The sequence below is a fragment of the Leclercia sp. UBA7405 genome (assembly GCF_037152215.1).
In the GTDB taxonomy this organism is placed as follows: Bacteria; Pseudomonadota; Gammaproteobacteria; order Enterobacterales; family Enterobacteriaceae; genus Enterobacter; species Enterobacter pneumoniae.
Genome location: NZ_JBBCMR010000002.1, coordinates 343,241 through 458,583, shown reverse-complemented (window position 1 = coordinate 458,583; position 115,343 = coordinate 343,241). Strand labels below are relative to the sequence as shown.

Sequence of the window (115,343 nt, the reverse complement as noted above, 5' to 3'; positions counted from 1 at the left end):
CGTACACTGATCGTCATCAGTAATCGGGCACGGTCCATTAATACGACTTTAAGAGGATAAGGTAATGCAAGTTATTCTGCTTGATAAAGTAGCAAACCTGGGCAGCCTGGGTGATCAGGTAAATGTTAAAGCGGGCTACGCTCGTAACTTCCTGGTTCCACAGGGTAAAGCTGTTCCAGCTACCAAGAAAAACGTAGAGTTTTTCGAAGCACGTCGTGCTGAACTGGAAGCCAAACTGGCTGACGTTCTGGCGGCTGCTAACGCTCGCGCTGAAGAAATCAACGCACTGGGCACCGTTACCATCGCGTCTAAAGCTGGCGACGAAGGTAAACTGTTCGGTTCCATCGGTACCCGCGATATCGCTGATGCAGTTTCTGCAGCAGGCGTTAAAGTGGCTAAGAGCGAAGTTCGTCTGCCGAACGGCGTTCTGCGTACCACTGGTGAGCACGAAGTTGACTTCCAGGTTCACAGCGAAGTATTCGCTAAACTGGTTGTTAACGTAGTAGCTGAGTAATTTTTTACTCTGCTCACGTCGAAGCGCCGGCCTTGTGCCGGCGTTTTGCTTTTTAGCGTCACGTACCACGCTTTAGCGCTTTAAGGGTCGCTATTCTCTGCGCATTCTCAGATAATAAAATGAAACGCGATTTTATTTATGAGATCTGTCATGGATACCCCTCTGCCCACGCCCGTCTTTGCCCGCAAAAATGTTGCCTATGCCTGCGCGACCCTCTGCTGTCTGCTGTGGGGAAGCTCCTACCCGGCCATTAAAAGCGGCTATGAACTCTTCCAGATTGCGACCGACGATATCCCTTCTAAGGTGGTGTTCGCTGGCTATCGTTTTCTCTTTGCTGGCCTGCTGCTGTTGCTCTTTGCGCTGGCGCAGCGCAAACCGATCGCCCGCCTGAGCCCACGCCAGTTTGGACAGCTCTCTCTGCTTGGCCTGACGCAGACCACTATTCAGTACATCTTCTTTTACGTAGGGCTGGCGTTCACCACCGGTGTTAAAGGCTCGATCATGAACGCCACCGGCACTTTCTTTAGTGTGCTACTGGCGCACTTTATCTACCACAACGATAAACTCAGCTATAACAAGACGCTCGGCTGTATCCTGGGTTTTGCCGGGGTGATGCTGGTGAACTTCAGTAGCGGCCTGCAGGATTTTAGCTTCGTCTGGCACGGTGATGGTTTTGTGGTGCTGGCCGCCTTTATCCTCTCCGCCGCCACGCTGTATGGCAAACGCATCTCACAAACCGTGGATCCGACGGTAATGACCGGCTGGCAGCTGGCGATCGGCGGTGCGGTTTTGTTAGCGGGAGGGTATGCGACGGGCGGTACGCTGGAGTTACATAGCTTCAGTGCGCTGGCGATTCTGGGATATTTAACCTTGCTCTCCTCGGTCGCCTTTGCGCTCTGGAGCGTGCTGCTGAAGGTGAACCGCGTCAGTATGATCGCCCCCTTTAACTTTGTGGTGCCAGTGGCCGGGACGTTGCTCTCAGCCCTGTTCCTTGGGGAGAACATCCTGGAGATCAAATACGCCGTGGCGCTGGTGCTGGTCTGTTCGGGGATTTGGTGGGTCAACAAGCGTAGCGCATAAGGCGCTGGCGGCCGGGCGGCGAATTGCGCCCGGCCTGAGGCGTTATTTCACGCGTAAAAACGAGCCGTCCGGCTGGCGGGTAAACAGCACTTGCTGGCCATTCCCTGCGTCAATCGTCAGCCCTGTCACCACGCCGCTGGCGTTCTGACGAATCTGTACCATCTGACCATTCTGCAGGTTACTCAGCGGCTTACCTGCCCCCTCTACCTGTGCCATGGAATAGACATCGGTTGGCGGTAAATTATGGTCGCGGAATAGCTGCGCCAGGGTTTTACCCGGCTCTATCCGGTAGCTGCGCCACTGCTGATCAATGCCGGTCGCCTGCTGCGGCTGAGAGGTCGCCGGCGCTGCCGCCTGCTCCTGCGGCTGTTCTTCCTGAATCGGCTCGGGCTCTGCCGGTGCGACCAGCCCCGGATCGTTCGACGGCGTCACCAGCTGGGTTTGCATCGGCTGGCTCTCCGACTGAGGTTGCGATTGCGACTGCATATCAAGCTGTGCGTCCCGGCTCACTGGCGTTGTATCGCCATCGTCACCGGAGGGCAGCAGGAATCCGATAATCATCAGCAGCAGGCCGAGTATGATGCCCCGACGGTGCATCGGCGGCAGCGGGTCCATGAGGCGAAGATCGTCCGGCGCATGCCAGATCCTCGCCAGGGTAGGTTTCAGTTCAAATCGCCCGGGCATGGCTCTCCTCCTGCTCCGCGTCTTTAATCCTGTTCCGGGAAGTATAGTTTGCTAACTGCCTGAAGGGCGTAGCAAAGTGGGCTTCCGTGACACACATTCGGGAATAATCCTGATCCACGCTATTGTTTCTGTTTCGCCGCGATTTGTCATCTTTACTTAAGACAAAGTTTTACCCGTCGGAGCGTGGCTGCTATGCTGCCCGCTACTTTAAATGTGATGGAAGGAAAACCCATGACCACCCCGACTTTTGACACAATCGAAGCGCAGGCGAGCTACGGTATCGGTTTGCAGGTAGGCCAGCAGTTGAGCGAATCTGGTCTGGAAGGACTGTTACCTGAAGCGCTGGTGGCGGGTATTGCCGACGCGCTGGAAGGCAAGCAGCCTGCCGTGCCGGTAGATGTGGTGCACCGTGCGCTGCGCGAAATCCACGAGCGTGCTGATGCCGTACGTCGTGCGCGTTTCGAAGAGATGGCGGCAGAAGGCGAGAAGTACCTGCAAGAGAACAGCCAGCGTGAAGGCGTGAACAGCACCGAATCCGGCCTGCAGTTCCGTGTTATCACCCAGGGCGAAGGCGCTATCCCGGCACGCACTAACCACGTTCGCGTTCACTACACCGGTAAACTGATCGACGGCACCGTTTTCGACAGCTCCGTTGCCCGTGGTGAACCGGCTGAATTCCCGGTTAACGGCGTGATCCCCGGCTGGATTGAAGCGCTGACCCTGATGCCGGTAGGTTCTAAATGGGAACTGACTATTCCGCAGAACCTGGCCTATGGTGAGCGTGGCGCAGGCGCGTCTATTCCGCCATTCAGCACCCTGGTCTTCGAAGTCGAGTTACTGGAAATCCTGTAATCGTCATGCGTTTTTCCTCTCCCTCCGCGGGAGGGGAAAATAGCGTAAAAACCTATAGTTAGAACTTAATCAACATTTAATGTTGCAAACGCGAATTTTGAGTGTATTTTTGTGAGCTGTTTCGCGCTGTATGAGTGATATGACACTCACTTTCAACATATTATTAACATAATATCTAAATCATAGTATTCATCCCGCCGAATCTTACCTAATATCGATGAGTCCTTAACAAGGGGTCGTCGCATTTTGACGCAATAAAAGGCCAGAAGAGCCTAAACAACACAGACAGGCAATACAGGAAAATTACATGGTAGATCAGGCAAAAGTCATTGCTACAGAAGAGGCATCGACTGAACAATCGCTTCGGCGAAATCTTACAAACCGTCATATACAGCTTATTGCCATCGGTGGTGCTATTGGTACCGGGCTGTTTATGGGCTCCGGTAAAACCATCAGTCTTGCCGGGCCGTCGATCATCTTTGTCTATATGATCATCGGTTTTATGCTGTTTTTTGTGATGCGTGCGATGGGCGAATTGCTGCTCTCGAACCTCGAGTACAAATCTTTTAGCGACTTCGCTTCCGACCTGTTAGGGCCGTGGGCGGGCTATTTTACCGGCTGGACTTACTGGTTCTGCTGGGTAGTTACCGGCATGGCCGATGTGGTCGCCATCACGGCCTATGCGCAGTTCTGGTTCCCCGGACTGTCGGACTGGGTTGCCTCGCTGGCGGTGATTGTGCTGCTGCTGGGTCTGAACCTCGCGACCGTGAAGATGTTCGGTGAGATGGAGTTCTGGTTTGCGATGATCAAGATTATCGCCATCGTGGCGCTGATCGTGGTCGGGCTGGTGATGGTGCTGACGCACTTCCAGTCACCAACCGGCGTTGAAGCCTCCTTCGCGCATCTGTGGAATGACGGCGGCTGGTTCCCGAAAGGGATTAGCGGCTTCTTCGCAGGGTTCCAGATAGCGGTCTTTGCCTTTGTGGGCATTGAGCTGGTGGGTACCACCGCCGCAGAGACCAAAGACCCGGAGAAATCCCTGCCGCGCGCGATCAACTCTATTCCGATCCGTATCATTATGTTCTACGTATTCGCGCTGATCGTGATTATGTCGGTCACCCCGTGGAGCTCGGTGGTGCCAACCAAGAGCCCGTTTGTCGAACTGTTCGTGCTGGTGGGTCTGCCGGCGGCGGCGAGCCTGATTAACTTCGTGGTCCTGACCTCTGCGGCCTCATCCGCGAACAGCGGCGTCTTCTCCACCAGCCGTATGCTGTTCGGCCTGGCGCAGGAGGGGGTGGCCCCGAGCGCCTTCGCTAAGCTCTCTAAACGCGCTGTGCCGGCGAAAGGCTTGACCTTCTCCTGCATCTGCCTGCTGGGCGGCGTGGTCATGCTGTATGTGAACCCAAGCGTTATTGGCGCCTTCACCATGATCACCACCGTGTCGGCGATTCTGTTTATGTTCGTCTGGACGATCATTCTCTGCTCGTACCTGGTGTACCGCAAACAGCGTCCGGAGCTGCATGCCGCCTCCAAATACAAGATGCCGCTGGGCAAACTGATGTGCTGGGTCTGTATGGCGTTCTTTGTCTTCGTGCTGGTATTGCTGACGCTGGAAGATGATACCCGTCAGGCGCTGATTGTTACGCCGCTTTGGTTCATAGTTCTGGGGCTGGGCTGGATTTTCATCGGCAAGAAACGCATGGCAGGTGTGCGTTAAAAAAGGCCACCTGCGGGTGGCCAAACTAAACACTCTATCAAGGCGCTTTCAGGCGCCTTTTTTATTCGCCTGCGAGGGCACGCGGGAACAAGACGTTGTTTTCCAGACTGATGTGCTCCATCAGATCGTCAATCATTTCGTTAATACCGTTGTACATGGCGCGCCAGGTTGTACAGGCATCAGCAGGCGGCGTAACGTTATTGGTGGTGTGTTTGATCACTTCCAGCAGCTCGCCGGCTTCATCGTGTTCGCTCTCCATCACGCTGATTGGCCCCATCGCCTGGCTGCCCATCCCTTGTTTAATCATCGGAAAGAGGATCTGCTCTTCTTTCATCATATGGCTGGAGAGTTCCTGGTGCAGCATGGTCAGGTATTTGGCCAGCCCGCGCGGTACAGAGGCTTTGTCCGCATGCACGCGTTCTACTTTAGTTGCCTGCAGAATTAGCTCCGGCAGCTGTTCACGGTGGCGGTCATGGTATCGCACGATGATATGGTCGATGATCTCTGCCAGCGGGGCGCTGCGCCAGTCTTTATCGACAGGCTGCTCGGCCAGTTCCGCCAGCTCGCTCTCGATAACCTCCACGTCCAGCGCCTTACGGGAGGCGGCACGCGCCAGCGTTTGCTTACCGCCACAGCAGTAATCCATATCATATTTGCGGAACAGCGCCGAGGCGCGTGGGACTGAGAGCGCAAGCTCACCTAAAGGTTGGTCGCGGAAGGCCATGGAAGTTACCTCGTCATCAGGAATATAAGGTGCATTTTAAATACATCTTTTATCGCAGGCTATAACCCTTTAGAGGAAGGGGTAAAAAAGAGAGTTAGATCACAAAAAAATACCGGTTTTAACTCCTTGAATGAATGCAGGAAACCAGTTTAGAAACTTTTTAAAGGCGTAGAGAGCGTAAATAAGCGGCGGAGGTTGCCGATATACCCTCCCAGACAATACCTGCAAATATAAAGGCTACGCATGTTTAAACGAATAAAAGTCATTACCCTGCTGATTTCAGTGCTGCTGGCACTCGGGATCATACAGCTGATCTCTGCGGGCATTTTTATCAATGCCCTGAACAACGATAAAGAAAACTTCACGGTTTCTCAGGTCTCCAGCCAGAACGTGGCAGAGTTTACTGACGCGTGGATCAGCCTCAATCAGGCTCGCGTGACGCTGAACCGCGGCATGCTCCGTCTGCAAAGCAGCGTAGCGACGCAGATCAACGGCGGGCAGCTGAATGAGCTGGTCAGCACAGCGAAAAATCTGCTGGCAGATGCCCAGGCCCATTACGACAAATACTATGCGTTGCCGGAAACGCCGGGTCTGGATGACAAGCTGTCCAGCCAGCTGGAAGAGCAGTACCGCATCTACTCCGCGACTCTGGCGCAGATGAACGTTCTGCTGGCGCAGGGCAACCTGGAAGAGATGTTCAAACAAAACGCGGAGCAGAAGCAAACCGCGATGCAGAAAGTCTACCGTGAATGGCGTGAGGCGCAGGCCGCGCTTACCGACAAGGGAATTAAGGATAACGAGAGCGACTATAAGCGCATCCTGTGGATCCTCTCTACCATGATGGCGCTGGTCATCGCGACGATTATTTCCAGCTGGATTGCGATGCGCCGCGTGCTGTTGCTGCCGCTGCAGGACGTGATTGATCATATCCGTGCTATTGCGGCGGGTGATTTGACCCAGTCTATCGATCCGTCAGGTAAAAACGAGATGGCGGTGCTGGCACGCAATGTACACGAGATGCAGACCTCGCTCTCTCGCACCGTTGGTGTGGTACGTGAAGGTGCCGATACCATTTATACCGGTGCGGGCGAAATCTCTGCGGGCAGTAACGATCTCTCTTCCCGTACTGAGCAGCAGGCTGCCTCTCTGGAAGAGACCGCCGCCAGCATGGAGCAGCTGACCGCAACGGTGAAGCAGAACGCCGACAACGCACGTCAGGCTTCCCGACTGGCACTGGACGCCTCCTCTACCGCGAAAAAAGGCGGCAGCGTGGTGGAAGGCGTGGTGCGCACCATGGATGAGATTGCCACCAGCTCCAGCAAAATTGCGCAGATCACCAACGTGATTGACGGCATCGCGTTCCAGACCAATATCCTGGCTCTGAACGCCGCGGTAGAAGCCGCCCGTGCGGGTGAGCAGGGTCGCGGTTTTGCGGTTGTCGCCGGGGAAGTACGTACGCTGGCAAGCCGTAGCGCTCAGGCAGCAAAAGAGATCAAAGCCCTGATCGATGACTCTGGCGAGCGCGTCAGCGCAGGCTCGGCGTTAGTCAATGAAGCCGGCACGACCATGGCGGAGATCGTCAATGCCGTGACGCGCGTCACCGACATTATGGGCGAAATCGCCTCGGCGTCTGATGAGCAGAGCCGTGGCATTGACCAGGTAGGTCAGGCGGTTGCCGAAATGGATCGCGTGACTCAGCAGAACGCCTCGCTGGTAGAGGAGTCTGCCGCCGCCGCCGCCGCGCTGGAAGAACAGGCCGCACGTCTGAACGAAGCCGTGGCGGTATTTAAAATCGCCCGCGGTCAGACGCTGAAAACCCCAGCCACCAAAGCCGCTACGCCGAAGGCAAAACCGGTTGCCACGGTTTCTGAAGCGAACTGGGAAACCTTTTAATCGCTAATTAGCCTTGCGAAACCGGAACGACCGTTGGTTTTTCCGGTTTCGCGCTTACCGCAACCACCACGCCCACTACCAGCAACGCGATCCCGCCCAGCGTCAATAATGGCGGCAAACTCTGGCGCATCAGGAAGGTATAGAGTAACCCCGCCAGCGTCTCAAAAACGATTAACGGGCCGAGGATCACCGTTGGCAACTTCTGGCTGGCGACGTTCCAGCACAGCGCACCGACCCAGGAACAAAGCACCGCAATCGCCACCATTAGCCCTACAAACAGCCCCGGCCGGGGTCCAAACGGCAGGTCAAACGCCGGCAGTTCGACATTCAGCCACAGGCAAGCCGCGATATAGCCCAGCAATGAGACCGGTAGCGTCACCAGCGCCTGCGCAGTGGCCCACATCATCGGATGTTTATCCGGGTTCTCCCGCAGCCAGCGGGCATTGCGTAGGGCATACCACGCCCAACAGACCACCGACAAAAACGCCAGGATGATGCCAGAGACGTAACGCCAACCGCTGGCGTTTACCAGACCATGTCCCAGCTCGGCGACGTTGACACACACCAGCCCCAGCGCAATACAGATCAGCGCCGGCACCATTTTCGACCATGCCAGTTTGCCATCGCGCTGGCTATATAGAAGATTGGCGAAGACCGGGATCACCACCGGCAAGGTGCCAATGATCATGGTCGAGACCGGCGCCCCGGTGCGCTGAATGGCGCTTGCCAGGCAGAGGTAATAGATCAGGTTGCCCATCATGGTGAGGGCGAGGGCGGTGAGCCAGTCCCGGCGGGTAAGTTGGCGCAGGCGGGTGCGTCCCAGCCAGGCGAGCGGTAGGGCGATTAACCCCAGCGCCAGGTAACGCCCCATCGACTGCAGCATCGCCGGGTATTCGGGTACGATTAACGGGCCGACAAAAATCAGCCCCCACATCAAGCCTGCAAGCAGGGCATACAACACACCGCTAATCATTTTGTTATCCACATCTTAGAAACCTGCGGTAAGTGTAGAAAGGGAGGCGCGGAGAGTATTGTACGAGGTTGCGCATTAACGCCTCGCCACCTGCTTCTGATAGCGAACCGGGGTGATGCCATAACGGCGGGTAAAGGCCCGGGTCAGGTGCGATTGATCGGTTAAACCGGTGGCGGCGGCCACTTCAGCGGCGGGCATGCCGTGGGTAAGAAAAGCCTTGGCGCGCCACAGGCGAATGGCCATCAGCATCTGGTGCGGGGTGACGTGAAAATGGGCCTTAAACTGGCGCTGGAAATGATACGGGCTGAGCGCCACCACCTGCGCCAGTTCGTCCAGGGTCAGGGCGTGCATATAGTTGTCGTGCAGATATTCACGCACTCGCTCAAATCGGTGCGCCCCCTCCTGAATCTGCGGGGCATGGCGTGCCAGCGGCTGGAAGGTCTCAATCAGATCCAGCAGAAACCCTTTCTGAGCCAGCGGATCGTCGGTATGCCACAGGGCGTAGATAAGCTGGCCGATTTGCCGGGAGCGTAGCGGATCGTAACGGGTAACATCGCTAAACCACCAGTGACGTACGCCGGTTACCTCTTCCAGCAGGTCGGGTTCAAGATAAACCATACGGTAACGCCAGCCGCCATCGGTCGCGGACTCGCCGGTATGGATCTCATCCGGGTTCATGGTGACGACAGATTTCTCAGGGGCGAGGTAGTGGGAGCCGCGATAACGAAAGCGCTCGGCACCGGTTTCGATAGTGCCGATACCAAAGGCTTCATGGGTATGGGGTTCAAAGGCATAGCGGGAGATATGGGCATGGTAAAGCTCCACGCCAGGTAGCTGCGCCAGATGGCGAAAGCGGGCGCTGTCTCTCTCATCAATAAACTGTTCAGGTACGCCTTGCACAGCCACACTCCTCACGGGTCATCCTTTCATTATCAGAGATGACCCGTGGGGATGCTACAAAAAATAACCTGTCTTTAACAATTACAGAATCGCTTTGACGCTCTCCGCCAGCGGCGTGGTCGGGCGGCCAATCAGCGCACTCAGGGTATGGCTGTCGTCAAATAGGCCCCCTTTTGAAGCGCCTGTGTCAGAGTCTGCCAGCATCTCCGCCAGCCCGGCCGGAAGACCCACGCTCTTCAGCGCGGCAGAAAAATCGGCTTCGCTAAGATTCTGGTACTTCACGCTCTTCCCGCTCTGTTTGCTCAGTTCGGCCGCCAGTTCGCTCAGGGTCCAGGCGTTATCACCCGCCAGTTCGTAGACTTTTCCGGCATGGCCCTCTTCGGCGATCACTTTGGCTGCGGCCGCTGCGTAATCTGCACGGGTGGCAGAGGCGATTTTGCCATCGCCCGCTGAGCCAATAAACACGCCATGCTCCAGGGCAGGCGGCGCGCTGGCAAGATAGTTTTCGGTATACCAGCCGTTACGCAGCAGGGTGAACGGAATACCCGATTCGGCCAGCGCTTTTTCGGTGGCGACGTGCTCAACGTGCAGGCCCAGTGGGGAGGTGTCAGCATGCAGCAGACTGGTATAGGCAATAAATTTCACGCCCGCCGCTTTGGCGGCGTTAATGACGTTCTGGTGTTGTGGTGCGCGCTGGCCCACTTCGCTGGAGGAGATCAGCAGCAGCTTCTCTACGCCCTGCAGCGCGGAGGTGAACGCCGCCTGGTCGGCGTAATCTGCCTGACGCACGTCAATACCTTGCTGGCTCAGGACCCCGGCTTTCGCCGGATTACGCACAATCGCCACAATTTGACTGGCTGGAACGGTTTTCAACAGCTGTTCGATAACATGGTGGCCAAGCTGGCCGGTAGCACCGGTAATTGCGATCATGATGAAGATCCTTCGTTTCAGGAGAGTGTTATGGCACACTAGCATCAAAGCTAACTTTTAGTAAGTACGTACAAAAAGGTAAGTATCAAATGGGTCAACAAACGCTCACCGAGCAAATGCGTGATGGCAATCTGTTTGCCGAACAGTGTCCGTCGCGAGAGGTGCTTAAGCACGTTACCAGCCGCTGGGGTGTTTTGATTCTGGTGGCGCTGCGTGAAGGGACCCACCGTTTTAGCGATCTACGACGCAAAATGGGGGGCGTCAGCGAAAAGATGCTCGCGCAGTCACTGCAGGCGCTGGAGCAGGACGGCTTTCTCAATCGGGTGTCGTTTCCGGTAGTGCCTCCGCATGTGGAGTACAGCCTGACCCCGCTGGGGAGTGAGGTGAGTGAGAAGGTGGCCGCACTGGCCGACTGGATTGAGCTGCATACCCCGGAGGTGATCGGCAACCGGGAAGGGCGCGCAGCCTGAACCCCGGCAGCATAACGCTGCCGGGACAGGGCATTACTTACTTAAATCCAGCTGATAGAGGGCAAAGCCGATCTCGTCATTGCCGACTTTATACATCGGATACTGGGCTTTCTCTTTAATGAATGCCGCCGCTTTGTCCGACGGTGAGGTTTCAAAGCGAATATCCAGCTTCACATCGCTGTGAATCGGAGCCAGGCGCCAGTTGTTGTCGGCGGCCGGATGGATTGCACCCGACTGCTTCGACTGTTCGCCAATCCACGCCGCCAGTACCGAGCGATTCTCATCCGGTGAAGCAAAGGCGATATGGCTATCGCCCGTTCCGGCAAATTTCCCGCCGTAGGCACGGTAGTTATTGGTGGCGACCAGGAAAGTGGCATTGGGATCGATTGGCTTGCCATTAAAGGTCAGATGCGTAATACGCTCTGCCTGCGGGTTAATGGTCTGGCATTCGCCGTCATATTTCGCTGGCTGAGTCACATCAATCTGGTAATCCACCCCATCGATCACGTCGAAGTTATAGGTGCGGAAACCGTCCCAGTTAATCAGAGACTGCGGTTTTGTGCTGGTCGGGTCAATCTGGTTAAACTGCCCGGCAGAGCACTCCAGCCACTCCTTCACCTCTTTGCCGGTGGCTTTTACCACCACAAGGGTGTTGGGATAGAGATAGAGATCGGCGGCATTGCGGAAGGTGAGCTGGCCTTTTTCCACCTCAACGTAACTGGCCGGGTCGTTTTTACGCCCGCCCACTTTAAACGGCGCGGCGGCAGAGAGCACCGGCAGCTTCGCGAGGTCCGGGTCGCCCTGAATAAAGCGCTCGGTATAAGCTTTTTGCGCCATGTTCACCACCTGCACGGTGGGGTCGTCCTGCACCAGTGCCAGGAAGCTGTACATATTGTCGGAGGATTTCCCCACCGGCTTGCTAACGAACTCGCGGGTCGCGTCGTGATCGTGCTTCAGTACCTGCACCAGATCCTTATCTTCGCCTACCAGCGCCTTTTTCGCGGCGGCATCGTAGATGGGGCGCGCTTCCGCTTTCGAGGTGGTGACCTGCCATTTACCGCTGTCGTTATTCAGCACCAAATCCACCACCCCCAGGTGATCGCCCCACATCCCCGGCATGACGGCCGGAATGCCGTTCAACGTCCCTTTGGCGATGTCCGCCCCTTTAATACTGGCGAAATCTTTCCCCGGGAAGACCGCGTGCGCGTGACCAAACAGGATGGTGTCGACGCCCGGCACTTCGCTCAGGTAGTAAACCGAGTTCTCTGCCATCGCCTGGTACGGGTCGGCTGACAGCCCGGAGTGGGCGACTACCACCACCAGGTCGGCGCCTTTTTCGCGCATCTCCGGTACATATTTGCGCGCGGTTTCGGTGATGTCATTCACCGTAACTTTGCCGCTCAGGTTGGCTTTATCCCAGGTCATGATCTGCGGTGGGACAAAACCGATATAGCCAATCTTCAGGGTCTGCTTTTTGCCATCCTGATCGACCACCTCAGTCTCTTTAATCAGGTAGGGGGTAAACAGCGGCTTTTGGGTCTTAACATCGATGATATTGGCATTAACGTACGGGAATTTGGCGCCAGCGAGGGCCATATGCAGGTAGTCCAGCCCGTAGTTGAACTCATGATTCCCGAGGTTGCCTACGGCGTAATCAAGGGTGTTCAGGGCCTTATAGACCGGGTGAATATCCCCTTTTTTCAGCCCTTTTGCCGCCATGTAATCACCGAGCGGACTACCCTGAATTAAGTCTCCGTTGTCGACCAGTACGCTATTTTTCACTTCGCCACGGGCGGCGTTGATCAGGCTTGCGGTACGTACCAGACCAAATTTCTCTGTCGGGGCATCTTTGTAGTAATCGAAGTCCATCATGTTACTGTGCAGATCGGTGGTTTCCAGAATACGTAGATCTACCGTCGCTGCCTGTACACTCGCGGCAATCAGCGTCGCCAGGAGCGTTGCACTAAACTTAATCATTGAGGGGTCCTTTTTTTCGATCCAGGCCACAAAAGAATATGTATGTATATTTTTTTGCTTACAGAATTGTGAATCCTGCCAGAAAAAAGGACCGCGAAACCGGAATTGCTTCACAGATAGCGGATTTATTCACAATACGATATAAATAAAACAATGAGTTATACCCACTGTGATAACAAAGAGGTGGAGAATGTTAGATAAAATTTGTCAGCTCGCACGGGAGGCGGGGGATGCCATCATGCAGGTCTATGATGGCAAGGTGCCGCTCGATGTCGTGAGCAAAGTGGATGACTCGCCGGTGACGGCGGCGGATATTGCGGCGCATAGCGTGATTCTACAAGGCCTGCAGGCGCTGACGCCGGAAATCCCGGTACTCTCTGAAGAGGCACCGCAAAGCTGGGATGAACGCCAGCACTGGCAACGCTACTGGCTGGTGGATCCGCTGGATGGGACGAAAGAGTTCATCAAGCGTAATGGTGAGTTCACCGTCAATATCGCCCTGATTGAAAAGGGTAAAGCGGTGCTCGGCGTGGTATATGCGCCGGTGCTGAAGGTGATGTACAGCGCGGCTGAAGGCAAGGCATGGAAAGAAGAGTGCGGCGTGCGCAAGCAGATTCAGGTGCGGGATGCCAGGCCGCCGCTGGTGGTGATCAGCCGTTCGCACAGCGACAACGAACTGCAGGAGTACTTGCAACAGCTGGGTGAGCATCAGACCACGTCCATTGGCTCGTCGCTGAAGTTCTGTCTGGTGGCAGAAGGGCAGGCACAGCTCTATCCCCGCTTCGGGCCAACCAACATCTGGGATACTGCCGCAGGCCATGCGGTGGCCGCCGCCGCCGGCGCGCATGTTCACGACTGGCAGGGTAAGCCTCTCGACTATACCCCGCGTGAATCGTTCCTTAACCCGGGGTTCCGGGTGTCGCTCTATTGATCGAGCAACTTGTGCAGCAGGGCAGTGACCTGCTGCACCTCATCCTGGCTTAAGCCTCCGTCTTTTGCCCACTGGATGCGTCCCGCTTTATCCAGCACCACAACCGCCGAGCCCTCCTCCTCTAACTGCCACGCTCCGCGTACCACGCCGTTGCTGTCCACGATGAACTGTGACCAGGGGTAGAGCTTTTTATTGCTCTCCAGGCTGCTGCGCACAAACATGCCGGAGCCGGGAATGGCATCATCGGTGTTGACAATGGTGGTCGTTTGATAGCGGTCATGTGGCAAATTTGCGGTCTTGATCGCTTCAATAAGTGTGGCATTTTTCTCTTTTGCGGAGGTGCGACCGGCAATATGCATGACAACTCTCACTTTTCCTGCGAGCTGCGCGCTATTCCAGCTTTTATAGCTAAACTTATTATTGTCGAGGATCAATTCTCCCCGGTCGGCAACGCCCACCGGCGGCACACGTTGCCCCTTTTCAAAATTATGTGCACTGGCCATCAGCGGAAGCATCAGGCAGGCGACTGCCAGAACGTTACGTAGGGTCATGGTTTTTCCTTTTTTATAAATTGCAGGTGATCCGACCACTTGGTCATACGTTTTTAATGATATGTGCGATCGTCTCTGTTTACCCGCAATCCCGGTGCCAGATTGCGGTGGAACGCACATAACTGGACAAAAACGACGGCTTATACTGCCTGTAGGTAAGCTTTGCAAAGAAAATTCTGAATAACTGTCATCAAAAGGTAAATAAACTTATGCACACTGGGTATCACTGATTTTCTGGTCTATAGTCATTGGGCATCAAAATTTGCGCTCTGGAAAGTCGGGCTGAATGTGGCACCGCAAGGGCGTATGATTCGCAGGAGATATTAAAATGAAAATTTTCCAACGCTACAATCCGCTTCAGGTAGCGAAATACGTAAAAATCCTGTTCCGTGGACGGTTGTATATCAAGGATGTTGGCGCTTTTGAGTTCGATAAGGGCAAGATCCTTATCCCAAAAGTGAAGGACAAACAGCACTATTCTGTGATGTCCGAAGTCAACCGTCAGGTTATGCGTCTGCAGACTGAGATGGCTTAACCAACGTGCTATGCAGTAATAAAGAAACGGCTCCCGATGGGAGCCGTTGATGTTTCTGGGACAGCGTTATTCCGACACTTTCTCTTGTGCATCCGGCAGCTTCGGTACCAGCACGGTCGGTTTGTTATCGATGCGGGTGACCAGCAGCTGATCGATACGGTAGTTGTCGATATCCACCACTTCGAATTTAAAGCCTGAGAACTTCACCGAGTCGGTACGTTTCGGGATCTTACGCAGCATAAACATCATAAAGCCGCCGATGGTCTCGTAGTTACCTGACTGCGGGAACTCATCAATGTCCAGAACGCGCATTACATCTTCAATCGGTGTGCCGCCATCGATCAGCCATGAGTTCTCGTCACGCTGAACAATCTGCTCTTCCAGCCCCTGGCCCACCAGGTCGCCCATCAGCGTGGTCATCACGTCGTTCAGCGTGATAATCCCCACCACCAGCGCATATTCGTTCATGATGACCGCGAAGTCTTCGCCCGCGGTTTTGAAACTTTCCAGCGCTTCAGAAAGGGTCAGGGTATCGGGAACGATCAGCGTATTGCGGATCTGCACGCCGCTGTTCAGCGCCAGGCTCTGGTTCGCCAGCACGCGGTTCAGCAGGTCTTTAGAGTCCACGTAGCCGATGATGTGGTCGATATCTTCATTACAGACCAGGAACTTAGAGTGAGGATGTTCCGCTACTTTTTGTTTCAGGCTCTGCTCGTCTTCATGCAGATCGAACCAAATCACGCTTTCACGTCCGGTCATAGAGGACGGCACGGTACGGGATTCCAGTTCGAACACGTTCTCAATCAGCTCGTGCTCCTGTTTACGCAACACGCCAGCCAGCGCACCCGCTTCGACCACCGCGTAAATATCGTCGGAGGTGATGTCATCTTTGCGCACCATCGGCAGTTTAAAGATGCGGAAAATCATATTCGCCAGGCCGTTAAAGAACCACACCAGCGGACGGAACACATACAGACAGAAGCGCATCGGGTTGATGATACGCAAAGCCACGGCTTCAGGCGCAATCATACCGATGCGTTTCGGTGTCAGGTCAGCGAAGAGAATGAACAGACCCGTCACCAGCGAGAACGAGAGAATAAAGCTCAACTGCTCTGAGAGTTCAGGCGAGAAGTACTTTGAGAAGAGAGTGTAAAAGACCGGGGAGAAGGCTGCATCGCCGACGATACCGCCCAGAATTGCTACCGCGTTAAGGCCAATTTGCACCACGGTAAAGAACATACCGGGGTTTTCCTGCATTTTTAAAACGCGATGTGCATTGATGTTACCGTCATCGGCAAGCAGTTTAAGTTTGATTTTACGGGATGCGGCCAGTGAAATTTCTGAAACTGAGAAAAATGCACTCACGGCAATCAGACAAAGTATTACTAAAATACTGTTTAACATATCTTATCCGGCTTTTCGCCAGATCCTCGGAAGGGAAGTTAAGTTTCGTTTGAAGAGATAGTGAAAACCGGTCCGAAGCGGTAGGCCGGTTGTTTCAGCGGCTAGTATAGCGTAAAGCACTGTAAACCCGCCAGAGATCACTTTTTGACCCAACCTTGCAGCAGGCAGGCAAGGTCGGGTCAAAGCAGAACAGTTAGGCCAGCTGAGGAGGCAGGCAGACACCAATACCGCCGATACCGCAGTAGCCGTACGGATTTTTGTGCAGGTACTGCTGATGGTCATCTTCCGCGTAGTAGAACGGCGTGGCCGTCGCGATTTCGGTGGTGACATGACGGGTATCATGGGCATCGATCATCGCTTGCTGGAAGCGTGCCAGGCTGTCACGTGCCGCGGCATCCTGCTCCGGAGTCAGCGGGTAGATCGCCGAGCGGTACTGCGTACCGTGGTCATTACCCTGGCGCATGCCCTGAGCGGGATCGTGATTCTCCCAGAAAACCTGCAGCAGTTGTTCGTAGCTGATCACTGCAGGATCGTACACTACGCGCACCGCTTCAGCGTGCCCGGTCTGGCCGGAGCAGACTTCGCGGTAGGTCGGATTAGGGGTATAGCCACCGCTGTAGCCCGCTGCGGTACTGTAGACGCCGGGCAACTGCCAGAAGAGGCGCTCAACACCCCAGAAGCAGCCCATGGCGAAGATCGCGATCTCCATGCCGTCCGGGACGTTAGTCATGGAGTGGCCGTTAACGGCGTGCAGGGTGGCGACAGGCATTGGGGTGTTACGTCCCGGTAATGCATCCGCCTGAGCAACAAGGTGCTTTTTATCAAATATACTCACGGTGTGGCCTCCGGGGTAAAGGTGTTGGGGTTAAGGTTGTCACGACGCGTTTAATTGAACACAATAATTACGCTGAATGAGTCTAGATTTAAACATAAGAAATATTAGGGTGCTCAGCCATTTTTCAACCCACTAAACGGGTTTTGGGCTCTATGCCGTGATACGCCGCGGAGCGGCACTTCAAATGCTTCCAGGGTGGAAACAAGGATATTCAGGAGAAAACGTGCCAAAGATCCGCCAGTTATGTTTGGTCAGTTTATTGCTGACAAGCGGAGTCGCCAGCGCGGCGAATGTCCGTTTGCAGGTTGAAGGGTTAACCGGTGCGCTGCAAAAAAACGTGCGAGCGCAGCTTTCGACCATCGAAAGTGATGAAGTCACGCCAGACAGGCGCTTTCGCGCACGCGTGGACGATGCCATTCGCGAAGGGTTAAAAGCGTTGGGTTATTACGAACCCACCATCGAATTTGATCTTCGCCCGCCGCCTGCGAAAGGGCGCCAGGTGCTAATTGCCCGCGTCTCGCCGGGCGAGCCGGTAAAAATTGGCGGCACCGACGTGGTGCTGCGCGGTGGAGCGCGTGACGATCAGGATTACATTAAGTTATTGCACGATCGGCCGGCTATCGGCACGGTGCTGAACCATTCCGACTACGAAGGTTTCAAAAAAGATCTCACCCGTGTCGCCTTGCGCAAAGGTTACTTCGACAGCCAGTTTAATAAGAGCCAGTTAGGCATCGCCCTGGACCGGCATCAGGCTTTCTGGGATATCGACTATGACAGCGGCCAACGCTACCGTTTTGGCGATGTCACCTTTGAAGGGTCGCAAATCCGCGACGAATACCTGCAAAACTTAATCCCCTTTAAAGAGGGGGATTTCTATGAGTCAAAAGACCTGGCCGAACTGAACCGGCGTCTCTCCGCTACCGGCTGGTTTAACTCAGTGGTGGTGGCGCCCGAATTCGACAAAGCTCGTCAGAGCAAGGTGTTACCGCTGCACGGCGTGGTCTCACCCCGTACCGAAAACACCATTGAAACCGGGGTAGGTTACTCCACGGACGTCGGGCCGCGCGTTAAAGCGACCTGGAAAAAACCGTGGATGAACTCCTACGGCCACAGCCTGACCACCAGCGCCAGCATCTCGGCCCCGGAGCAGCAGCTCGATTTCAGCTATAAAATGCCGCTGCTGAAAAACCCGCTGGAGCAATATTACCTGCTGCAGGGCGGGTTCAAGCGTACCGATCTGAACGACACCGAGGCAGACTCCACCACCCTTGCCATATCGCGCTACTGGGATCTCTCCAGCGGCTGGCAGCGGGCGATTAACCTGCGCTGGAGCCTCGATCACTTTACCCAGGCGAACGTGACTAACACCACGATGCTGCTCTACCCGGGGGTCATGATTAGCCGTACACGCTCCCGCGGCGGCCTGATGCCGACGTGGGGGGATTCTCAGCGTTACTCGGTGGATTACTCCAATAGCGCCTGGGGCTCGGACGTGGACTTTGTGGTCGTGCAGGCCCAGAACGCCTGGATTCGCACCCTCTACGATCGCCACCGCTTTGTGGTCCGCGGCAATCTGGGCTGGATCGAAACCGGCGATTTCGACAAGGTGCCGCCCGACCTGCGTTTCTTCGCCGGTGGTGACCGCAGTATTCGCGGCTATAAATACAAATCCATCGCGCCGGAAGATAACGAAGGCAAGCTGATCGGGGCCTCGAAGCTGGCCACCGGCTCGCTGGAGTATCAATACAACGTGACAGGTAAGTGGTGGGGGGCGACCTTCATCGACAGCGGCGAAGCGGTGAGCGACATTCGCCGTAGCGATTTTAAAACCGGCGCCGGGGTTGGCGTGCGCTGGGAATCGCCGGTGGGGCCGATCAAGCTCGACTTTGCCGTGCCGATAGGTGACAAAGACAACCACGATCTGCAGTTTTATATCGGTCTGGGGCCAGAATTATGAGTTTATGGAAGAAGATAAGCCTCGGCGTACTGATTTTTATTCTGTTGCTGCTGGGGACGGTGGCCTTCCTGGTGGGCACCACCAGCGGCCTGCATGTACTGTTTAAGGCGGCGAACCGCTGGGTACCGGGGCTGGAAATTGGCCAGGTGACCGGCGGCTGGCGCGATCTGCATCTGAAAAACGTGCGTTACACCCAGCCGGGCGTGGCGGTAAATGCGGGCGATTTTCACCTTGCGGTGAAGCTGGGCTGTTTGCGCGACAGCAAACTTTGCGTCAATGACCTCTCGCTTAAAGACGTCAACGTGGCGATTGATTCGAGCAAAATGCCGAAATCGGCGCCGCCAGAAGAGGAGGACAGCGGCCCGCTGAACCTCTCTACGCCGTATGAAATCGCCCTTTATCGGGTGGCGTTGAACAACGTTAACGTCAAAATCGACGATACCACGGTCTCGGTGATGGACTTCACGTCCGGCCTGCGCTGGCAGGAGAAAAACCTGACCCTGACCCCAACCTCGTTACAGGGGCTCTTGATTGCCCTGCCAAAAGTGGCCGACGTGGCGCAGGAAGAGATTGTCGATCCAAAAATTCAGAAGCCGCAGCCGGAGGAAAAACCGCTTGGCGAGACGCTGAAGGATCTCTTCTCAAAACCGGTTCTGCCGGAGATGACCGACGTTCATCTGCCGCTCAATCTTAACATCGAAGAATTTAAGGGCGAGCAGCTGCGCCTGACCGGTGACACCGACCTGACCGTCTTTAACATGCTGCTTAAAGTCAGCAGCATTGACGGCAACATGAAGCTCGATGCGCTGGATATCGACACCAACCAGGGGAGCGTAAATGCGACCGGTAATGCGCTGCTGCGTGATAACTGGCCGGTAAATATCACCCTTAATAGCGCCCTCAATATCGATCCGCTCAAAGGCGAGAAGGTGAAGCTGAAGGTAGGCGGTGCCCTGCGCGACCAGCTGGAATTTGGCGTTAATCTCTCTGGCCCGGTGGATATGGTGCTGCGCGGCCAGACCCGCCTTGCCGAAGCCGGCCTGCCGCTCAATCTGGAGCTGGTAAGCGAGCAACTCTACTGGCCATTCACCGGTGAGAAGCAGTACCAGGCCGATGATCTGAAGCTGAAGCTCAGCGGCAAAATGACCGATTACACCCTGTCGTTCCGCACGGCGGTGAAGGGCGAAGGTTTACCGCCCGCGACCATCACCCTTGATGCAAAGGGTAATGAGCAGCAGGTTAACCTCGATAAGCTCACCGTGGCGGCGCTGGAAGGCAAAACCGAACTGACGGCGCTCCTCGACTGGCAGCAGGCTATCAGCTGGCGCGGTGAGCTGAAGCTGGCAGGTATTAACACGGCAAAAGAGTTCCCGGAGTGGCCATCGAAGCTCGACGGGCTGATCAAAACGCGCGGCAGTCTGTACGGCGGGACCTGGCAAATGGACGTGCCGGAGATCAAGCTGGCCGGCAACGTGAAACAGAACAAGGTCAACGTTGATGGTTCCCTGAAGGGCAATAGCTATCTCCAGTGGACTATCCCGGGGCTGCACGTGGCGCTGGGACGTAATAACGCGGATATCAAAGGCGAGCTAGGGGTAAAAGACCTCAACCTCGACGCCACTATCGATGCGCCCAATCTGGATAACGCCCTGCCAGGGCTCGGCGGTACGGCCAAAGGACTGGTGAAAGTGCGCGGTACGGTAGAGGCGCCGCAGCTGCTGGCGGATATCACCGCCAATAACCTGCGCTGGCAAGAACTCTCCGTGGCCCGCGTGCGCGTAGAGGGCGACGTAAAATCCACCGATCAGATTGCCGGTAACCTGAACCTGCGCGTTGAGCGCATTGCTCAGCCGAGCGTCAATCTGAGTCTGGTGACCCTGGAGGCCAAAGGCAGCGAGAAACAGCACGATCTCCAGCTGCGGGTGCAGGGTGAGCCGGTTGCCGGCCAACTGCATCTGACCGGCAGCTTTGACCGTCAGGCGCAGCGCTGGAAAGGCACGCTGGATAACACCCGCTTTACCACCCCAGTGGGGCCGGTGGCGCTCTCCCGCTCTGTCGCGCTGGATTACCGCAACGCGGAACAAAAAATCAACATTGGCCCGCACTGCTGGACCAACCCGAACGCCGAGCTGTGTCTCCCTCAGGCCGTTGATGCCGGTGCCGAAGGTCGCGCGGTCGTGAATCTGAACCGCTTCGACCTGGCGATGCTGAAACCCTTTATGCCCGAGACGACGCAGGCGAGCGGCGTATTCAGCGGTAAAGCGGATGTGGCGTGGGATACCACCAAACCGGGCCTGCCGCAGGGGAGCGTGACGCTTGCCGGACGAAACGTGAAGGTATCGCAGGAGGTCAATGGCGCACCGCTGCCGCTGGACTTCAGTACGCTCAACCTGCGTGCCGATCTGCACAACAACCGCGCCCAGCTGGAGTGGTTAATTCGTCTGGTCAACAACGGCCAGCTCGATGGTCAGGTGCAGATAAGCGATCCACAGGGGCAGCGTAATCTGGGCGGCAACGTCAATATTCGCAACCTCAACCTGGCGATGGTCAACACCATCTTCTCACGCGGCGAAAAGGCGGCGGGGATGCTGAATGCCAACCTGCGCCTGGCGGGGAATGCGCAGAGCCCGCAGCTGTTTGGCCAGATGCAGCTGAACGGCGTGGACATCGACGGTAACTTTATGCCGTTTGATATGCAGCCAAGCCAGCTCGCGATGAACTTCAACGGCATGAGTTCGACGCTTGCCGGGGTCGTGCGCACGCAGCAGGGGCAGATCAACCTGAGCGGCGATGCGGACTGGAGCCAGCTTGATAACTGGCGCGCACGGGTGGCCGCGAAGGGCAGCAAGGTGCGTATCACGGTGCCGCCAATGGTGCGGCTGGATGTCTCGCCGGACGTGGTATTTGAAGCGACGCCGAGTCTCTTCACCCTCGATGGTCGTGTGGATGTGCCCTGGGCGCGAATCGTGGTGCATGACCTGCCAGAGAGCGCGGTGGGCGTCTCCAGCGACGAGGTGATGCTTGATAACAATCTGCAGCCCAAAGAGGCGCAGAGCGCGGGCATTCCGATTAACAGCAACCTGATAGTCCACGTAGGCAACAACGTGCGTCTGGATGCCTTTGGCCTGAAGGCCCGCCTTACCGGCGACCTGAAGGTAGCCCAGGATAAGCAGGGGCTGGGGCTTAACGGGCAGATCAATATTCCGGAAGGGCGCTTCCATGCTTACGGCCAGGATCTGCTTGTGCGTAAAGGCGAGCTGCTCTTCTCTGGTCCGCCGGACCAGCCGCTGCTGAATATTGAAGCGATCCGTAATCCGGAGTCGACAGAAAATGACGTGATTGCCGGGGTGCGGGTAACCGGCACCGCCGACGAACCGAAAGCGGAGATCTTCTCTGACCCGGCGATGTCGCAACAGGAAGCGCTCTCTTACCTGCTGCGCGGCCAGGGGCTGGACAGCAACCAGAGCGACAGTGCTGCTATGACCTCAATGTTAGTTGGCCTGGGGGTTGCACAAAGTGGGCAGGTTGTGGGTAAAATCGGCGAGACGTTTGGCGTAAGCAATCTGGCGCTGGACACCCAGGGGGTCGGTGACTCCTCGCAGGTGGTGGTCAGCGGCTATGTTCTGCCGGGTCTGCAGGTAAAATACGGTGTGGGGATCTTTGACTCCTTAGCGACTCTCACGTTACGCTATCGCCTGATGCCTAAGCTATATCTGGAAGCGGTGTCTGGCGTAGACCAGGCACTCGATCTGCTCTATCAGTTTGAGTTTTAGCAATGCGAATATTTGTCTACGGCAGTTTACGAACCAAGCAAGGCAACAGCCACTGGATGACCAACGCCCAGTTGCTGGGTAATTACAATGTCGAGAACTACCAGTTGTACAGTCTGGGCCACTATCCAGGCGCGGTTCCGGGAAACGGAACGGTACAAGGTGAGGTCTACCGCATTGATAATGCCACGCTAGCCGAACTTGATGCCTTGCGCACCAGGGGCGGTGAATATGCACGCCAGTTAATCCAGACGCCATACGGGAGTGCATGGATGTACGTGTACCAACGTCCGGTCGAAGGCTTAACGCTGATTGAAAGCGGCAATTGGTTAGACAGAGATCAGTACTGACCCCGCTTGAAGATTGAAATGAACAACGCCACCCTCGGGTGGCGTTGTTTTTTTAATTCCCTTCCTGGCGCAGCTTAAAGATCTGCACCGTGTCCAGCAGCTGCTCCGCCTGGCGGTGCATGGCTCTGGCCGCGGCTGAGGACTCCTGCGAGAGCGTCGCATTCTGCTGCGTGGCGGTGTCCATATGGGTGACTGCCACGTTGACCTGGTCGATTCCGGTGCTCTGTTCGTGGCTGGCATGAGAAATCGCCTCGATCAGCTCGCTCACTTTACTCACGCTGTGCAGGATATCTGCCATTGCCGCGCCGGCCTCTTTCACCTGACCGTTCCCTTCGTCGATGCGACTGACCGAGCGGTCGATCAACACCCGAATCTCTTTCGCCGCAGCCGCGGAGCGTTGCGCCAGGGCGCGCACTTCGGCCGCCACCACCGCAAAGCCTCGCCCTTCGCTACCGGCACGGGCGGCTTCGACGGCGGCGTTCAGCGCCAGAATATTGGTCTGGAAGGCGATACTGTCGATCATGCTAATAATGGTATTGATTTCGCTAGAGAAGTTATGAATCTCGTTCATGGTCTGTACCGCGCGTTCCACCGCTTGCTCACCCTGCCGGGCTACCTGATGGGCGCTACGGGCGAGATCGCTGGCAGTCTGCGAATTCTCCGCGTTGCTCTTCACCACCGACGTCAACTCCTCCATCGAGGCGGCTGTCTGTTCCAGCGCGCTGGCCTGGGCTTCATTTCGCGAAGAGAGCTCATGGCTACCGCTGGCAATTTGTGCCGAGGCGGTGGCAATGGTCTCGGTGCCGCTACGCACCCCAGAGACAATGCGCGTCAGATTGACGTTCATCTCCTGCAGTGCGCGCATCAGTTCGGCGGTCTCATCGCGACCGGCAATGGTAAAGCGTGACTGCAAATCGCCGGCCGCCACGGTGCGGGCAATGCTCACCGCCTGTGCCAGCGGGCGGGTAATACTGCGAATCAGCCACCAGGTTACCAGCAGCCCCGCCGCGAGCGTCAACGCCATGGCCAGCAGGAGCATCCAGCGCGTCTCCTGAAAGCGCGCCTGGTTCTGGGCAATGGTGTGCTGGTGGAGCGCTTTTGCGTGGGCCAGCGTTTGGGCAACCACCTCGTCGATCCTTTTTGTCGGCTCGCGGTCAATGCCGGTCACCTGTTTATCCACCTCCTGTGCGCTGGTCACATCACCCACCCGATAGGTGTTCAGCGCCGACAGATACTGCTGCTGCAGCCCGGCGTGGATCGCCCGTGTCGCCAGCACCTGCTGGTTATCCATCCCGATTTTCGGCAGCAGTTCGCTCAGGTGCGTTAAGAGCGCCTGGGTGTTCTGGCTCTCGCGAATAAAGGCCGCTTTATATTTATCGAACGCCTCCTGTCCCTGAGCGCCGCGCAGCAGAGTGTTCTTCCACTCCTGAACCTGGATCTTGAACTGCACCTGCGCATTACGCGCGGTATCAATGCTCTCGGTAATGGTCTGTTCCATCGTCATAATCTGTTCATTCTGCGTCAGGCTGTTGCTGTTTATCGCCAGCCCACGCAAACCGATAAATAGCGTCGCAAGCAGGAGCAGCGAGGCCAGCAGCCCCAGTCGTTGGCCGATGGTGAGTGTGTTGAGTTTCATCTGTAGCGGGGATTCCCTGTAGGTAATAAAGCGATCGCGATCACGTCCCGAAGATATCGACCCGCCTCAGGCAGACTTTATGGCAGTAACCCGGCATTAGGGCAGGGGGAAAGCGCTATCTAATTAATACTGATAGGGAAAAGTGCTTTGTGACAATTTCGTGACATTTCACTTTGGCGGGGGGGCAGAGGCGAGGCTCAGGTATACAGGCAAAAAAAACCCCGACGTATCGGGGTCTTATAATCAGGAAAGCATTACTTCTTCGCTGCGCGCTCGAAGGAGGCAACGATCTCAGCTTTCGCCGCTTCTGCGTTGTCCCAGCCGTCAACTTTAACCCATTTGCCTTTCTCGAGATCTTTGTAGTGCTCGAAGAAGTGGGAGATCTGCGCTTTCAGCAGCTCTGGCAGGTCGTTCACATCTTTAATGTGATCGTACTCTTTGCTCAGTTTGGTGTGCGGTACGGCAACCAGCTTCGCATCTTCGCCCGCTTCGTCAGTCATTTTCAGTACGCCAACCGGACGGCAGCGAATCACTGAGCCTGGCTGCAGTGGGTACGGCGTAGGGACCAGAACGTCAACCGGGTCACCATCCAGAGACAGGGTGTTATTGATGTAGCCGTAGTTGCACGGATAGAACATCGCGGTAGACATGAAACGGTCAACAAACAGTGCGCCGGTGTCTTTGTCGATTTCGTATTTGATCGGATCGGCGTTAGCCGGGATTTCGATAACTACATAGATGTCTTCTGGCAGTTCTTTACCCGCAGGGACGTTGAGTAAGCTCATGTCTGTGTCCTATAAAATGATTGGCAAACAAGTGGCGAGTATTATAGCCAACTCACGCTGAATGTCTTTTCCTGTTTTTGTCTCTTCTGCCTGCTCAGGGCCCTTTTCAGCCTCTTCTCATGACAGGAATGTCCATAAACTCAGCCGCATTTTTAATGGTTCGATGAAAGCGATTACAAACTTGTGATTAACGTTTTATTCACTTTTCCGAAGTGTGATGTAACGCAATCTGTAACACCTGCCATTGGCTATAGTTTGTTCGCAGAACACCTTTTACCCAACAATAAACTACCCTACGAGGACGTTCTTATGTGGAAGCGCTTACTTCTCGTCACAGCAGTTTCGGCAGCCATGTCGTCTATGGCAATGGCCGCCCCTTTAACCGTAGGATTCTCGCAGGTCGGCTCTGAGTCCGGCTGGCGCGCCGCTGAGACCAGCGTCGCCAAAAGCGAGGCGGAGAAACGCGGCATTACGCTGAAGGTTGCCGACGGCCAGCAAAAGCAGGAAAACCAGATCAAAGCTGTGCGTTCGTTTATCGCGCAGGGCGTTGACGCCATCTTCATCGCGCCGGTGGTGGCGACCGGCTGGGAACCGGTTTTGAAAGAGGCAAAAGACGCTGAAATTCCGGTCTTCTTGCTCGACCGATCAGTGGACGTCAAAGACAAATCTCTCTATATGACCACCGTCACCGCCAACAACGTTCTGGAAGGACAATTAATAGGCGAATGGCTGATCAAAGAGGTCAACGGCAAGCCCTGTAACGTAGTGGAGCTGCAGGGGACCGTGGGTGCCAGCGTCGCCATTGATCGTAAGAAGGGCTTCGCCGAGGCCATCGCCAAAGCGCCAAACATTAAAATCATCCGCTCTCAGTCCGGCGACTTTACCCGTAGTAAAGGTAAAGAGGTCATGGAGAGCTTTATCAAAGCGGAAAACAACGGCAAGAACATCTGCATGGTTTACGCCCATAACGATGACATGGTGATCGGGGCTATTCAGGCCATCAAAGAGGCGGGTCTGAAGCCAGGTAAAGATATCCTCACCGGCTCCATCGACGGCGTACCGGATATCTATAAAGCGATGATCGACGGTGAAGCCAATGCCAGCGTCGAGCTGACGCCGAACATGGCGGGTCCGGCATTCGACGCGCTGGAAAAATTCAAGAAAGACGGCACTCTGCCAGAAAAAGTCACCATCACCAAGTCCACTCTCTATCTGCCTGATACTGCAAAAGAAGAGTTAGAGAAAAAGAAAAATATGGGCTATTGAGTCTTTACTTCCCTCTCCCCCGTTGGGGAGAGGGTGAGAGAACACTATGACAACTGACCAACATCAGGAAATCCTTCGCACTGAGGGGCTCTGTAAATACTTCCCCGGCGTCAAAGCGCTGGATGGCGTCGACTTTAGTCTGCGTCGCGGGGAGATCATGGCGCTGCTGGGTGAAAACGGCGCCGGCAAATCGACCCTCATCAAGGCGCTGACCGGGGTCTATCATGCCGACCGGGGTACCATCTGGCTGGAAGGGAACGCCATCTCTCCGAAAAATACGGCCCATGCCCAGCAGCTGGGGATTGGCACGGTCTACCAGGAGGTGAATCTGCTGCCGAACATGTCGGTGGCCGATAATCTGTTTATTGGTCGGGAACCCAGACGCTTTGGCCTGCTACGCCGCAAAGAGATGGAGGCGCGCGCCACCCGGCTGATGGAATCTTATGGCTTCTCGCTCGACGTGCGCGAGCCGCTCAACCGCTTTTCCGTGGCGATGCAGCAAATCGTCGCCATCTGCCGTGCTATCGACCTCTCGGCGAAGGTACTGATCCTCGACGAGCCCACCGCCAGCCTGGATACCCAGGAGGTCGAAATGCTCTTCACCCTGATGCGCCAGCTGCGCGACCAAGGGGTGAGCCTGATTTTCGTCACCCACTTCCTCGACCAGGTGTATGCGGTGAGCGACCGCATCACCGTGCTGCGTAACGGGAGCTTTGTCGGTTGCCGCGAAACCCGCGAGCTGCCGCAGATCGAGCTGGTAAAAATGATGCTGGGGCGCGAGCTCGACACCCATGCGTTACAACGCGCGGGCCGCACGCTGTTAAGCGATAAACCCGTGGCGGCATTTAAGGACTACGGTAAAAAAGGGACCATTGCGCCGTTCGATCTGGAGGTTCGTCCCGGTGAGATCGTCGGCCTGGCGGGGCTGTTAGGCTCCGGGCGCACCGAAACCGCTGAAGTGATTTTTGGCATTAAGCCTGCCGATAGCGGTACGGCCCTGATCAAGGGCAAGCCGCAGACCTTGCGATCTCCCCATCACGCCTCCTGTCTGGGGATTGGCTTCTGCCCGGAAGATCGTAAAACCGACGGCATTATTGCCGCCGCCTCGGTACGGGAAAATATCATTCTGGCGCTACAGGCCCAGCGCGGCTGGCTGCGCCCGATCCCGCGTAAAGAGCAGAACGCCATTGCCGAGCGCTTTATCCGCCAGCTAGGGATCCGCACCCCCAGCGCCGAGCAGCCCATTGAATTCCTCTCCGGCGGTAATCAGCAAAAAGTGCTGCTCTCCCGCTGGCTTCTCACCAAACCGCAATTCCTGATCCTCGATGAGCCCACGCGTGGCATCGACGTGGGGGCGCATGCGGAGATCATTCGCCTGATCGAAACCCTGTGTGCCGACGGGCTGGCGCTGCTGGTCATCTCGTCCGAACTGGAGGAGCTGGTGGGTTACGCCGATCGCGTCATCATTATGCGCGATCGCAAGCAGGTGGCAGAGATCCCGCTGGATGCGCTTTCCGTTCCGGCAATTATGAATGCCATCGCGGCATAAGGAGACCAGCGTGATGTCTCGTACAGTCCCCCAAACCGGGCAGCCCAAACGCCGTTTTTCCTGGCCCACCGGCATGCCGCAAATTATCGCGCTCCTGCTGGTATTGGTGGTCGATAGCCTTGTGGCGCCGCATTTCTTTCAGATTGTGTTGCAGGATGGCCGTCTGTTCGGCAGCCCGATTGATATTTTAAACCGCGCCGCGCCGGTGGCGCTGCTGGCCATCGGGATGACGCTGGTGATCGCCACCGGCGGCATTGACCTGTCGGTCGGGGCGGTGATGGCGATCGCGGGCGCGACCGCCGCCTCAATGACGGTGGCCGGACATAGCCTGCCGGTGGTGCTGCTGGTGACGCTGGGCACCGGCGTGCTGGCAGGGCTATGGAACGGTGTGCTGGTGGCGATCCTCAAAATCCAGCCCTTCGTGGCAACCTTAATCTTGATGGTGGCCGGACGCGGAGTGGCGCAGTTGATCACCTCCGGGCAGATCGTCACCTTTAATGCACCGAACCTGGCCTGGATCGGCAGCGGCTCGCTGCTCTTCTTCCCGACTCCGGTGATCATTGTGGTGGTCACGCTGATCGCCTTCTGGCTCTTTACCCGCAAAACGGCCCTCGGCATGTTTATCGAAGCGGTGGGGATTAACATTCGCGCCGCAAAAAACGCCGGGGTCAGTACCCGCCTGATGGTGATGCTGACGTACGTGCTGAGCGGCGTCTGTGCAGCCATTGCCGGGGTGATTGTCGCGGCAGATATACGCGGCGCCGATGCGAATAACGCCGGCCTCTGGCTGGAGCTGGACGCCATTCTGGCGGTGGTCATTGGCGGCGGCTCGCTGATGGGCGGGCGCTTTAACCTGCTGCTGTCGGTAATTGGTGCACTGATTATTCAGGGGATGAACACCGGGATCCTGCTGTCAGGATTCCCGCCGGAGCTCAATCAGGTGGTGAAAGCGGTGGTCGTGCTCTGCGTGCTGATCGTCCAGTCACCGCGCTTTATCAGTATAATTAAGGGGATGCGTGGTCATGATAAAACGTAACTTACCGCTAATGATCACCCTCGGCGTCTTTGTGCTGGGGTATCTCTACTGCCTGACGCAATTCCCCGGCTTTGCCTCTACGCGGGTCATTTGCAACATCCTGACGGATAATGCGTTTCTTGGCATTATTGCAGTGGGGATGACCTTTGTGATCCTCTCCGGCGGGATTGATCTTTCGGTCGGCTCGGTGATCGCCTTCACCGGCGTCTTTCTCGCCAAGGCGATCGGCTTCTGGGGGATCTCACCGCTGCTGGCGTTCCCACTGGTGCTGATCATGGGCTGTGCCTTCGGCGCTTTTATGGGGCTGCTGATCGACGCCCTGAAAATCCCGGCCTTTATCATCACCCTGGCGGGGATGTTCTTCCTGCGCGGCGTCAGTTATCTGGTCTCTGAAGAGTCGATTCCCATTAACCACCCGATCTATGACACCCTCTCCAGCCTGGCGTGGAAAATCCCCGGCGGCGGACGGCTCAGCATTCTGGGCCTGGTGATGCTGGGGGTGGTGGTGATCGGGATCTTCCTCGCGCACCGGACCCGCTTTGGTAACGAAGTTTATGCCATTGGCGGTAGCGCGACCTCAGCCAACCTGATGGGGATCTCCACCCGTAGCACCACCATTCGTATCTATATGCTCTCTACCGGGCTGGCGACGCTGGCGGGGATCGTCTTCTCCATTTATACCCAGGCGGGCTACGCGCTGGCGGGGGTTGGGGTGGAACTGGACGCCATTGCCTCTGTCGTTATCGGCGGTACGCTCTTGAGCGGCGGTGTCGGGACGGTACTGGGGACGTTGTTTGGCGTGGCAATCCAGGGGCTGATCCAGACCTATATCAACTTCGACGGCACCCTGAGTTCGTGGTGGACCAAGATTGCGATTGGCATTCTGCTGTTTGTCTTTATCGCTCTGCAGCGTGGCCTGACCGTACTCTGGGAGAACCGCCAGAGCTCACCAGTGACCCGGGTGGGCACCCCAGGAACCAGGCAGTAACCTGCTGAATTTGCGCAAAGTATAAACTTTTTCCGGTAGCGGCCGATAACCTTTCTTTCTGTCCAGATATATCTCGCTACCGGAAATAACATCATGCTTAAAACGCTATCGATTCGTACCGGCTTGCTTTCGTTACTGGCCGTTATGACCCTTCTGCTGCTGCTTGTCAGCGGTATTGGCATTTATGCCCTCACACAGAGTTCCTCCTCTTTGCAGCGCATCAACCACCTACAGGGTGAACAGCTAGTCCAGCTGAACGCGGGCTACACCCTGATCCTGCGCGCGCGCAACGAAGCGGGTCAGGCGGTTCGCATGATGGAGGTGGGGTTACTGGATGATGCCGCCAAATCGGTGAAGAACATCAACGCTGAATTCGCCCAGGCACAGAAAACATTAAAAGCCGTGATCGACGGTGGCGTGACCGATCCGCAGGGTGACGCGCTATTAAAGCGCGTTGCAGTGAGCTTTGCTGCCTATAAAGAGAAGGGGATCGCCCCGATGCAGGCTGCGCTGAATGAGCAGAGCGCCGATGCTTACTACGATCTGCTGGAAAACAGTCTGGTACCGGTGGCGCGTCAGTTTAATAACGACATGCAGGCTTTTCAGGCCTGGAGCGAAACCCGCGGCAAAGCTGAAGTGGCGGCGGTGCAGGCCAGTAAAAATCGGGTGATAATCCTCATCATCGTAGCCGCGCTGCTGACGGCGGGCATTATCGTGCTGGCCTGGCTGGCATTGCGTCATATGCTGCTGAAACCCCTCTCCAGCTCAATTGCCCAGCTGGAGCATGTGGCGGCAGGCGATCTGACCCACGCCCTGAATGCCCCGGCCAGCCAGGAGATTAACCGCCTGAATGCTGCCATCGAAATAATGCGTCAGTCCCTGATGGAGTCGGTACTGCGGGTGCGCGATGCCAGTGCGCAGATTGATACCGGCAGCCGCGAACTGACTGCGGGCAACAACCACCTGGCACAGCGGACCGAATCGACCGCGACCTCGCTGGAGCAGACGGCGGCCAGTATGGAAGAGATCACCGCCACGGTGCGGCAAAATGCCGATAATGCCGATCAGGCCCACCAGCTGGCGCAGACCGTCTCCGATACCGCTGACCGCGGTAGTGAGATGGTCTGTTATGTAATTGAGAAGATGCGCGATATCGCCGGCAGTTCTGACCGTATCGCCGATATTCTTAGCGTTATTGACGGTATCGCATTCCAGACCAATATCCTGGCGCTGAACGCCTCGGTGGAAGCGGCTCGCGCGGGTGAGCAGGGTCGGGGCTTTGCGGTCGTGGCGGGGGAAGTACGCAATCTGGCGAGCCGTAGCGCCGATGCTGCCAAAGAGATCCGCTTGCTTATTAGCGATTCTCAATCACACGTGAACGAGGGCAGCGAGCTGGCGCAGCAGGCGGGCGAGACCATGGATGAGATTGCCAACGAAGTGATGCGAATGACAAAGCTGATGCGCGAAATCGCCAGTGCTTCGCAGGAGCAGAGCCGGGGCATCGAGCAGGTCAATATTGCCGTTAGCCAGATGGATGAAACCGCACAACAAAATGCGGCGCTGGTGCAGCAATCCTCTGCGGCGACGCGCTCGCTGGAAGAGCAGTCCCGCGAACTTATCGAAGCGATGTCATCCTTTAAACTGTCGATGCAGCAGGCATAGTACGCAGGCGTTCCGCCGCGACAGGCGGCGGAACGCCCTCTACAGTTGCCACTTCCCCCGCCAGATTCTGGTGAATCAGGCTCAGCAATTTCTCCAGTTCGTTGGTCAGGCGCAGCGCTTCCGCGGTCGGTTCCAGAAACAGCCCTTTGCGCGTGAACAGCGGCTCGCTAAACAGCAAGCCAAACCGTTTTAATGCCAGGCTTACCGCAGGGCGGGACATTTTTAACCGTAATGAGGCCTTCGCCATGCTGCCGCAGCGAACCACTTCGATAAAAACAGGAATTAAATTCAGATCGATACCCGTCGATGAGCGTGAGAGATTTTTCATTAGCAGCCGGTTCCAACAAAGCGTATTTACCGGGGCAATAATGCGGGGAAGTTACCCGTAATAATAGCGAGATTTTTATATGTATTTATACTGGTTAAAATATAAATCGACGTGAAGAATTCACTCAACGCAAAGCGCGTTGTGTTTCTTTTACAGGGTAATCAAGGAAGTATCTGTTTATTGCGCGCGAAAGAAATCGCGCGGGGTGCTGACAAATAAAGGGGCTGTCGCCCCTTTTAACATTCTGCGTTACGCGTCCGGGAATTCCCGAATAAAGCGTTCAACATCGTCAACCATATGGTCATTACCCACGAAGAACGAGCGACGCTGGTGCAGACTCTCGGGTTGAATATCCAGAATACGCTCTTTGCCATCGCTGGCCTTACCGCCCGCCTGCTCTGCGAGGAAGGCCATCGGGTTGCACTCATACAGCAGACGCAGTTTCCCTTCCGGATGGCTGGCAGTGCTTGGGTAGAGGTAAATCCCGCCCTTCAGCAGGTTGCGGTGGAAATCCGCCACCAGAGAACCGATATAGCGCGAGGTATAAGGACGCTGCGTCGCTTTATCCTCTTCCTGGCAGAACTTAATGTACTTCTTCACGCCGTTCGGGAATTTAATGTAGTTCCCTTCGTTGATGGAGTAGGTGCTGCCTTTCTGCGGGAAGCGCATACGCTCCTGGCAGAGACAGAACACGCCCAGAGACGGGTCGTAGGTAAAGGCGTGCACACCGCAGCCGGTGGTGTAGACCAGCATGGTGGAGGAGCCGTAAACCACATAGCCTGCGGCCACCTGGCGATTGCCCGGCTGCAGGAAATCCTCTTCGGTGACCGGAGTGCCTACCGGGGTCACGCGACGATAAATAGAGAAGATCGTCCCGACGGAGACGTTAACGTCGATGTTGGAGGAACCATCCAGCGGATCCATCAGCACGACATATTTTGCGTGTTCACACCCTTCGAAGACCACGATCTCGTCTTCTTCTTCAGAGGCGATACCCGCCACGATGTCGCGCGCGCGCAGTGCAGCTTTCAGTTTTTCGTTCGCGAACAGATCAAGTTTCTGTTGAACCTCGCCCTGAACGTTTTCAGCACCGCTGGCACCCAGGATATCGACCAGACCGGCCTTGTTGATATCGCGATGGATGATCTTGGCGCCCAGCTTTATTGCCGACAACAAAGCAGTGAGCTCACCAGTAGCATGAGAGAACTCGTGCTGCTTTTCGACAATAAATTCACCTAACGTTTTCATAACACTTTCCCTGCATCATATGTTGAGTAAAGCGATCGGATGATGATAAAGCGGTAAAACTCCAACAATCTTAACAAATATTCAAATAGTAGCGCAGAGGTGAATCGCGCCAGCAAATTACAGATTTACCTGAAATGCGTTTCTCACCTGTTAGACATATGAGTAAAATGTGCGCCACATTGAAGAAGGATAGTGACGTATGCGCATTCATATATTGGGGATTTGTGGCACTTTCATGGGCGGACTGGCCATGCTGGCGCGCTCGCTTGGCCATGAAGTGACGGGTTCGGACGCCAATGTGTATCCGCCGATGAGCACGCTTCTGGAGAAGCAGGGCATTGATCTCATTCAGGGCTATGATGCCAGCCAGCTCGATCCGCAGCCGGATCTGGTGATCATTGGTAATGCCATGACGCGCGGTAACCCCTGCGTTGAAGCCGTGCTGGAACGCAACATTCCTTACATGTCAGGGCCGCAATGGCTACACGACTTCGTGCTGCGCGATCGCTGGGTAGTGGCCGTTGCCGGTACACATGGCAAAACCACCACCGCCGGGATGGCGACCTGGATTCTGGAAGCCTGCGGCTACAAGCCGGGCTTTGTGATCGGCGGTGTGCCGGGTAATTTCGACGTTTCTGCCCGCCTGGGCGAGAGCCCGTTCTTTGTGATCGAAGCGGATGAATATGACTGCGCGTTCTTTGATAAGCGCTCTAAGTTTGTTCACTACTGCCCGCGTACCCTGATCCTCAATAACCTTGAGTTCGATCACGCGGATATTTTCGACGACCTGAAAGCGATTCAGAAGCAGTTCCACCATCTGGTGCGCATCGTGCCGGGGCAGGGACGTATCATCTCGCCGGAGAGCGATATCAACCTGAAGCAGACGCTGGCGATGGGCTGCTGGAGCGAGCAAGAACTGGTTGGCGAGCAGGGCAAATGGCAGGCGAAAAAGCTGACCACCGACGCCTCCGAGTGGGAAGTGCTGCTCGACGGCGAAAAAGTGGGCGCAGTGAAGTGGGGCCTGGTTGGCGAACACAACATGCACAATGGCCTGATGGCGATTGCCGCCGCTCGCCACGTGGGTGTACTGCCTGCGGATGCGGCGAACGCGCTGGGTTCCTTCGTGAATGCCCGTCGTCGCCTTGAATTGCGCGGCGAAGCCAATGGCGTGACGGTCTATGACGATTTCGCGCATCACCCAACCGCGATCCTGGCGACGCTGGCAGCCCTGCGCGGCAAGGTTGGCGGTACCGCGCGTATTCTGGCGGTGCTGGAGCCTCGCTCTAACACCATGAAGATGGGGATCTGCAAAGACGATCTCGCACCGTCGTTAGGCCGTGCCGATGAGGTGTTCCTGTTGCAGCCGCAGCATATTCCGTGGCAGGTCGCGGAAGTGGCCGACGCCTGCATTCAGCCAGCGCACTGGAGCGCGGATGTGGATACCCTGGCAGAGATGGTGGTGAAAACCGCGCAGCCGGGCGATCACATTCTGGTGATGAGCAACGGCGGGTTCGGTGGGATCCATCAGAAGCTGCTGGACGGGCTGGCGAAGAAGGCGTCCGCTGAGTAAGTCACGGTAAAAATGACCCTGCCTCAGGCAGGGTCATCATAAATGACTTAAATTGAGCCAAATGCCTGACCCGCCGGACCAAAGGTCGCGCGATAGTCATGCAGCGTTTCCGCAATAACATCACGGCCCATCATAAATCCACCTACAACGCCAAACAGTGCGCCGCAGACAACACCAATGACCGCGGTTACCGCCTGGTTGATGCCACCCACAACTAATCCGCCGGCACCACTGACTTTTCCGCCAACGGCCACGCCAGTGGAAATGCCGTCAAAAATACCCCAGACAGCCCCTTCGAAACGCTGTTCAGCGGTTAATGCAGCCGCGGCGGCGCTGACGACCTGCATTTCCATAATATTAAGTTCACGCATTTTCGATCTCCATTAATAATTGATTTATTCCTGAGTAAAAAACAAATTACAAAGCATTTTTAGTGGACCCGGTAATTTGCGGCAAAAAGATTAACAACTACTACAAGGAATGAGAAGAGAGTAAGTATTGCTTCACAAATGAAATATGAATATGAAGTGGAAAAATTTATATTAATTTAGACATTTATCTTAGCAACGATAACCAAATGCACGGGGATGACCCCGTGCACTGAAAAACTAGACGCGCTTATATAGTACCGAATGCCTGACTCGCCGGCCCAAAGGTCGCGCGATAGTCATGCCAGGTCTCAGCGATAGCTTCGCGACCCACCATAAATCCACCGACTACGCCAAACAGTGCGCCGCAGACGACACCAATGACTGCACTGACGGCCTGGTTGATACCGCCTATGACTAATCCACCCGCACCGCTGACCTTGCCGCCTACTGCCACGCCGGTGGAAATACCGTCAAAAAACCCCCAGACAGCCCCTTCGAAACGCTGGTCAGCGGTTAATTCACCTGCGGCAGCACTGACGACCTGCATTTCCATAACGTTAAGTTCACGCATTTTTAATCTCCATTGATAATTTATTTCATCCTGAGTAAAACACAAATTACAGAGCGTCTTTTAATATACCCCGTAATCTGCCGAAAAATGGTAGCAACAAATGAACATGATGAGAAGGTGTGTGATTTTATTTCACGTATGAAATATGAATATGAAGCATAGTGGTGCAGAATTTATATGAGGAGTTCTTATGTTTATATTGCCTACAGAATATTTTTATGGAAGGATAACGCGCACTAATATTATTTTATATGGTAAGGCAAGAGGTAATAAACACTACTGGTCATTCTCATCCTTCCGTTAATTTTCCTGTCAATAAACCATATATGAAAAAAGTTGTCTGGGTCTTTTAAAAAAAGTCAGGGATTTATTCTGCAGCAGCGCTGACCGTCGCTATTTCCCGAAGTTTGGCAGATATGTTTTTTAAATATCAAGGCTGGCTCTTTTAAATTATTTAGACGAGAGGGAGAGAGGATGATTTTATTGGCGGCTTTCAACGATGAATTCTACTCAGACATCTGAATTCATCTCTGTATTTTTGGGTATATCAACTCATTGGAAAAATGCGTTAAGTCAGTGAATAAAGCGGTACAGGAAACGCCTGCACCGCTTTAATGCTTATCACTCTTCGTTTTCGGCCAGCTCGCGCAGATACTGGAAAATCAGACGCGCAGACTTCGGCGGCTTATTCCCTTCTTTCTCTTTCTTCGCGTTACGGATCAGCGAGCGCAACTGCTGGCGATCCGCCTCCGGCCACAGGTTCAGAACTTCCGGTACCGCGTCATCACCTTGTTCAATCAAACGATCGCGGATCTGCTCCAGTTTATGGAACAGGGCAACCTGCTGGTTGTGGCGATTTTTCAGCTTATCAAGAGCCTGGCGGATAGGATCAACGTCGCGCTGGCGCAACATTTTGCCAATCAGCTGCAGCTGGCGGCGACGGCCTTCTTTTTTGATTTTTTGTGCCAGTTCAATGGCGGCACGCAGGTCCGGGTCGAGCGGGATCTTATCCAGCGCGTTCTTACCCAGATCAACCATTTCTGCGCCAAGCTGTTTTAACTCTTCGGCGTCGCGTTTAATTTCACTTTTACTGACCCAGATGATCTCATCATCTTCGTCTTCGATGTCATCACCGGGAACGTCGTCGAGCCAGTCGTCGGGCTGCTTAGTCATGTCAGGCTCCTTAAAAAAAGAGGCTAATGTTACCAGTTAAGACGCGTACTGAGAAACGGTTCTCTGTTAGACTTCAGCTAACTACACCTTACATTATGGCATTTACGATGAAAGTGATCTCACAAGTTGCAGCGCAGCGTAAAGCACTGGAAGACGCAGTATCCACGGCGCTGGAGCTGGCTTCAGGGAAATCCGACGGGGCAGAAGTCGCCGTCAGCAAAACCACCGGCATCAGCGTAAGCACCCGCTATGGTGAAGTGGAAAACGTTGAATTTAATAGTGATGGTGCGCTGGGCATCACCGTTTATCATCAAAACCGCAAAGGCAGCGCCTCCTCTACCGACCTGAGTCCGGACGCCATCGCCCGTACCGTACAGGCAGCGCTGGATATTGCCCGCTACACATCGCCGGATCCTTTCGCCGGCGTCGCGGATAAAGAGTTACTGGCCTTTGATGCACCGGATCTCGATCTCTTCCACCCGGCAGAAATCTCGCCGGACGAAGCGATCGAACTGGCAGCCCGCGCCGAACAGGCCTCGCTGAAAGCCGATAAACGCATCACCAATACTGAAGGCGGCAGCTTTAACAGCCACTACGGCATTAAAGTTTTCGGCAACAGCCACGGCATGATGCAGGGCTATAGCTCGACGCGTCACTCCCTGTCGAGCTGCGTGATTGCCGAAGAGAATGGCGACATGGAGCGCGACTACGCCTACACCATTGGCCGGGCTTTCGGCGATTTACAGACGCCGGAATGGGTCGGTGAAGAGTGCGCTCGCCGCACGCTGTCTCGCCTGGCGCCGCGTAAACTTTCTACTATGAAAGCGCCGGTGATCTTTGCCAACGAAGTCGCCACCGGTCTGTTTGGTCACCTGGTGGGGGCGATCGCCGGCGGTGCGGTCTACCGCAAATCCACTTTCCTCCTCGATTCGCTGGGCAAACAGATCCTGCCGGAGTGGCTCACCATTGAAGAGCATCCACACCTGCTGAAAGGGCTGGCCTCAACGCCGTTCGACAGTGAAGGGGTACGCACAGAACGCCGCGATATCATCAAAGAGGGGATTCTCACCCAGTGGCTGCTCACCAGCTACTCGGCACGTAAACTCGGGCTGAAAAGCACCGGCCATGCGGGCGGCATTCATAACTGGCGCATAGAAGGGCAGGGGCTGAGCTTCGAGCAGATGCTGAAAGAGATGGGCACCGGGCTGGTGGTCACCGAGCTGATGGGGCAGGGCGTCAGCGGTATTACCGGTGATTACTCCCGTGGCGCGGCCGGTTTCTGGGTAGAAAATGGCGAGATTCAGTACCCGGTGAGCGAAATTACCATCGCCGGAAATCTAAAAGATATGTGGCGCAATATGGTCACGATCGGAAACGATATCGAAACACGCAGCAATATTCAGTGTGGTTCAGTACTGTTACCAGAGATGAAAATTGCTGGTGAGTAAAACAAGCGCGCCTGGCGCGCTTTTTTAATAACAAAAAAAAGGAAGTGAGCAATGCGTAAAAACCTGTTAGCTATCCTGGCGGCATCATCGCTGGTGTTGAGTTCATCTGTCTTCGCAGCCGATCTGGAAGACAACATGGATACCCTCGCTGAAAATCTGAAAGTGGTGCAAAAAACCGATAATGCGGATGAAATGAAAGCCGCATTAACGAAGATGCGCGCCGCCGCGGTCGATTCGCAGAAAGCGACACCGCCAAAGCTGGAAGACAAAGCTCCCGATAGCGCAGAGATGAAAGATTACCGTCAGGGTCTTGAGACGCTGGTCGGTCAGATCGATGGTGCACTGAAGCTGGCTAACGAAGGCAAAGTGAAAGAGGCGCGGGCCGCTGCGGATGCGTTTGCTGCCACCCGCAACGAGAACCACAAAAAATTCCGTTAAATGGGTGCCTGAGCTGTACGTCTTCTCCCCGTGTGCGGAGGCGCGCGAAACGCCTCCGCATGCTTGCTCCTTACTTACCGGAGCGACAATCCAGTCGCGCTACCACTTCGAAAGATCCGTTACGAAAACCGATCTCGCACAGTGTTTTCCTCGTTGCCAGTGTTAAGATGATTATTGTCAAAGAAATAATCATCAGAGCCCTGATAATGGGGTCTCTGCGTTTCATGGATGCCTCCTTGCTTTTATGCGGGCGAGGTAGCAAACGTCACGTGGTTGGACGTAATGTTTCGGGCCCCCGCCCTGATTTTATGTCAGGCGGGGCTTTCCACTTTCCGTCTCTTGCCTGAGACGGTCAGTCTCAAGCACCCGCAGCCACTCTATCCCATCCCCATAAGAAAACCTTATCTGCGTCACATTTCTACGAGGCTGCTCGTAAACTTTTCCACTTCGCTTTCCGTTATCTCCCGTTGAATAGCGTGATGCGCATCACGTAAACCCCGGGTTTTATCTCCAGTTCACCCATTTCTGTGGCACAGATCACTGGTGCCGCCCGCCTTTCCACTTCGAAGTGGAAAACAACTCGCTACAAACTCTCCACCTGCAACGTTAGTTTTATTCCAGAGCCATTAACGGGGTAAGACGAGTGATAAACGGAGCGGTAATGAACGACGTTGAGGACCAGGCAGCGAAAACTGAACAGCTCGCTGACACCATGCTAGAGCAGGTTTTTGCCCTGCTTGGCCGCCACACCATCATCCCCAATGACGTGCAAAAGCAGATGCTGACCTCCCACGTTCGCGCCATGGCGCACCGGTCAGTGACCGGCGAACCTTTGCCGGAGGTCGAAGCAGACCTGTTTGATGAAATTTCACCTGATTCAATGCGGCTTGCCCGTGAAGTGGTAGCGCAGTTTGGCAACCTTCCTGATGAAGAGGCCTGGCTACTCTCCGTTCACTTCGAAGTCGCGAAAGACAACCTTTAAGGAGCAACACAATGGAACAAATTACTGTGGTTATTGGCGATCGTCTGGGTAAAGGCCAAAAAGTGGCGGCAGGTGTAGAGAAAGCGGGCGGTCGTGCAGTGGTTGTGCCGGGCGTTGCGGCGGATATGAAGCTGGGCGATGTCATGAAAGCGGAAAACGCGACCTTCGGGATCTCTTTCTGCGGCAGCGGCGGTGCGGGTGCGATCACCGCGCAGACCAAATATGGATACAAAGCGAAATACGGCATGCGTTCCGTGGAAGAGGGCGTGACCGCCATCAACGAAGGCTGCAACGTACTGGGCTTTGGCTTTATGGATAAAGAAGAGCTGGGCGAGCGTCTGGTTCAGGCGTGGCAGAAGAAGCACGGCGCATAAACATGAAAGAGCAATTCACCACCACGGTGAGAGTGAAAGGCAAGGGCGAGGCCAAAGCGCGCGCCTTTGCCGACGCGCTGAACCACGTTCAGGCCGCGGTGATGAAAGCATCGCCGCATATCTTACTGCGTATTGAGCCACAGGACGTGCAGGTTGTTCAGGCGCAAGAAGCGGTGCGGAAAGAGGCGTTTCTGTTCTTCTTTCTGCGCCGGGAAAGACGCACCTACAGCGTGGAGCTGGATGTGACCGTCAACGTGACTGCCATCAATCTGGACCAGGTGGACTTTGTCACGCAACGCTGATTCTTACTAATAGGGCAGACTAATGTTCCTGATAATTTTAATAAAATCGCTCATCATCGGCGGCCTGGTTGGCGTCGGCGTAGGCGCCGGGGCTGCACGCATGTTTCATGCGCCTACCACACAGGGTATGGGCGCGTTTCGTACGTTGGGGGAACTGAACTCCTGTGAAGGAGATCCGGCGTCTCACTTCTCCTTTGGGTTAGGCTTCTTCTTTAACGCCTGGGCCTCTTCCGTCGCAGCAGGCTCCTTCACGCAGGACGTTGACCATCGCATCATCCCGAACTGGGGCGCGGCTGCGCTGATGATCAAAAACCGTAACGTCGGCGAGACGCTGCACGACCCACGCAAAATGGCGATTGCCTGCGGCGTGATCGGCATGCTCGTCGTGACCTTCCTTAACCTTACCGCCTCTTCCGTTCCCGCCGCGCTTCAGGTCACCGCCGTGAAGGTGCTGGTCCCTGCGGCCAACCTGCTGGTGAATACCGTGATGCCGGTGATCTTCTGGCTGGCGGCCATCGACGCGGGTAAAAAATCGGGCTTCTGGGCCACCGTGTTTGGCGGCGCGGCGCAGCTGATCATGGGTAACGCCGTACCGGGTCTGGTGCTGGGCATCCTGATTGGTAAAGGCGTGGAAGAGAGCGGCTGGAACCACGTCACAAAAGTGATGATGGTGGCTATCGTTCTGCTGTTTGTGCTGAGCGGCTTCTTCCGCGGCTTCGACATGAAGATGATCGAATCCTTCCATCTGACCGTGCCGAACTGGCTCGACATGATCCACAACTCGCTCAGCGGTAAATAACAGGAGCCTCGATATGGAACAGAATAAAGGTTTTTGGTATGCCGACTGGTCGTTCCCGATCTTCGTTGGCCTGCTCTCCTCCGGCGTCTTCGCCGGGACACACATGTACTACCTGTACGGCATCGGCGCCTTTAACGAAGTGGCCTTCGTGGCGATGCTGAAAGCGGGAATGGATACCGGCGTGTACGGCGCGGTTGCCGCGTTCGGCGCCAGCTTCCTGTTCGCGCGCATCATTGAAGGGTCGCTGGTCGGTATTCTGGATATCGGCGGGGCGATCCAGACCGGCGTAGGCCTGGGTGTACCGGCGCTGCTGCTGGGCGCGGGGATTATGTTCCCGGTGACCAACTTTATCGCCGCCCTGATAACCGGTCTGGTGATTGGCCTGGCGATTGGCTACGTCATCATTCTGGCGCGTAAGTTCACCATCAACCAGAGCAACTCCACCTACGGCGCAGACGTGATGATGGGCGCGGGTAACGCCTCCGGCCGCTTCCTTGGGCCGTTGATTATCCTCAGCGCCATGACCGCCTCCATTCCGATCGGCGTGGGTTCTCTGCTGGGCGCACTGCTGTTTTACATCTGGCAGAAGCCGATTACCGGCGGCGCCATCCTCGGTGCGATGCTGTTGGGCTGGCTGTTCCCGGTCGCCCTTTAATACCCGCGGGCGCTTCGGCGCCCGCTCCTTCAGGAGATACGCATGTTTGATTTACTCCTGCGCCGTGCGCGCCTTACCGACGATACCCTGACCGATATCGCCATTCAGGACGGGAAAATCGCGGCGCTGGGCGAAATTGACGCTCCCGCACGTAAAACGGTCGAGCTGAACGGCGATGTGTTTGTCAGCGCCGGATGGATCGATTCTCACGTTCACTGCTACCCGAACTCCCCGATTTACCACGACGAGCCGGACAGCGTTGGCATTGCCACCGGCGTCACCTCCGTGGTAGACGCAGGCAGTACCGGGGCCGACGACGTTGACGATTTCTACGCGATTACCCGCAAGGCCACAACCGAGGTCTTTGCCCTGCTGAACATCTCCCGCGTTGGGCTGATCGCCCAAAATGAACTCGCCAATATGGCGAATATCGACGCCGGGGCGGTAAAGGAGGCGGTAACACGCCACCCTGATTTTATCGTCGGCCTGAAGGCGCGCATGAGCAGCAGCGTGGTGGGTGAAAACGGCATTACGCCGCTGGTGCGCGCGAAAGCCATTCAGAAAGAGAACGGCGATCTGCCGCTGATGGTGCACATCGGCAACAACCCGCCGAACCTCGATGAAATTGCCGAACTGCTGAGCAGCGGCGATATCATCACCCACTGCTACAACGGCAAGCCGAACCGCATTCTGACCCCCTCCGGTGAGCTGCGCGCGTCTATCACCGCCGCCCTGAAGCGCGGCGTGCGACTCGACGTCGGCCACGGCACGGCGAGCTTTAGCTTTGAAGTGGCGAAACGCGCCATCGCGATGGGCATTCTGCCGCACACCATCAGCTCGGATATCTACTGCCGCAACCGCATCAACGGTCCGGTCGGCTCACTGGCGAGCGTGATGTCGAAATTCCTCGCCATCGGCATGTCGCTGCCGCAGGTGATCGCCTGCGTGACCGAAAACGCCGCCGACGGCCTGCGCCTGACGCGCAAAGGGCGCATTCAGCCGGGTCTCGATGCCGACCTGACGCTCTTCACCGTTAAACGTCAGCCGACGCTGTTGACCGATGCTGAAAACGACAGCCTGCAGGCTGAACATATTCTGGTGCCGCTTGCCGCCATCCGCGCGGGCAAGGGCTACATGACCGAACAAGGGAGCACGGAACATGCCTTCGATTTTTGAAAAGTACAATTTAAAGCAGGTTATCAACACCTCTGGCCGTATGACGGCGCTGGGTGTCTCCACGCCGCGCCCGGAGGTGGTGCAGGCGGCGATGGACGGCATGAATCAGTACTTCGAAATGAAAGACCTGGTGAACAAAACCGGGGAGTACATCGCAAAGCTGCTGGACGTGGAAGGGGCGACGGTGGTTTCGTGTGCGTCTGCGGGTATCGCGCAATCCGTGGCAGCGGTGCTGGTCAAAGAGAGCGACTGGCTGCTGGAAAACCTGCACATCACCCCGATTGAGAACAATGAAATCGTCCTGCCGAAAGGGCATAACGTCAACTTCGGCGCGCCGGTCGGCACCATGGTAGCGCTGGGCGGCGGCAAGCTGGTGGAAGCCGGCTACGCGAACGAATGCTCTGCCGACCAGCTGGCGGCGGCGATCACCCCGCGTACGGCGGCGATCCTCTATATTAAATCTCACCACTGCGTGCAGAAAAGTATGCTCAGCGTCGAGCAGGCGGCGGTGGTCGCCCGTAAACACGATCTGCCGCTGATCGTAGATGCCGCCGCGGAAGAAGATCTGCATGTCTATTACCGCTCCGGCGCGGACCTGGTGATCTACAGCGGCGCGAAGGCAATCGAAGGCCCGACCAGCGGCCTGGTGATCGGCAAAACCCAGTACGTCGAGTGGGTGAAACGCCAGACGGCGGGCATTGGCCGCGCCATGAAGGTGGGTAAAGAGGGGATCCTCGGCCTGACCTGCGCCATCGAACACTACCTGACGGCGACCAAAGAGAGCGGGGCGGAGATGGTGGCGAAGATGACGCCGTTTATCGATGCGCTTAACACCCTGAACGGCGTCACGGCGCGTGTAGTCTGGGACAGCGCCGGACGTGATATCGCCCGCGCAGAAATTAAGTTTGACGAAGCCACCACCGGCGTCGGCACCGGTGACCTTGTGCACGCCCTGAAGCAGGGCGAATACGCCATCTACTTCCGTGGTTACAAGGCCAACGAAGGGATTATCGAGGCGGACGTGCGCAGCGTGAATGCTGACCAGCTGAATATTGTGTACCGCCGCATTAGCGAAGTAGTAGGACAGGAGAAAAAGGCATGAAACTGACCCCCAATTTTTACCGTGACCGTGTCTGCCTGAACGTGCTGGCAGGCTCCAAAGCCAACGCCAGCGCCATCTACGAGGCGGCGGAAGGCCACGTTCTGGTGGGCGTGCTCTCCAAAAATTATCCGGACGTAGACAGCGCGGTCGCCGACATGCGCGAGTATGCCGCGCTTATCGATAACGCGCTTTCCGTGGGGCTGGGGGCGGGCGATCCGAACCAGTCTGCAATGGTGAGCGAAATCTCCCGTCAGGTGCAGCCGCAGCACGTTAATCAGGTCTTTACCGGCGTCGCCACCAGCCGTGCGCTGCTGGGGCAGAGTGAGTCCGTGGTAAACGGCCTGGTCTCGCCAACCGGCACCGTCGGCATGGTCAAGATCTCCACCGGCCCGCTGAGCAGCGCGGCACCGGACGGGATCGTCCCGGTTGAAACCGCCATTGCCCTGCTGAAAGATTTCGGCGGCAGCTCCATCAAATACTTCCCGATGGGCGGTCTGAAGTGCCGCGATGAGTACCAGGCGGTGGCGCAAGCCTGCGCCCGTCACGACTTCTGGCTCGAGCCGACCGGCGGTATCGATCTGGAAAACTTTGAAGCGATCCTGCAGATTGCCCTGGACGCGGGCGTGAGCAAGATCATTCCGCATATTTACAGTTCGATTATCGATAAAGCCAGCGGCGATACGCGCCCGGAAGATGTGCGCACGCTGCTGGAGATGACGAAGAAGCTGGTGAAATAAAAACTGCCCCTCACCCTAACCCTCTCCCAAAGGGAGAGGGAACCTTTACCCCCTCTCCCTTTGGGAGAGGGCCGGGGTGAGGGGCACAAACCGCACAAACCCAAAGGAGCCACCATGCACACCCGCAATCTGCTCGTCGCTTCACTCTCGTTACTCGCTACTACCGCCGTCGCCCAGACGCAGTACGCCTGGGTGGGAACCTACAACCCGAACGGTGAAGGGCTGTACCGCTTTACCCTCGACCCGCAAACCGGCGCGCTCGCGAACAAAACGCTGGTGAGCAAACTGCCGAACGCCGCGCAGCTGACCGTCTCGCACGACGGCAAAACGCTCTATCTGGCAAGCGAGGTGGAGCAGGGGGTAGTGCAGGCGCTGCGCATCGGTGATAACGGCGAGCTGAGCGAGTTAAATCAGGTGGCCTCCGGCGGCGCGGGGCCGGTCTATCTCGCTCTGACGCCGGACGGTCAGCATCTGCTGGTGGCGAACTACGTGAGCGGGTCAATCGCCGTTTTACCGGTGAAGGCGGACGGCAGCCTGGGCGAGGCCACGGATACCCACCAGGATAGCAGGGAACCGGGCGCGGCCAAACCCGAGGCGGCAGTGGAGGGCAGCTTCGCCATTAGCGATCACAATGGTCCCCATGCCCACATGATCGCCGCCGATCCGAGCGGGAAGTACGTGTTTTCCACCGATCTGGGGCTGGATCGGATCTACCAGTACCGTTTTGACGATCAAACCGGCAAGCTGACGCCCAACGATCCGCCGTTCATTAACGCCTCCTCGAAAGGGGCCGGGCCGCGCCACTTCGTCTTCACACCAAAAGGCGATGCCCTGTGGTTGATTAACGAAGAGGCCTCGACGCTGACCCATTACGCGGTGAACAGCGACGGCCAGCTCAAAGAGGGCAAAACCCTCTCCGCCCTGCCGGAAGGTTACAAAGGCACCAGTTTTGCCGCCGGGCTGGCATTAAGTGCTGATGGAAAGCAGCTCTACGTGGCTAACCGATTGCATAACAGCATCGGGCACTTTACCGTAACAGCCGATGGCACGCTGACGCATCAGGACGACGTCTGGACGCGGGGTGATTATCCGCGCACCCTCACGCTTGATAAGCAGGGACGCTGGCTGTACGTCATGAACCAGCGCAGCGATAACATTACCCGTTTCCGCGTGGCGCAGGACGGCAAGCTCCGCTTCGAGCCGGACTATACCCCGGTCGGCAGCCCATCCCAGATGGTCATTTCACCTTAAGCTGTAAGAGGACATCCCCGTGCGATTCCCGAACCAACGTTTAGCGCAACTTTTCGACCTGTTGCAAAACGAGACGCTGCCGCAGGACGAACTGGCGCAGCGGCTGTCGGTCTCCACGCGAACCGTCCGTGCTGATATCACCGCCCTGAACGCGCTGCTGGCGAGCCACGGCGCGCAGTTTATTCTGAGCCGTGGCAATGGCTATCAACTCAAAATTGACGACGCCGAGCGTTATCAGCAGCTGCAGTCATCTCACCCGCGCGCGCTGCGTATTCCGCGAACCGGGCCGGAGCGGGTGCACTACCTGGTGGTGCGTTTTCTTACCTCGGCTTTTTCCCTCAAGCTGGAAGATTTGGCCGACGAGTGGTTTATCAGCCGTGCCACCCTGCAAAGTGACATGGTTGAAGTTCGGGAATGGTTTACCCGCTATAACCTGACGCTGGAGACGCGTCCGCGCCACGGTATGAAGCTGTTTGGCAGCGAGATGTCCATTCGCGCCTGCCTGACCGATTTGCTGTGGGAACTGGCGCAGCAGGACGGCCTGAATCCGCTGGTCACCGAGGTGGCGCTGAACGCAGGCGTTCCGGAACAGCTGGTGGCCGTACTCCACGATACTCTAACCCGCCATCACATCCGCCTTACCGATGAGGGGGAGCTGTTTGTCCGCCTCTACTGCGCGGTGTCGGTACGTCGCATCAGCGAAGGCTACCCGCTGCCGGAGTTCAGCGCGGAAGATGTGGAAGAGAACGTACGGGATGCCGCAAAGGATATTGCCGCGGCGATAGCGCTTCTGGCGGATAAAGCGCTGGCCCCCTCCGAAGAGAACTGGCTCTGCGTGCACCTTGCGGCGCGCCAGATCCAGGATATCGCCCCCAGCGCCATCAATGCCGACGACGACGAAGCGCTGGTTAACTATATTCTGGGTTATATCAACACCCACTATAACTACAACCTGCTCAGCGATGCCCAGCTGCATGCGGATCTGCTCACGCACATCAAGACCATGATCACCCGGGTGCGTTATCAGATCATGATCCCCAACCCGCTGCTGGATAACATCAAACAGCACTACCCGATGGCCTGGGATATGACTCTGGCCGCCGTGTCGAGTTGGGGCAAATATACCCCCTATGTCATCAGCGAAAACGAAATAGGTTTTCTGGTGCTGCATATCGGCGTGGGGCTGGAGCGTCACTACAATATCGGCTACCAGCGCCAGCCGCGGGTGCTGCTGGTGTGTGATGCCGGTAACGCGATGGTGCGAATGATCGAAGCGGTGCTGCAGCGCAAATACCCGCAGGTGGAGGTGACCCGCACCGTGACGCTGCGCGAGTACGAGCAGAGTGAGGCCATCGCCGAAGACTTTGTTATCTCTACCGCGCGTATCAGCGAAAAGGCCAAGCCGGTGGTGCAGATCGCCCCCTTTCCGACCGATTATCAACTGGAGCAGATTGGCAAGCTGGTGCTGGTGGACCGCACCCGCCCGTGGATGCTGGAGAAGTATTTCGACGCCGCTCATTTCCGCATTATTGACCAGCCCATCGACCAGCAGACGCTGTTCCGCCAGCTGTGTGAACAGCTTCAGTCAGAAGGCTTTGTAAACAGCGAATTTCTCGACTCGGTGATTGAACGTGAAGCCATCGTCAGCACCATGCTGGGCGATGGCATAGCGCTGCCGCACTCGCTGGGTCTGCTGGCGCAAAAGACCGTGGTCTATACGGTGCTGGCCCCGCAGGGGATCCAGTGGGGGGATGAAACCGCGCACGTTATCTTCCTGCTGGCCATTAGCAAAAGCGAGTACGAAGAGGCGATGGCGATCTACGATATTTTCGTCACCTTTTTACGCGAGCGGGCGATGGCGCGGCTGTGCGGCTGCGGTGATTTTGCGGCATTTAAAACGGTGGCGGTGGAGTGCCTGAGCCGCTTTTAACGCAGATGATGAACGACCTGATTGCTGCTGCCGCGCCAGATCAGCGCCGGGTCTTTTAAATCCTGCACAAATTTGCCGTCCACCAGCACGTTAATTAGATCCACCACTTCCCGCTGGGCGTCGTTCAGCTCATCCAGCTTATAGCCCGTCCAGACCCAGATGTCTTTGCCGCTGCAATCGCGGTGGATTCGCTTCACCAGCTTCAGGATCTCCGGCACATTCTGCGGGTGAAGGGGGTCACCGCCGGAGAGGGAGATCCCCTGGCGGTGAATGCGTGTGTCGTTCAGATCCTTGATGATCTGATCTTCCATCTCTGCCGTAAATGGCATGCCTGAGTTCAGACGCCAGGTGCTTTTGTTGTAACAGCCGGGGCATTCGTGAACGCAGCCTGCCACAAAGAGCGTGCAGCGGGTGCCGGGGCCGTTGACGATGTCGACGGGGTAGTACTGATGATAATTCATAGGTTTAACCTGATGCTCTTACCCCTCACCCCGCCCTCTCCCACAGGGAGAGGGAGAAAACCGGCGACAGGCATAACAACGTGCTCGATCGGTCCCCTCTCCCTTGAGGGAGAGGGGTAGGGTGAGGGGGAGAACCCGGTAAAAACTCAACCGAGCTGCCCATTCCCCAAATGCTTCACGCGGCGCTTCACCTCTTCCTGCTTCCCGGCGTTGAACGGACGCGCATCCGGGCTGCCAAGATAACCGCACACACGACGGGTGACGGACACCCGGGCGGCATCGTGGTTACCGCATTTCGGGCAGGTGAAGCCTTTGCTGGTGCACTCAAACTCACCGGTGAAGCCGCACTCATAGCACTCGTCGATTGGCGTGTTAGTACCGTAATAGGGCACATGCTGATAGCTGTAATCCCACACGTCTTCCAGCGCCTTCAGGTTGTGCTGAATGTTCGGGTACTCGCCGTAGCAGATGAAGCCGCCGTTGGCGATGGGCGGGTAGGCCGCTTCGAAGTCGATCTTGTCGTACGGGTTCACCTTCTTCTCCACGTCAAGGTGGAAGCTGTTGGTGTAATAACCTTTATCAGTTACGCCGTCGACCACGCCAAACTCCGCGGTATCCAGGCGGCAGAAGCGGTCGCAGAGGTTTTCGCTTGGGGTGCTGTAGAGGCTAAAGCCGTAGCCGGTTTCGTCTTTCCACTGGTCAACCGCGTCGCGCAGACGCTGCACAATCGCGACCCCTTTGGCGCGCAGGGCCGCGCTGTCATACATGTGCTTGTCGCCAAACAGCGCGTTAATGGTTTCGTGAATGCCGATATAGCCCAGCGAAATAGAGGCACGGCCGTTTTTGAAGATCTCCGCGACGTCGTCATCCGCTTTCAGGCGCACGCCGCATGCCCCTTCCATATAGAGAATGGGGGCGACGCGGGCTTTTACCCCTTCCAGACGGGCGATACGGGTCATCAGGGCCTTACGCGCCAGGGTCAAACGGCTCTCCAGCAACGACCAGAACGCCGCTTCATTACCCTTCGCCTCCAGCGCGATGCGCGGCAGATTAAGGCTAATCACGCCCAAATTGTTACGCCCGTCGTGGATCTGCTCGCCGTTTTCATCTTCGTACACGCCAAGGAAGCTGCGGCAGCCCATTGGCGTTTTGAACGAGCCGGTAACCTTAACGACCTGGTCATAGTTGAGGATGTCCGGGTACATGCGCTTACTCGCGCACTCCAGCGCCAGCTGTTTGATATCGTAGTTGGGATCGCCAAACTTATGGTTCAGGCCGTCGCGAATGGCGAAGACCAGCTTCGGAAACACCGCCGTTTTGCGGTTCTTGCCAAGGCCCGAGATGCGGTTGCGCAGAATCGACTGCTGGATCAGGCGCGACTCCCAGCTGGTGCCGAGACCAAATCCGAAGGTGACAAACGGCGTCTGACCGTTAGCGGTGTGCAGGGTGTTCACCTCATATTCCAGCGACTGGAAAGCGTCGTAGCACTCTTTCTCGGTGCGGGAGTGCGCGTAACCCTCTGCATCCGGGATCTGCCACTCCTGGGCGACTTTGCGGTGCTTCTCAAAGCTTGCCGTTACGAACGGGGCCAGCACTTCGTCAATGCGGTTGATGGTGGTCCCGCCGTAAATATGGCTGGCCACTTGGGCAATGATCTGTGCGGTGACGGCGGTGGCGGTAGAGATGGATTTTGGCGGCTCAATCTCGGCATTGCCCATCTTGAAGCCCTGGGTCAGCATCCCTTTCAGATCGATCAACATGCAGTTAAACATCGGGAAGAAGGGAGAGTAATCGAGATCGTGATAGTGGATCTCGCCGCGCTCATGCGCCTGCACCACGTCACGCGGCAGCAGGTGCTGACGGGCATAGTGTTTGGCCACGATCCCGGCCAGCAGATCGCGCTGAGTGGGGATCACTTTGCTGTCTTTGTTGGCGTTTTCGTTCAGCAGGGCCGGGTTGGTCTGCTCCACCAGGCCACGGATCTCCTGGTTCAGGCGGCCACGCTTCTCGCGCTGGATATCACGGTCATGGCGATACTCGATGTAAGCGCGCGCCAGCTGCTTATAGGGGCCGGACATCAGCTGGTTTTCCACCGCCGTCTGAATCTCATTGATATCGACCTGGCTGCGGCCGTTCATCTGGTTACAAACGACGTCTGCGACGGTGGCGCAATAATCTGCGTCATCGACTCCCGCTGCTTTAGCTGCACGCAGAATAGCTTCCTGAATGCGCTCTGATTTGAACGGCACTTTACAGCCATCACGTTTCATCACATGCGGTGTCATGATCACTCCATTTTATCTATTTATAACTACCGGTTATCCACAGAGGTGGAGAAGTATGCACTGGGCGCAATGGCACAGGGCCCAGCGACTTCCCGCGTTACCCACAGTTGTTATCCACAATTTCTTGTCATCTCGTTGTTGAAAGCGTAGACGCCTAATACAAGATGTTGGGTTGGCGTGCATTTTAAGTGCTACATATAGTGATTTGCATCAAACATGTTTGCGATTTATTTGATTCAGGACAAAGCAAAAAGACGAGCGTACAAATGGCGGGCGTTAGGACGATTGTAAATATGCAGAGAATAAAGCTGATTAAATATTCAACAAAAACAGCATAATAAGCCGGGGTAATTATTACGCCCGGCCTTCTGGTTTATGACTGCAGCCACCATACCGCTTCAAACGGGCGCAGCGTCATGGCAGCAGGATGGCTGGCCGTTTCGCTATAGTTGCTTATCACCGTCTGCCATTCCCCCTCTGCGGCCTCGGGCTGCCAGGACTGGCATGTCCGGCTCAGGTTGGCGACCACCATCAATGTTTGTCCCTGCCACTGACGGCGATAACACCAGAGGGAGGGATGTTCGGGCAGCAGGTCCTGATAATCGCCCCAGGTCAACACTGGAATCGCTTTGCGCAGGGCGATAAGCCGCTGGTAGGTATAAAACACCGAATCGGGATCGTTAAGCGCCGCCTGCACGTTGATGTCGCGGGTGTTATTGCACAGGGCAATCCAGGGTTCGCCCCCGGTAAAGCCCCCATTGAGGCTGGCATCCCACTGCATCGGGGTTCGGCTATTGTCGCGGGATTTGCTCGCCAGAATCGCCAGCAGCGCGTCCGCATCGTGTCCGGCGGTGCGCAGCCCGGCAAACATATTGTGGCTCTCTACGTCGCGATAGTCGGTAATGCGGGTAAAGTGCGGGTTGGTCATCCCAATCTCTTCACCCTGGTAGATGTATGGCGTGCCCTGCATACCGTGCAGCACCATCGCCAGCATCTTCGCCGCCGGGACGCGATACTCGCCCTCGTCGCCAAAGCGGGAGACGATGCGCGGCTGATCGTGGTTACACCAGAACAGCGCATTCCACGCCCGGTTGTGCATTCCCTGCTGCCAGTGACGGAAAAGAGCTTTGAGCGCCACGTAATCGGGTTGTGCCAGGGTCCACTTCTCGCCGTTGGGATAATCCACCTTCAGGTGGTGGAAATTAAAGGTCATGGACAGTTCGCGCCCGTCCAGCGCGGCATACTGCTGGCAGTGCTCCAGCGTGGTGGAGGACATCTCACCCACCGTCATCAGGTTACGCGGCGTAAAGACGTCGCGGCTCATCTCCTGCAAGTAATCATGAATGCGCGGCCCGTCGGTATAGAAACGACGCCCATCGCCCACCTCGTCGTCCGGGAAGGCCTGGTCCTTCGACACCAGGTTAATGACGTCGAGGCGCAGCCCGTCCACGCCGCGATCGGCCCAGAACGCGCAGACTTTTTTTAGCTCGTTACGCACCGCCGGATTTTCCCAGTTGAGATCGGCCTGCTCAGGGGCAAACAGATGCAGGTAGTACTGCTCGCTCTCCGTATGCCAGCGCCAGGCATTGCCGCCAAATTTAGAGCGCCAGTTATTCGGGAGCTGATCCGGGGTGCCGTCGCGCCAGATATAAAACTGTCGGTACGGGCTCGCTTTGTTGAGCGACTCGCGAAACCAGGCGTGCTGCGTGGAGGTATGATTGAAGACCATATCCAGCACGATGCGAATGCCGCGGGCGTGGGCGCCGGCGACCAGCTCATCAAAATCATCCAGCGTGCCGTAAGTCGGGTCGATGGCGGTATAGTTCGCCACGTCGTAGCCGTTATCCACCTGCGGGGAGATATAAAACGGGGTGAGCCAGATGGCATCAACGCCCAGCGTTTGCAGATAGTCGAGACGCTGCGTCACCCCGCGCAGGTCGCCGGTGCCGGAGCCGGTGGTGTCCTGGAAGCTTTTTGGATAGATCTGGTAGATAACGCCGTTTTGCCACCAGTGGGGAAGGGTAGTCATAATACGTTCCTGCAAATGCGAAGGGGCGCAAGGGCGCCCCGAAAAGAGTTAAATAATCTGCAGCGTGCCCTGGCGGAACTTGCGCTGATACATCACGGTGGTTAAAGCCATTGGCACGATGATGGCCACCGCCATCGCCAGCGCGAACACCTGCCAGAAGTCTGGCTGAATGGAGAGGATACCCGGCAGTCCGCCCACGCCGATGCCGTTCGCCATCACGCCGTTCAGGCCGCACAGCAGCGCCGCCAGACCTGAGCCGATCATGGCGCACAGCATTGGGAAGCGGTACTTGAGGTTGATGCCGTACATCGCCGGTTCAGTGACCCCCAGATAGGCAGAGATGGCCGCCGGAACCGAGATTTCGCGTTCGTTATGTTTGCGGCTCACCAGAATAATGCCGGTCACTGCCGAAGCCTGTGCGATGTTCGACAGGGCAATCAGCGGCCACATCGGGGTACCGCCCATGCTTTGAATCATCTGCATATCAATAGCGAGGGTGGTCTGGTGCACGCCGGTAATAACCAGCGGTGCATACAAGAAGCCAAACAGCGCGGCGCCCACCGGCGCGAAGCTGCCGATCATCAGGTGACGCATCGCCCAGGCGACGCCGTCGCCGATCATCCGGCCAAACGGGCCGATAAAGGCATGCGCGAGGAAGACCGCCAGAATCAACGACGTGACCGGCACCACCACCAGATAGAGGTAATCGGGCACTATGCGTTTTAAACGGGCTTCAATCATGCCCAGCGCCAGACCAGCCAGCAGTGCCGGGATCACCTGCGCCTGATAGCCTACTTTGGCGATGGTGAACAGGCCGAAGTTCCAGACTTCCGGCACCTGCTGACCCAGTAAGTAAGCGTTCATTAACTGCGGAGAGACCAGCGTGATGCCCAGCACAATCCCCAGAATGGGCGTCCCTCCCATCTTGCGCACCGCCGACCAGCAGATGCCCACCGGCAGATAGAAGAAGATGGCTTCGCCGATCAGCCACAGGAAGTCATTGATGCTTTGCAGCGTCGGGTAGAGCTGCACCAGGGTCTTGCCGTCGCTCATCGGCACATCGCCAATCACGTTGCGGAAGCCCAGAATCAAGCCGCCGCTGATTAACGCAGGCAGCAGCGGGAAGAAGATTTCGGCGAAATGTGAAATGAGCTGTTCATGCCACTTCATATTCTGTCGCGCCGCTTTTTTGGCCTGCTCTTTATCCGCTGACGCGTGGCCGGTCGTGGCGAGCAGGGCTTTGTAGTAATCGCCCACCTCGGTACCAATCACGACCTGGAACTGCCCGGCGTTAGTGAAGCACCCTTTCACCATCGACAACTCTTCAATGGCCTTCGGGTTGGCTTTGGCCGGATCGTTCAGCACGAAGCGCAGGCGGGTAATACAGTGGCTGACGGTGGCGATGTTTTCACGTCCACCAACCAGTACGATCAGCTGATCAATATCGTCTTGTTTTACTTTACTCATCATGAAGCCTCATGACACAGGTGTAGGGAAGGAACTGGACGCAAGGCTACTCTTTAAGCAGACGCACGAAAACGGGAACGTTCCCGAAACCCGGCGAAGATCACAATAAACCGTAACGGAAGGGATCAGGAGAGGGTGGCGGGAATGGTAATTCGTCGGGGTTCGCTGCGGCCGGTGATCTGCTCGATCAGCTGTAAAGCAGCCTGACGACCCGATTCGGCGTAGCCGGGATCGACGGTGATGATCTCCGGGTGCAGGAACTTCATCAAGGGGGTATTACCCACGCTGGCCAGCTGCAGGTTATCGATGCGCTGCTCTTGTAAGTACTTACTTGCTCCCAGCGCCAGGGTATCAGTGGCGCAGACCAGGGCGGTGGTTTGCGGCGTAAGCACGGCGGCCACCTGGTCATAGCCCTGCTTCATACTCAGCCCCGGCAGCGAGGCCACGGCAGGCAACGCCCGTTTTTTACAGAAGGAGAGATAAGCGTCATACCGGCGCTGGCCGGTGGTGATATCGCTGTGCGGCACCCCCAGATAGCTAATGTGGCGATGGCCGCCCTCATACAGGCGCTGCATCAGCGTCAGGATCGCCCCTTCGTCGTCATAGCAGACCGAGGCAAACCCGGCGGCATCGCGCGCCATCAGCACCAGCGAGGATTGCCACGGCGCGAGCATCTGCTCTTCTATGCCGGAAAAACCAAACAGCACCACGCCGTCGATATTGCGGCGCTGCAGCATGCCGAGGTGCTCTTCCACCATCTGCGGCGAGAACTTACTCTCCATCATGATGGGGTCGTAACCCTGCTCATAAAAGGCCGGCAGCATGGTCTGCACCGCCAGGTTTTCCGAGAGAGAGTCGAGACGCGTGACGATGATCGCCACCACTTTATCGCTCTGCCCACGCATGGCGCGCGCGGAACGAGAAGGGGAGAAGCCATGCTGTTCCATCACCGCCTCGACGCGTTCACGGGTACGCTGGCTGACACCGCTTTCGTTATTCAGCACGCGTGAAACGGTCGATTTGCCCACGCCGCTTAAGCGCGCGATGTCTTTGATGGTCAGGCGGTTCTGCATGCTCTGTTCCCTGTAATACGACAATGAAGTGATCAATAAGCCTAACAGTCTACCCCATTGGGCTCGTTTAATGGCCTGTTTGGGTCCGGACCGCGTTGTGCGTCTCCAGACTGGCCGTAATAAGTCGGCCCTGTGGAATAGGTTCTAATTCGGGCAGGGGGATCCGCAATGGGCAAAGTCTGGTTTACGTTTGGTTTAGTCCCCGGCGATTATCATACCGCCCGAAATGTCACTCACGGTATGGTTAAAACCCTATACTGCGCGTCGGCTTACTTTTTTTCTTACCGGAGGCTTTATGGATCCCGATCCCACCCCTCTCCCCCGACGGAGAGCCCCTTCACGCCGGTAAGCCTGTTTTCACTGCCTTACCGGATGCGTAAGGCAGTGACGTCCAAAAACGTCCCTGCATAAAACAGATCGCCTCTCAGGCGCGGCCTTGTCACGTCTGAAGGATATTCTGCACCCGCTGTTGCGGGTGCGGGGGACTGACTATGTTCAAAAATTTAACCCAACTGCTGCTCAGCCAACTGAGCCGCCACCTGCCGCGTCGTCTGGTACAGCGCGACCCGATGATGACTGGCAAACAGCTGGCCGATGCCACCCTGCCAGATAGCCTTTCTGCCCACTGCCTGCGCGTGGCGGCGATGGACGAAGAGACGCTGTGGCACACCTTTGGCAGCCACCCGGAAGGGCTGAATCCTGCCGAGGTGGTCGCCGTGCGCGAAGCCCATGGCGACAACCAGATCCCGGCGCAACAGCCGGCCCCCTGGTGGCGGCACCTCTGGTCCTGCTACCGCAATCCGTTCAATCTACTGCTCACGCTGCTGGGGGTCATCTCCTACGCCACGGAAGATCTCTTTGCCGCCGGGGTGATCGCCCTGATGGTGGCCATCGCCACGCTGTTGAACTTTGTGCAGGAGGCGCGCTCGACCAAAGCCGCCGATGCCCTGAAAGCGATGGTTAGCAATACCGCCACGGTGTTGCGCGTCATTAATGATAAAGGCGAGAACGCGTGGTGTGAGTTGCCCGTCGATCAACTGGTGGCCGGGGATATTGTGAAGCTGGCCGCCGGGGATATGATCCCGGCGGATTTACGCCTGTTGCAGGCAAGGGATCTGTTCGTGGCCCAGGCTTCGCTCACCGGGGAATCGCTGCCGGTAGAGAAGGTTGCCCGCAGCCGCAACCCGCAGCAAACCCATCCGCTGGAGTGCGATACCCTCTGCTTTATGGGCACCACGGTGGTAAGCGGTACAGCGCAAGCGATGGTGATCGCCACCGGCGGCAATACCTGGTTCGGCCAGCTTGCCGGGCGCGTCAGCGAGCAGCAGAGTGAACCCAATGCCTTCCAGCAGGGGATTGGCCGCGTCAGCATGCTGCTGATCCGCTTTATGCTGGTGATGACCCCCATCGTGCTGGTGATCAACGGCTACACCAAAGGCGACTGGTGGGAGGCGGCGCTGTTTGCTCTGTCAGTAGCCGTGGGCTTAACCCCGGAGATGCTGCCGATGATTGTCACCTCCACGCTGGCGCGCGGGGCGGTGAAGCTCTCAAAGCAAAAAGTGATTGTTAAACACCTCGACGCCATTCAGAACTTTGGCGCCATGGATATCCTCTGCACCGACAAAACCGGCACCCTGACGCAGGATAAAATCGTGCTGGAGAACCACACGGATATCTCCGGCAAAAGCAGCGAGCGCGTGCTGCACAGCGCCTGGCTGAACAGTCACTACCAGACCGGGCTGAAAAACCTGCTCGACGTGGCGGTACTGGAAGGGGTGGACGAAACCGCCGCGCGGACGCTCTCTGCCCGCTGGCAAAAAGTGGACGAGATCCCCTTCGACTTTGAACGCCGCCGTATGTCTGTGGTGGTCAGCGAGCAGGAGGATGTGCATACGCTTATCTGCAAAGGGGCGTTGCAGGAGGTCCTCGCGGTCTCGACCCACGTGCGTCATAACGGCAACGTAGTGCCGCTGGATGAGAGCATGCTGCGCCGCATCGCCCGGGTGACCGATACCCTGAACCGTCAGGGGCTGCGGGTGGTGGCGGTGGCGACAAAACGGCTGCCTGCGCGCGAGGGGGATTACCAGCGTATCGATGAATCGGATCTGATCCTCGAAGGCTATATCGCCTTCCTCGATCCGCCGAAAGAGACCACCGCTCCGGCGCTAAAGGCGCTAAAAGCCTCCGGCATCACGGTAAAAATCCTCACCGGCGACAGCGAGCTGGTGGCCGCCAAAGTGTGCCGCGACGTGGGGCTGGACGCGGGCGACGTGGTGACAGGCAGCGATATCGAACGGCTTTCAGACGATGAACTGGCCGCACTGGCCAAACGTACCACCCTGTTTGCGCGCCTGACGCCTATGCACAAAGAGCGCATCGTTACCCTGCTGAAGCGCGAAGGGCACGTGGTGGGCTTTATGGGGGATGGTATTAACGACGCCCCGGCGCTACGGGCGGCCGACATCGGTATCTCCGTGGACGGCGCGGTCGATATCGCGCGGGAAGCGGCTGATATTATCCTGCTGGAAAAAAGCCTGATGGTGCTGGAAGAGGGGGTCATCGAGGGGCGCCGCACCTTTGCCAACATGCTGAAATACATCAAGATGACCGCAAGCTCCAACTTCGGTAACGTCTTTAGCGTGCTGGTTGCCAGCGCCTTCCTGCCGTTTTTACCGATGCTACCGCTGCACCTGCTGATTCAGAACCTGATGTATGACGTGTCGCAGGTCGCGATCCCGTTCGATAACGTCGACGAGGAGCAGATCCGCAAACCCCAGCGCTGGAATCCGGCGGATTTGGGACGCTTTATGCTCTTCTTTGGCCCGATCAGTTCGATCTTCGACATCCTGACCTTCTGCCTGATGTGGTTTGTGTTCCATGCCAACGTGCCGGAAGCGCAGACGCTATTCCAGTCCGGCTGGTTTGTGGTCGGGCTGCTGTCGCAGACGCTGATTGTGCATATGATCCGTACCCGCCGCATCCCGTTTATCCAGAGCCGTGCGGCCTGGCCGCTGATCCTGATGACCGGGCTGGTAATGCTGCTGGGCATTGCGCTGCCGTTCTCGCCGCTGGCGAGTTACCTGCAGCTACAGGCGCTGCCGTTGAGCTACTTCCCGTGGCTGGTGGCGATCCTGGCCGGGTACATGGTGTTGACCCAGATGGTGAAAGGGTTCTATAGCCGCCGCTATGGCTGGCAGTAAGCGTTTTAATAATAAATGGCAACCCCGGTTGTAATGCCGATCAGTTAGCACAGTGGAATCGTTCCGTTCACCTCATGTTCAGCAGAATATGGCATTACACCACCCGTGAACGTGATAAGGGGGACCGCCGGGCCCCCCTTATCAATCCCCGCGGCCCCGCGACGAAATCGGTGCTTCGCACTGCGCTCACCTCCCGACCTCCTGCCTGCGGTCGGCTCAACTCGACGTCCCTGTCTCGCTTCGCCTCTGGCCGCCATCCATGGCGTCCAGCCCTTGTCATCCGGTCTCCGGTTCGCCGATTTCAGCGGGGAGTCAACACCCGTGCCCCGGTCAGGCCGCAGAGTCGCGGGAGGGAGGGGACCAGTCCGGCAGAAAATCGCCGAGGCGTTGACCGCAGGCCGGGGCGAGGCGCAGGGATGCGCCGAGAGGGCGTGACCTACAGGGATGTAGGATCGCGCCCGACCCGATAGCCGGAGGGAGAAAGCCGAGGGTACCGCGAAGCGGCGATTTTCATTGCCGGGAGCCGGGGTAGCCAGGGGGGCGGCGGCGAGCCCCCTGGCACGTTCACCGCAGCGGAACCGGCATAAAGCAGAGATGCCATAGTGAACGGAAACTTTCCACTTCAGTGACATAGAAATACCGGATTGCTTAACTGACTGGCATTACAACCCCGGTTGCCATTTTACTCTCTCCACGCAGCGCATTGCGGTAAGCACTCCTCAAACAGACCCCTATTTTTTCCTAAATTAGACAGGCTGTGATCTACGTCATCCTGTTAGCTTGACCCCTAATATGGGGCATGTTAACAAAATGTTTTACTTTTTTTGGCCCGTCAAATAAGGAACTTTCATGTTACGGTACAGCCTCTTAACCGCCGGGCTTATGCTCGGCGCGTCTGCGTTTGCCTCCCCGGTGGGCGATCTTCCCCTGATGCCCTGGCCGGCAAAGGTAGAGCATCCCGGCACGCAGGGCGCGCTGGTGCTGACCAATCAGGTCGCGGTCAAGGTCAGCGGAGACGATCTCAGCGATGCCGTGACCCGTCTGCGCGATCGCATTGCGCTGCAAACCGGCTGGACGTTACAGCCGCAGCCCGCCAACCCGGATAAGCCGACCATCACCATTACCGTTGCCCGCAAGGTGGACGCGCTGCCAAAGCCGGACAGTGATGAGAGTTACAAACTGACCGTTAACGCGAATGGCGTGGCTATCACCGCGAATACCCGCTTCGGCGCGCTGCGGGCGATGGAAACCCTGTTGCAACTGATTCAGAACGGCCCGGAAAACACCGCGCTGCCGTGGGTCTCGATTGAAGATGAGCCGCGCTTCCCCTGGCGTGGCCTGCTGCTCGACTCTGCCCGTCACTTTATTCCGCTGGAGGCGATCAAACGTCAGATCGACGGCATGGCGGCGGCGAAACTTAACGTGCTGCACTGGCACCTCACCGACGATCAGGGCTGGCGCTTTACTTCGAAGCGTTATCCAAAGCTGACCCAGCTCGCCAGCGACGGGCTGTTCTATACCCCGGAGCAGATGCGTGAGGTGGTCAAGTACGCCGCGGCGCGGGGGATCCGCGTGGTGCCTGAAATAGACATGCCAGGCCACGCCTCGGCAATTGCGGTGGCCTATCCTGAGCTGATGAGCGCCCCCGGCCCGTATGAGATGGAGCGTCACTGGGGCGTGCTGAAGCCGGTACTCGATCCGACCAAAGAGGCGACTTATACCTTCGCGGCGGCGATGGTCAGCGAACTGGCGGCGATCTTCCCCGATCCTTATCTGCACATCGGCGGGGATGAGGTGGACGACAGCCAGTGGAAAGCCAATGCCAGGATCCAGCAGTTTATGCGCGACAATAAGCTGGCCGACAGCCACGCGCTGCAGGCGTATTTCAACCGCAAGCTGGAGACCATCCTCGAGAAAAATCAGCGCCAGATGGTGGGCTGGGACGAAATCTTCCACCCGGATCTGCCAAAAAGCATCCTGATCCAGTCCTGGCAGGGGCAGGACGCACTGGGGGAAGTGGCGAAGCAGGGGTATAAGGGCATCCTCTCCACCGGTTTTTATCTCGATCAGCCACAGAGCACCGCTTATCACTACCGCAACGAAGTGGTGCCCGAGGGGCTCAATAATGTGGATGTGATTACCGACAACGACAGCGCCCAAAGCTGGTCATTTAGCATGCCGCGTCTGAAAGGCAAGCCGGTAGAGGGCAGCTTTACGCTGGTGACCGGCGAGAAAGGCTGGCGCGGATTTATCGATTTCAACGGTAAATCCCGTCGGGCGGTAAACGACATTGAGTGGCGCGCCGACAATCAGGTGAGCTTCACGGTGGATACCTGGATGGGGGAAACCCGCCCGGTCATCACCGTCACGGATGATAAGCTCAGCGGCTACTTCCTCGTGGGCAATGTACGCTATCCGGTGACCGGTGCCCGCCTGGATGCGGTGCCGAAGGGGATCATGCCCGCCGTTCCGGATACCGCGCAACAGGCGAACCTGCTGGGTGGCGAAGTGGCGTTGTGGGCCGAGAACGTGGCCGCGCCGGTGCTGGATATCAAGCTCTGGCCGCGGGCGTTTGCGGTGGCGGAGCGGCTATGGTCGGCGAAAGAGGTGACGGACATCGACAACATGTACACCCGCCTGCAGGCGATGGACACCTGGAGCACCGTCTCTGCAGGTCTGCAGCAGCATAGCCAGCAGCAGACGCAGTTTATCCGCCTGGCAAATAATACCGATACCGTGGCGCTGCAAATTCTCGCCCAGGCGCTGGAGCCTGCGCAGTATTACACGCGCCAGCACCTGAAGTTCCAGGCAGGCAACTACCATCAGTTCGAGCCGCTGAACCGCTACGCGGATGCCCTGAGTGCGGAAAGTCATACCGTGCGTCAGATGAACAAGTGGGCGGAACGTCTGGTGAGCGATGCCGAAGACAACGAAAGCGCCGACGCGCTGCGGCATGTCTTTACCCGCTGGCAGAACAACACCAGCGATGCGCTGGCTCTCAGCGAAAGCAACTATCAGTTAAAAGCGCTGAAGCCGGTGATTCAGGAGGTGGATAAGTTGTCGTCCATTGGCTTGCGGCTCACCGATCTTGTGGCGCGACAAGGGACGCTGGATGATGCCGAGATTGCCTCAATTCAGCGTGAGCTGGACGGTGCGGCACAGATTCAGGATGAGGTGGTGATCGCGGTGGTCTATCCGCTGGAAAAACTGCTGCGCGCGACGCGCAATCAGTAAAAAAATCCCTCTCCCGGGTGGGAGAGGGAAGGGGTGTTATTTTTTCAGCACCCAGGCCTGCTGCCAGTGTGAACCGACACCCGGTTCATACTGGTTAGCCGCTTTCTTGTACTGTACGCAGTAGCCGCTATATGGGAACGGTTTGCACTGGTAGGTTTTGCCATTTTTCGGCTGCAGAACAACGGTGCCCGCAGTGTAGCTGCTCAGGTTTTCCGGGAAGCGGTAGTCATACTGGCCCGCAGTACCGGTATCGGCGCTGGCTGAATCCTCTTCCAGCATCATGTTGATAACGTCCTGCGCAAACAGGGTGCCGTCTTTATTGGTCGCGTAGTATTTCAGCATATGGTGGCCAGCCGTCACGTTAGTCAGGTTCATGGTGACATCCTGATTCGCGTTGTTCATATCCTGCTTCAGATAGCCTTTCTCCGCGCCCTGATGGTTCATCACGTGCGCTTCCAGATTCACATCACCCTGAGTGTTAACGTGGAAGGAGACGGTCGCGTTGCCGTTAACGATTTTGCTGTACTGGACATTGCTCACGGCAATGCTTTCGTCCACCTGAGCCTGCTGCTCTTCATAAGAGATGGCTACGGATCGCAGGGCGCTGCCCTCTCTCACGTACACGCTGTTTGCGCCGTGAACCGGGTTCACATCGCCGCCTTCATCTTTCATCCCTACGCGGACATCGTTCTGCTCAGCGTTGATTTTCTGCGCCAGGTCGTAAGACCACTGGTTAGCATCGCCCTGGGCGTCAGAGGAGATGGTCATTTCGGTGCGCATGGAGACCACTTCACCGTTGGCATCGAAGAAGCGGGCAATCACTTTATCGCCAGCGTTCAGGTTATTGCCGGAAATTTGGCCGTTGAGGGTTTTTGCCCACTCAGACACGACCGCTGGGGTTTCGTCCGGCGTCTGGCTGCCGCCATTACCGAAATCAACGTCGATAGCCTGGTAGAAGCTATTTGTGGTATCGGCAATTTCCCATACCGCGTAAATAACCTGGTAACCCGTACGTTCCGGAACATTACAATTCATATTCTGGGTAACGGCTGGCGCCTGGCCATTTCCATTAACGGTACAGAATGGCGTAGATTCAAATTGCGCGCGGGTCAGTGGCTTATTTGGATCCCAGTTTTGTTTGGTGATGTAATAACGCCAGTTGGTGGTTTTATGCGGGGCGGTGTGATACCAGGTAAAGGTATGCGCGCCGGCGGTCATTGGGGTTTTGGTCCAGGCGTTCAGGCTCTGGCGATCCAGCTGAGAGTACTGGGAGATGCCCGCACTGGCGAGCTGACCATCAGGCGGCAGGGTGCCGTTCGGGAAGCCGGAGGTGCGTTCCACGCTCTGCGGTTCATATTGTACGGTGCCACAGTCAACGTTCTGACCCAGTTTGCACATATAAGCACGACTGGCCGGAGACTGGACATAACCGTGAGCTAAAGCCGATGAAGCAACCGTGAGTGTGGCAAGTGCCAACGCAATTTTAGACAGTTTCATTTATTATTCCATTAAAAGAGAGTAATGCTTTTGGGCGCAGTTAGTGTTGCGCGGAATAAAAATGAAGTCATGGAATGGCGGGACGAAAAATAATAGTGAAAAAACTTGAAGGCTATTTTGGGCTGTGTATCGGGGAAATAAAAAAAGGCAGCCTGGGCTGCCTTAATATTAAAAAACAAGCGTTAGCGGCGTACGGCGATCGCTTCGATCTCGATCTTCACGTCTTTCGGCAGACGGGCCACTTCTACACAAGAGCGCGCCGGGAAGGTCGCATTGTGTTCGGTGAAGAAGGCTTCATAGGTGGCGTTAACGGTAGCGAAATCGTTGAGATCTTTAACGAAAACGGTCGTTTTCACGATATCGCCCACTTTCAGGCCTGCGGATTCAACAATCGCTTTCACGTTTTCCAGCGACTGGCGCGCCTGCGCGGCCACGTCTTCCGGCACTTCGCCATTTTTCGGGTTCACCGGGATCTGGCCTGAGGTGATGATCATGCTGCCCAGATCAACGCCCTGAACATACGGGCCGATAGCGGCTGGTGCATTTTCCGTCGCGAGTACTTTGGTCATGTTTTCTCCTGAATAACAGCGTGATAAAAACGGATTCCCGGCCATTATACACGTCATTGCGGATTAACCGGCCAGCACCACCGTATGGGAAAACTCTTTTTCGCAATATTTGCACTTCAGCGCGATATCGTTGGCGCGTTTTTTTACCGCAAAGCTGGAGTTGACCGGCTCCGCGTGGCTAATGCAGTTGCTGTTCGGGCAGACCAGTACGCTCTCGATACGCTCTGGCAGGCTCGGACGGGATTTGCCCACCACTTCGTAGTCGTCGATACGGTTCACCGTGGCGTCTGGCGCATACAGCGAGAGCTGGTTGACCTGCTCGTCGGTGAGGAAGGTGTTCTCGATTTTTATCAAATCCTTACGCCCCATCTCGCCGGACGGCAGGTTCAAACCGATGGTGATGCGCTGGTCGGTTTCGGTCAGCTTGAACAGGGTCAGCAGCTTAAAGCCCACCTGCGCGGGGATGTGGTCAATCACGGTGCCACGCTTGATGGCTTCAACCTGGAGTTTGTTATCGTGTGTCATGGTCGTCTCCCCTTACAGAGCTAAATCGCGATTCAGAACCAGTGCCAGTAACGCCTGGCGGGCAAAGATGCCGTTGCCGGCCTGCTGGAAGTACCAGGCGTGCGGCGTTTTATCGACGTCGGTGGTGATCTCATCAATGCGCGGCAGCGGGTGCAGCACTTTCATGTTGGCGCGTGCGCCCTCCAGGTCGCTGGCGCGCAGAACAAACTGCGCTTTTACGTTGGCGTATTCGGAGGGATCCAGGCGCTCTTTCTGCACGCGGGTCATATAGAGAATATCCACTTCGCCCATCACCTCTTCGATGCTGGCGTGCAGGCTCCACTTAATGCCTTTCTCGTCGAGCATATCCAGAATGTACTGCGGCATCGCCAGCGCGTCCGGGGCGATAAAGTAGAAGCGGTTGCCGGTAAACTTCGCCAGCGCCTGGGTGAGAGAGTGGACGGTGCGGCCATACTTCAGGTCGCCGACCATGGCGATGTTCAGATTTTCCAGCCGCCCCTGGGTCTCCTGAATGGTGAAGAGATCCAGCAGGGTCTGGGTGGGGTGCTGGTTAGCCCCGTCACCGGCGTTCAGCACCGGAATACCGCCAGAAAACTCGGTTGCCAGGCGCGCGGCCCCCTCCTGCGGGTGGCGCATCACGATGGCGTCCACGTAGGTGCTAATGACCGAGATGGTATCGGCGAGGGTTTCGCCCTTTTTGCCCAGCGAAGTATTACTGCTGTCGGAGAAGCCCACTACGCTGGCACCCAGGCGGTGGATTGAGGTCTCGAACGACAGGCGCGTACGGGTGGAGGCCTCGAAGAAGCAGCTGGCGATGACCTTATGCTTTAACAGCTCCGGCTGCGGGTTGGCTTTCAGTTTTGCCGCGGTTTCCAGCACCAGCTCCAGCTCTTCGCGGTTAAGGTCGTTTATGGAAATGATGTGTTTTTGATAAAGCGGATTCATGTTTATCTCCTGACGCCGGGCAAAAAAAAGCCCCTCAAATGAGGGGCTCTGGGAATAGGGATAGCTGCGGGAAGAAAAACGGCAGGCCAGCGTCTGTTTTGAGACGCGGTAAGACATTATGTCGTACACACTGAACCATGCTTCCTCCCGGCAAATTGTGGGGCATTATACGCAGCCTGAAGGCGGGATCAAGCGATAAATTCACGCTTTAAGCAAAGCAAACGGTTTGCATTGCATGGTTATGCGCTGCGGCAAATCCCGGCCAAAAAGTAGTGGTATGGCAGCCAAATTTCTCGTATAAAAGTTTAAAATGAAACGGTGTTTTATATTGAGGATTCAACCATGATCGTTGGCAATATTCACAACCTCCAGAGCTGGCTGCCTGCGGAACTGCGTCAGGCGATTGAGCACGTAATAACGCACGTTACCGGGGCGACCCCGAACGGTAAACATGATATCGACGGCAACCGTCTGTTCTTCCTGGTCTCGGAAGATATGACCCAGCCCTTTGCTGAGCGCCGCGCGGAGTATCATGCCCGCTATCTGGATATCCAGATTGTCCTGAAAGGCCAGGAGGGGATGACCTTCAGCACCCTGCCAAACGGCACGCCGGATACCGACTGGCTGGCGGACAAAGATATCGCTTTCCTGCCGGAAGGGGAGCAAGAGAAGACGGTAGTCCTGAACGAAGGGGATTTTGTGGTCTTCTACCCTGGTGAAGTGCACAAGCCGCTCTGCGCGGTGGGCGCGCCGGGGCAGGTGCGTAAGGTGGTTGTGAAGATGCTGGTGGGGTAATTCTTTTACCCCTCACCCTAACCCTCTCCCCAGAGGGGAGAGGGGATTGTACCGAGCCGTCTTTCCTTCCTCGCTCCTTTGGGGAGAGGTTTTAAAAGTTCCCTCTCCCTGTGGGAGAGGGTTAGGGTGAGGGCACCAGACCGCACCCTTTAGAATGTGATCCAGCTTAAATTTCCCGCACTCCCTCATCTCATCCCATTGTCCTGCGCTTTTTCTGCGTCATAGTATGATCGTTAAATAAACGAACGCTGTTCTATAATGTAGAACAAAACGATTAAGCAAGGAGATCCCATGCAGCAGACCGCGCAGTTTTCGGGAATTATTCCGCCTGTCTCCACCCTTTTCACCCCGGACGGCATGCTCGATAAAGCGGGCACTGCCGCGCTGATCGACGACATGATCAACGCCGGGGTGGATGGCCTGTTTTTCCTCGGCAGCGGCGGGGAGTTTACCCAGCTCAATACCAACGAGCGCAAAGCGATTGCCGAGTTTGCCATTGCGCATGTGAACGGCCGCGTACCGGTACTGATTGGCACCGGAGGCACCAACGCCCGCGAAACCCTTGAGCTGAGTCAGCATGCCCAGCAGGCAGGGGCGGACGGGATTGTGGTCATCAATCCCTATTACTGGAAAGTGTCAGAAGCCAACCTGATTCGCTACTTCCAGCAGGTGGCAGACAGCGTCACCCTGCCGGTGATCCTCTACAACTTCCCGGCCCTGACCGGGCAGGATCTCACTCCTGCGCTGGTGAAAACCCTGGTGGACTCGCGCAGCAATATCGTGGGGATCAAAGACACCATCGACTCCGTGGCCCATCTGCGCAGCATGATCCTTACCGTGAAGGCGGCCCATCCGCACTTTGTGGTGCTCTGCGGCTACGATGACCATCTGTTCAATACCCTACTGCTGGGGGGCGATGGCGCCATTTCGGCCAGCGGTAACTTTGCCCCGCAGGTGTCGGTGAACTTGCTGCAGGCATTCCGCGATGGCGATCTGGCCCGGGCGGCGCAGTACCACCAGACCATGCTGCAAATTCCGCAGATGTATCAGCTGGATACGCCGTTCGTGAACGTGATCAAAGAGGCCATCTCCCTCTGTGGTCGCCCGGTATCAACTTACGTGCTGCCGCCTGCCGGGCCGCTGGATGAGGCGCGCAAAGCGCAGCTGAAATCACTGCTACAACAGCTCAAACTCTGCTGAGCCGGACGGTCACGATGCCGATTGAAACGATTTTTACGCCGCAGGATCACGCTTTCTACTCGGTGAAAACCCACGCAGCCGGGCCGCAGGGGGCGCTACCGCTGACCCCGCAAATGCTGATGGAGTCACCCAGCGGTAACCTGTTCGGTATGACGCAAAACGCCGGGATGGGGTGGGATGCCAATAAGCTGACCGGCAAAGAGGTGCTGATCATCGGCACCCAGGGGGGGATCCGCGCGGGCGACGGACGCCCGGTAGCGCTGGGCTACCACACCGGCCACTGGGAGATTGGCCTGCAAATGCAGGCGGCGGCGAAAGAGATCACCCGTAACGGTGGCATTCCGTTTGCCGCCTTTGTCAGCGACCCCTGCGATGGCCGCTCGCAGGGCACCCACGGCATGTTCGACTCCCTGCCATACCGTAACGATGCCGCTATCGTCTTTCGGCGACTTATCCGCTCGCTGCCCACGCGCCGGGCGGTGATTGGCGTCGCCACCTGTGATAAAGGGCTGCCCGCCACCATGATTGCGCTGGCCTCTATGCACGATCTGCCCACCATTCTGGTGCCGGGCGGGGCCACGCTGCCGCCGACGCACGGGGAAGATGCCGGTAAGGTTCAGACCATCGGCGCGCGCTATGCCAACCACGAGCTGTCGTTGCAGGAGGCCGCCGAGCTGGGCTGCCGCGCCTGCGCGTCACCGGGGGGCGGGTGTCAATTTCTTGGCACCGCAGGCACCTCGCAGGTGGTGGCCGAGGCCTTAGGGCTGGCGCTGCCCCATTCGGCGCTGGCCCCCTCTGGCCAGGCCGTCTGGCTGGAGATATCCCGCCAGTCCGCCAGGGCGGTGAGCGAGCTGGATACCCGCGGCATCACCACCCGCGACATCCTGACGGATAAAGCCATCGAGAACGCGATGGTGATCCACGCGGCCTTTGGCGGCTCCACCAACCTGCTGCTGCACATTCCGGCCATCGCCCACGCGGCGGGCTGCACCATTCCGGATGTGGAACACTGGACGCGCATCAACCGTAACGTCCCGCGGCTGGTGAGCGTGCTGCCGAACGGCCCCGATTATCATCCCACGGTACGGGCGTTTCTTGCCGGGGGCGTGCCGGAGGTGATGCTCCACCTGCGCGCGCTGGGCCTGCTGCATGAAGATGCGATGACGGTCACCGGCCAGACGGTAGGCGAAAACCTTGACTGGTGGCAGGCCTCCGAGCGCCGGGCGCGCTTCCGCCAGTGCCTGCGTGAGGAAGACGGCGTGGATCCGGATGACGTGATCCTGCCCCCGGCGCGTGCCAAAGCGCGCGGCCTCACCTCGACGGTGGCCTTCCCGGTGGGCAACATCGCCCCGGATGGCTCGGTAATCAAAGCCACGGCCATCGATCCCTCTGTGGTCGGGGAAGACGGTGTTTATCGCCATACCGGACGGGCGCGGGTGTTTGTCTCGGAAGCGCGGGCCATTAAAGCGATTAAAAACGGCGAGATTGCCGAGGGCGACATCATGGTGGTGATAGGCGGCGGCCCTTCCGGCACCGGGATGGAAGAGACCTACCAGCTCACCTCGGCGCTGAAGCATGTCTCCTGGGGTAAGACGGTCTCGCTGATCACCGATGCCCGCTTCTCGGGCGTTTCAACCGGGGCCTGTTTCGGCCACGTGGCCCCCGAGGCGCTGGCGGGCGGGCCGATTGGCAAGCTGCGCGATAACGACATCATCGCCATCGAGGTCGATCGCCTTCGCCTGACCGGGAGCGTGAACTTTATCGGCACGCTGGAAGATCCCCTTACCCCGGCGCAGGGGGCGGCGGTGCTGGCCCTGCGCGCGCCGCATCCGGAACTGCACGCTCACGATTTCCTGCCGGACGATACCCGCCTGTGGGCGGCACTGCAGTCGGTGAGTGGTGGCACCTGGAAAGGGTGTATTTACGACACAGATAAAATTATCGAGGTTATTAACGCCGGTAAAAAAGCACTCGGACTTTAGGTTCTGAAATAAAAAAGGCTGTCTGCGAAGAGAAATTCGCGGACGGCTTTTTGCTGTCTGAAATATATTTAGATTAACGCAATAAGAATTTAATAACTCACTAAAATATAAGATAAAAACATTCTACCTGGTGCGTTGATAACGACCGGAATCACAAAAGCAAAATATCATAATTCATAAACCAGAAATGACCATTGCCGGAAAAATAAGCCTCTTATTACACTTTATTAACACGATTTTGTAATTAATCAGATGACCAAAGGGTGTATTCCTGTCGATGCGCCGGGGCGCTTTTTCCCTGGCTCAGGTCCCTGACGTCGGTACCGTTCCACTTTGCGTTGGGGGTAAAGATGCAGTTAACCATGAAAGATAAAATTGGCTACGGGCTGGGTGACACCGCCTGTGGTTTCGTCTGGCAGGCCACCATGTTCCTGCTGGCCTATTTCTACACCGACGTGTTTGGCCTCTCGGCGGGAATAATGGGCACGCTGTTTTTAGTCTCTCGCGTGCTGGATGCCGTGACCGACCCGCTAATGGGGCTGCTGGTGGACCGCACCCGCACGCGCCACGGCCAGTTCCGCCCGTTTCTGCTGTGGGGGGCGATCCCCTTTGGCCTGGTCTGCATGCTCACCTTCTACACGCCTGAGTTTTCGGCCAATGGCAAAATCATCTACGCCTGCATTACCTACATTCTGCTGACGCTGGTCTACACCTTCGTTAACGTGCCCTATTGCGCCATGCCGGGGGTGATCACCGCCGATCCGAAAGAGCGCCATGCCCTGCAGTCGTGGCGCTTCTTCCTGGCGGCGGCGGGATCGCTGGCGATCAGCGGTATCGCGCTGCCGCTGGTGGGGATCATCGGCCGCGGTGACGAACAGCTCGGCTACTTCGGCGCCATGTGTGTGCTGGGGCTCTGCGGCGTGGTGCTGCTCTATGTCTGCTTCTTCACCACCAAAGAGCGCTACACCTTTGAGGTGCAGCCGGGGGCATCGGTCTCGAAAGATCTTAAGTTGCTGCTGGGCAACAGCCAGTGGCGCATTATGTGTGCCTTTAAAATGATGGCGACCTGTTCCAACGTGGTGCGCGGCGGGGCCACGCTCTACTTCGTGAAATACGTGATGGACCATCCGGAGATGGCGACCCAGTTTCTGCTGTACGGCAGCATCGCCACCATGTTTGGCTCGCTCTGCTCATCCCGGCTGCTGGGCCGCTTCGATCGCGTTAAAGCCTTCAAGTGGATCATCGTGGCCTACTCCCTGATTAGCCTGCTGATCTTCTTTACGCCAGCCGAGCATATCGCGCTGATCTTCGCCCTGAATATCCTGTTCCTGTTTGTCTTTAACACCACCACGCCGCTGCAGTGGCTGATGGCCTCTGACGTGGTGGATTACGAAGAGAGCCGCAGCGGCCGCCGTCTGGATGGGCTGGTGTTCTCGACCTATCTCTTCGCCCTGAAGATTGGCCTGGCCATTGGCGGCGCGCTGGTAGGCTGGATCCTGGCCTGGGTGAACTACTCCGCCAGCAGCAGCGTGCAGCCCGTGGAAGTGCTCTCCACCATCAAAATCCTGTTCTGCGTGGTGCCGGTCACCCTCTACGTGGGCATGTTCATCATGCTCTCTTTTTACAAGCTCACGGACGCGCGCGTGGAGGATATCAGCCAGCAGCTGATCAAGCACCGGGCGGCCAGAGGCGACGATCTTCCGGCGGCCACCACCGCAACATCGCATTAAGCAGGAGGCACCATGTACACCATTACCAACCCGATTCTTACCGGCTTTAACCCGGACCCGTCGCTCTGCCGGCAGGGCGAGGATTACTACATCGCCACCTCCACCTTCGAGTGGTTCCCTGGCGTGCGCATCTACCACTCCCTGGATTTGAAAAACTGGCGGCTGGCGAGCACCCCGCTGGACCGCGTGTCGCTGCTGGACATGAAAGGCAACCCGGACTCCGGCGGGATCTGGGCGCCGTGCCTGAGCTACGCCGACGGGCAGTTCTGGCTGCTCTACACCGACGTTAAAATTGTCGATTCACCCTGGAAAAATGGGCGCAACTTCCTCGTCACCGCCCCCTCCGTCGAGGGGCCGTGGAGCGAGCCGATCCCGATGGGCAACGGCGGCTTTGATCCGTCCCTGTTCCATGACGACGATGGACGCAAATATTACCTCTATCGCCCCTGGGGGCCGCGCCACCACAGTAATCCGCATAACACCATCGTGATGCAGGAGTACTTCCCCGGGACCCACACCCTGTCGCCGGAGCGTAAAACGCTCTTCACCGGCACGCCGCTGGGCTACACCGAAGGGGCGCACCTTTATCGTAAAGAGGGCTGGTACTATCTGCTGGTGGCGGAGGGGGGCACCAGCTACGAGCACGCGGTGGTGGTGCTGCGTTCCCGCACGCTGGAGGGGCCGTACGAACTGCACCCGGAGGTCTCAATGATGACCAGCTGGCACCTGCCGGAGAATCCGCTGCAAAAAAGCGGCCACGGCTCGCTGCTCCAGACCCATACCGGAGAGTGGTTTATGGCCTATCTCACCAGTCGCCCGCAGCGCAGGCCGGGCATCCCGCTGCTGGCAAGCGGTGGGCGCGGCTACTGCTCGCTGGGGCGCGAGACGGGCATCGCCCGCATCGCATGGCGCGACGGCTGGCCGTATGTGGAAGGGGGAAAACACGCGCAGCTCAGCGTGCCGGGGCCGCAGATGGCAGAGAGCAACGTGGCCGCGCCCGCCACCTGGCGGGACGACTTTGACCACGCGACCCTCGACCCGGAACTGCAGACCCTGCGCATCCCGTTCGATGCCTCGCTCGGCTCCCTGAGCGCCCGCAAGGGCTGGCTGCGGCTGTACGGCAACGACTCCCTGAACTCGACCTTTGTGCAATCTACCGTCGCACGCCGCTGGCAGCATTTCACCTTTACGGCCGAGACGCGCATGGAATTTTCGCCGCGCCACTTCCAGCAGAGTGCCGGGCTCACCTGCTACTACAACAGCAAAAACTGGAGCTACTGCTTTGTCGATTACGAGGAGGGGCAGGGGCGCACCCTGAAAGTCATTCAGCTCGATCAGAACCAGCCGCTCTGGCCGCTGCACGAGCAGCCCATCCCGGTGCCGGACGATGCGCAAAGCATCTGGCTGCGGGTGGAGGTCGATCGTCTTGAGTATCACTACAGCTACTCCTTCGACGGTGAAACCTGGCACAGCGTGCCCATCACCTTCGAGGCGTGGAAGTTGTCAGATGACTATATTGGCGGGCGCGGCTTCTTTACCGGGGCCTTTGTCGGGCTGCACTGCGAGGATATCAGCGGTGACGGTTGCCACGCTGATTTCGACTACTTTAGCTATACGCCAGAAGAGGCGTAACGCCTCAGGCCGGGCAGCCGAGGGCACGTGACAGCTGCTGCCCGGCCTCCTGCAGTTGCTCGCGGAAGCGGGCCAGCTCCGCGTCGTCCACCCGGGAGGTGAGGGTAGAGAGGCTTAGCGCGGCAATGACGCGTGATTCATGGTTGCGCACCGGCACCGACACGCAGCGCACGCCTTGTTCGTTCTCTTCGCTGTCCAGGGCGTAACCCTGCGCACGGGTTTCGGCCAGCGCCGCCAGCAGCGCCTCGCGGCTGGCAAGGGTCGCCGGGGTAAAGGTGGCGTAGTCGTACCCTTCCAGCAGGGCATTCAGCTCCGCCTCGCCGAGCCAGGCAATCAACACTTTCCCGATGGCGGTGGCATGCACCGGCAGGCGACGGCCAATGCGCGAATAGGCGATGGCCGCGAGTTTGCCTTCAATCTTCTCGATATAGACCCCTTCGCGCCCGTCCAGAATCCCCAGGTGGGTAGTCTGCCCGGTGCGATCGGACAACGCCTGCAGCCAGGTTTTTGCCTTCTGGCGGATGTCGATTGTGCTCACCACAAAATGACCGCGCTCGACCAGCTTCATGCCGGGGCGATATTTACCGTTCTCCGGGTTCTGATCGATATAGCCATGCAGTTGTAGGGTTTTGAGCAGCGAGTGAAGCGTGCTTTTACTCAGCCCCATCTGTTTGCTGATATCAGTGATCTTCAGTTCCGTGGCCTGCTCGTTAAAGAGGTCGAGGATCTGTAAGGCACGTTCAACAGATTGAATAATAGGCATAATCAGGCATCGCTCGCGCTGGAAACAGGCGAAAAAAGTACCTGTTTTTCGCTGAAAAATCAATCGAATGGCGCTTTCATGCCCTGGTTTGCAGGGACATGAGCGTTATACGCGGAAAGAGAAAAAAAGAGGCTGAAAAATTTGACTTAAGTCATTCTTTGGACTTATTCAGTTTTATTGCATAGATAGGCAACGTCTATTACTCAGCGTTTCATTCTTCTTTTACACTTTCTTACAGTAGGGCTTTTCAGTGTAATTGCGTGATTCGTTTAAAAGGTATTTTAATGACGTCTTCAAAGATATGGATTTGTTTAGGTTCGATTGCCAGCCCGGCCACGGGAACATTATTCGCCAAAATCCTCACTCCACATAATCACAAATATATACTCTGGTATCGTGGCGATCGGCTGATAAAAACGGGCGATCAGGTCAAAGTATTAACCAACCGCCTGTTTATCGATGACGCGTTATGCGACATCAATATTCTGCAAATAGACAAATACCAGCACAGCCTGTGGCGAGTCATGCACAATATGTCCAGCTGTCCCGGCCATCGCGAGCCTCTGGAGGCGCCCTGTGTGGCCCCCGCGAAATGTATTTTTACTACCTGCCCCTATGGCAAAACGCGGATTGTAAAAAGATAAGGATGTTGAGTGGACTAAAGGCATTACGCCAGGAGTATCCTGGCGTTTTTTTTATTATCGCGAAAAAGATTAATTGCCGAGGGTGGCGACCATCACCGCCTTAATGGTGTGCATGCGGTTTTCCGCCTGGTCAAACACGATACTCGCCGGAGATTCAAAGACCTCATCGGTCACTTCCATGCCGCCGTGTAGATCAAACTCCTTCGCCATCTGCTGGCCCAGGGTGGTCTGGTCATCGTGGAAAGCGGGCAGACAGTGCAGGAACTTGACGTTCGGGTTGCCGGTCAGCGCCATCATCTGGCTATTCACCTGATAACCGCGCAGCAGGGCAATCCGCTCCGCCCACTTCTCCTTCGGCTCACCCATCGACACCCAGACGTCGGTATAGATAAAGTCGGCCCCTTTCACACCGGCCGCCACATCTTCGGTGAGGGTGATCTTACCGCCGTTCTTCTCGGCCAGGACGCTGCACTCGGCTATCAGGCTCGCTTCCGGCCAGCAGGCTTGTGGCGCCACCAGGCGCAGATCCAGCCCGGTGAGGGCCGCCGCTTCGAGCATCGAGTTACCCATGTTATTACGTGCATCGCCGGTATAGACCAGCACCATCTCGTTAAATGCCTTGCCCGGCAGATGCTCCTGCATGGTCAGCAGGTCTGCCAGCAGCTGCGTGGGATGGAACTCATTGGTCAGCCCATTCCACACCGGCACGCCGGCAAACTGCGCCAGGGTTTCAACCACTTCCTGGCCGTGACCGCGATATTGAATGCCGTCATACATGCGGCCCAGCACCCGCGCGGTATCTTTAATTGACTCTTTATGCCCAATCTGGCTGCCGCTTGGGCCGAGATAAGTGACGCGAGCACCCTGGTCAAAAGCGGCAACTTCGAAAGAGCATCGGGTACGGGTTGAGTCTTTTTCGAAGATGAGCGCGATGTTTTTGCCAGTAAGCTTTTGTACTTCAGTCCCTTTTTTCTTGTCGGACTTTAACTGCGCCGCCAGGGCGAGCAGCCCGGTAAGCTGGGCAGGGGTAAAGTCGAGCAATTTCAGGAAGTGTTTTTTAAACAGTTCAGACATTTTATCCTCACATGGCAGAGGCCACTTATTGAATTAAAATTCAATTTATCTATATGAATATTCATTTGCAACCCTGTTTCACAAATCTTTCGTCGAAAGGTGGAGGCAAACACATCCGTGTGTGAAAATAGAAGTACTGCCGCACTTTAAAGAGGATTGAGCCATGGCAAACCCGGAACTACTGGAAGAGCAACGCGAAGAGACGCGCCTGATTATTGAAGAGCTGCTGGAAGATGGCAGCGATCCGGATGCGCTGTACACCATTGAGCACCATTTCTCTGCGGATGATTTTGAAGCGCTGGAGAAGCTGGCGGTGGAGGCGTTCCGTCTGGGTTATGAAGTGACCGAGCCGGAAGAGCTGGAAGTGGAAGAGGGCGACACCGTCATCTGCTGCGATATCCTGAGCGAAGGCGCCCTGAAAGCCGAGCTGATCGACGCGCAGGTAGAACAGCTGATGGACCTGGCCGAGCGCTTTGAAGTGGAGTACGACGGCTGGGGCACCTACTTCGAAGATCCGAACGGCGAAGAGGGTGAAGAAGGCGACGACGAAGACTACGTCGACGAAGATGACGACGGCGTGCGTCACTAATAGCGTATTAGCGGCAGTGCACACTGCCGCTTTCAAGGTTCAAACATGGATTACCCGCAGATACTTGCTCCCGTTCTAAACTTCCTCCCGTGCCCCACCCCGCAAGCGTGGATAGATAAAGCCCGCGACCCGGCCAACCTGCCGCTGTTGCTTACCGATCATATGGTGTGCGAACTGAAAGCCGCCCAGACCGCGCTGTTATTAGTGCGAAAATACGTCGCCGATGAAAGCGGTGCCGACGCGCTGCTGGCGTGGCTTAAGCCCTACGAAGCCTTCACCTTTCGCGACGGGCCGGAACCCGACTTTATCGCCCTGCATAAGCAGATAAGCAAAAGCGTGATGCCCAAAACCGACGACCCCTGGGGCCAGGCGCTTATTGACAGCATGGTGTTGTTAATTAAAGAAGAGTTGCACCATTTCTGGCAGGTGCGCGAGGCGATGGTCACGCGTAACATCCCGTACGTCAAAATCACCGCCAGCCGCTACGCTAAAGGGATGCTGAAAGCCGTGCGCACCCACGAGCCGCTGACGTTGATCGACAAATTGATCTGTGGGGCCTATATCGAGGCGCGCTCCTGCGAGCGCTTTGCCGCGCTGGCCCCCTTCCTCGACGACGACCTGCAGAAGTTTTACCTGTCTTTGCTGCGCTCTGAGGCGCGCCATTATCAGGACTATCTGCACCTTGCGCAGCAGGTGAGTGACGAAGACATCACCCCGCGCATTAAGCACTTTGGCGACGTCGAGGCTACGCTTATCACGTCTGCAGATAGCGAGTTCCGCTTTCATAGCGGCGTGCCGGTTTAATTGATAAGGACAAGTGATAATGAAAAAGGGGTTAGGTATTGCGGCAGCCGTCGTGCTGGGCATGGTAGTAGCGGGCTGGATCTTTCGCGACCAGCAGCCCACCACGGAACAGCAGCTCGACACCGCGCTGGGCAGCATGCCGGTGTGGCAGGTGATTAAAGAGCAAGACCCGGCGTTCCGCAAAAAAGTGCAGGACGAGATGATCGCCCTGCAAAAGGCAGGCAAGAACGAGCAGCAGATTATCGACACCATCCAGCCGCAGATTTTGCATCTGCAGATGGCGCGCCTGCAAAACGCCCCGGATGCCAACGTGGTGGAGTATATGAAGATCAATATGGAGCAGACCGCCGCCATGCAGAAGGTGAGCGACGATAGCTGCTTCCGCTTCCTGTACCCGGAGGTGAAAGGAGGCGTGAACCCGATGCGCCTGCTGAGTAAAGAGCTGATGCAGCGCCGCATGGAGGCGGATGCCACCATGATGCGTGCCGCCTTCGGCCCGAACAAGCACACCGTGACCCCGGAAGAGGTAAAACGCGCCGAGACCGACGTGGTGCCGATTGTGCAGAAGCTGGCAGAGAAGTACGGCCAGGATTTCGAACTGCTGCAGGCGCCGAACAAGGCGGTGGGCAAAGAGAAAGTAAGCTGCGAGCTGGTGCAGGACCTGTGGAACAACGTGCTGACGCTGCCAGAGAAGAACGCCGCCGGGCTGATCCGCTATGCGGTGTCGGACCTGTAAGGGCGGTTACGCTGGTTTTTTCAACACTTAGCGCAGGTTTAGCGCGCCGCCGCTTGCATGGCGGCGCGTGACAGGTATAATCCACAACGTTTCCGCATCCCCTTCAGTGCCGAAGTGGCGAAATCGGTAGACGCAGTTGATTCAAAATCAACCGTAGAAATACGTGCCGGTTCGAGTCCGGCCTTCGGCACCATCGGAACATCAATAGACGTCAATGGACGTCTTTTTTTGTGCCTGAAATCCAGTATCCGCAAGGCTTTCCTCGCTTTTTCACTCAACCTAAGTCAACCTGATTCAATCTACATCAACTAACTGATGCGGGTACAACTGCGGGTATATCGCGGTTCGATAATGTTTGTACCCACACAGAACCCTTGAAAGGATACTCATCATGGCTCTGAGTGATGTAAAGGTTCGTTCGGCTAAGCCTGAAGCAAAAGCCTATAAGCTGACTGACGGTGAAGGCATGGTTTTGCTGGTTCACCCTAACGGCTCCAAATACTGGCGGCTTCGTTATCGTTTCGGCGGTAAGGAGAAGATGCTGGCGCTGGGTAAATACCCTGAGGTTTCACTGGCGGATGCCAGGGCTCGCCGGGACGAAGCTCGTAAGCTGTTAGCTAATGGTGTCGATCCCAGTGAGAACAAGAAGGTCGTTAAGGTAGAGCAGGAGCAAGAAGCGATCACGTTTGAAGTGGTCGCCAGAGACTGGCACGCCAGTAATCAGAAGTGGTCTGCATCACATAGTGCCCGTGTATTGAAAAGCCTTGAAGATAATCTCTTTGCTGCTATCGGTAAACGGAACATTGCGGAACATTGCGGAACATTGCGGAACTGAAGACTCGGGATCTTCTTGTACCCATCAAAGCTGTGGAATCATCCGGACGACTCGAAGTCGCCGCCCGTTTACAGCCACGTACTACTGCCATTATGCGGTTTGCTGTGCAGAGTGGTTTAATCGACTACAACCCTGCACAAGAAATTGCCGGTGCAGTTGCTACAGCGAAAAGACAGCATCGCGCTGCACTTGAGCTTAATCGCATTCCTGAACTACTTCATCGCATTGATCACTACTCTGGCAGACCGTTAACTAGGTTGGCAGTGGAACTCACTTTGTTGGTCTTCATTCGTTTGAGTGAACTGCGTTTTGCTCGCTGGTCAGAAGTGGATTTTGAAACGGCTATGTGGACGATACCAGGTGAGCGCGAACTGCTGGAAGGAGTTAAACATTCTCAGCGTGGTTCAAAGATGCGGACTCCCCACTTTGTTCCTTTGTCGCGGCAGGCTCTGGCTATTTTTGAAAAGATCAAAAGCATGAATGGGAATCGAGAGCTGATCTTTGTGGGCGATCACGATCCGCGTAAGCCGATGAGTGAGAATACGGTTAACAAGGCTCTACGAGTGATGGGCTATGATACGAAAATGGGAGTCTGTGGGCATGGTTTCAGGACGATGGCTTGTAGTTCTCTGATAGAGTCAGGGTTGTGGTCGAGGGATGCTGTGGAGCGGCAGATGAGCCATCAGGAGCGTAGTTCTGTACGGGCAGCTTACATCCATAAGGCGGAACATCTAGGAGAGAGGAGACTGATGCTGCAGTGGTGGGCGGATTATCTGGATGCGAATCGGGAGAAGGGGGTGAGTCCGTTTGATTTTGGGAATAATGGTAATATGTTGAAATGATTTAATTATTTATCGATTTTATAATTTAAAAGTGCGCTCGATATGGTCAGCTGACTTGCTTGAAGAGTTTGGGTTTTTTGTGTTTAGTACAGCACTACAAAATAGACGAACCCTTAAGAATTAGTCAGTTGCTGTGACGTTGGTCATTGCCCGGGAATATGTAGAAAGCTAAGATAAAGAGTTATGAGCCTTAAATATACGGATAGGCTTGCACAGCGATGGATTAAAACTTAATGATGACTAAATCCAATTTTGAGTTCCTTAAGGGCGTCAACGATTTCACCTATGCCATCGCCTGTGCGGCGGAAAATAATTACCCGGATGATCCCAACACCACGCTGGTGAAAATGCGTATGTTTGGCGAAGCGACGGCTAAACACCTTGGCCTGCTGCTGGATATCCCCCTCTGTGAGAATCAACACGATCTTCTGCGTGAACTGGGCAAAATTTCCTTTGTTGATGACAACATCCTTTCTGTATTCCATAAATTGCGCCGAATTGGTAACCAGGCCGTCCACGAATACCATAATGATTTGGATGATGCCCAGATGTGCCTGCGCCTGGGTTTCCGTCTTGCCGTCTGGTATTACCGATTGGTAACCAAAGATTACGACTTTCCTGTGCCGGTTTTTGTGCTGCCTGAGCACGGTGAGGATCGCTACCACGCCGAAGTTCTCACCCTCAAACAGCAACTGGAACAGCAGACACAGGAAAAAGTACAAAGCCAGGCAGAACTGGAAGCTCAGCAGCAACGATTAATTGCACTCAACGGCTACATTGCCGTTCTCGAAGGCAAACAGCAGGAAACCGAAGCACAAACCAAAGCACGCGTGGCCGCACTGGAAGCGCAACTCGCCGCCAAAAACGCCGAGTTAGCAAAACAAACCGAACAGGAACGCAAGGCATATCATAAAGAGATTACCGACCAGGCTATCAAGCGCACACTGAATCTCAGCGAGGAAGAAAGCCGCTTCCTGATTGATGCCCAACTGCGTAAAGCGGGCTGGCAGGCCGATAGTAAAACGTTACGTTTCTCCAAAGGTGAGCGTCCAGAACCGGGTGTAAATAAAGCCATTGCCGAATGGCCAACTGGCAAAGATGAAACCGGGAAGCAAGGTTTTGCGGATTATGTTCTGTTCGTGGGCCTTAAGCCTATCGCAGTGGTCGAAGCAAAACGTAAAAATATCGATGTTCCCGGCAAACTCAACGAATCGTATCGCTACAGTAAATACTTCGATAACGCGTTCTTACGCGACACATTGTTAGAACACTACTCTCCTGATGAAGTACATGAAGCGGTACCTGCTTACGAAATTAGCTGGCAGGACACCAGCGGCACACAGCGTTTTAAAATCCCCTTTTGCTACTCCACCAACGGGCGTGAATACCGCGCGGCAATGAAGACCAAAAGCGGTATCTGGTATCGCGACGTCCGCCACACCACCAATATGTCGAAAGCGCTGCCGGAATGGCATCGCCCGGAAGAGCTGCTGGATATGCTGGGCAGCGATCCGCAAAAACAGAATCAGTGGTTTGCCGATAACCCCGGAATGAGCGAACTGGGTCTGCGTTATTACCAGGAGGATGCCGTTCGCGCGGTAGAGAAGGCCATTGTTAACGGCCAACAAGAGATCCTGCTGGCAATGGCGACCGGTACCGGTAAAACCCGTACCGCCATCGCCCTGATGTTCCGCCTGATCCAGTCGCAGCGTTTCAAACGCGTCTTGTTCTTGGTGGATCGTCGCTCGCTCGGCGAGCAGGCGCTGGGATCGTTTGAAGATACACGGATTAACGGCGACACTTTTAACAGCATTTTCGATATCAAAGGATTGACCGATAAATTCCCGGAAGACAGCACCAAAATTCACGTCGCCACGGTTCAGTCGCTGGTTAAACGCACGCTGCAATCAGATGAACCGATGCCGGTCGGCCGTTACGATTGTATTGTCGTCGATGAAGCACATCGCGGCTACATTCTTGATAAAGAGCAGACCGAAGGCGAGCTGCAGTTCCGAAGCCAGCTGGATTATGTTTCCGCCTACCGCCGCATTCTCGATCATTTCGATGCGGTAAAAATTGCGCTGACCGCCACGCCAGCGCTGCACACGGTAGATATTTTCGGCGAGCCGGTTTACCGCTACACCTACCGTACGGCGGTGATCGACGGTTACCTGATCGACCAGGATCCGCCTATTCAGATCGTCACCCGTAACGCGCAGAATGGGGTCTATCTTTCCGAGGGTGAACAGGTGGAACGCCTGAACCCACAGGGCGAGCTAATCAACGACACGCTGGCTGACGATCAGGATTTTGAGGTCGCCGATTTTAACCGCGGCCTGGTGATCCCGGCGTTTAACCGCGCGGTATGCGGCGAGCTCACCAAATACCTGGATCCCACCGGGCAGCAAAAAACGCTGGTATTCTGCGTCACCAACGCCCATGCCGACATGGTGGTTGACGAGCTGCGTACCGCGTTTAAGAAAAAATATCCACAGCTGGAACACGACGCGATCATCAAGATCACCGGCGATGCCGATAAAGATGCGAAGAAAGTGCAAAGCATGATCGTCCGCTTCAACAAAGAGCGACTGCCCAATATCGTAGTCACCGTCGATCTGCTGACCACCGGCGTGGATATCCCGTCTATCTGCAATATTGTGTTCCTGCGCAAAGTCAAAAGCCGCATTCTCTACGAGCAGATGAAAGGCCGCGCCACACGTCTGTGCCCGTCGGTGGGGAAAACCAGCTTTAAGATTTTCGACTGCGTGGATATCTACAGCTCGCTGGAAAGCGTCGACACCATGCGCCCGGTGGTTGTGCGTCCGCAGGTGGAGCTGCAAACGCTGGTCAATGAAATTACCGACTCAGAAACCTACAAAACCATCGAAGCTGATGGCCGCAGCTTTGCCGAACACAGCCATGAACAGCTTGTCGCCAAGCTGCAGCGGATTATCGGTCTTGCCACCTATAACCGCGATCGCAGCGAAGCGGTGGATAAGCAGGTTCGCCGTCTGGACGAGTTGTGCCTGGATGCTGCGGGCGTTAACTTCGGCGGACTGGCTTTGCGCCTGCGGGAAAAAGGACCGCACTGGAGCGCCGAGATTTTCAATAAGCTTCCCGGCTTTATCGCGCGCCTCGAAAGGCTGAAAACCGATATCAACGCCCTGCGCGATGCCCCCATATTCCTCGATATTGACGATGAGGTGATGAGCGTCAAATCGCTGTATGGCGATTACGACACGCCGCAGGATTTCCTCGAAGCGTTTGATGCGCTGGTGCAGCGCTCCCCGAACGCCCAGCCCGCGCTGCAGGCGGTGATTAATCGCCCGCGCGACCTCACCCGTAAAGGGCTGGTGGAATTGCAGGAGTGGTTTGACCGCCAGCATTTTGAAGAGTCCTCCCTGCGCAGCGCGTGGAAAGCGACGCGCAATCAGGATATCGCCGCCCGGCTGATCGGCCACATCCGCCGTGCGGCGGTGGGCGATGCGCTCAAACCGTTCGACGAGCGTGTCGATCACGCGCTGACGCGTATCAAGGCCGAGAACGACTGGAGCGATGAACAGCTAAGCTGGCTCGACCGTTTAGCGCAGGCGCTAAAAGAGAAGGTGGTGCTCGACGACGATGTTTTCAAAACCGGCAATTTCCACCGCCGCGGCGGTAAGCCAATGTTACAGCGTACCTTTGACGACAACCTCGACAGCGTGCTGGATAAGTTCAGCGATTACATCTGGGACGAACTGGCTTAAGAGGGTATCATCCCCGTTTTCGCCGGATGGCGGCGATGCCTTATCCGGCCTACAGGGTTACGTGTAGGCCGGATAAGCGAAGCGCCATCAGGCATCCGAAACGCTCAATCACTTTTGCGACCCACAATGGTGGTCGCCATGTCAAATGGGATCTTCAATGAACAATAACGATCTGGTCGCCAAACTGTGGAAATTGTGCGACAACCTGCGCGACGGCGGCGTCTCCTATCAAAACTACGTGAATGAACTCGCCTCACTGCTGTTTTTGAAAATGTGTAAAGAGACCGGCCAGGAAGCGGACTACCTGCCGGAAGGCTACCGCTGGGATGACCTGAAATCCCGCATTGGCCAGGATCAGATGCAGTTCTACCGTAACCTGCTGGTTCAGCTTGGCGCGGATGACCAAAAGCTGGTGCAGGCGGTGTTTCATAATGTCAGCACCACCATTGAACACCCCAAACAGCTGACTGAACTGGTCAGCTATATGGACGCGCTGGACTGGTACAACGGTAGCCACGGCAAGTCCCGCGACGACTTCGGCGATATGTACGAAGGCCTGTTGCAGAAGAACGCCAACGAAACCAAATCCGGCGCGGGCCAGTACTTCACCCCGCGTCCGCTGATTAAAACCATTATCCACCTGCTGAAGCCGCAGCCGCGCGAAGTGGTGCAGGATCCGGCCGCCGGGACCGCGGGCTTCCTGATTGAAGCCGACCGTTACGTGAAGTCACAGACTAACGATCTGGATGACCTTGATGGCGACACCCAGGATTTCCAGATCCACCGCGCGTTTATCGGCCTCGAACTGGTGCCCGGCACCCGACGTCTGGCGCTGATGAACTGCCTGCTGCACGATATTGAAGGCAACCTCGACCACGGCGGCGCCATCCGTCTTGGCAACACGCTGGGCAGCGACGGTGAAAACCTGCCGAAGGCGCATATTGTCGCCACTAACCCGCCGTTTGGCAGCGCAGCAGGCACCAACATCACCCGCACCTTCGTGCACCCGACCAGCAACAAACAGCTGTGCTTTATGCAGCATATTATTGAGACCCTGCACCCCGGCGGCCGCGCGGCGGTGGTGGTGCCGGATAACGTGCTGTTTGAAGGCGGCAAGGGTACCGATATTCGTCGCGACCTGATGGACAAATGCCATCTGCATACCATCCTGCGTCTGCCAACCGGCATCTTTTACGCCCAGGGCGTTAAAACCAACGTGCTGTTCTTTACCAAAGGCACGGTGGCGAATCCCAATCAGGATAAAAACTGTACCGACGACGTGTGGGTGTATGACCTGCGGACCAATATGCCGAGCTTCGGCAAGCGCACGCCGTTTACCGAGCAGCACCTGCAGCCGTTTGAAACCGTCTACGGAGAAGATCCGCACGGCTTAAGCCCGCGTACCGAAGGCGAGTGGAGCTTTAACGCCGAAGAGAGCGAGGTTGCGGACAGCGAAGAGAACAAAAACACCGACCAGCATCAGGCCACCAGCCGCTGGCGTAAGTTCAGCCGCGAATGGATCCGCACGGCAAAATCCGATTCACTGGATATCTCCTGGCTGAAGGATAAGGACAGCATCGACGCCGACAATCTGCCGGAGCCGGACGTGCTGGCGGCAGAAGCGATGGGCGAACTAGTGCAGGCGCTGGGTGAGCTGGATGCGCTGATGCGCGAGCTGGGCGCGGGCGATGAAGCGGATGCGCAGCGTCAGTTGCTGGAAGAAGCGTTTGGTGAGGTGAAGGCATGAGTGAGGGGAAATTGCCAGAGGGGTGGGTAAACACAACCATTGGAGACATCTCGGTTAAATGTTCACAACGAGTGCCTGAAGAAAACGAGCAATTCATTTATGTTGATATTGGTAGCATAAACCGTGAGCTCAAAATAATTGAAAATCCTCAATACCTTATTGGTAAAGATGCTCCAAGCCGGGCAAGAAAAGAGATTAAAGCCCATGACATCATTGTTTCGCTAACAAGACCGAATTTAAATGCTGTTGCTTTAGTGAGCGAAAAATATGATGAACAAATTGCCTCAACTGGCTTCGAGGTTATTCGACCAACTCTGGTAGAAAGTCGTTATATTTTTGCACTGGTTCGCTCACGTCATTTTATTGACTCAATTTCAGGATTAGTTCAGGGAGCATTATACCCAGCTGCAAAGTCAAGTGATGTTCAATCCTATGAGTTTCCACTACCACCGCTTGCTGAACAAAAAATCATCGCCGAAAAACTCGATACGTTGCTGGCGCAGGTAGATAGCACCAAAGCACGTCTTGAGCGAATTCCACAAATCCTGAAACGTTTTCGTCAGGCGGTGCTTTCAGATTCTATTAGCGGTAATTTAGCAGGGCAAGGACAAAAATATAAATCTATTCATGTAGATGATTTTTGGTCACATGATGTTATAGGGTTAGAACATTGGAAAGAGTATAAATTCAGTGAAGTAGTGAAAGTTGTCGGTGGAAGTCAACCACCTAAATCTGATTTCAAATATGAAATGCAAGATGGTTACATACGCCTAATACAAATTCGTGATTATAAAAATGATAAATATAAAGTATTTGTTCCATTAAAGAAAGCCAAAAGATTTGTTGAAAAAAATGATGTCATGATAGGACGTTACGGACCTCCTATTTTCCAGATATTAAGGGGTTTGGAAGGCGCTTATAATGTTGCGCTTATGAAAGCTGTTCCCAAAGCAGAATTACTGGACAATGATTATCTTTACTGGTTTTTACAGAATTATAAATTATATAATTTTATCGAAGCTGGTTCTGATCGAACTGCGGGTCAATCCGGGGTTAATAAAAAGCATTTGGAATCATATCCAGTACTTTTACCTCCAATACATGAACAAACTGAAATCGTCCGCCGCGTCGAGCAACTCTTCGCCTACGCCGACACCATCGAAAAACAGGTCAACAGCGCCCTGACCCGCGTCAACAGCCTTACCCAATCGATCCTGGCAAAAGCCTTCCGCGGCGAGCTTACCGCTCAGTGGCGGGCTGAAAACCCGGATCTGATCAGCGGTGAAAACAGCGCCGCCGCCCTGCTGGAAAAAATTAAGGCCGAACGCGCCGCCAGCGGCGGTAAAAAAACCTCGCGTAAAAAAGCGTAATGGTGGTCATCGTCCATCGCTGACTCGAGTCGTTTTAGCGCTCCCAACTCTTTATTGGGAGCGCTAATGCATTAAGACGGCATCACCTCTACCAACACATCCGTTGCCCAGCTTTCCTCGCTATTAAGTACTTTGCCCTCCTGGCAGGCTTGCGCCAGTTTCACTAGCTGATAAGTCACATCATCAGTAAAGTCAAAGTTACGCCATGCATACGGGAAGTCGATACGCCAGTATCCCATTCCCTGGTCGAAGCGAATCTTCAACATCTGGCTATCTTCAAAGGTCACCGTCAGCTTACGATGATGTGGAATATCACGTGGCGAATCGAACACCGTCATTTCTACCGCTCTGCCCATTGCCGCAGTAAACCACTGGTCGGCGAAATCCTTAAAATCCGCATCGCTCATCCAGTCATGGAACGGCCGGTTGCCGGGACGATCTTTGGGCTTAAACAGAGTATCAAGCTCAAGCTCCGCGTCATCGGTTAACTTTGTTTTTAGCGGTTTCAGTATCGCCCCCAGCAGCGCCAGCGCAACCGGGTTTTGCAGATAGCGATCGGTATAGTGAACGCTGGTGATTCGCTGGTTTTTCATCAGCGACTGTGCTTCTTCATGGCTGTTAAACAGCGCGTCCCAGAAGCGTTGTCCGAACTGCGAAAGTGGACCATTTAACTGTTTATGAATCTCTATGTCTTTGACACGCTCAACAGCGTTCGCTGCTTTCCCCGGTAGAACAAACTCGTTCAGTTTTACCGTCTTATAGCCGAGACTGCGAACGACCAGTTCGTCATTCAGGTGCCAGCCAGGCCCCGGGATAGTTGCCTGCGGGCTGCGAGAAGCCAACGTCATTACGCGATCGGCAAAGTCGATTTGCGCAACAATCGGTAATTCCAGAGCCTGTTCGCTATGACACAAACGCACGCCCAAAGCAGTAAACTGCGAAAGCTCATGCAACAGCTCCGGATTATCGATGCCAGCTGGAATGACAAGGTCGACCGCAACATTGTCTTTTACCCGGTAGTTCTGAATAGCCGCCCGGAATTGACGGGCATAAAGATCCCACTCATTGAGTGGCCCATTCATCCACAGAGTGAGTTTTTCAGCCCCCTCGTTAATCGCCCGACGAAGGGTATCGCTAATCGCTCCCGGACAATATCGGGCATCTGGTAGCGAGAATGTCTCTTCATCTGGTAAACCAATGTAGAAACTGAAGTCATCTCCAAGCCAGGTCAGCGCCGCTTTACGGTCTAGCAGATCGTGATCGTGGCGGGTTTGGGAATCGAGCAAACATTCACTGCAGGCGGTATCACAATGATTGCAGCCCAGCTGTTTCACCATCCCCAGCAGAATGGTCTCAATGTGCAATGGCGCACTGGACGCAAAACCCGCGCCACCGCTAATCACATCGTAAAGTTGAACGGCTAAAACCGATTGTCCATCTTCCAGTCTGACCGGACGCACGGCGTAGCCCAGTTCTGCGGCAGAAATACCCAGTACACCCGCCAATGCTTGACGCAATGCAACCGCCAGAGTCATGGCGACAAGCCGACCTTCCTCCGTATTATCCGGCAGGTATTCACCGTTTTGCGGCTTGCGCAGAACTATTTCAAATACATCCGTTCGCGCTAATGCCCCCAGCGTGACGTTTTTCATAAGTGCCGTCGAACCTGGACAAATCAGCCGCTGATTCTGGCTATCGCGGTCCGCTTTTCCCGGACGAGGTGGGTAGTGAGCCTCCATACTTCTCGGTGCATCATTTTCATTCAGCATCGACTCCGCACGCCCACAGCTCAGGCATAACGCGTAACCATGGCCACCTTCTCCGAGACTTTGCTGGAAAACATGACCATCTGCACCAGATGTCATATATCCCATTGTCGGGTTAGGCAGCGGTACGGACTCTGCTTTAACAAATACCCAGGCAGGGACAACCGGGATAAATTTCATGGTTTCAATGTTATTTGTCACCGGCGCATGCGCATCGGTCACAAAGCCAGCAGGCTGCAGCACCTGGCGGCGATTATCCATGATGATTTTTTCACCACAGGCGCTATTGGTGCAGCATAATACCCCGGAACTGCTCATACCCTCCTCATAGCCGATGGTCCCGCATTTTTGGCAGCGCCAGGCGCAATCCAGACGCTGCGCTTCATTCGTATCGGCATTAATATTGTGCCAGTGCAGGGAGACGCCGGCAGAGCGGAACACACGGCCATCAAGAATAATTTCTGCACCTGGTGCATATTCACGGATGGCAACTCCAAGGTTTCGGGAGGGGAGTCCTTTATAGCGCGACACGTTATCTTCGCGATCTTTTTTATCCCGGCTTTTCTGCGATTTTTCGCGAATATAATCTTCCATTGTGAAGTTATCAAATGTCACAACATCTGTCGGGAAGCCGTATCCGGGAAGGAAAGTTCTGGCCGCCAGGTCACGCAGCAAATACTCGCCACAGTGTCGTTTTTTCTCCAGTTCTATGCGCTTGCGATAAGGTGTTAGTGGCTGCGACTCTCGCTCCTGGGCCACAAGATCGCGATAGACAGAAAGCCATCGCTGCTGCAGGAACGTAATCGCATGGATTGTTTTATCCCGCAGCAGGTCGGGTCTGGCTCCATTTAATGCTGTGCCTTTCACCAGCCGTTCTAGCGCCGCATCGATATCAAGGACCGGACGCTCCAGCCATACTTTAAAACGTTCACATTTTGATTGCCCGTCGTCGTCACCGAAAAACCAGAGGCTGTCGAGGCTGGTTTTTTCTTTGTCCGTTTCGCCAATAACGTGACATAAAAAGTCAGAGAGCAATAACGCATTGACGTGGCGTTGCACCAGCCGGACTGAGTTCATCGCCACCATAGGTGCCGGGATCATGGTTTCAAATGGCCACAGCGGGTTAGCAAAAACCTGCTGGTCGTGCGGGTTCCCTTTACATAGCGTGTAAGAGATTGCACGTGATTCCTTACTACGCCCGGCTCGCCCGGCGCGCTGTAAATAGTTTGCCGGATGCGGCGGCACGTTGTTCATCACCACGGCAGTAATGCCGCCGATGTCGACCCCCATTTCCATGGTAGTTGAGCAGTTGAGAACATTAAGCTGCCCATTCTTGAACATCTTTTCATAGCTTTGCAGGCGTTCTGACGACTGCTGGGCAGAGTGCTCTGCAGTGCGGTAGTAGAAGCCGCCTTCAACGACACGATCGTTGATATCCGTCCAGACATTTGCCGAACGCAATTGCGCGATCAGCGGCTCGTTGCTGACCCAATCACGTACTTTCGCCAGACCCGGAGCGTAGTCTTCTTGTGAACGCTCCAGCTTCCAGACCTCTGGCATTGTGACCTGCTGCGCGACAAAAGCATCGTATTGCGCCTGGGTGAGTTGTTCAAAGGAAATGTGAGTGGGTAGATAGGGGGTTAACCCTTTAAAAGTAGTGTCCAGAATTTTATTGGTGACCGGACAAATCCAGGCGTCCGCGATTAAAGAGAAGGTCAAATGCTCTTTCGGCAAATAGAAACGGTTACCATCAGGCTTCAGTACTGCAAGTGACCCGGTAAGCTGGTTCCATGCTTCTTTTAACCATGTATTGATAATATCTATCGTCGCCGTATTTACTTTTTTAAAGCCGGCACCAAGCATTAGTAACTTCACTAAACGATGAGATAAATTGCCATTACGAATTTGTGGCCAGCGTCTGTTCTGATTATCTTCGGGATCTTTCGTTTCCGGGTTACGGACGAATTTTGACGAAAAACGACTACCAATCCAGTTTTTTAACTCATCGTCCAGTTGTGTGAAGTTGCTTTCACGAACGTATAGATCCAGCGTAACCTTAAGAAAATCCTTCCAGTCATCCAGGGTCAGCCCTTTCTCCTGCCAATGCACCGGAATCTTATGGATCTTTTCCAGCCCCTGATAACCAACCCGTACTAGTCCTTGCGTTTCCAGGCTATTAGTTCGTTTAGGCCGACGCATGAATTCCCGGAAAAGCAACATTTCCGAAAGCTTCAGCGGCCCGCCGTTTTCGTTGAAAATTTCAGGCTTCAAATAGTGATTGTATTGCAGAATAGGGCCGCTAATATCGGCTTTCTCTCTAAGCTCATTGACTATTTCTGTCCAGGTTCGGGAAATCAGAATGGGCGCTACGTTACCTCCGGTCGCAGCCTGAAAAGCTTGTTCAAGCTGTTCAGCCTGTACTTCTGCCAGCTTCGCTTGTTCAGGTAATCCCCAGCTTCTAAATTCTTCGGCCTGTGCGCGTGCCTGTTTTGCCAACGCTAATAACTTTTCCAGATCTGTATTGGCATTGGGGGGGGGGGAAGTCTGTGTTCGTTGATGCCAGCCCAATATTTCTACTACGCTGCCCCGTAAGCGACTGCGTTCAGCCTCTTGCTGCATGCGTACCGCCATGCGCGCTGTTCCTTGGCGGCTGTCGGTGAAGGTGATGAGACGGCGGCCTCTTCCTGGCAGTGAATCAGGGCCCACTCCCTCCTTTCCTTCTTCACTGATAAAGTCCTGACAATACTCCAGAACGGTTGGCACAATATTGGTGACATAAAACGGTCCACCCAGCAATGCGCGGCGAAAAGGTTGTTTTCCACTCGTGCCTCTGTAGCCGCAGCCACTGGCACTACATACCTGTTCAATATCGTTAATGATCAATTCAATGCTTTCATTACCAACGACACCAATACGACGAGTCTGGCGATCGAGTCGCTGTAGGATATAACCTGTTTCGCTGGTCTTTTCTGCCGCAATAATAAGCGGAGGGCGGTAACTACTTTCTTTCTCAACTTTTTCTTCAGTGGCGTCACTTTCAACATTCACCTCATCCTGCAAAGAAAATTCATCGCCACCTTTATTTTCCCATTGGACAAGTTTGCCATTTTTATCCCGTGCCAGAAGATGCGGTTCGTTACATTCATTACAGAATGCCAGTTCGTAGACCGGGCTCCCGCAGTCACAATTTTGTCGTTGATTCACGTATACATAACCAAAGGGCCAGCCCTTTTCCAGCGGAGTGCCATGCTTTTGTCTGCAATCTTTATCAACACAAGCCCACACTCCCTGGGTATTGCGTTGGAAGATATGCGCTCTTATCTTCAGGAATGCCGGATCTTTAGGGTTAGGTTGTGTACCAGAGCAGACGTCGATCCAACGAAGCACATCCTGTTGGCTATAATGCTGCTTGGTCAGCGTATTCAACCGCTGCGTCATCGTATCCAGCTTCATAGGATCTGGCTGAGTAACTAACATTTCACGCAAGTAATGTGCTTCAGGTGAATGCGTAAGAGCATCAAAGCGCTCTGGGCTTACGCCCTTCATGTCTGTATCAGGGATTTGCTCAATTTCTTCTAACGGAACATAAACGTGTTTGCATGGTTCCAGTTCCGGAATAACCCGGCTTCCGTCTAGTACGTCGATGCGCTCCTGCGGTATACCGGATAATTCAGAGAGGAATTTCTTCAGTTGTTTTTCGGCATCGCTTCCGGCAATAGTTGCAGAGGTTGCTACAAAGCGAACATCATCTGGAGTCACACCAAAGGCCGTCATAACGCGGCGTAACTGCAGCGCTAGTTCAGCGGCCTGTGAGCCGACGTAGGTATGCGCTTCATCCAATACGATCCAGCGTAATGATTTCTGTGATTTAGATTGCTGGATAATTGGAGCGTCGATCTGACGGACCATCATATATTCCAGCATCGTGCCGTTGGTCACCAGAATTGGAGCGGGTTCTTCACGCATTTTTTCGCGCGAGAGTACTTCATTCGGTCTTTTTACCTGTTCGCTTTTCACTGCGGCGTGAAGATTTTCGGTATTTCCGTTGTAGAGGCAGTATCGGATTCCGGAACCAAAACCTCGTGTCCAGGCGTCCAAGCGCTCACGTTGCGAATTAATTAAGGCGTTAAGTGGATAGAGGAAAAGGGCTCTGACACCGATCAGCGGATTGTTGTCATTATCATGCAATTCCCGGTAGAGGTCTTCCAGCACCGGCACCATAAAACATTCGGTTTTGCCTGAACCCGTACCGCTGGTCACTACCACTGAATGTTTTTTTTCCAGTAGAGCCTTCCAACTGGCTAGCTGGTGAGTAAAGGGTTTCCAGTCAGCACCAAAACGGTAGCGTCCATTGCTCTGATCATCCAGTGAATCAACCACAGCTTTACTGAGCAATGCGTTGCCTTCCGTCAGGCTGCGCATCGTTTTGTTTGACGCTTTCCAGCCAAACATTTGTTGGAAAACGGGAGAAGCGAGGAATGAGCCTGATTTCCCACAATCGGCGCCCATTTGCTGCGCGAGGTGCTCACGCAACTGCGGGTTTGTGACCCCCATGATACTCAATGTTGCTTCAGTTGAACGAGACAACGATTGTTCAATAAGTGACGAAAAATAGCGTGTAGTCATTCTTATTCCTTTTTATTTTTGAGCAAAATAACGCAACAGGCTGCACTGGAAGATGGCCTTAAACCAGCGGGAATCGAAGTCCCTGACCTGTCTCAGGAAAAATACAGCACCCGGTTTGCGGTCAAATACGGTTTCAAAAGAGGTATTACCGCTTGCTACAGCTGCGGCGAAGACGGGTAACAAGGCAACGGAATAGCGGTATTCTGCGTCTGGATTAATGCTGATCACTGGATTTTTTTGTGATGTCATCCAGCTATGGAGCCGCTTGCTGCCGTACTCTGGCCAGCGAGCTTCACTATGCTCACGTAAAAGCTCCTGATACCACTCGCGAACGAAGAACTCTGGAATGGGCGGAGGGAATTGTCCGTAACTTAACCATTTCTCAATTTCGTCGGCATATGTCGGAAAAACGAGCCCCAATCGCTGATACATGCTCTTCACCAGTAAATTCTGGGTTTCTTCCGGTGCACCCTTTTGGCTCAGGAACAATTTAAATCGATCGGCTGCGGTTTTGATTTCGAAGATGGGGAAGAACTCCCATAAAATAGGGAACTCATTTTCAATGCGGCTCAAATACTCAGCTGACATCTCAAATTTAAATAGCGACATCGCCAGTGCTCGTGGATGCTGTACTAGCGCACGCCAAACTTCAAAGGTTGCCAGCGGCAGATAACCAAAGTGTTAGTACAGGCAACGCATAAACTGCCAGCCGGAATGTGCGGGATCGTTAGCCATCTGTTCAAGTACCAGAGTAATGGTATTAACTTCAGACTGGGGATTAAAAAGCTGGGTCGCTTTCTGCAATGAACGAATACTACTTTCATCCACGGGTAACGATGGTTCCCCACGAATGAAGTAGGGGCGAAACGCCATTTCCTCACCCTGTCTGGGAACTACTAACCACGGCCCATTTTTGTTAATAACCGAACTCAGTTCATATTCACCTGTCGGTACACCTTCGCTCATTCTTGATGATAATAAGGTGATTTTTCTCTCCGGCTCACTCAATAACATGATGACAGGTGAAGACATTTGCCCGGTACGATAATGGGTTGACTGGCTGATGAGCAGTTTTCTTTCAAAATCATAGCGTAAACTGTATTTATAGCGGCGAATCTGCCAGCTCATCACAGTACCTGCGCCTTTGATTTTCATCTCTACAACCTGGTCAATTCCTGTCTCAAGAGACAGTAAGTTTTCAATATGTTCTCTCAGACTATATAAATTGAGTTCGACGGGGTTTTCCCCTGCGGTATAACACCATTCATGCCAGGCCTGTAACCTGTTTTTGGAACGTAGATGTAATTCCAGTGAAAAACGTGTCGGATCGCCATTTTTACCAAATAAAAAGGCTCTTGAACCCAGCAAATCATGCAGAGTAATATTTTTATCCAGAATGCATCCATTTGCATCAAGGGCCAAGCAACCTTTTGCAGGGAAAGGTAGAGTCATCTCTATTGGGGCAGCTCCCAAATTTGGATAGATCTGCAAAGAGACAAACGCAGGAGGTATTCCTTCTGCTTTAAGTAATATTTCTGTTCGTCCTGCTGAGCGTTTACGAGTAACCTCAAGTGTTTTATCTTTTAAGACAGACATGCAGGGATGTTGTGTTGAGATAACAATGGAACCTTCATTGGCTAGCCCACTCGCCTTTATTTCAATGTTAAAATCTGCCGGCAAGATCCCAATTTTTCGACGCAGTAGAGTTTCATTTTGAGTGTTTCTGACAGAAACATATTGCGTACCCATCATCTCTTGTACCTGACATTCATCTAACGATATGCCACTCAGGTAACGTTTGAATTGTATATCTTCAGCATTCAGGTTTTTCGCCGTAACTTTAGGTACACCAAGGAATGTTTCATCAGGATGGCAATTCCAGGTCACATGTTTTCCATAAAAATGAAATCCGCTCTGATAAGATTGTTCTCTCCCGGTGCGGATCCTATATGTTTCATCTCCGGAAATGGTTATATCTTGGCGTCCTTTTACGGACAGTGTTCTGAGTCCTAATAATGATGCTGTACCTGGAAAGCCTTCATACCCTGAAAGAGTGGCTTTTTCTTGAGGTAAGGCAATAAGAACATTGCTATTATCTACTGTACAAGAAGCTTGCCCTTGCAATAACCATAGTTCCTTATCATCAACAAAAGTAAGTGGTACCTCGCCAACGGCGATTTCACTATCTTCAAGTTTTATGGTGCCAACAATCATTCCTCCGGTTCGTGCAACAATCGTTAAGCTCGCAGCTGGTTGGCGTCTGAAAAATCTCGATTCAATTTTACGCAGGCGAACTTTGGCATGGGCGTTCTCCAGGGAGGCATAGACGGGGCCGAGACAGGCGACTTCTTCACCATCTTCATAAATGGCAAGTTCAAATCGCGTCGTTGAGGGGGCGCTGATGATTGGGAAGGTGAGTTCATCAGGCAGCGAAATTATCGCTTGGATTTGGTCGGGATGGTTTTCCGACCAATAGAATTGACAACCGGAACCCTTATTTTTTTGTAGTTGGGATTTAGTTTCTACCGAGGCAGTACATAGCAACCCATTAAGAAAGCGGGTACCTGTTTCATCATCCAAAGGCATAGGAAATTCATCGCGCCATTTTGGATGTACTTTATCAAGTTGCTTCACGGGTTCGGCATGATTGCTCAGGTTGTACATTAGAACCAGCGAGCTGAGTTTTTCCGCTATATGGCTGATGAGTTCTACAGAGGTGTCTTCGCTAAAAACAGTCGGCAGGGCTGATTTTTCTATGACAGTTCTTACTAGAGAATGTATGGAAAATTCTGCCAGTTGTGTCTGCCCATATTGATTGAGAATCCGGGAGAATACATTCTGAAAATGGCTATCCGATTCTTTCAGTAAGCGGAATGGTAACCCTCCCTCACTGAATAATGTTCCGAGAAAATTACGTCGTTCCGATTCGTAAAATCGGATTGGGCGGTTCCAGTAACCTTCCATCCCTTTAGGGATAATAATCCTTAATTCAGTCGACGTTAATGATACACCTAATGCTTTATATATAGGGTCCCAAGTCCAGCCACAATGGCGCTCATAATCTCTGCGATACCATTCAGAGCAAAAAAGGACAAAACAGGCAGCGTAACCTTTATCATCGATATTACTTTGTACTTGACCAACCGCACGAAGTAGTTGTGTTAGATTATTATATTCATCATTGGTCGCATGATATTCATATAGGGGACGGCTATCAGGTTGTCTCAATCCTCTACGATTAAGAAAGTTACTTAGCCAGGAAGTACATTTTACCCAAGAAATGCATTCTGATTGACTCAAGGCAAACTCCTTACAGACAAGCGAAAAAACCTCGTAGTTTTATTTAAAAAAACAGATTAGGCTACTCTTATTTTTATGTGGCTTCAACCACTAATTTTTGTGGGTAAACCTGACAAATGTTTTTTATTTAAATAATAACAAAAATTTATTGATTTCATCCCATTTATTGAGTTGTCTAATTATTTCAAATGGAATGAAATTTCGATTAGGCGTCGTTATGCACAATGACGAATGTTTTATCTTCTATGATATAGAGCAATTGAGAGAACTATACAACCAGGAGTAATGAAAGTTGGATCATCAGTCAAAAATACATGGGGTTGATGTTTACTATGTATGCAGCGCACAATATGTAGTTCAGGAGTAATTTTCATTCTTAATCAATGAGTTAAATAGAGGTGCGTTTTTAAACGTGCAGGGGAAGGGGTTACTGAACTAAAAATTAGAGGCATCATGTAGAAAAACCTATGTATCACTCTTAAAATCAAACTTTGAGGGAGAGTTTAACACTAGGAGAGAGGAAGCTAGGTGTTAACAAAAACCCAAGGTACGCTCGACGGGTTACTCAGTTAAAACAATAGTTTTGGTAGCGAGGCTGGATAAGCTGCTCGGTTTCAGAGTTGACAATCATAGATACTCAGCAATCATAAAGTGTTTCTTCATATTCTTCAGCCTGTTGTCGGTCCGCTTACACCGCTGCTTGAGTGACCGCGTAATGATTTTGGATAAAGGAAAAGCTTCGAGGGCCTTGCTCCATTTCCTTTGGAAGCGATCTACTACTCGAAAAATGCCGCAATACCGCGAATCTGAGCGGCGCTTAGATAGCAATTCTCAATAACAACTCATTCTGATGTGGCATGCTGCGATACAAACGGTTGTTCAATTTACTTCTCTTTTTTTACAACCCATTACGCCCGCAAAAGCTACGACTTTGCCGCAGCACTCTGGTTTGAACTCTTTTCTCTGGCGCTTATAGCTCAATATAATTGCTTGCTCCCCACGATTTCCGGATTAACCCCCTATGCCCAACGGACCATTCTCCGGGCTATCAATCTGCTGGATAAATATCTGCGCCAGCCCGGTATATCCTTTACCTCTAGTACTGCTGCCTGTGACTGGCTTCGGTTACAGCTGGCAGGACAAGAACGGGAAGTGTTTATGGTGCTCTATCTCGATAACCAGCACCGTTTATTGGAGAGTGAAACGCTATTTTCCGGTTCGATTAATCATGTCCAGGTCCATCCTCGAGAGATTGTGAAGTCAGCGCTTCGCTTCAATGCTGCGGCTGTTGTGCTGGCGCATAACCATCCATCCGGTGATCCGGAGCCCAGCCAATGCGATCGCAACATACGAGCAGGCTTAAAGAAGCCCTGGCACTGGTTGATGTGAACATACTCGATCATCTGGTTGTCGGTTCAGATGGCATTGTGTCGTTTGCAGAGCGAGGTTGGATGTGAGGATACTTCAAAGAAATATACTGAATTAGAGAACGATTCATTTCTAAAGTGGGGTCTGAATCGTAATGTGACACCTTGCTTTGGCGCTCGTCTGGTTCAGGAGGGAAACTGGCTGCACTATCTGGTTGATCGGGCCAGCATTACCGGTGAATTCAGTAACGCAGAATCTTTGAAGTTGGATGAAGTATTCCCACATTTTATCAGCCAGATGGAGTCGATGTTGACCACTGGTGAAATGAATCCTCGCCATGCCCACTGTGTCACCCTGCACCACAATGGTTTCACCTGCGAAGCCGATACCCTTGGCAGTTGCGGCTACGTATACATCGCCGTTTACCCCACTCATCGTTAGCTACTTTCACAAGAGCAAATATGAAAATTCTACCTGCAATAACTCCGCAGGCGGCGACGCGATGTCTGTCGCCTGTGGCAGTCTGGCAAATGCTGCTTGCTCGCCTGCTGGAACAACATTATGGCCTGACGCTAAACAACACGCCGTTCAGTGATGAAAAGGTAATTCAGGAACATATCGATGCCGGTATATCTTTGGCCGATGCCGTTAATTTTCTGGTGGAAAAGTACGGGCTGGTTCGTATTGATCGCAGGGGATTCGACTGGCTAGAACAGTCCCCATATCTGCGGGCAGTCGATATTCTGCGGGCGCGACAGGCAACTGGTTTATTGAAAAGAAATCGTATTAGCGCGGCACGGTGAACATTGGGAATAGCCTTCCTGATTCACACTGCAGCTTTCCTTACTTATTTACTCATTCCAAAAAGCACCTGCCGATGCTGGTTGGTGCTTTTACTTATATGGACGAAATATCATGCAAATAGAAGCTGTAATTTTTACTGGGCACATTATCGCAAGTACAATCCGGGAATGCTGGGCCGTCGTTGTTGATGGTTTTGACGCATGCGGCGAACAAGCTTATGATCCAGCTTAATTTCTTTTCCTCATGAAGGGACGGGTATGGGCAACAGAATGTGGATGATCCGCGGTGACGGCGGCAAGCTCTATGACGATTTTCGCGATAAGCAAATTGTAGGCATCGGTTGGTCTCAGCTGGCTCCATTAGTCAAACCCGGCCTGTCCCGAGCTCAGTTACTCGCCTTATACCAGGAGGCAGATCCATTAGCAAAGCTGGGAACTGCGCGTTCTGGTGCATCGCAGGTCTGGCGTTTTGTGAACGAAATCCAAAAGGGTGATTGGGTTATTACCTATTCGCCAGCCAACCGTACTTATTTGCTAGGCAAAGTTACTTCAGATTTCCAATATCATCCTGAATGGGTGGAAGAGGGGATGGGAATCGCTCGACAGGTTAAATGGAATACTCAAGAAATTGATCGCGATCGACTGTCTGTTGCTACCAAAAATACATTGGGTTCTACGCTGACGGTTTTCCAGCTTCCAGAATATGCGCTCGAAGAGCTTTTGCAGGATAAGAAACCCACTGTAGATGTGATTACACAGAATCCAATTGCGATGGATGAAGATGAGGTCGTTTCTGATCCGCTTCGCGATGTGGAGTCGTTGGCGCGTGAAGGTATTAAAGATCGAGTTAATGGACTCGATCCGAAGGAGATGGAGTATCTGGTTGCAGGAGTTTTACGCAGCATGGGATATAAAACACAGGTGTCTCCTGTGGGGCCAGATCGTGGGAAGGATATCATCGCATCACCTGATGGATTTGGATTTGAGAATCCACGTATCGTCGTTGAGGTAAAACATCGCAGGGAGCAAATGGGGAGTCAGCAGATTCGCAGCTTTATCGGCGGTCGCCATAAAGACGATCGCGGGCTTTATGTCAGTACGGGGGGCTTTACGAAAGATGCTCGCTATGAAGCCGATCGTTCGACGATACCTCTGACGCTCTGGACGCTTGATGATCTCGTCCGTGCGCTTATTGAGAACTATGAGCAAGTCGATATCGAGACCAAACTTTTGGTGCCTCTGAAGAAAACTTTCCTTCCTGCCTGAATTTTGCTTTGATAGCCATATCGGTGTTCTACTGGTATGGCTTTATAACCACTTGCAATGTCTATTTTTCGTACGGATTTTAACTTGTGGATACAAGTGCGGGTATGACTATTTATTCCTGTTTATAAACATCATTGATATCAGTCTATTAGGTGTGAAATTCGAGTCCGGCCTTCGCAACAATACATTTCTACGATTATATTTTTCCCAGAGCCTGGCATCTGCAAGGCTATGCGAATTTTTTCCGTTGCACAGGGACAATCGAATAAAATTTTCTTTAATATACTATTGCGAATGTTATTTAAGGCGGCTTCAGCAACTTTTAGCTTTTATCCGTTGTAGTTAAATAACATAAAAAACATTTTCATAGCCATTTCTATAAAATTTGTAAATAATCATGATGTTATTTGGTAGGAATTAATCAAACGTACAAATCTTACCCAATATCATTTCAGAACATATGATGAATGATTAACTGTCAAGGAGCCCACCCAAACTCCAAGCGAATAAGGCCATTATACAAACGACCTTATTCATTAGAATTACGTAAACGTTCTTAATAGTTAAATCAACCTACCTGGACCAGAAACAACGATAAAACACCGCCCTAAAATCATACCGTCACCCGATGATTCCATGCGTCTTTGAAGACGATATTCCCGTCACAATGCTTCCACGTAATAGCCTCATATCTTAACTGAATAGTCTCACTGTGGGTGCCTGTCCCTGAACCAGTAAATAAATTTGGCGTGATTCCTGTTACTTTGACGTTATCTAAAATGATATTGAAACATTCACTTTCAACACCTGCATCAAGGATCTGATACATCTTTATTGTCGCTGATTTCAAAGTTATATTTTTGCTTAACGCCATATATAAAAATGGCGTTGTTTTATCAAATTCTTTCTGCACAGTTATTGGCGTATGTATACGGGTACCAGTTAATCTACCGGTATATCCATCCACGGGGACGGATAAGTGATGCGTTACGGCCTTTCACTCAATTGCGCCCCTACGTCCTGTAACTAAAGAATTGCCATTGATAGGGTAACCATTAGCATCAGTCAGCTAAAGGTATGCTGGATTAGACATTGTTACTCCTTATATCTGTTTATATAGGAAGGCAAGATCACCATAATGACGAGCCACAAAATCATGGTAATAACTTTAACAGGCCACAGCTCAAAAAAAGCTAAGCAAGCAATAACGCCAATAATGAGCAATGGGCCATATATTAATTCAAGCATCCCACCTAATATGCGCATGTTGGTTTTGAAGAATCTATTTAATAATAATGCTATAAGATAAGTGCTGCCGACAGTAATGATTATGGCGATTAATCTGACTGGCCATGTATCAAGTGCATTCAGCAGGATCAGACATGTAGTAATAATATATGAGCAAATAAAGGTATTAATGATGGCTGTAATATGGCTTTTCATGTCAGCCAGCCTCAGCATTCGTATTCAGGTATTGATCTACGCGTTCCATTATCCTGTTGAATACCGATTGTCTCTCTGTATACCCGGCATTGATGGCATCCAATAATGGCTGCACCGCATCGGCAAACAATAAGTAAAGCAGACCGTAATTCCGCGATCTGAGCAGAGCATATACCTCGGTTGCATCATTACTCAAGCTGTCGGACACTTTGAGAGAACGTTCTGTTTCACGCTGATATCTTGACCCGGTATCGAATATACCGTAAATCAAATATCCATAATCTAAAGGTACAGACAATCCGCCATTGATAAGTCCGGTCACTGTCTCTGGCGAAATTATGATGTCATATATCCTACGGGCGATCCCTTCAATATCTGCCATGATGCTATCCTTGCTTATAATAAGAAGGATAAAAATAACACCTTTTCAATATTAAATAGTAACAACGGTCACGGATGAGGAAATAAACCAGGTGCGCTTTCACACCAGGAGAAGAGGTGGAGGTTTGTTATTATTTTGTCATTATATAAATGACATTAACTCATTCACATAATTAATTATGTGTTTTCTCTTATCTCTTTAATAAAATCCCATTCAACCAAACCTCATCTCTCCCCGGACGGACGTCACGGGTCATCCATAACGCCTGAATCTCAGTATCAGGCACAGCCTCCACCAACCTCCTTAACCCCACCTCATCCATATCCGTAAACCGCCTTCCATCCACCTCCCGTTCCCCATCCCCATGCTTAAACGACACATACCAAACCCCCCCAGGCTTAAGCGCATCCGCAAGCTTCTGCATCACCCCCGGCAACTCCACAGCCGGAACATGCAGCAGAGAAGCACAGCACCAAATCCCGTCAAACTCCGCTTTCCAGGCCACATCCGCAAACGTCATCAGCTGAACCGACAATCCGGTATGCGCACGCGCCATCTCAACCAGGGCAGATGAGGCATCAAAGGCTTCTACCTGGTAGCCCATTTCCATAAACGCTTTGGCATCACGCCCTGAGCCACACCCGGCATCCAGCACCCGCGCACCGGGCGCAAGAGAGCGGGTAAAGGTTTCGTAGAGTGAAGACATATCAACATTCACCGTGCCGTCGAAAAATGTCTGTGCGTTGTTCTGGTAGTAATTAAGCGTCATTAGAATGTGGCCTCGCCTTCGGCGTTGGGTTCCCAGATATGGAAGAGCATTACTTTGGCAGCATTCCAGTTCTTTTCAAGAAAGTCTTTTCGCACGGCGGGATGACGCCCTGTTTGTTGGACGATCGTCTCATGCAGGGGAAGTTTGCTCTGAATAAAATACTCGTTGCGCCGGTTTAATCTTTCCAGAAGTTTAATCCCCGGCAGATGCGCGAACTTGCCTGCGGCACCACGGTTACAGCATTTGCAGGCGAGCACCAGGTTCCAGACGCCATTGATATTGGCGACCCCCTCACGGGCGGCCCAGGGGATAAAGTGGTCAACGTCTGCCAGTTCGGCATCGCCGGGAATCAGGCTGATTGGCCTGTAACAGTAAAAACAGCGGCCTTTCTGGTAACCATTCAGGCTGTCGCAGCAGCTGGTGATATCAACGCGTCGCGCATTCACTTTGGCAAACAGCATCTGATTACTTTCATCGAATTCGACACCAACCAGATTACGTGACACGCCCATCGCCCAGGCTTGCTCCACCAGATTCCAGCGCGCCGTCGTTTCAAAGGCCAGGTTTTGATATTGCTGGCGTTCACCCAGCAAGTAGAAATTATCCGTTAGCCGTATGCCTTTATGCGTTTTGCGCTCATCGATGAAAAAGCGTTTGTCGATCTCGGCGGCATTCACATTATGGAAGGCGTCCAGTACCACGCCGAACCCACGGCGAACAGTGCTGTCAATCAACTGGCTCTGTGAGACCTCACCCTGATTAAAGCCAGCGCAGGTATCCAGATACTGGCTTTTGCTGGATGTGATTTGCTTCGGGGCGTGCTTCAGGTGCTCGCAAAGATGGCGGCTGAAGGGGACAGCGAGTTCCTCCAGCGTGATCAGGTCGCTGCCTGTTTTATCCACTTCATAGAGCGCGTGCGCAAGCGCAAACTTGTAGGATGCGACGTTCCTTCCAAAGAGAATCACCCCGCGCCAGTAGTTCTCCAGCGTAGGATCGGCCTGGTAAAATTCCATCGATAAGGGTCCTGTTACGTGGGTAAGGTTGTGGGCAACCGAAACCTGTAACGGGATCACATAACAAATTGTGGGTGATGTAAATCGTAAATTGATAGATGTAGTGAATTCTTGATGGGGGGTATTGAAGCTTGAATTTCATACTTCAGCCCGACTCAAAAGATGGTGAAGTCGATTGTCCCGGGCATTTCCATTCTTCACCCTGGCGATACCGTTATCTCTCAAACCCCTTTTCCCTTGCTTCTGCACAATTGCATCGCTGGCTGCGATTATTCCGAAAGCTTTTATTAGACGTATAAACAGTGCGGTGATAATTTAATTGCGCCCAGCAATTATCTTTTGTACAAAAATGTCCAATCGCGTCGAAATAGATAACGCATTCCCCGAAGTGCTGTCGAAAAATGAAGGTTAAATCACGCCGAATTACGCCTGAGTGCCATTTTACCGTGTAGACTTGGCATAACTAATGTTGTTAAATGGAAACAAATAAGATGCAGGTGAATGTTAATAACGAGATAAAAAGCTATACAGTGACGCATGAACAGAAAGCGCAGTAAAGAAAATGAAAATTAACTGTTCAATATGGTGATAATATGAAAGTTCTGCAAAGCCAGGAATTTTTCTTATCAGATAGGCATGCCTTCTGCCTGTTTATGCTGGGAAAGCAAAACATGGAGGAAGTGCATGGACATGATTTTGATGAGATTGTCATTGTAAGCGAAGGAAGTGGTTTCCATATTATTAATGGCAGCGTCGAATTTATCTATAAAGGTGATTTCTTTTTTGTATCAGTGAACGATACCCACAGTTACCTTTCTACCAATAATTTGTCAGTGATTAACGTATTAATTCATAAAGAACGCAGCTTTTTCTTTCTGGCAAATATCGCTAAGTTGATCGACATTCTTAAACAGAACAACAGTCTGAGATGCACCTACGATACTTCATTATCGGAAGAGGAACTGGATAAAATCCTTGGTTTTACGCAAATCATAAACCAGCTCCAGGATGATGAATTTGATGAGCTTTACTTCTCTACGGCAGAGACTGCCATACTGGGCATCCTTGACACCTTGTGCCGCCGGGCGCGGAAAAAAACCTTGCGGCAGCAGGCCGAAGCCTGTGGACGGAAATATTTGATCAATGCCCTGAAGCACAACTATCTACGGCATATCAACTGGGAAGGGCTATGTGATGAAAGTCGGATGACGAAACGGACCATGTTCCGCTTCGTCAAGGATGTTACCGGCTATACCCCCGCAAAGTTTCAGCTGCTTTTTCGCTTATTGAAAGCTCAGGAGCTTTTACGCACCACAGATAAAACGATTAATGAAGTGGCAATAAATTGCGGTTTTATGAATACCGTTAGATTCACGGAGACCTATAAAAGACAATTCCGCTATACGCCCTCTCAGGAGCGGAAATTGGTGCGCTAATCCAGTAAGGGATAATTACATTTATCAAGCATCGCTTTTTCCAGTGTAGGGGAGGGAGGTATTGGCAAAAAGGTAGTGAAGAAATAAGACAGGAACCCGGTTTATTCAGTGGGCCTGTTATTTATGTGGTTGACGTAGAATTTCCTCTGATAAAACAAATAAACCCTACACAGGATAAATATTATGTCAATGAATAAAACTGCCAACCCCTGGTATATAGGGGTGGTGTCAGGGATGGCATCTTATATTGATTCCGCTGCCATTATATCTAATGGCACTGCACTGGTTATCTATCAAAAAACGATTGGTACAACCTCAACCGAGATAGGTATTCTCTCGGGGTTGCTCACATTATGTATTGCCCTCGGCGCGTTTACGGGGGGGCGGTTGGGCGATCGAGTAGGCCGTCGTAAAGTGTTTATTATTACCATGGCGATGATCATAGTCGGAACACTGTTGTTAGCGTTCGGGCTGTCATTTATCACCTTGTTAATGGGCACGCTACTGATTGGTTTGGCAACAGGCGCAGATTTGCCGGTTTCACTGGCCACTATCTCTGAAGCGGCATCCGACAAAAACCGCGGCAAAATTATCGCCTTCTCCAATTTACTCTGGACCGTCGGGATCGGCGTCACCATGGGCATTGGCGCGGTTGTTGGGGAATGGGGCCGGGTCGGCGCGCAAATCATGTATATGCATGTTGGCCTGGTCGCGCTGATATTGCTTATTCTGCGTTGGTTTATTCCAGAATCCCCTCTGTGGCTTGTTGCACGCGATGAACTGCGTCGCGGCGTTGCTACCGTGCGGGCTCAAAAATCATCCTTTAAAGATCTCCTGCAGGGGAAATACCTCTGGCCATTTTTGACCCTATGCGTTTTTTACACTTTCACCAACCTTGCAGCTAATACCGGCGGGCAATTCGGCACCTATGTCGCCGTGAATGTGGTGGGCATCTCTGTCAGTACTAACTCGCTATGGAATTTGCTGATCATGCCCGTAGGCATGGCATCCGGCATTCTGTTTATGCGCATTGTTGATACCTCAAAACGTATGCCGTTCTTTATTCTGGGCGCGGTGATGCTAACGGGCGGCTATGCGCTACCGATGCTTTTCAACTTTGCTCCTGCGGCCTGGTTCGGCTGCATGTTTTTGACCAATATGGGCAATGGCCTGGCGTTTGAAGGCATCATGAAAGTCTGGTCCCAGGAGTCCTTTCCGACCATGTTGCGCTCGACCGCTCAGGGGATCATTGTTGCCGTCGCACGACTCTCCTGCGGTGTGCTCGCCTTTATCACTCCCGTACTTCTCGATGCCGGCCCGATGGTGCTCTACGCCATGCTCACCTCTACGGTAGGAGTCGGCCTGTTTCTGGCCTGGCTCTGCTTTCGCGGCAAACAACGCAATGAATTTGACGCCGAAGCCAACATGGTGGCGTCCAGTAATGACGATCCAAAGCTGAACAACCGATTTGTAGGTGAAAATTAACAGGAGCATTAACATGTTAGCAATTCAAAACGTCACGCTAAACTATGCGTCCGCACTGTACGGCGTCGAGTCCATGCCGGTTGTCGGCTGGGTCATTAGCAGCGATAAAAAGGGTGTCGAACAGACTCACTGGCAATTACAGGTCAGCGCTGATGCGGCATTTACATCCCTTATTTTCGACAGCGGAACCGTTGCCAGCGATACATCGCAAAATATTACGCTGAGTGGAATCGAACTCGATCATTCAACACGTTATTACGTCAGAGTAAAAATCAGCGATAACCATGGTCAACACAGCGACTGGAGCGATGCTGCACACTTTATAAGTGGCCTGCCTGCGCCGAAATGGCAGGCGGAATTTATTAGCGCTGAGGGGCCAGAGGAGCAAGCCTCTTCAAAAGGCTCATTGCTCAGAAACACTTTTGCGATTACGGATGCTGATGAAGTCGCCTCGGTTATCGTTCACGCAAGTGCTCTGGGCCTCTACAAACTGTATGTGAATGGCCAGAAAGTGGGGGAGGATGAGCTCGCCCCCGGCTGGACCAGCTATCACCACCACCTCCTTTACCAGACCTATGATTTAACCGATCTTGTCTGCGCAGGTGATAATGCTATTGCCGCGAGCATCGGTGCGGGCTGGTACAAAGGCGATATGAGCTTTAATCGCTATCGTAATTATTATGGCGAACGTACCGCCTTTATCTGCCAGATCGTGGTCAATTATCAAGACGGACGGCAGGTGCTTTACGGCACAGATACAGCATGGCGTGGTGCGGACTCCCCGGTACTTTTTTCTGAAATCTACGACGGCGAAATCTACGACGCGCGGCTGGAAATGCCGGGATGGAACCGCGTGGATTGCGACCTTTCCTCCTGGCGTGATGTAACCGTTATTCCGGCAGACAAAAAGGTTTTACGCGCGCAGGGGGCCAGTACGGTTCAGGCCATCGAAACGCTCACTCCGCGGGCGCTCATTACCACGCCGCAGGGCGAGCGGGTTATCGATTTTGGTCAGAACCTCACGGGCTGGGTCGCGTTTCGCGTTAGCGGTAAGGCGGGAGACAAAGTCATCTTGCGCCATTTTGAAGTGCTGGATGCTGACGGGAATGTCTATCTCGCAAACCTTCGCTCTGCGAAGCAGCGTGTCGAATACATTCTCCGTGGCGATGAAACGGAGACTTACCATCCTAACTTTACTTTCCAGGGTTTCCGCTACGTTAGCGTAGAGGCATGGCCCGGCGAAATCGTCCTGGACGATATTAAGGCGGTGGTGGTGCATTCACAGATGGAGCGCACCGGGGAATTCTTCTGCTCAAATCCGGACCTCAATCAACTCCATCACAATATCCTGTGGGGGCTTAAAGGAAACTTTGTCGATGTACCGACAGACTGCCCGCAGCGGGACGAGAGACTGGGCTGGACTGGGGATGCGCAAATCTTCTGCCGTACCGCGAGCTATCTCATGCAGACGCGAAATTTCTTCGCCAAATGGCTAACGGATTTGCACTATGACCAGACCCCGGAAGGGGGGGTACCACATGTGGTACCAGACATTCTCACCGATCGTTGCGATAACGACCGTTTTCTCTCGGATGGTTGCACCCACTCTGCGGCGGCGTGGGCAGATGCGGCAGTGATCAATCCCTGGACGTTGTATCTGATGTATGGCGACAAAGAGACGCTGCGTAACCAGTACTCCAGCATGAAAGCGTGGATTGATTTTATGCGTGCCCATGCCGTGGACAATAAGTGGTCTTATAAGTTGCAGTTTGGCGATTGGGTGGCGCTGGATGCCAAAGAGGGCAGTTATTTTGGTGCCACGCCCAACGATTTAACCTGCATGGCCTATTACAGTTGGTCGACGCTGCTCTTTGCCAAAGCGGCAAAAGTGCTTGGGCATGAGGACGATTACGAAACCTACTTCGCGCTGCACCGCGATATTGTAAACAGTTTCCAGCAGGAGTTCTTTACCCCCACCGGGCGGTTAGCGGCCCGGACGCAAACTGCGCACATTCTGGCGTTGCATTTTGATCTGGTACCGGAGCAGTTCCGTGAGCGCACCGTCAATACCCTGGTGGAGTTGCTGGCTGAACAGGATGGGCATCTTGTGACTGGTTTCGTCGGCACCCCCTATTTCTGCCATGCCCTGAGCAACAATGGTCGTGCAAAAGAGGCCTGGCAACTGCTGTTGAAGGACGATTTCCCGTCCTGGCTGTATCAGGTCAAAGCGGGGGCCACAACCATCTGGGAGCATTGGGATGGTATTAAGCCAGATGGAACCATGTGGAGTCCGGATATGAACTCATTCAACCACTATGCCTATGGTGCGATTGGTGAGTGGTTATATCGCGCCGTGGCAGGGATTGATGTTGATGAGGCAGAGCCCGGCTTTAAACATACGCGCATTCAGCCGGTGGTCGGCGGCGATCTTGAGTGGGTGAATGCCCGCTACCGTTCTGGTTATGGTGATATTGCTGTTAACTGGCAGGTTGAGGCTTCGGGTGATCAACAGCAGCATGTGGTCTTAAGTGTTATTGTGCCACATAACACCCATGCAACCGTTATTCTGCCAGCGGAAAGTCATATTGTTGATGCAGATAATATCGCCTTCACACTCCGGGATAATACCTGTCAGGCCAATATTGGATCGGGTAAATATCGTTTTGAGTATCGCTTTTAATAACGTCTAAGTCGTTACGTTATCAATAACGCCGGAATATCAGATGCGTTAATGCGGGTCTGATATTTTGGGCGTACTTACGCCATAAAAAAGAAAATACCTTTTACCCTACGTAATGGACAATATAATGAAAAAGACACTTATCGCCCTCTCATTAGGGATGGCACTGGCTGCGCCTGCGGCCTGGGCGCAAACAACGACGCTGGAGCAGCGTATGCAGCTCCTTGAACAACGTTTACTGGCAGCCGAAACGCGGGCGCAGAAGGCGGAAAGTGAGATACGCCAGTTAAAACAGACGCAGCAACCTGTTTCGCAAGCGGCGCCGCCAGACACACCCGCTATAGCCGTTGTCAGTGCGACGCCTTCAGAAGAGAGCAAAAATAATGTGGCGGCCCCCACGTTGAAACTCAGCGGATTCGGCGATCTGAAACTCTATGGCGATGTCGAATTTAATATGGATGCCGAAAGTCGCAAAGGCTCGCTAATTAGTGACAGGGATAATGATAATGAAAAATGGGATATTAATGGTCGTATTTTACTGGGCATCGATGGTTATCGGAATCTGAATAACGGCCATTTTGCCGGATTTACTGCCCAACCGCTGGCCGATATGACGGGTTCGATGAATCTGGATGACGCTGCCTTTTTCTTCGGTAGAGAAAATGACTGGAAAATTAAAATCGGTCGATTTGAAGCCTTTGATATGTTCCCGCTCAATCAGGATACCTTTGTCGAGCACTCGGGCGATACGGCGAACGATCTTTATGATGATGGCCACGGTTATATCTACATGATGAAAGAGGCACGTGGACGTTCGGATTCCGGCGGTAACTTCCTGCTCAGTAAACAGCTGGATAACTGGTATTTCGAACTGAACACACTGATAGAAAATGGCAGTTCGCTCTTTGTTGATTCGACCTATCATGGTCGGGAACTGGTCAATGACAAAAACGTGGTGTATTTACGTCCGGTGATCTCCTGGACCCAGGATGCCTTAAGTCTCTCTGCGGCTATGGAGTCCAATGTCGTCAATAACGCTTACGGGTACTACGACCAGCAGGGCAAGTGGGTCGATCAATCGCAGCGTAACGGCTATGGCGCGGTCATGACATGGAACGGGCTTAAAAATGACCCTGAGAATGGTGTCGTCCTGAACCTGAGTACCGCCTACCTGGATGCGTCGGGCGAGAAAGATTTTTCTACCGGGATCAATGCGCTCTGGAAACGCTTTGAGCTCGGTTATATCTACGCTCACAATAAAATTGAACAGTTCGATCAAAACTCGCTGGTCGGCTGTGAAGATGATTGCTGGATAACGGATACGGGCACGTATGATATTCACACTCTTCATGCCTCTTATCAGATACCCAATATTATGGATATGAAGAACTTCAACATCTATTTGGGTACTTACTGGTCATGGCTGAATGAGAAGGGTGGGAACGAGGAGGCTCAGGACCGGTACGGCGCGCGCGTTCGCTTTAAATATTTCTTCTGACTGGCCGTCTTCTCACACAAGAGCCTGCAACAGGCTCTTGTGTGATACTTCCGTAAAATTAGTGCTTAGTGAAGGAATACAGGACAACCAATAGGTCGCGTTGGTTTTTGTTATCGCAGCGTGGGGGTATAAATCCCGGGCGCGGAATGCGTTACATCATCGCGATGCTGCCTACAAAACATGGTTAATTAACAGGCCCGCCCGCATAACAAAAAAGGCGCCATCAGCGCCTTATTCATCACCCGCATTCAGAGCCTCAGCGGCTTTTCCCCGCAATCACCCCAATAAACTCCACCACCTGCTTCTGCTTGCGTTTCGACAGCTTACACGCCTCGCGCACCGCCAGTTCGAACTCCGACATCTCTTCCCGCGCCGTCAGCACAATGCAGCCCTGCATCACTTTCGCATCCACTTTGGTGCCAGTACCAAACCCAGCCTCTTCAAGCCACTGGCCCTTTATTGTCAGCGCCGGCAGGTGAAGATGATCGGGGTAACGACTCGCATAGCCCACGGTAAAGTGGCGGCTCATTGCATCAAACACTTCTGGATCAAAACAATCTGCAATACAATCTGGCTTAGTCATGATTACTATTCCCTTAAATAGTGATTGTGATTAGCGGTGCGGGTATGTTGGCGCATATCCGCATCGCGTAAATAACAGCACCTGTAAATCTACCCAGTAACAAAAATAAAATCCACTTGAATATAAAACGTAATAAGTATAATTTTAGATGCTTTCGGAATGCTTATTTGGATGGGTGGTGAAATATTTGATTAATAAATATCTTGCCGCGTGTACTGAACGGAAACTTATCGTTGAGGAACTGGCGGAGCGTGCAGTTGCATCATGATGGCTTGTTTATCATGCAGAAGAAGAGGGTATGGGGAGTGCAATTGGCGCAGTATTTGAATTGGTCACTATTGTCGGTATTCCAATTTTTACGCCTAAACAGACTTTTCAGTTATGGTCTCAGCTATCTGAGGCGGTATAATGCGACCCTGTTCTTTGAGCCTGAACCGCCTCTGGTTAGAGGCGTTATTTTACCTGCTCTGTGGGGGATTTTCTCGATACCCGCGCGGCATGGTATTATGAGCCGCATATCATTAAAAGATATACAATTTCTACTGCAACCCTATCAATAACTAAGGACAAGATTGGCGATGGTGTATTTTAATTATGTAGTTGAACATATCGAACAGATAGCAAAATTGCTGGCATATATAATTTTACCTTGTGCTGTTTTTACCAATTTTATCAAAAGACTCTACTTTAATTATAGATTTAAGCCTCCTAAAAAAACCCTTAAGCTCATTATGTATCTCAAAAAGTATGATAACTATCTGGAGGAGGATGATAAAACTTATATAAATTATCTCATCAATGATGAAATTATACGTGATGCAGCGAAAATCCCAACGGCATTTAACAGGAAAGAACTTATTTATATCGCGAATAGGTTAGAGAAGAAAGGATATATTAAGCAGCTTTATAAGCTTCAGAATTATATAGAGCAAAAGAATGGGCATTATTACATCAAAGCTAAGTTTTATGACGTTGGGTGGTTTCTAAGTAGGGGCTTGTCATTATTGATGGGAATTCTTTTCTTTATTTTCATTATGCTGGGTGTAATGTCCATAATTAATGATAAATCTGGGTGGGCTCATCTTATACTGCTGTTTTTAGCGATGTTTATGGAATTCTTCGGGTTATGGATGTTTGAAACTTTTCCTACAAAAAAGACTATTGATCAGATCAATATTGAATTGGAAAAAATTGAGGTGCTTGAATAAATTTGCTGATTTATAACAGAGGTTATCTGTAAATTAGATTCAGATGTAATATTACTTCATATCATATATCACTTAGGCCAATAAAACCATGCTCCAGGCCCTAAACCATCTTACCCTCGCCGTCAACCATCTCCCCACCAGCATCGCCTTCTGGCGCGATCTTCTCGGCCTGCGCCTGCATGCCAAATGGGATACCGGGGCGTATCTCACCTGCGGCGATCTCTGGCTCTGCCTCTCTTACGATGACGCGCGTCAGTATGTTCCGCCGCAGAACAGCGACTATACCCACTATGCCTTCTCCGTCGCGTCGGAGCACTTCGACACGCTGGTACAAATGCTTACCGCCGCCAACGTCACCGTCTGGAAAGACAACAAAAGCGAAGGGGCGTCGTTCTATTTTCTTGACCCGGACGGGCACAAGCTGGAACTGCACGTCGGCGATCTCGCCGCGCGGCTGGCGGCGTGTCGGGAGAGGCCCTATGCGGGCATGATCTTTACTGCAGACGACAACTAACGCGAGCTGGAGGCGCGCACCTTCAGCCTGCCTGCCAGCGTCACGTGGGTGGCGGCATCTTCCTGATTACACAAATACTCCACCGCCAGTCGCCCCAGCTCGCTGTAGGGTAGCTGGATGCTGGTGAGGGGCGGGGACATCTGCTCGGAAATCTTCTGATCGTCGTAGCCTGCCAGCAGAATATCATCCGGGATCTTCACCCCGGCGCCAGCCAGGGCCTGATAACAGCCAATCGCCAGCCAGTCGCTGGCGCAGAAGATAGCGTCCGGACGTTCTTCCTGCCCAATTAACGACGCGGTAGCGGTAAACGACTCGCTAAACTGCCAGTTGGTCTGACGCACCAGGCGCTCATCGCACGCTAACCCGGCCTGCTGTAAGGCTGCCTGATACCCTGCCAGACGCTGGCGCGACGCCTCCATCCAGCTCTCACCGGTAATGTGGGCAATGCGCGTTGCGCCGCAGGCAATCAGGTGTTTGGTGATCTGAAAAGCGTTGGCATAGTCATCCGGAATAAACGAGGGCAGCAGCGGCGAGCCAGGATCGCGCTGGTTCAGCAACACCAGCGGAATGCGCGAGCACGCCTCAAACGCCGCCATATCCACCAGCGTCGTCACCGGGGAGGCGAGGATCACCCCCACGCAGTTGCGCTTCTCCAGCTGGCGGATAATGTTCAGCGCCAGCTCCACGTCGTCGCCGTAGTCATACACGGTGAGCAGCGCTTCGTTGCGCCACGCCGCTTCCCGCGCCTGGCTAATGGCATCGATAAAGGGATCGTAACTCTGCAGGGAGCTAACCAGCAGGGCAATCTCTTCCTGGTTGCGCGGAGCATGGATGGCGGGCAGGCGGTCGTAACCCAGTTCGGTCGCCACGCCAATCACCCGCTGGCGGGTCTCGTCGCTAAGCTTAATGTTGCGAGACTGGTTAAGCACCAGCGATACCGTCGCCTGCGACACCCCGGCCGCCCGCGCAATATCGTTCATCGTGACTTTATTTTTCCGCTTCATCCGTTCTCTCCCTCTCCCGACACCGCATCATACCCTACCTGCCCACCTTAGCGCTGTCGATCACGTTTCTTCCTGATGCCGCAACGATCTTTGTGATTACCGTCGCTTTTTTGGCATGGCGATTTGCTCATTTTTGCCGCTACTAATATTTATTAGCTAAATATTATCAGCAGGAGGAACAGCGATGAAACAGCAATGGAGCAAGGAACAGGCGCAGGCGTGGTATCAGCAGCAGGGATGGCTGTGTGGGTTTAACTATCTCCCTTCTACGGCGGTGAACTGGACCGATATCTGGCAGGAAGAGACCTTCGACCCGGAGACCATCGACCGGGAGCTGGGCTGGGCGGGGGAGGCGGGCTATAACACGCTGCGTATCAATCTGCCGTTTATCGTCTGGGAGCACGATCGCGACGGGCTGATGGCGCGTATCGACCGTTTTCTGACGATCGCCGATCGCCGTGGCTTTAGTACCATGCTCACGCTAATGGACGACTGCGGCTTCTCGGGGGATGAGCCCTATCTGGGGCCGCAAAAAGCGCCGGTGCCAGGTAAGCACAACAGCCAGGCGGCGGCGAGCCCCGGCCGGGATAAAGTCTGCGATCGCGACTGTTGGCCGCAGATTGAGCGTTATATCCGCGATGTTGTTCGCCAGTTCCGCAAAGATAAGCGCGTGCTGCTGTGGGATCTCTATAACGAGCCGGGTAACCGGGGCATCTTCGCCACCGGCACCGAAGAGGTGTTATACGACGAAAAACTGGAAACCTGCGCCCATGAGTTGATGAAGCTGGCGTTCCAGTGGGTGCGGGAAGAGGATCCCGTCCAGCCGCTGACCGTCTGTGCCTGGCGTCTGCCGGCGGAAGAGGCGGGGGAGACCTTCTATCAACATCCACTGGATCAAACTGCGCTGGATCTGTCGGACGTGGTGAGCTATCACGCCTACACGAACACCGCCCGCATGACGGCCATTATCCAGCAGTTGCAGACGCTGGGTCGCCCGATCTTCTGCACCGAATGGCTGGCCCGGCACGTGGGCGGCACCATCGAAGAGCAGCTACCGCTCATGTACATGGCGAAGGTTGCCCCGTATCAGTGGGGGCTAGTGCGCGGCAAGACCCAGACCTGGCTGCCGTGGCCGGTGGTGATGACCAGCTCCACTGACTACTGCCGCCTGTGGTTCCACGACGTGTTCGAAGAGAACGGCATCCCCTTCTCCCGCACGGAAATCGCCCTGATCCAAAAGCTCCGTCACATTGCCCCGCAGCCGCGGGCATAAAAATAACGACCCGGCGCTGCGGCGCCGGGCAGCAAGGTACGCACTATGGCAACGACAATGAAAATACCGTCTCGCGAGTTGTGGTCTTATTTTGGCTATGGTTTAGGTCAGTGTTTTAGTTTTGGTTTAGTGGGTTCATTTATTAACTACTTTTATACCGACGTGCTGGGGATCTCGGCCCTGGCGGCCAGTACCATCTTCTTAATTGCCCGTGCGTGGGATGCGGTTCACGATCCGCTGTTTGCCAGCATAATGGACACCATTAACACCCGGTTCGGTAAGTTTCGTCACTTTTTACTGCTTGCCCCGCTGTTGATCACCGGCGTCACGCTGCTGTCGTTCTATAAAATCGAAGCGGACATGACCACCAAAATCCTCTACGCCGGGGTCACTTACATCCTGTGGGGAACGTTATACGCCATCTCCGATATCCCGTTCTGGTCGATGTCGTCGGTGATGACCAACGACTCCGGTCAGCGTACCCGCGCGGTCACGGCGGCGATGCTGGGCGTTAACGCCGGTATCGCCTGCGCCAATATCTTCTTCCCAAAGCTGACGGCCTTCTTCGCCCAGTACAGCAATGACAAAGGCTACTTTATGGCGGCGCTGGTGATGATGCTGGTGGGCCTGCCGCTGATGCTGAACGGCTTTATGCAGATTAAAGAGCGCGTGCCGCCCAGCCCGGAAAAGGTGACGATGCGCGACACCTTCCACAACCTGCGCCAGAA

The 115,343-nt window shown here is 54.3% G+C and carries 92 protein-coding genes, 1 tRNA gene and 5 pseudogenes (2 of these 98 running past the window's edge); 59 read left to right on the top strand and 39 right to left on the bottom strand.

Translation table 11 applies throughout. The annotated features are described in order from the left end of the window. From rpsR to WFN75_RS14415, 3 genes are all read left to right on the top strand, one after another. Positions 1–23, top strand: the 3' portion of a protein-coding gene (rpsR, locus tag WFN75_RS14425; protein ID WP_000135199.1) for a 30S ribosomal protein S18. 205 nt of this gene lie to the left of the window's left edge; 23 of the gene's 228 nt are visible here — the last part of the coding sequence; its start codon lies beyond the left edge, outside the window; its stop codon occupies positions 21–23. Positions 24–64: 41 nt separating this feature from the next. After that, the gene (rplI, locus tag WFN75_RS14420) at positions 65–514 is read left to right on the top strand and encodes a 50S ribosomal protein L9 (RefSeq protein WP_040077484.1); all 450 of its coding nucleotides are present in this window, start codon (positions 65–67) and stop codon (positions 512–514) included. Positions 515–664: 150 nt separating this feature from the next. Beyond that, a complete protein-coding gene (locus WFN75_RS14415) occupies positions 665–1,594 on the top strand; it encodes an EamA family transporter (protein WP_212478345.1) in 930 nt (309 codons plus the stop codon). Between the two features lie 42 nt (positions 1,595–1,636). Here the strand turns inward: WFN75_RS14415 and WFN75_RS14410 are convergent, their stop codons facing one another. After that, on the bottom strand, positions 1,637–2,278 hold the full coding sequence (locus WFN75_RS14410) for a LysM-like peptidoglycan-binding domain-containing protein (RefSeq protein ID WP_046886399.1): 642 nt from the start codon (positions 2,276–2,278) through the stop codon (positions 1,637–1,639). Between the two features lie 231 nt (positions 2,279–2,509). Between WFN75_RS14410 and fklB the strand changes: the two genes are divergently transcribed. Continuing rightward, complete coding sequence (gene fklB, locus WFN75_RS14405) at positions 2,510–3,130, top strand: FKBP-type peptidyl-prolyl cis-trans isomerase (RefSeq protein ID WP_040077480.1); 621 nt, start codon at positions 2,510–2,512, stop codon at positions 3,128–3,130. 307 nt (positions 3,131–3,437) lie between these two features. Next, the gene (gene cycA, locus WFN75_RS14400; protein WP_336996389.1) at positions 3,438–4,847 is read left to right on the top strand and encodes a D-serine/D-alanine/glycine transporter; all 1,410 of its coding nucleotides are present in this window, start codon (positions 3,438–3,440) and stop codon (positions 4,845–4,847) included. 61 nt (positions 4,848–4,908) lie between these two features. On the opposite strand, the gene ytfE is transcribed toward cycA, so the two are convergent. Then, positions 4,909–5,571, bottom strand: a complete 663-nt coding sequence (ytfE, locus tag WFN75_RS14395) for an iron-sulfur cluster repair protein YtfE (RefSeq protein WP_336996388.1) — start codon at positions 5,569–5,571, stop codon at positions 4,909–4,911. A 243-nt stretch (positions 5,572–5,814) separates the two neighbouring features. Here ytfE and WFN75_RS14390 point away from each other — a divergent pair, with 243 nt between their 5' ends. Further along, entirely contained in the window at positions 5,815–7,464 is a 1,650-nt protein-coding gene (locus WFN75_RS14390; RefSeq protein ID WP_046886401.1) for a methyl-accepting chemotaxis protein, read from the top strand. Between the two features lie 7 nt (positions 7,465–7,471). On the opposite strand, the gene WFN75_RS14385 is transcribed toward WFN75_RS14390, so the two are convergent. The 3 genes from WFN75_RS14385 to WFN75_RS14375 form a co-directional block, all read right to left on the bottom strand. Next, positions 7,472–8,437 carry a DMT family transporter gene (locus tag WFN75_RS14385; RefSeq protein ID WP_336996444.1) on the bottom strand — a complete coding sequence of 322 codons (966 nt, stop codon included), beginning with the start codon at positions 8,435–8,437 and terminating at the stop codon, positions 7,472–7,474. 75 nt (positions 8,438–8,512) lie between these two features. Then, complete coding sequence (locus WFN75_RS14380) at positions 8,513–9,337, bottom strand: AraC family transcriptional regulator (protein WP_207292871.1); 825 nt, start codon at positions 9,335–9,337, stop codon at positions 8,513–8,515. An 81-nt stretch (positions 9,338–9,418) separates the two neighbouring features. Further along, on the bottom strand, positions 9,419–10,267 hold the full coding sequence (locus WFN75_RS14375) for an SDR family oxidoreductase (protein ID WP_336996387.1): 849 nt from the start codon (positions 10,265–10,267) through the stop codon (positions 9,419–9,421). An 89-nt stretch (positions 10,268–10,356) separates the two neighbouring features. Between WFN75_RS14375 and WFN75_RS14370 the strand changes: the two genes are divergently transcribed. Further along, positions 10,357–10,737, top strand: coding sequence for a winged helix-turn-helix transcriptional regulator (locus tag WFN75_RS14370; protein WP_040077471.1), 381 nt, complete (start codon positions 10,357–10,359; stop codon positions 10,735–10,737). Positions 10,738–10,770: 33 nt separating this feature from the next. Here the strand turns inward: WFN75_RS14370 and WFN75_RS14365 are convergent, their stop codons facing one another. Next, positions 10,771–12,714, bottom strand: coding sequence for a bifunctional 2',3'-cyclic-nucleotide 2'-phosphodiesterase/3'-nucleotidase (locus tag WFN75_RS14365; RefSeq protein ID WP_336996386.1), 1,944 nt, complete (start codon positions 12,712–12,714; stop codon positions 10,771–10,773). Positions 12,715–12,904: 190 nt separating this feature from the next. Between WFN75_RS14365 and cysQ the strand changes: the two genes are divergently transcribed. Beyond that, positions 12,905–13,645, top strand: a complete 741-nt coding sequence (gene cysQ, locus WFN75_RS14360) for a 3'(2'),5'-bisphosphate nucleotidase CysQ (RefSeq protein WP_212478339.1) — start codon at positions 12,905–12,907, stop codon at positions 13,643–13,645. Here the strand turns inward: cysQ and WFN75_RS14355 are convergent. Beyond that, positions 13,639–14,196, bottom strand: coding sequence for a YtfJ family protein (locus WFN75_RS14355; RefSeq protein WP_040077468.1), 558 nt, complete (start codon positions 14,194–14,196; stop codon positions 13,639–13,641). The genes cysQ and WFN75_RS14355 overlap by 7 nt on opposite strands. Before the next feature lie 328 nt (positions 14,197–14,524). Between WFN75_RS14355 and WFN75_RS14350 the strand changes: the two genes are divergently transcribed. Further along, positions 14,525–14,731, top strand: a complete 207-nt coding sequence (locus WFN75_RS14350) for a DUF1107 domain-containing protein (protein ID WP_012015808.1) — start codon at positions 14,525–14,527, stop codon at positions 14,729–14,731. Positions 14,732–14,797: 66 nt separating this feature from the next. On the opposite strand, the gene WFN75_RS14345 is transcribed toward WFN75_RS14350, so the two are convergent. Continuing rightward, on the bottom strand, positions 14,798–16,135 hold the full coding sequence (locus tag WFN75_RS14345; protein WP_207292873.1) for a hemolysin family protein: 1,338 nt from the start codon (positions 16,133–16,135) through the stop codon (positions 14,798–14,800). 193 nt (positions 16,136–16,328) lie between these two features. Then, positions 16,329–16,970 (bottom strand): peptide-methionine (S)-S-oxide reductase MsrA, encoded by a 642-nt coding sequence (msrA, locus tag WFN75_RS14340; RefSeq protein WP_040077466.1) that lies wholly within the window; start codon positions 16,968–16,970, stop codon positions 16,329–16,331. A 223-nt stretch (positions 16,971–17,193) separates the two neighbouring features. Between msrA and tamA the strand changes: the two genes are divergently transcribed. The 3 genes from tamA to WFN75_RS14325 are packed head-to-tail and all read left to right on the top strand — an operon-like array spanning position 17,194 to position 23,047. After that, positions 17,194–18,927, top strand: coding sequence for an autotransporter assembly complex protein TamA (gene tamA / locus WFN75_RS14335; protein ID WP_040077465.1), 1,734 nt, complete (start codon positions 17,194–17,196; stop codon positions 18,925–18,927). Continuing rightward, positions 18,924–22,700, top strand: a complete 3,777-nt coding sequence (gene tamB / locus WFN75_RS14330; RefSeq protein ID WP_286808357.1) for an autotransporter assembly complex protein TamB — start codon at positions 18,924–18,926, stop codon at positions 22,698–22,700. Before tamA ends, tamB begins: the two co-directional genes overlap by 4 nt. Before the next feature lie 2 nt (positions 22,701–22,702). Further along, positions 22,703–23,047 carry a gamma-glutamylcyclotransferase family protein gene (locus WFN75_RS14325; protein WP_040077463.1) on the top strand — a complete coding sequence of 115 codons (345 nt, stop codon included), beginning with the start codon at positions 22,703–22,705 and terminating at the stop codon, positions 23,045–23,047. Between the two features lie 52 nt (positions 23,048–23,099). Here the strand turns inward: WFN75_RS14325 and WFN75_RS14320 are convergent, their stop codons facing one another. After that, entirely contained in the window at positions 23,100–24,683 is a 1,584-nt protein-coding gene (locus WFN75_RS14320) for a methyl-accepting chemotaxis protein (RefSeq protein ID WP_336996385.1), read from the bottom strand. Positions 24,684–24,937: 254 nt separating this feature from the next. Continuing rightward, positions 24,938–25,468, bottom strand: a complete 531-nt coding sequence (gene ppa, locus WFN75_RS14315; protein WP_040077459.1) for an inorganic diphosphatase — start codon at positions 25,466–25,468, stop codon at positions 24,938–24,940. 309 nt (positions 25,469–25,777) lie between these two features. On the opposite strand from ppa, the gene ytfQ reads away from it, so the two are divergent. The 5 genes from ytfQ to WFN75_RS14290 all read left to right on the top strand — a co-directional run bounded on the left by ytfQ (position 25,778) and on the right by WFN75_RS14290 (position 31,969). Further along, positions 25,778–26,734, top strand: a complete 957-nt coding sequence (ytfQ, locus tag WFN75_RS14310; protein WP_046886414.1) for a galactofuranose ABC transporter substrate-binding protein YtfQ — start codon at positions 25,778–25,780, stop codon at positions 26,732–26,734. 46 nt (positions 26,735–26,780) lie between these two features. Continuing rightward, positions 26,781–28,283 carry a galactofuranose ABC transporter, ATP-binding protein YtfR gene (ytfR, locus tag WFN75_RS14305; RefSeq protein WP_040077456.1) on the top strand — a complete coding sequence of 501 codons (1,503 nt, stop codon included), beginning with the start codon at positions 26,781–26,783 and terminating at the stop codon, positions 28,281–28,283. Positions 28,284–28,296: 13 nt separating this feature from the next. After that, complete coding sequence (ytfT, locus tag WFN75_RS14300; RefSeq protein ID WP_040077455.1) at positions 28,297–29,319, top strand: galactofuranose ABC transporter, ATP-binding protein YtfT; 1,023 nt, start codon at positions 28,297–28,299, stop codon at positions 29,317–29,319. Next, positions 29,306–30,307 (top strand): galactofuranose ABC transporter, permease protein YjfF, encoded by a 1,002-nt coding sequence (gene yjfF / locus WFN75_RS14295; RefSeq protein WP_046886415.1) that lies wholly within the window; start codon positions 29,306–29,308, stop codon positions 30,305–30,307. The genes ytfT and yjfF overlap by 14 nt, the downstream gene beginning before the upstream one ends. 93 nt (positions 30,308–30,400) lie before the next feature. Continuing rightward, positions 30,401–31,969 carry a methyl-accepting chemotaxis protein gene (locus WFN75_RS14290; protein WP_336996384.1) on the top strand — a complete coding sequence of 523 codons (1,569 nt, stop codon included), beginning with the start codon at positions 30,401–30,403 and terminating at the stop codon, positions 31,967–31,969. Here the strand turns inward: WFN75_RS14290 and WFN75_RS14285 are convergent. Together WFN75_RS14285 and fbp are read right to left on the bottom strand one after the other, a co-directional pair. Then, the gene (locus WFN75_RS14285) at positions 31,944–32,297 is read right to left on the bottom strand and encodes a LysR family transcriptional regulator (RefSeq protein WP_052452801.1); all 354 of its coding nucleotides are present in this window, start codon (positions 32,295–32,297) and stop codon (positions 31,944–31,946) included. The genes WFN75_RS14290 and WFN75_RS14285 overlap by 26 nt on opposite strands. Before the next feature lie 249 nt (positions 32,298–32,546). Continuing rightward, positions 32,547–33,545 (bottom strand): class 1 fructose-bisphosphatase, encoded by a 999-nt coding sequence (fbp, locus tag WFN75_RS14280; protein ID WP_040077452.1) that lies wholly within the window; start codon positions 33,543–33,545, stop codon positions 32,547–32,549. A 199-nt stretch (positions 33,546–33,744) separates the two neighbouring features. Here fbp and mpl point away from each other — a divergent pair, with 199 nt between their 5' ends. Then, positions 33,745–35,115: a UDP-N-acetylmuramate:L-alanyl-gamma-D-glutamyl-meso-diaminopimelate ligase gene (gene mpl, locus WFN75_RS14275; protein ID WP_336996383.1), complete on the top strand. Its 1,371-nt coding sequence runs from the start codon at positions 33,745–33,747 to the stop codon at positions 35,113–35,115. 47 nt (positions 35,116–35,162) lie between these two features. Here mpl and WFN75_RS14270 read toward each other — a convergent pair whose 3' ends face one another. The 3 genes from WFN75_RS14270 to yjgA all read right to left on the bottom strand — a co-directional run bounded on the left by WFN75_RS14270 (position 35,163) and on the right by yjgA (position 37,230). Next, positions 35,163–35,486, bottom strand: a complete 324-nt coding sequence (locus WFN75_RS14270) for a DUF5862 family protein (RefSeq protein WP_212478334.1) — start codon at positions 35,484–35,486, stop codon at positions 35,163–35,165. A 247-nt stretch (positions 35,487–35,733) separates the two neighbouring features. After that, positions 35,734–36,057 carry a DUF5862 family protein gene (locus WFN75_RS14265; protein ID WP_212478333.1) on the bottom strand — a complete coding sequence of 108 codons (324 nt, stop codon included), beginning with the start codon at positions 36,055–36,057 and terminating at the stop codon, positions 35,734–35,736. Positions 36,058–36,678: 621 nt separating this feature from the next. After that, positions 36,679–37,230, bottom strand: a complete 552-nt coding sequence (gene yjgA, locus WFN75_RS14260; protein ID WP_040077448.1) for a ribosome biogenesis factor YjgA — start codon at positions 37,228–37,230, stop codon at positions 36,679–36,681. A 95-nt stretch (positions 37,231–37,325) separates the two neighbouring features. On the opposite strand from yjgA, the gene pmbA reads away from it, so the two are divergent. Together pmbA and cybC are read left to right on the top strand one after the other, a co-directional pair. Further along, positions 37,326–38,678, top strand: coding sequence for a metalloprotease PmbA (gene pmbA / locus WFN75_RS14255; RefSeq protein WP_040077447.1), 1,353 nt, complete (start codon positions 37,326–37,328; stop codon positions 38,676–38,678). A gap of 51 nt (positions 38,679–38,729) precedes the next feature. Then, entirely contained in the window at positions 38,730–39,116 is a 387-nt protein-coding gene (gene cybC, locus WFN75_RS14250; protein WP_040077446.1) for a cytochrome b562, read from the top strand. Positions 39,117–39,186: 70 nt separating this feature from the next. Here the strand turns inward: cybC and WFN75_RS14245 are convergent, their stop codons facing one another. Then, positions 39,187–39,309, bottom strand: coding sequence for a Hok/Gef family protein (locus WFN75_RS14245; RefSeq protein ID WP_233803611.1), 123 nt, complete (start codon positions 39,307–39,309; stop codon positions 39,187–39,189). Between the two features lie 450 nt (positions 39,310–39,759). Here WFN75_RS14245 and WFN75_RS14240 point away from each other — a divergent pair, with 450 nt between their 5' ends. The 10 genes from WFN75_RS14240 to WFN75_RS14195 all read left to right on the top strand — a co-directional run bounded on the left by WFN75_RS14240 (position 39,760) and on the right by WFN75_RS14195 (position 48,424). Then, the gene (locus WFN75_RS14240; RefSeq protein ID WP_154298914.1) at positions 39,760–40,098 is read left to right on the top strand and encodes a PRD domain-containing protein; all 339 of its coding nucleotides are present in this window, start codon (positions 39,760–39,762) and stop codon (positions 40,096–40,098) included. An 11-nt stretch (positions 40,099–40,109) separates the two neighbouring features. Continuing rightward, entirely contained in the window at positions 40,110–40,472 is a 363-nt protein-coding gene (locus WFN75_RS14235) for an SFCGS family glycine-rich protein (protein ID WP_002437459.1), read from the top strand. Between the two features lie 2 nt (positions 40,473–40,474). Next, a complete protein-coding gene (locus WFN75_RS14230; protein WP_040077441.1) occupies positions 40,475–40,774 on the top strand; it encodes a DUF4312 family protein in 300 nt (99 codons plus the stop codon). Positions 40,775–40,796: 22 nt separating this feature from the next. Next, on the top strand, positions 40,797–41,573 hold the full coding sequence (locus WFN75_RS14225) for a DUF4311 domain-containing protein (RefSeq protein WP_040077439.1): 777 nt from the start codon (positions 40,797–40,799) through the stop codon (positions 41,571–41,573). A gap of 13 nt (positions 41,574–41,586) precedes the next feature. After that, a complete protein-coding gene (locus tag WFN75_RS14220; protein WP_006179056.1) occupies positions 41,587–42,228 on the top strand; it encodes a DUF4310 family protein in 642 nt (213 codons plus the stop codon). Positions 42,229–42,270: 42 nt separating this feature from the next. Beyond that, entirely contained in the window at positions 42,271–43,404 is a 1,134-nt protein-coding gene (locus WFN75_RS14215; RefSeq protein ID WP_336996382.1) for an amidohydrolase/deacetylase family metallohydrolase, read from the top strand. Beyond that, a complete protein-coding gene (locus tag WFN75_RS14210) occupies positions 43,388–44,506 on the top strand; it encodes a DgaE family pyridoxal phosphate-dependent ammonia lyase (protein ID WP_336996381.1) in 1,119 nt (372 codons plus the stop codon). The genes WFN75_RS14215 and WFN75_RS14210 overlap by 17 nt, the downstream gene beginning before the upstream one ends. Further along, positions 44,503–45,243 (top strand): 2-dehydro-3-deoxy-phosphogluconate aldolase, encoded by a 741-nt coding sequence (gene dagF / locus WFN75_RS14205; RefSeq protein WP_286808370.1) that lies wholly within the window; start codon positions 44,503–44,505, stop codon positions 45,241–45,243. The genes WFN75_RS14210 and dagF overlap by 4 nt, the downstream gene beginning before the upstream one ends. Before the next feature lie 114 nt (positions 45,244–45,357). After that, positions 45,358–46,494 (top strand): lactonase family protein, encoded by a 1,137-nt coding sequence (locus WFN75_RS14200; protein ID WP_336996380.1) that lies wholly within the window; start codon positions 45,358–45,360, stop codon positions 46,492–46,494. Positions 46,495–46,513: 19 nt separating this feature from the next. Next, positions 46,514–48,424: a BglG family transcription antiterminator gene (locus WFN75_RS14195; RefSeq protein WP_040077433.1), complete on the top strand. Its 1,911-nt coding sequence runs from the start codon at positions 46,514–46,516 to the stop codon at positions 48,422–48,424. Here WFN75_RS14195 and nrdG read toward each other — a convergent pair. From nrdG to treR, 5 genes are all read right to left on the bottom strand, one after another. Then, positions 48,421–48,885 carry an anaerobic ribonucleoside-triphosphate reductase-activating protein gene (gene nrdG / locus WFN75_RS14190; RefSeq protein WP_336996379.1) on the bottom strand — a complete coding sequence of 155 codons (465 nt, stop codon included), beginning with the start codon at positions 48,883–48,885 and terminating at the stop codon, positions 48,421–48,423. The two genes, WFN75_RS14195 and nrdG, sit on opposite strands and share 4 nt — an antisense overlap. A 146-nt stretch (positions 48,886–49,031) precedes the next feature. After that, positions 49,032–51,170, bottom strand: coding sequence for an anaerobic ribonucleoside-triphosphate reductase (nrdD, locus tag WFN75_RS14185; protein ID WP_046886426.1), 2,139 nt, complete (start codon positions 51,168–51,170; stop codon positions 49,032–49,034). Positions 51,171–51,543: 373 nt separating this feature from the next. Further along, the gene (treC, locus tag WFN75_RS14180; protein ID WP_336996378.1) at positions 51,544–53,199 is read right to left on the bottom strand and encodes an alpha,alpha-phosphotrehalase; all 1,656 of its coding nucleotides are present in this window, start codon (positions 53,197–53,199) and stop codon (positions 51,544–51,546) included. 48 nt (positions 53,200–53,247) lie between these two features. Beyond that, entirely contained in the window at positions 53,248–54,666 is a 1,419-nt protein-coding gene (treB, locus tag WFN75_RS14175; protein WP_263617457.1) for a PTS trehalose transporter subunit IIBC, read from the bottom strand. Positions 54,667–54,791: 125 nt separating this feature from the next. Further along, positions 54,792–55,739: a trehalose operon repressor TreR gene (gene treR / locus WFN75_RS14170; protein WP_212478323.1), complete on the bottom strand. Its 948-nt coding sequence runs from the start codon at positions 55,737–55,739 to the stop codon at positions 54,792–54,794. A gap of 491 nt (positions 55,740–56,230) precedes the next feature. Between treR and mgtA the strand changes: the two genes are divergently transcribed. After that, a complete protein-coding gene (gene mgtA, locus WFN75_RS14165) occupies positions 56,231–58,939 on the top strand; it encodes a magnesium-translocating P-type ATPase (RefSeq protein ID WP_336996377.1) in 2,709 nt (902 codons plus the stop codon). Positions 58,940–59,788: 849 nt separating this feature from the next. Further along, positions 59,789–62,173, top strand: coding sequence for a beta-N-acetylhexosaminidase (locus tag WFN75_RS14160; RefSeq protein WP_336996376.1), 2,385 nt, complete (start codon positions 59,789–59,791; stop codon positions 62,171–62,173). 36 nt (positions 62,174–62,209) lie between these two features. Here WFN75_RS14160 and gbpA read toward each other — a convergent pair whose 3' ends face one another. The 5 genes from gbpA to pyrL form a co-directional block, all read right to left on the bottom strand. After that, a complete protein-coding gene (gbpA, locus tag WFN75_RS14155) occupies positions 62,210–63,670 on the bottom strand; it encodes an N-acetylglucosamine-binding protein GbpA (protein WP_336996375.1) in 1,461 nt (486 codons plus the stop codon). 182 nt (positions 63,671–63,852) lie between these two features. After that, positions 63,853–64,239, bottom strand: a complete 387-nt coding sequence (ridA, locus tag WFN75_RS14150) for a 2-iminobutanoate/2-iminopropanoate deaminase (RefSeq protein WP_040077424.1) — start codon at positions 64,237–64,239, stop codon at positions 63,853–63,855. 63 nt (positions 64,240–64,302) lie between these two features. Beyond that, complete coding sequence (pyrI, locus tag WFN75_RS14145) at positions 64,303–64,764, bottom strand: aspartate carbamoyltransferase regulatory subunit (RefSeq protein ID WP_040077423.1); 462 nt, start codon at positions 64,762–64,764, stop codon at positions 64,303–64,305. Positions 64,765–64,776: 12 nt separating this feature from the next. Beyond that, complete coding sequence (pyrB, locus tag WFN75_RS14140) at positions 64,777–65,709, bottom strand: aspartate carbamoyltransferase (protein WP_046886522.1); 933 nt, start codon at positions 65,707–65,709, stop codon at positions 64,777–64,779. A 34-nt stretch (positions 65,710–65,743) separates the two neighbouring features. Further along, positions 65,744–65,848: a pyr operon leader peptide gene (gene pyrL, locus WFN75_RS14135; RefSeq protein ID WP_072039576.1), complete on the bottom strand. Its 105-nt coding sequence runs from the start codon at positions 65,846–65,848 to the stop codon at positions 65,744–65,746. Between pyrL and WFN75_RS14130 the strand changes: the two are divergent. From WFN75_RS14130 to WFN75_RS14105, 6 genes and pseudogenes are all read left to right on the top strand, one after another. Further along, positions 65,828–65,905, top strand: a pseudogene (locus WFN75_RS14130) (hypothetical protein); the annotation flags it as partial. The gene pyrL and the pseudogene WFN75_RS14130 sit on opposite strands and share 21 nt — an antisense overlap. A 146-nt stretch (positions 65,906–66,051) precedes the next feature. Further along, entirely contained in the window at positions 66,052–66,504 is a 453-nt protein-coding gene (locus tag WFN75_RS14125) for a YhcH/YjgK/YiaL family protein (RefSeq protein WP_336996374.1), read from the top strand. A 291-nt stretch (positions 66,505–66,795) separates the two neighbouring features. Further along, positions 66,796–67,704: a dihydrodipicolinate synthase family protein gene (locus tag WFN75_RS14120; protein ID WP_336996373.1), complete on the top strand. Its 909-nt coding sequence runs from the start codon at positions 66,796–66,798 to the stop codon at positions 67,702–67,704. A 14-nt stretch (positions 67,705–67,718) separates the two neighbouring features. Continuing rightward, positions 67,719–69,686, top strand: coding sequence for a YjhG/YagF family D-xylonate dehydratase (locus WFN75_RS14115; RefSeq protein WP_336996372.1), 1,968 nt, complete (start codon positions 67,719–67,721; stop codon positions 69,684–69,686). Positions 69,687–70,036: 350 nt separating this feature from the next. Next, complete coding sequence (locus tag WFN75_RS14110; RefSeq protein WP_336996371.1) at positions 70,037–71,416, top strand: MFS transporter; 1,380 nt, start codon at positions 70,037–70,039, stop codon at positions 71,414–71,416. Positions 71,417–71,428: 12 nt separating this feature from the next. After that, positions 71,429–73,048, top strand: coding sequence for a glycoside hydrolase family 43 protein (locus WFN75_RS14105; protein ID WP_336996370.1), 1,620 nt, complete (start codon positions 71,429–71,431; stop codon positions 73,046–73,048). 4 nt (positions 73,049–73,052) lie between these two features. Here the strand turns inward: WFN75_RS14105 and WFN75_RS14100 are convergent, their stop codons facing one another. Beyond that, the gene (locus tag WFN75_RS14100; protein WP_207292895.1) at positions 73,053–73,811 is read right to left on the bottom strand and encodes an IclR family transcriptional regulator; all 759 of its coding nucleotides are present in this window, start codon (positions 73,809–73,811) and stop codon (positions 73,053–73,055) included. Between the two features lie 284 nt (positions 73,812–74,095). Here WFN75_RS14100 and WFN75_RS14095 point away from each other — a divergent pair, with 284 nt between their 5' ends. Next, positions 74,096–74,455: a hypothetical protein gene (locus WFN75_RS14095; protein ID WP_040077413.1), complete on the top strand. Its 360-nt coding sequence runs from the start codon at positions 74,096–74,098 to the stop codon at positions 74,453–74,455. A gap of 69 nt (positions 74,456–74,524) precedes the next feature. On the opposite strand, the gene argF is transcribed toward WFN75_RS14095, so the two are convergent. After that, positions 74,525–75,529 (bottom strand): ornithine carbamoyltransferase, encoded by a 1,005-nt coding sequence (argF, locus tag WFN75_RS14090; protein ID WP_336996369.1) that lies wholly within the window; start codon positions 75,527–75,529, stop codon positions 74,525–74,527. Beyond that, positions 75,499–75,594: a putative translational regulatory protein ArgL gene (gene argL, locus WFN75_RS22690; protein WP_233803539.1), complete on the bottom strand. Its 96-nt coding sequence runs from the start codon at positions 75,592–75,594 to the stop codon at positions 75,499–75,501. Before argL ends, argF begins: the two co-directional genes overlap by 31 nt. Positions 75,595–75,692: 98 nt before the next feature. On the opposite strand from argL, the gene rraB reads away from it, so the two are divergent. From rraB to WFN75_RS14050, 8 genes and pseudogenes are all read left to right on the top strand, one after another. Further along, on the top strand, positions 75,693–76,118 hold the full coding sequence (gene rraB, locus WFN75_RS14085) for a ribonuclease E inhibitor RraB (protein WP_040077411.1): 426 nt from the start codon (positions 75,693–75,695) through the stop codon (positions 76,116–76,118). A 45-nt stretch (positions 76,119–76,163) separates the two neighbouring features. Next, positions 76,164–76,922, top strand: a complete 759-nt coding sequence (miaE, locus tag WFN75_RS14080) for a tRNA isopentenyl-2-thiomethyl-A-37 hydroxylase MiaE (RefSeq protein ID WP_040077410.1) — start codon at positions 76,164–76,166, stop codon at positions 76,920–76,922. A gap of 19 nt (positions 76,923–76,941) precedes the next feature. After that, a complete protein-coding gene (locus WFN75_RS14075; protein WP_046886439.1) occupies positions 76,942–77,658 on the top strand; it encodes a hypothetical protein in 717 nt (238 codons plus the stop codon). Positions 77,659–77,766: 108 nt separating this feature from the next. After that, a tRNA-Leu gene (locus WFN75_RS14070) sits at positions 77,767–77,851 on the top strand. A 198-nt stretch (positions 77,852–78,049) separates the two neighbouring features. Further along, positions 78,050–79,335, top strand: a pseudogene (locus tag WFN75_RS14065) (tyrosine-type recombinase/integrase). A gap of 233 nt (positions 79,336–79,568) precedes the next feature. Next, complete coding sequence (gene hsdR, locus WFN75_RS14060) at positions 79,569–83,081, top strand: type I restriction-modification system endonuclease (RefSeq protein WP_336996368.1); 3,513 nt, start codon at positions 79,569–79,571, stop codon at positions 83,079–83,081. Positions 83,082–83,238: 157 nt separating this feature from the next. Further along, positions 83,239–84,828 (top strand): type I restriction-modification system methyltransferase, encoded by a 1,590-nt coding sequence (gene hsdM / locus WFN75_RS14055; protein WP_336996367.1) that lies wholly within the window; start codon positions 83,239–83,241, stop codon positions 84,826–84,828. Beyond that, positions 84,825–86,198 carry a restriction endonuclease subunit S gene (locus WFN75_RS14050; protein ID WP_336996366.1) on the top strand — a complete coding sequence of 458 codons (1,374 nt, stop codon included), beginning with the start codon at positions 84,825–84,827 and terminating at the stop codon, positions 86,196–86,198. Before hsdM ends, WFN75_RS14050 begins: the two co-directional genes overlap by 4 nt. A gap of 71 nt (positions 86,199–86,269) precedes the next feature. Here the strand turns inward: WFN75_RS14050 and WFN75_RS14045 are convergent, their stop codons facing one another. Beyond that, a complete protein-coding gene (locus WFN75_RS14045; RefSeq protein WP_336996365.1) occupies positions 86,270–92,590 on the bottom strand; it encodes a DEAD/DEAH box helicase in 6,321 nt (2,106 codons plus the stop codon). A 12-nt stretch (positions 92,591–92,602) separates the two neighbouring features. Beyond that, positions 92,603–95,890: pseudogene (locus WFN75_RS14040) on the bottom strand (STY4851/ECs_5259 family protein). An 852-nt stretch (positions 95,891–96,742) separates the two neighbouring features. Here WFN75_RS14040 and radC point away from each other — a divergent pair. From radC to WFN75_RS14020, 4 genes and pseudogenes are all read left to right on the top strand, one after another. Next, positions 96,743–97,347 (top strand): annotated as a pseudogene (gene radC, locus WFN75_RS14035) (RadC family protein). Beyond that, positions 97,310–97,699 carry a type IV toxin-antitoxin system YeeU family antitoxin gene (locus WFN75_RS14030; RefSeq protein WP_336996364.1) on the top strand — a complete coding sequence of 130 codons (390 nt, stop codon included), beginning with the start codon at positions 97,310–97,312 and terminating at the stop codon, positions 97,697–97,699. Before radC ends, WFN75_RS14030 begins: the two are co-directional and overlap by 38 nt. A gap of 20 nt (positions 97,700–97,719) precedes the next feature. Further along, a complete protein-coding gene (locus WFN75_RS14025; RefSeq protein ID WP_336996363.1) occupies positions 97,720–98,061 on the top strand; it encodes a TA system toxin CbtA family protein in 342 nt (113 codons plus the stop codon). A gap of 258 nt (positions 98,062–98,319) precedes the next feature. Next, a complete protein-coding gene (locus tag WFN75_RS14020; RefSeq protein ID WP_032681768.1) occupies positions 98,320–99,327 on the top strand; it encodes a restriction endonuclease in 1,008 nt (335 codons plus the stop codon). A 613-nt stretch (positions 99,328–99,940) separates the two neighbouring features. Here the strand turns inward: WFN75_RS14020 and WFN75_RS14015 are convergent. From WFN75_RS14015 to WFN75_RS13995, 5 genes and pseudogenes are all read right to left on the bottom strand, one after another. Then, positions 99,941–100,396, bottom strand: a pseudogene (locus WFN75_RS14015) (Hcp family type VI secretion system effector). A gap of 26 nt (positions 100,397–100,422) precedes the next feature. Further along, on the bottom strand, positions 100,423–100,770 hold the full coding sequence (locus WFN75_RS14010) for a hypothetical protein (RefSeq protein WP_336996362.1): 348 nt from the start codon (positions 100,768–100,770) through the stop codon (positions 100,423–100,425). 1 nt (position 100,771) lies between these two features. Continuing rightward, a complete protein-coding gene (locus WFN75_RS14005; protein WP_336996361.1) occupies positions 100,772–101,152 on the bottom strand; it encodes a hypothetical protein in 381 nt (126 codons plus the stop codon). Positions 101,153–101,342: 190 nt separating this feature from the next. Next, on the bottom strand, positions 101,343–101,921 hold the full coding sequence (locus tag WFN75_RS14000; RefSeq protein WP_336996360.1) for a class I SAM-dependent methyltransferase: 579 nt from the start codon (positions 101,919–101,921) through the stop codon (positions 101,343–101,345). Further along, positions 101,921–102,934, bottom strand: a complete 1,014-nt coding sequence (locus WFN75_RS13995; RefSeq protein WP_336996359.1) for an HNH endonuclease — start codon at positions 102,932–102,934, stop codon at positions 101,921–101,923. The genes WFN75_RS14000 and WFN75_RS13995 overlap by 1 nt, the downstream gene beginning before the upstream one ends. A 593-nt stretch (positions 102,935–103,527) precedes the next feature. Here WFN75_RS13995 and WFN75_RS13990 point away from each other — a divergent pair. The 4 genes from WFN75_RS13990 to WFN75_RS13975 all read left to right on the top strand — a co-directional run bounded on the left by WFN75_RS13990 (position 103,528) and on the right by WFN75_RS13975 (position 110,033). Beyond that, on the top strand, positions 103,528–104,370 hold the full coding sequence (locus tag WFN75_RS13990; protein ID WP_336996358.1) for a helix-turn-helix domain-containing protein: 843 nt from the start codon (positions 103,528–103,530) through the stop codon (positions 104,368–104,370). Between the two features lie 183 nt (positions 104,371–104,553). Further along, positions 104,554–105,855 (top strand): MFS transporter, encoded by a 1,302-nt coding sequence (locus WFN75_RS13985; RefSeq protein WP_040077377.1) that lies wholly within the window; start codon positions 104,554–104,556, stop codon positions 105,853–105,855. Positions 105,856–105,868: 13 nt separating this feature from the next. Further along, a complete protein-coding gene (locus WFN75_RS13980) occupies positions 105,869–108,535 on the top strand; it encodes a family 78 glycoside hydrolase catalytic domain (protein ID WP_336996357.1) in 2,667 nt (888 codons plus the stop codon). Positions 108,536–108,662: 127 nt separating this feature from the next. Then, positions 108,663–110,033, top strand: coding sequence for a carbohydrate porin (locus WFN75_RS13975; RefSeq protein ID WP_336996356.1), 1,371 nt, complete (start codon positions 108,663–108,665; stop codon positions 110,031–110,033). 256 nt (positions 110,034–110,289) lie between these two features. Here WFN75_RS13975 and symE read toward each other — a convergent pair whose 3' ends face one another. Continuing rightward, complete coding sequence (symE, locus tag WFN75_RS13970; protein WP_336996355.1) at positions 110,290–110,616, bottom strand: endoribonuclease SymE; 327 nt, start codon at positions 110,614–110,616, stop codon at positions 110,290–110,292. Between the two features lie 572 nt (positions 110,617–111,188). Here symE and WFN75_RS13965 point away from each other — a divergent pair. Beyond that, a complete protein-coding gene (locus WFN75_RS13965; RefSeq protein ID WP_336996354.1) occupies positions 111,189–111,824 on the top strand; it encodes a hypothetical protein in 636 nt (211 codons plus the stop codon). Between the two features lie 88 nt (positions 111,825–111,912). Beyond that, positions 111,913–112,338 carry a FosA family fosfomycin resistance glutathione transferase gene (locus tag WFN75_RS13960; RefSeq protein WP_336996353.1) on the top strand — a complete coding sequence of 142 codons (426 nt, stop codon included), beginning with the start codon at positions 111,913–111,915 and terminating at the stop codon, positions 112,336–112,338. On the opposite strand, the gene WFN75_RS13955 is transcribed toward WFN75_RS13960, so the two are convergent. Then, positions 112,335–113,342 carry a LacI family DNA-binding transcriptional regulator gene (locus WFN75_RS13955; RefSeq protein ID WP_336996352.1) on the bottom strand — a complete coding sequence of 336 codons (1,008 nt, stop codon included), beginning with the start codon at positions 113,340–113,342 and terminating at the stop codon, positions 112,335–112,337. The genes WFN75_RS13960 and WFN75_RS13955 overlap by 4 nt on opposite strands. Positions 113,343–113,526: 184 nt before the next feature. Here WFN75_RS13955 and WFN75_RS13950 point away from each other — a divergent pair, with 184 nt between their 5' ends. Beyond that, entirely contained in the window at positions 113,527–114,615 is a 1,089-nt protein-coding gene (locus WFN75_RS13950) for a cellulase family glycosylhydrolase (RefSeq protein ID WP_336996351.1), read from the top strand. 45 nt (positions 114,616–114,660) lie between these two features. Beyond that, a protein-coding gene (locus WFN75_RS13945) for an MFS transporter (protein WP_336996350.1) crosses the window boundary here: on the top strand, positions 114,661–115,343 show its beginning. 697 nt of this gene lie beyond the right edge of the window; 683 of the gene's 1,380 nt are visible here — the first part of the coding sequence; it begins with the start codon at positions 114,661–114,663; its stop codon lies beyond the right edge, outside the window.

Coding starts and splice junctions, on each gene's coding strand:
- treC (WP_336996378.1), bottom strand. CDS start 53,199: ATGACTACCCTTCCCCACTGGTGGCAAAACGGCGTTATCTACCAGATC.
- WFN75_RS13985 (WP_040077377.1), top strand. CDS start 104,554: ATGTCAATGAATAAAACTGCCAACCCCTGGTATATAGGGGTGGTGTCA.
- WFN75_RS14110 (WP_336996371.1), top strand. CDS start 70,037: ATGCAGTTAACCATGAAAGATAAAATTGGCTACGGGCTGGGTGACACC.
- nrdG (WP_336996379.1), bottom strand. CDS start 48,885: ATGAATTATCATCAGTACTACCCCGTCGACATCGTCAACGGCCCCGGC.
- cysQ (WP_212478339.1), top strand. CDS start 12,905: ATGTTAGATAAAATTTGTCAGCTCGCACGGGAGGCGGGGGATGCCATC.
- mgtA (WP_336996377.1), top strand. CDS start 56,231: ATGTTCAAAAATTTAACCCAACTGCTGCTCAGCCAACTGAGCCGCCAC.
- pyrL (WP_072039576.1), bottom strand. CDS start 65,848: ATGGTTCAGTGTGTACGACATAATGTCTTACCGCGTCTCAAAACAGAC.
- WFN75_RS14230 (WP_040077441.1), top strand. CDS start 40,475: ATGAAAGAGCAATTCACCACCACGGTGAGAGTGAAAGGCAAGGGCGAG.
- WFN75_RS13975 (WP_336996356.1), top strand. CDS start 108,663: ATGAAAAAGACACTTATCGCCCTCTCATTAGGGATGGCACTGGCTGCG.
- WFN75_RS14320 (WP_336996385.1), bottom strand. CDS start 24,683: ATGAAACTCAACACACTCACCATCGGCCAACGACTGGGGCTGCTGGCC.
- WFN75_RS14045 (WP_336996365.1), bottom strand. CDS start 92,590: ATGACTACACGCTATTTTTCGTCACTTATTGAACAATCGTTGTCTCGT.
- ridA (WP_040077424.1), bottom strand. CDS start 64,239: ATGACCAAAGTACTCGCGACGGAAAATGCACCAGCCGCTATCGGCCCG.
- WFN75_RS14020 (WP_032681768.1), top strand. CDS start 98,320: ATGGGCAACAGAATGTGGATGATCCGCGGTGACGGCGGCAAGCTCTAT.
- ytfE (WP_336996388.1), bottom strand. CDS start 5,571: ATGGCCTTCCGCGACCAACCTTTAGGTGAGCTTGCGCTCTCAGTCCCA.
- WFN75_RS13980 (WP_336996357.1), top strand. CDS start 105,869: ATGTTAGCAATTCAAAACGTCACGCTAAACTATGCGTCCGCACTGTAC.
- pmbA (WP_040077447.1), top strand. CDS start 37,326: ATGGCATTTACGATGAAAGTGATCTCACAAGTTGCAGCGCAGCGTAAA.
- yjfF (WP_046886415.1), top strand. CDS start 29,306: ATGATAAAACGTAACTTACCGCTAATGATCACCCTCGGCGTCTTTGTG.
- fklB (WP_040077480.1), top strand. CDS start 2,510: ATGACCACCCCGACTTTTGACACAATCGAAGCGCAGGCGAGCTACGGT.
- cycA (WP_336996389.1), top strand. CDS start 3,438: ATGGTAGATCAGGCAAAAGTCATTGCTACAGAAGAGGCATCGACTGAA.
- WFN75_RS14100 (WP_207292895.1), bottom strand. CDS start 73,811: ATGCCTATTATTCAATCTGTTGAACGTGCCTTACAGATCCTCGACCTC.
- WFN75_RS14000 (WP_336996360.1), bottom strand. CDS start 101,921: ATGACGCTTAATTACTACCAGAACAACGCACAGACATTTTTCGACGGC.
- ppa (WP_040077459.1), bottom strand. CDS start 25,468: ATGAGCTTACTCAACGTCCCTGCGGGTAAAGAACTGCCAGAAGACATC.
- yjgA (WP_040077448.1), bottom strand. CDS start 37,230: ATGACTAAGCAGCCCGACGACTGGCTCGACGACGTTCCCGGTGATGAC.
- argF (WP_336996369.1), bottom strand. CDS start 75,529: ATGTCTGAACTGTTTAAAAAACACTTCCTGAAATTGCTCGACTTTACC.
- ytfQ (WP_046886414.1), top strand. CDS start 25,778: ATGTGGAAGCGCTTACTTCTCGTCACAGCAGTTTCGGCAGCCATGTCG.
- WFN75_RS14030 (WP_336996364.1), top strand. CDS start 97,310: ATGGCATTGTGTCGTTTGCAGAGCGAGGTTGGATGTGAGGATACTTCA.
- WFN75_RS14370 (WP_040077471.1), top strand. CDS start 10,357: ATGGGTCAACAAACGCTCACCGAGCAAATGCGTGATGGCAATCTGTTT.
- ytfT (WP_040077455.1), top strand. CDS start 28,297: ATGTCTCGTACAGTCCCCCAAACCGGGCAGCCCAAACGCCGTTTTTCC.
- WFN75_RS14390 (WP_046886401.1), top strand. CDS start 5,815: ATGTTTAAACGAATAAAAGTCATTACCCTGCTGATTTCAGTGCTGCTG.
- WFN75_RS14115 (WP_336996372.1), top strand. CDS start 67,719: ATGCCGATTGAAACGATTTTTACGCCGCAGGATCACGCTTTCTACTCG.
- treR (WP_212478323.1), bottom strand. CDS start 55,739: ATGCAGAACCGCCTGACCATCAAAGACATCGCGCGCTTAAGCGGCGTG.
- treB (WP_263617457.1), bottom strand. CDS start 54,666: ATGAGTAAAGTAAAACAAGACGATATTGATCAGCTGATCGTACTGGTT.
- argL (WP_233803539.1), bottom strand. CDS start 75,594: ATGAATATTCATATAGATAAATTGAATTTTAATTCAATAAGTGGCCTC.
- WFN75_RS13960 (WP_336996353.1), top strand. CDS start 111,913: ATGCTCCAGGCCCTAAACCATCTTACCCTCGCCGTCAACCATCTCCCC.
- WFN75_RS14220 (WP_006179056.1), top strand. CDS start 41,587: ATGGAACAGAATAAAGGTTTTTGGTATGCCGACTGGTCGTTCCCGATC.
- gbpA (WP_336996375.1), bottom strand. CDS start 63,670: ATGAAACTGTCTAAAATTGCGTTGGCACTTGCCACACTCACGGTTGCT.
- WFN75_RS14265 (WP_212478333.1), bottom strand. CDS start 36,057: ATGCGTGAACTTAACGTTATGGAAATGCAGGTCGTCAGTGCTGCCGCA.
- WFN75_RS14120 (WP_336996373.1), top strand. CDS start 66,796: ATGCAGCAGACCGCGCAGTTTTCGGGAATTATTCCGCCTGTCTCCACC.
- WFN75_RS14235 (WP_002437459.1), top strand. CDS start 40,110: ATGGAACAAATTACTGTGGTTATTGGCGATCGTCTGGGTAAAGGCCAA.
- nrdD (WP_046886426.1), bottom strand. CDS start 51,170: ATGACACCGCATGTGATGAAACGTGATGGCTGTAAAGTGCCGTTCAAA.
- WFN75_RS14385 (WP_336996444.1), bottom strand. CDS start 8,437: ATGATTAGCGGTGTGTTGTATGCCCTGCTTGCAGGCTTGATGTGGGGG.
- WFN75_RS14365 (WP_336996386.1), bottom strand. CDS start 12,714: ATGATTAAGTTTAGTGCAACGCTCCTGGCGACGCTGATTGCCGCGAGT.
- miaE (WP_040077410.1), top strand. CDS start 76,164: ATGGATTACCCGCAGATACTTGCTCCCGTTCTAAACTTCCTCCCGTGC.
- WFN75_RS14215 (WP_336996382.1), top strand. CDS start 42,271: ATGTTTGATTTACTCCTGCGCCGTGCGCGCCTTACCGACGATACCCTG.
- WFN75_RS14375 (WP_336996387.1), bottom strand. CDS start 10,267: ATGATCGCAATTACCGGTGCTACCGGCCAGCTTGGCCACCATGTTATC.
- WFN75_RS14005 (WP_336996361.1), bottom strand. CDS start 101,152: ATGGCAGATATTGAAGGGATCGCCCGTAGGATATATGACATCATAATT.
- WFN75_RS13995 (WP_336996359.1), bottom strand. CDS start 102,934: ATGGAATTTTACCAGGCCGATCCTACGCTGGAGAACTACTGGCGCGGG.
- cybC (WP_040077446.1), top strand. CDS start 38,730: ATGCGTAAAAACCTGTTAGCTATCCTGGCGGCATCATCGCTGGTGTTG.
- WFN75_RS14025 (WP_336996363.1), top strand. CDS start 97,720: ATGAAAATTCTACCTGCAATAACTCCGCAGGCGGCGACGCGATGTCTG.
- WFN75_RS14075 (WP_046886439.1), top strand. CDS start 76,942: ATGAAAAAGGGGTTAGGTATTGCGGCAGCCGTCGTGCTGGGCATGGTA.
- WFN75_RS14210 (WP_336996381.1), top strand. CDS start 43,388: ATGCCTTCGATTTTTGAAAAGTACAATTTAAAGCAGGTTATCAACACC.
- rraB (WP_040077411.1), top strand. CDS start 75,693: ATGGCAAACCCGGAACTACTGGAAGAGCAACGCGAAGAGACGCGCCTG.
- hsdR (WP_336996368.1), top strand. CDS start 79,569: ATGATGACTAAATCCAATTTTGAGTTCCTTAAGGGCGTCAACGATTTC.
- WFN75_RS14125 (WP_336996374.1), top strand. CDS start 66,052: ATGATCGTTGGCAATATTCACAACCTCCAGAGCTGGCTGCCTGCGGAA.
- symE (WP_336996355.1), bottom strand. CDS start 110,616: ATGACTAAGCCAGATTGTATTGCAGATTGTTTTGATCCAGAAGTGTTT.
- rplI (WP_040077484.1), top strand. CDS start 65: ATGCAAGTTATTCTGCTTGATAAAGTAGCAAACCTGGGCAGCCTGGGT.
- fbp (WP_040077452.1), bottom strand. CDS start 33,545: ATGAAAACGTTAGGTGAATTTATTGTCGAAAAGCAGCACGAGTTCTCT.
- hsdM (WP_336996367.1), top strand. CDS start 83,239: ATGAACAATAACGATCTGGTCGCCAAACTGTGGAAATTGTGCGACAAC.
- mpl (WP_336996383.1), top strand. CDS start 33,745: ATGCGCATTCATATATTGGGGATTTGTGGCACTTTCATGGGCGGACTG.
- WFN75_RS13950 (WP_336996351.1), top strand. CDS start 113,527: ATGAAACAGCAATGGAGCAAGGAACAGGCGCAGGCGTGGTATCAGCAG.
- ytfR (WP_040077456.1), top strand. CDS start 26,781: ATGACAACTGACCAACATCAGGAAATCCTTCGCACTGAGGGGCTCTGT.
- WFN75_RS14290 (WP_336996384.1), top strand. CDS start 30,401: ATGCTTAAAACGCTATCGATTCGTACCGGCTTGCTTTCGTTACTGGCC.
- WFN75_RS14200 (WP_336996380.1), top strand. CDS start 45,358: ATGCACACCCGCAATCTGCTCGTCGCTTCACTCTCGTTACTCGCTACT.
- WFN75_RS14095 (WP_040077413.1), top strand. CDS start 74,096: ATGACGTCTTCAAAGATATGGATTTGTTTAGGTTCGATTGCCAGCCCG.
- WFN75_RS14050 (WP_336996366.1), top strand. CDS start 84,825: ATGAGTGAGGGGAAATTGCCAGAGGGGTGGGTAAACACAACCATTGGA.
- WFN75_RS14270 (WP_212478334.1), bottom strand. CDS start 35,486: ATGCGTGAACTTAATATTATGGAAATGCAGGTCGTCAGCGCCGCCGCG.
- WFN75_RS14350 (WP_012015808.1), top strand. CDS start 14,525: ATGAAAATTTTCCAACGCTACAATCCGCTTCAGGTAGCGAAATACGTA.
- WFN75_RS13990 (WP_336996358.1), top strand. CDS start 103,528: ATGAAAGTTCTGCAAAGCCAGGAATTTTTCTTATCAGATAGGCATGCC.
- WFN75_RS14325 (WP_040077463.1), top strand. CDS start 22,703: ATGCGAATATTTGTCTACGGCAGTTTACGAACCAAGCAAGGCAACAGC.
- pyrI (WP_040077423.1), bottom strand. CDS start 64,764: ATGACACACGATAACAAACTCCAGGTTGAAGCCATCAAGCGTGGCACC.
- WFN75_RS13955 (WP_336996352.1), bottom strand. CDS start 113,342: ATGAAGCGGAAAAATAAAGTCACGATGAACGATATTGCGCGGGCGGCC.
- pyrB (WP_046886522.1), bottom strand. CDS start 65,709: ATGAATCCGCTTTATCAAAAACACATCATTTCCATAAACGACCTTAAC.
- WFN75_RS14415 (WP_212478345.1), top strand. CDS start 665: ATGGATACCCCTCTGCCCACGCCCGTCTTTGCCCGCAAAAATGTTGCC.
- tamB (WP_286808357.1), top strand. CDS start 18,924: ATGAGTTTATGGAAGAAGATAAGCCTCGGCGTACTGATTTTTATTCTG.
- WFN75_RS14355 (WP_040077468.1), bottom strand. CDS start 14,196: ATGACCCTACGTAACGTTCTGGCAGTCGCCTGCCTGATGCTTCCGCTG.
- WFN75_RS14410 (WP_046886399.1), bottom strand. CDS start 2,278: ATGCCCGGGCGATTTGAACTGAAACCTACCCTGGCGAGGATCTGGCAT.
- WFN75_RS14285 (WP_052452801.1), bottom strand. CDS start 32,297: ATGAAAAATCTCTCACGCTCATCGACGGGTATCGATCTGAATTTAATT.
- WFN75_RS14245 (WP_233803611.1), bottom strand. CDS start 39,309: ATGATTATTTCTTTGACAATAATCATCTTAACACTGGCAACGAGGAAA.
- WFN75_RS14010 (WP_336996362.1), bottom strand. CDS start 100,770: ATGAAAAGCCATATTACAGCCATCATTAATACCTTTATTTGCTCATAT.
- dagF (WP_286808370.1), top strand. CDS start 44,503: ATGAAACTGACCCCCAATTTTTACCGTGACCGTGTCTGCCTGAACGTG.
- WFN75_RS14160 (WP_336996376.1), top strand. CDS start 59,789: ATGTTACGGTACAGCCTCTTAACCGCCGGGCTTATGCTCGGCGCGTCT.
- WFN75_RS14345 (WP_207292873.1), bottom strand. CDS start 16,135: ATGTTAAACAGTATTTTAGTAATACTTTGTCTGATTGCCGTGAGTGCA.
- WFN75_RS14105 (WP_336996370.1), top strand. CDS start 71,429: ATGTACACCATTACCAACCCGATTCTTACCGGCTTTAACCCGGACCCG.
- WFN75_RS14225 (WP_040077439.1), top strand. CDS start 40,797: ATGTTCCTGATAATTTTAATAAAATCGCTCATCATCGGCGGCCTGGTT.